The organism is Paenibacillus kribbensis (assembly GCF_002240415.1).
GTDB classification, from domain to species: domain Bacteria; phylum Bacillota; class Bacilli; order Paenibacillales; family Paenibacillaceae; genus Paenibacillus; species Paenibacillus kribbensis.
The window spans coordinates 1,500,515-1,615,857 of record NZ_CP020028.1 but is presented as its reverse complement, the minus strand read 5'-3'; the positions used below and the strand labels follow the sequence as shown (position 1 = coordinate 1,615,857).

93 protein-coding genes and 1 pseudogene (2 of these 94 running past the window's edge) are annotated in these 115,343 nt (G+C 47.6%); 19 read left to right on the top strand and 75 right to left on the bottom strand.

The annotated features are described in order from the left end of the window. The 11 genes from B4V02_RS07190 to B4V02_RS07140 all read right to left on the bottom strand — a co-directional run. Window positions 1-957: the 5' portion of an ABC transporter substrate-binding protein gene (locus B4V02_RS07190; protein ID WP_094154271.1), read on the bottom strand. It extends 453 nt beyond the left edge of the window; only the first 957 of its 1,410 coding nucleotides appear in the window; it begins with the start codon at window positions 955-957; the stop codon falls past the left edge of the window. Between the two features lie 135 nt (window positions 958-1,092). Then, window positions 1,093-2,700, bottom strand: a complete 1,608-nt coding sequence (locus B4V02_RS07185) for a response regulator transcription factor (RefSeq protein ID WP_094154270.1) — start codon at window positions 2,698-2,700, stop codon at window positions 1,093-1,095. Between the two features lie 9 nt (window positions 2,701-2,709). Continuing rightward, the gene (locus B4V02_RS07180) at window positions 2,710-4,464 is read right to left on the bottom strand and encodes a sensor histidine kinase (protein WP_094154269.1); all 1,755 of its coding nucleotides are present in this window, start codon (window positions 4,462-4,464) and stop codon (window positions 2,710-2,712) included. Between the two features lie 48 nt (window positions 4,465-4,512). Further along, complete coding sequence (locus tag B4V02_RS07175; RefSeq protein WP_094154268.1) at window positions 4,513-5,382, bottom strand: carbohydrate ABC transporter permease; 870 nt, start codon at window positions 5,380-5,382, stop codon at window positions 4,513-4,515. 22 nt (window positions 5,383-5,404) lie between these two features. Continuing rightward, window positions 5,405-6,295, bottom strand: coding sequence for a carbohydrate ABC transporter permease (locus B4V02_RS07170; protein WP_007431494.1), 891 nt, complete (start codon window positions 6,293-6,295; stop codon window positions 5,405-5,407). Window positions 6,296-6,504: 209 nt separating this feature from the next. Continuing rightward, window positions 6,505-7,386 (bottom strand): carbohydrate ABC transporter permease, encoded by an 882-nt coding sequence (locus tag B4V02_RS07165; protein WP_007431495.1) that lies wholly within the window; start codon window positions 7,384-7,386, stop codon window positions 6,505-6,507. Window positions 7,387-7,441: 55 nt separating this feature from the next. Continuing rightward, window positions 7,442-8,323: a carbohydrate ABC transporter permease gene (locus B4V02_RS07160; RefSeq protein WP_007431496.1), complete on the bottom strand. Its 882-nt coding sequence runs from the start codon at window positions 8,321-8,323 to the stop codon at window positions 7,442-7,444. A gap of 26 nt (window positions 8,324-8,349) precedes the next feature. Further along, window positions 8,350-9,693, bottom strand: a complete 1,344-nt coding sequence (locus B4V02_RS07155; RefSeq protein WP_094154267.1) for an extracellular solute-binding protein — start codon at window positions 9,691-9,693, stop codon at window positions 8,350-8,352. A gap of 149 nt (window positions 9,694-9,842) precedes the next feature. Next, entirely contained in the window at window positions 9,843-10,643 is an 801-nt protein-coding gene (locus tag B4V02_RS07150) for a response regulator transcription factor (protein ID WP_094154266.1), read from the bottom strand. 2 nt (window positions 10,644-10,645) lie between these two features. Beyond that, window positions 10,646-12,406, bottom strand: coding sequence for a cache domain-containing sensor histidine kinase (locus B4V02_RS07145; RefSeq protein ID WP_094154265.1), 1,761 nt, complete (start codon window positions 12,404-12,406; stop codon window positions 10,646-10,648). Between the two features lie 277 nt (window positions 12,407-12,683). Beyond that, a complete protein-coding gene (locus B4V02_RS07140) occupies window positions 12,684-13,676 on the bottom strand; it encodes a Gfo/Idh/MocA family protein (RefSeq protein ID WP_094154264.1) in 993 nt (330 codons plus the stop codon). A 196-nt stretch (window positions 13,677-13,872) separates the two neighbouring features. Between B4V02_RS07140 and B4V02_RS07135 the strand changes: the two genes are divergently transcribed. From B4V02_RS07135 to B4V02_RS07125, 3 genes are all read left to right on the top strand, one after another. Further along, window positions 13,873-14,697, top strand: coding sequence for a class I SAM-dependent methyltransferase (locus tag B4V02_RS07135; protein ID WP_094154263.1), 825 nt, complete (start codon window positions 13,873-13,875; stop codon window positions 14,695-14,697). Between the two features lie 158 nt (window positions 14,698-14,855). After that, window positions 14,856-16,049: a glycoside hydrolase family 5 protein gene (locus B4V02_RS07130; RefSeq protein ID WP_094154262.1), complete on the top strand. Its 1,194-nt coding sequence runs from the start codon at window positions 14,856-14,858 to the stop codon at window positions 16,047-16,049. Window positions 16,050-16,332: 283 nt separating this feature from the next. After that, window positions 16,333-16,662 (top strand): hypothetical protein, encoded by a 330-nt coding sequence (locus B4V02_RS07125; RefSeq protein ID WP_094154261.1) that lies wholly within the window; start codon window positions 16,333-16,335, stop codon window positions 16,660-16,662. 167 nt (window positions 16,663-16,829) lie between these two features. On the opposite strand, the pseudogene B4V02_RS07120 reads toward B4V02_RS07125, so the two are convergent. The 3 genes and pseudogenes from B4V02_RS07120 to B4V02_RS07110 form a co-directional block, all read right to left on the bottom strand. Next, window positions 16,830-17,210, bottom strand: a pseudogene (locus tag B4V02_RS07120) (endonuclease V); the annotation flags it as partial. A gap of 23 nt (window positions 17,211-17,233) precedes the next feature. Next, the gene (locus B4V02_RS07115) at window positions 17,234-17,815 is read right to left on the bottom strand and encodes an NAD(P)H-dependent oxidoreductase (RefSeq protein ID WP_094154260.1); all 582 of its coding nucleotides are present in this window, start codon (window positions 17,813-17,815) and stop codon (window positions 17,234-17,236) included. Between the two features lie 73 nt (window positions 17,816-17,888). Further along, the gene (locus B4V02_RS07110; protein ID WP_094154259.1) at window positions 17,889-18,473 is read right to left on the bottom strand and encodes a TetR/AcrR family transcriptional regulator; all 585 of its coding nucleotides are present in this window, start codon (window positions 18,471-18,473) and stop codon (window positions 17,889-17,891) included. A 54-nt stretch (window positions 18,474-18,527) separates the two neighbouring features. On the opposite strand from B4V02_RS07110, the gene B4V02_RS26085 reads away from it, so the two are divergent. Continuing rightward, window positions 18,528-18,680 (top strand): hypothetical protein, encoded by a 153-nt coding sequence (locus tag B4V02_RS26085; protein WP_007431506.1) that lies wholly within the window; start codon window positions 18,528-18,530, stop codon window positions 18,678-18,680. Between the two features lie 73 nt (window positions 18,681-18,753). Here B4V02_RS26085 and B4V02_RS26945 read toward each other — a convergent pair whose 3' ends face one another. Further along, the gene (locus tag B4V02_RS26945) at window positions 18,754-19,398 is read right to left on the bottom strand and encodes a DUF4183 domain-containing protein (RefSeq protein WP_094154258.1); all 645 of its coding nucleotides are present in this window, start codon (window positions 19,396-19,398) and stop codon (window positions 18,754-18,756) included. Between the two features lie 471 nt (window positions 19,399-19,869). Here B4V02_RS26945 and B4V02_RS07095 point away from each other — a divergent pair, with 471 nt between their 5' ends. Then, on the top strand, window positions 19,870-20,283 hold the full coding sequence (locus B4V02_RS07095; RefSeq protein WP_094154257.1) for a DUF4183 domain-containing protein: 414 nt from the start codon (window positions 19,870-19,872) through the stop codon (window positions 20,281-20,283). A gap of 156 nt (window positions 20,284-20,439) precedes the next feature. Here the strand turns inward: B4V02_RS07095 and B4V02_RS07090 are convergent, their stop codons facing one another. Then, a complete protein-coding gene (locus B4V02_RS07090) occupies window positions 20,440-21,177 on the bottom strand; it encodes a cyclase family protein (RefSeq protein WP_007431509.1) in 738 nt (245 codons plus the stop codon). A gap of 465 nt (window positions 21,178-21,642) precedes the next feature. Between B4V02_RS07090 and B4V02_RS07085 the strand changes: the two genes are divergently transcribed. Next, the gene (locus B4V02_RS07085) at window positions 21,643-22,926 is read left to right on the top strand and encodes a pectate lyase family protein (RefSeq protein ID WP_094154256.1); all 1,284 of its coding nucleotides are present in this window, start codon (window positions 21,643-21,645) and stop codon (window positions 22,924-22,926) included. A gap of 133 nt (window positions 22,927-23,059) precedes the next feature. Here B4V02_RS07085 and B4V02_RS07080 read toward each other — a convergent pair whose 3' ends face one another. The 5 genes from B4V02_RS07080 to B4V02_RS07060 all read right to left on the bottom strand — a co-directional run bounded on the left by B4V02_RS07080 (window position 23,060) and on the right by B4V02_RS07060 (window position 34,899). Beyond that, window positions 23,060-24,127, bottom strand: a complete 1,068-nt coding sequence (locus B4V02_RS07080) for an ABC transporter ATP-binding protein (RefSeq protein WP_007431511.1) — start codon at window positions 24,125-24,127, stop codon at window positions 23,060-23,062. A 213-nt stretch (window positions 24,128-24,340) separates the two neighbouring features. Then, on the bottom strand, window positions 24,341-25,720 hold the full coding sequence (locus tag B4V02_RS07075) for a sensor histidine kinase (protein ID WP_007431512.1): 1,380 nt from the start codon (window positions 25,718-25,720) through the stop codon (window positions 24,341-24,343). Between the two features lie 2 nt (window positions 25,721-25,722). Then, window positions 25,723-26,433 (bottom strand): response regulator transcription factor, encoded by a 711-nt coding sequence (locus tag B4V02_RS07070; protein ID WP_094154255.1) that lies wholly within the window; start codon window positions 26,431-26,433, stop codon window positions 25,723-25,725. Window positions 26,434-26,602: 169 nt separating this feature from the next. Then, window positions 26,603-27,124 carry a hypothetical protein gene (locus B4V02_RS07065; protein ID WP_094154254.1) on the bottom strand — a complete coding sequence of 174 codons (522 nt, stop codon included), beginning with the start codon at window positions 27,122-27,124 and terminating at the stop codon, window positions 26,603-26,605. A 158-nt stretch (window positions 27,125-27,282) separates the two neighbouring features. Next, complete coding sequence (locus B4V02_RS07060) at window positions 27,283-34,899, bottom strand: WIAG-tail domain (protein WP_094154253.1); 7,617 nt, start codon at window positions 34,897-34,899, stop codon at window positions 27,283-27,285. Between the two features lie 186 nt (window positions 34,900-35,085). On the opposite strand from B4V02_RS07060, the gene fabV reads away from it, so the two are divergent. Together fabV and B4V02_RS07050 are read left to right on the top strand one after the other, a co-directional pair. Beyond that, the gene (gene fabV / locus B4V02_RS07055) at window positions 35,086-36,273 is read left to right on the top strand and encodes an enoyl-ACP reductase FabV (RefSeq protein WP_094154252.1); all 1,188 of its coding nucleotides are present in this window, start codon (window positions 35,086-35,088) and stop codon (window positions 36,271-36,273) included. Between the two features lie 286 nt (window positions 36,274-36,559). Next, the gene (locus tag B4V02_RS07050) at window positions 36,560-36,712 is read left to right on the top strand and encodes a DUF1540 domain-containing protein (RefSeq protein ID WP_007431521.1); all 153 of its coding nucleotides are present in this window, start codon (window positions 36,560-36,562) and stop codon (window positions 36,710-36,712) included. Window positions 36,713-36,834: 122 nt separating this feature from the next. On the opposite strand, the gene B4V02_RS07045 is transcribed toward B4V02_RS07050, so the two are convergent. Both B4V02_RS07045 and B4V02_RS07040 read right to left on the bottom strand, forming a co-directional pair. After that, window positions 36,835-37,041, bottom strand: a complete 207-nt coding sequence (locus B4V02_RS07045; protein ID WP_094154251.1) for a hypothetical protein — start codon at window positions 37,039-37,041, stop codon at window positions 36,835-36,837. Between the two features lie 84 nt (window positions 37,042-37,125). Beyond that, window positions 37,126-37,497 (bottom strand): DUF4190 domain-containing protein, encoded by a 372-nt coding sequence (locus B4V02_RS07040; RefSeq protein WP_094154250.1) that lies wholly within the window; start codon window positions 37,495-37,497, stop codon window positions 37,126-37,128. 298 nt (window positions 37,498-37,795) lie between these two features. On the opposite strand from B4V02_RS07040, the gene B4V02_RS07035 reads away from it, so the two are divergent. Beyond that, window positions 37,796-39,172, top strand: a complete 1,377-nt coding sequence (locus B4V02_RS07035) for a DUF6055 domain-containing protein (RefSeq protein ID WP_094154249.1) — start codon at window positions 37,796-37,798, stop codon at window positions 39,170-39,172. 202 nt (window positions 39,173-39,374) lie between these two features. Here B4V02_RS07035 and B4V02_RS07030 read toward each other — a convergent pair whose 3' ends face one another. After that, the gene (locus B4V02_RS07030; RefSeq protein ID WP_094154248.1) at window positions 39,375-40,496 is read right to left on the bottom strand and encodes an NADH-dependent flavin oxidoreductase; all 1,122 of its coding nucleotides are present in this window, start codon (window positions 40,494-40,496) and stop codon (window positions 39,375-39,377) included. Window positions 40,497-40,735: 239 nt separating this feature from the next. On the opposite strand from B4V02_RS07030, the gene B4V02_RS07025 reads away from it, so the two are divergent. Further along, window positions 40,736-41,140 carry a MerR family transcriptional regulator gene (locus tag B4V02_RS07025; protein ID WP_043891205.1) on the top strand — a complete coding sequence of 135 codons (405 nt, stop codon included), beginning with the start codon at window positions 40,736-40,738 and terminating at the stop codon, window positions 41,138-41,140. A 366-nt stretch (window positions 41,141-41,506) separates the two neighbouring features. After that, window positions 41,507-42,094, top strand: a complete 588-nt coding sequence (locus B4V02_RS07020) for a hypothetical protein (RefSeq protein WP_094154247.1) — start codon at window positions 41,507-41,509, stop codon at window positions 42,092-42,094. Between the two features lie 8 nt (window positions 42,095-42,102). On the opposite strand, the gene lpdD is transcribed toward B4V02_RS07020, so the two are convergent. The 5 genes from lpdD to B4V02_RS06995 form a co-directional block, all read right to left on the bottom strand. Then, window positions 42,103-42,453: a prenylated flavin chaperone LpdD gene (lpdD, locus tag B4V02_RS07015; RefSeq protein WP_094154246.1), complete on the bottom strand. Its 351-nt coding sequence runs from the start codon at window positions 42,451-42,453 to the stop codon at window positions 42,103-42,105. A 183-nt stretch (window positions 42,454-42,636) separates the two neighbouring features. Beyond that, entirely contained in the window at window positions 42,637-48,138 is a 5,502-nt protein-coding gene (locus B4V02_RS07010) for a S8 family serine peptidase (RefSeq protein ID WP_094154245.1), read from the bottom strand. 536 nt (window positions 48,139-48,674) lie between these two features. Continuing rightward, the gene (locus B4V02_RS07005; RefSeq protein ID WP_094154244.1) at window positions 48,675-50,285 is read right to left on the bottom strand and encodes a S8 family serine peptidase; all 1,611 of its coding nucleotides are present in this window, start codon (window positions 50,283-50,285) and stop codon (window positions 48,675-48,677) included. A gap of 514 nt (window positions 50,286-50,799) precedes the next feature. Next, window positions 50,800-52,620, bottom strand: a complete 1,821-nt coding sequence (locus tag B4V02_RS07000; RefSeq protein ID WP_094154243.1) for a SulP family inorganic anion transporter — start codon at window positions 52,618-52,620, stop codon at window positions 50,800-50,802. A gap of 29 nt (window positions 52,621-52,649) precedes the next feature. Beyond that, window positions 52,650-52,979, bottom strand: coding sequence for an ArsR/SmtB family transcription factor (locus tag B4V02_RS06995; RefSeq protein WP_007431533.1), 330 nt, complete (start codon window positions 52,977-52,979; stop codon window positions 52,650-52,652). Between the two features lie 545 nt (window positions 52,980-53,524). Here B4V02_RS06995 and B4V02_RS06990 point away from each other — a divergent pair. The 3 genes from B4V02_RS06990 (at window position 53,525) to B4V02_RS06980 (ending at window position 56,821) form a co-directional block, all read left to right on the top strand. Then, window positions 53,525-54,982, top strand: a complete 1,458-nt coding sequence (locus tag B4V02_RS06990; protein WP_094154242.1) for an RtcB family protein — start codon at window positions 53,525-53,527, stop codon at window positions 54,980-54,982. Between the two features lies 1 nt (window position 54,983). Further along, a complete protein-coding gene (locus B4V02_RS06985; protein WP_094154241.1) occupies window positions 54,984-56,264 on the top strand; it encodes an AAA family ATPase in 1,281 nt (426 codons plus the stop codon). A 209-nt stretch (window positions 56,265-56,473) separates the two neighbouring features. Then, window positions 56,474-56,821, top strand: a complete 348-nt coding sequence (locus tag B4V02_RS06980; protein WP_244188471.1) for an MFS transporter — start codon at window positions 56,474-56,476, stop codon at window positions 56,819-56,821. A gap of 74 nt (window positions 56,822-56,895) precedes the next feature. Here the strand turns inward: B4V02_RS06980 and B4V02_RS06975 are convergent, their stop codons facing one another. From B4V02_RS06975 to B4V02_RS06965, 3 genes are all read right to left on the bottom strand, one after another. Continuing rightward, the gene (locus B4V02_RS06975) at window positions 56,896-57,648 is read right to left on the bottom strand and encodes an amino acid ABC transporter ATP-binding protein (RefSeq protein WP_094154240.1); all 753 of its coding nucleotides are present in this window, start codon (window positions 57,646-57,648) and stop codon (window positions 56,896-56,898) included. 14 nt (window positions 57,649-57,662) lie between these two features. After that, window positions 57,663-58,331: an amino acid ABC transporter permease gene (locus B4V02_RS06970; protein ID WP_007431540.1), complete on the bottom strand. Its 669-nt coding sequence runs from the start codon at window positions 58,329-58,331 to the stop codon at window positions 57,663-57,665. Window positions 58,332-58,423: 92 nt separating this feature from the next. After that, complete coding sequence (locus B4V02_RS06965; RefSeq protein WP_094154239.1) at window positions 58,424-59,275, bottom strand: amino acid ABC transporter substrate-binding protein; 852 nt, start codon at window positions 59,273-59,275, stop codon at window positions 58,424-58,426. Window positions 59,276-59,576: 301 nt separating this feature from the next. On the opposite strand from B4V02_RS06965, the gene B4V02_RS06960 reads away from it, so the two are divergent. Further along, on the top strand, window positions 59,577-60,881 hold the full coding sequence (locus B4V02_RS06960; RefSeq protein ID WP_094154238.1) for an MFS transporter: 1,305 nt from the start codon (window positions 59,577-59,579) through the stop codon (window positions 60,879-60,881). Window positions 60,882-61,010: 129 nt separating this feature from the next. Here the strand turns inward: B4V02_RS06960 and B4V02_RS06955 are convergent, their stop codons facing one another. Continuing rightward, window positions 61,011-61,268: a GlsB/YeaQ/YmgE family stress response membrane protein gene (locus B4V02_RS06955; RefSeq protein WP_007431543.1), complete on the bottom strand. Its 258-nt coding sequence runs from the start codon at window positions 61,266-61,268 to the stop codon at window positions 61,011-61,013. Window positions 61,269-61,562: 294 nt separating this feature from the next. Here B4V02_RS06955 and B4V02_RS06950 point away from each other — a divergent pair, with 294 nt between their 5' ends. Further along, a complete protein-coding gene (locus B4V02_RS06950) occupies window positions 61,563-61,847 on the top strand; it encodes a YkgJ family cysteine cluster protein (protein ID WP_179033133.1) in 285 nt (94 codons plus the stop codon). Between the two features lie 15 nt (window positions 61,848-61,862). Continuing rightward, the gene (locus B4V02_RS06945; RefSeq protein ID WP_094154237.1) at window positions 61,863-62,819 is read left to right on the top strand and encodes an acetylxylan esterase; all 957 of its coding nucleotides are present in this window, start codon (window positions 61,863-61,865) and stop codon (window positions 62,817-62,819) included. Between the two features lie 146 nt (window positions 62,820-62,965). Here B4V02_RS06945 and B4V02_RS06940 read toward each other — a convergent pair whose 3' ends face one another. Then, a complete protein-coding gene (locus B4V02_RS06940) occupies window positions 62,966-63,289 on the bottom strand; it encodes a DUF3817 domain-containing protein (RefSeq protein ID WP_094154236.1) in 324 nt (107 codons plus the stop codon). A 149-nt stretch (window positions 63,290-63,438) separates the two neighbouring features. Here B4V02_RS06940 and B4V02_RS06935 point away from each other — a divergent pair, with 149 nt between their 5' ends. Continuing rightward, the gene (locus B4V02_RS06935; protein ID WP_094154235.1) at window positions 63,439-64,443 is read left to right on the top strand and encodes an LLM class flavin-dependent oxidoreductase; all 1,005 of its coding nucleotides are present in this window, start codon (window positions 63,439-63,441) and stop codon (window positions 64,441-64,443) included. Window positions 64,444-64,793: 350 nt separating this feature from the next. On the opposite strand, the gene B4V02_RS06930 is transcribed toward B4V02_RS06935, so the two are convergent. From B4V02_RS06930 to B4V02_RS06780, 31 genes are all read right to left on the bottom strand, one after another. Beyond that, complete coding sequence (locus B4V02_RS06930) at window positions 64,794-66,320, bottom strand: cellulase family glycosylhydrolase (protein WP_007431548.1); 1,527 nt, start codon at window positions 66,318-66,320, stop codon at window positions 64,794-64,796. A gap of 357 nt (window positions 66,321-66,677) precedes the next feature. Then, window positions 66,678-66,929: a hypothetical protein gene (locus B4V02_RS06925; protein ID WP_007431549.1), complete on the bottom strand. Its 252-nt coding sequence runs from the start codon at window positions 66,927-66,929 to the stop codon at window positions 66,678-66,680. A 189-nt stretch (window positions 66,930-67,118) separates the two neighbouring features. Beyond that, a complete protein-coding gene (gene clpP, locus B4V02_RS06920; RefSeq protein ID WP_007431550.1) occupies window positions 67,119-67,700 on the bottom strand; it encodes an ATP-dependent Clp endopeptidase proteolytic subunit ClpP in 582 nt (193 codons plus the stop codon). Window positions 67,701-67,720: 20 nt separating this feature from the next. After that, window positions 67,721-68,494, bottom strand: a complete 774-nt coding sequence (locus tag B4V02_RS06915; protein ID WP_094154234.1) for an RNA polymerase sigma factor — start codon at window positions 68,492-68,494, stop codon at window positions 67,721-67,723. Window positions 68,495-68,704: 210 nt separating this feature from the next. Further along, window positions 68,705-69,370 (bottom strand): hypothetical protein, encoded by a 666-nt coding sequence (locus B4V02_RS06910; protein WP_094154233.1) that lies wholly within the window; start codon window positions 69,368-69,370, stop codon window positions 68,705-68,707. Window positions 69,371-69,428: 58 nt separating this feature from the next. Further along, window positions 69,429-70,361, bottom strand: a complete 933-nt coding sequence (locus B4V02_RS06905; RefSeq protein WP_094156958.1) for a DUF2167 domain-containing protein — start codon at window positions 70,359-70,361, stop codon at window positions 69,429-69,431. Window positions 70,362-71,202: 841 nt separating this feature from the next. Beyond that, window positions 71,203-71,397: an RNA 2'-phosphotransferase gene (locus tag B4V02_RS06900; RefSeq protein ID WP_244188470.1), complete on the bottom strand. Its 195-nt coding sequence runs from the start codon at window positions 71,395-71,397 to the stop codon at window positions 71,203-71,205. A gap of 106 nt (window positions 71,398-71,503) precedes the next feature. Next, a complete protein-coding gene (locus tag B4V02_RS06895; protein WP_094154231.1) occupies window positions 71,504-71,857 on the bottom strand; it encodes a hypothetical protein in 354 nt (117 codons plus the stop codon). Window positions 71,858-72,908: 1,051 nt separating this feature from the next. Beyond that, window positions 72,909-73,190, bottom strand: coding sequence for a hypothetical protein (locus B4V02_RS26485; protein WP_244188469.1), 282 nt, complete (start codon window positions 73,188-73,190; stop codon window positions 72,909-72,911). A gap of 411 nt (window positions 73,191-73,601) precedes the next feature. Beyond that, a complete protein-coding gene (locus tag B4V02_RS06885) occupies window positions 73,602-74,045 on the bottom strand; it encodes an SUKH-3 domain-containing protein (RefSeq protein ID WP_094154229.1) in 444 nt (147 codons plus the stop codon). 34 nt (window positions 74,046-74,079) lie between these two features. Further along, on the bottom strand, window positions 74,080-74,367 hold the full coding sequence (locus B4V02_RS06880; protein WP_157739718.1) for a hypothetical protein: 288 nt from the start codon (window positions 74,365-74,367) through the stop codon (window positions 74,080-74,082). Window positions 74,368-74,822: 455 nt separating this feature from the next. Further along, entirely contained in the window at window positions 74,823-75,269 is a 447-nt protein-coding gene (locus tag B4V02_RS06875; RefSeq protein ID WP_094154227.1) for an SUKH-3 domain-containing protein, read from the bottom strand. A 27-nt stretch (window positions 75,270-75,296) separates the two neighbouring features. Continuing rightward, window positions 75,297-78,086, bottom strand: coding sequence for a hypothetical protein (locus tag B4V02_RS06870; protein ID WP_244188468.1), 2,790 nt, complete (start codon window positions 78,084-78,086; stop codon window positions 75,297-75,299). Between the two features lie 21 nt (window positions 78,087-78,107). Further along, window positions 78,108-78,500 (bottom strand): DUF4280 domain-containing protein, encoded by a 393-nt coding sequence (locus tag B4V02_RS06865; protein ID WP_094154226.1) that lies wholly within the window; start codon window positions 78,498-78,500, stop codon window positions 78,108-78,110. A 15-nt stretch (window positions 78,501-78,515) separates the two neighbouring features. After that, complete coding sequence (locus B4V02_RS06860) at window positions 78,516-79,040, bottom strand: hypothetical protein (protein WP_094154225.1); 525 nt, start codon at window positions 79,038-79,040, stop codon at window positions 78,516-78,518. Beyond that, on the bottom strand, window positions 79,022-79,669 hold the full coding sequence (locus tag B4V02_RS06855) for a hypothetical protein (RefSeq protein WP_094154224.1): 648 nt from the start codon (window positions 79,667-79,669) through the stop codon (window positions 79,022-79,024). Before B4V02_RS06855 ends, B4V02_RS06860 begins: the two co-directional genes overlap by 19 nt. Beyond that, window positions 79,666-81,078, bottom strand: a complete 1,413-nt coding sequence (locus B4V02_RS06850; RefSeq protein WP_094154223.1) for a phage baseplate assembly protein V — start codon at window positions 81,076-81,078, stop codon at window positions 79,666-79,668. Before B4V02_RS06850 ends, B4V02_RS06855 begins: the two co-directional genes overlap by 4 nt. After that, on the bottom strand, window positions 81,075-81,674 hold the full coding sequence (locus B4V02_RS06845; RefSeq protein WP_094154222.1) for a hypothetical protein: 600 nt from the start codon (window positions 81,672-81,674) through the stop codon (window positions 81,075-81,077). Before B4V02_RS06845 ends, B4V02_RS06850 begins: the two co-directional genes overlap by 4 nt. 24 nt (window positions 81,675-81,698) lie before the next feature. Beyond that, on the bottom strand, window positions 81,699-82,475 hold the full coding sequence (locus tag B4V02_RS06840) for a DNA and RNA helicase (protein WP_094154221.1): 777 nt from the start codon (window positions 82,473-82,475) through the stop codon (window positions 81,699-81,701). Between the two features lie 45 nt (window positions 82,476-82,520). Continuing rightward, a complete protein-coding gene (locus tag B4V02_RS06835; protein WP_007431563.1) occupies window positions 82,521-83,105 on the bottom strand; it encodes an RDD family protein in 585 nt (194 codons plus the stop codon). Between the two features lie 54 nt (window positions 83,106-83,159). Beyond that, window positions 83,160-83,672 (bottom strand): RDD family protein, encoded by a 513-nt coding sequence (locus B4V02_RS06830; RefSeq protein ID WP_094154220.1) that lies wholly within the window; start codon window positions 83,670-83,672, stop codon window positions 83,160-83,162. Window positions 83,673-83,716: 44 nt separating this feature from the next. Then, the gene (locus B4V02_RS06825) at window positions 83,717-86,368 is read right to left on the bottom strand and encodes an Hsp70 family protein (RefSeq protein WP_094154219.1); all 2,652 of its coding nucleotides are present in this window, start codon (window positions 86,366-86,368) and stop codon (window positions 83,717-83,719) included. A gap of 32 nt (window positions 86,369-86,400) precedes the next feature. Next, window positions 86,401-87,090 carry an iron-dependent peroxidase gene (locus tag B4V02_RS06820; protein WP_094154218.1) on the bottom strand — a complete coding sequence of 230 codons (690 nt, stop codon included), beginning with the start codon at window positions 87,088-87,090 and terminating at the stop codon, window positions 86,401-86,403. Continuing rightward, window positions 87,087-88,406: a normocyte-binding protein gene (locus B4V02_RS06815; protein ID WP_094154217.1), complete on the bottom strand. Its 1,320-nt coding sequence runs from the start codon at window positions 88,404-88,406 to the stop codon at window positions 87,087-87,089. The genes B4V02_RS06820 and B4V02_RS06815 overlap by 4 nt, the downstream gene beginning before the upstream one ends. 52 nt (window positions 88,407-88,458) lie before the next feature. Beyond that, window positions 88,459-90,378, bottom strand: a complete 1,920-nt coding sequence (locus B4V02_RS06810) for a PP2C family protein-serine/threonine phosphatase (RefSeq protein ID WP_094154216.1) — start codon at window positions 90,376-90,378, stop codon at window positions 88,459-88,461. Between the two features lie 22 nt (window positions 90,379-90,400). After that, entirely contained in the window at window positions 90,401-91,231 is an 831-nt protein-coding gene (locus B4V02_RS06805; protein WP_007431569.1) for a PP2C family protein-serine/threonine phosphatase, read from the bottom strand. Between the two features lie 35 nt (window positions 91,232-91,266). Then, window positions 91,267-91,794 carry an FHA domain-containing protein gene (locus tag B4V02_RS06800; RefSeq protein WP_094154215.1) on the bottom strand — a complete coding sequence of 176 codons (528 nt, stop codon included), beginning with the start codon at window positions 91,792-91,794 and terminating at the stop codon, window positions 91,267-91,269. A 67-nt stretch (window positions 91,795-91,861) separates the two neighbouring features. After that, complete coding sequence (locus B4V02_RS06795; RefSeq protein WP_094154214.1) at window positions 91,862-92,410, bottom strand: FHA domain-containing protein; 549 nt, start codon at window positions 92,408-92,410, stop codon at window positions 91,862-91,864. 32 nt (window positions 92,411-92,442) lie between these two features. Continuing rightward, window positions 92,443-92,892, bottom strand: a complete 450-nt coding sequence (locus B4V02_RS06790) for a DnaJ domain-containing protein (protein WP_007431572.1) — start codon at window positions 92,890-92,892, stop codon at window positions 92,443-92,445. A gap of 132 nt (window positions 92,893-93,024) precedes the next feature. Further along, a complete protein-coding gene (locus B4V02_RS06785) occupies window positions 93,025-93,450 on the bottom strand; it encodes a hypothetical protein (RefSeq protein WP_007431573.1) in 426 nt (141 codons plus the stop codon). Between the two features lie 119 nt (window positions 93,451-93,569). Beyond that, window positions 93,570-95,738 carry a hypothetical protein gene (locus tag B4V02_RS06780; RefSeq protein WP_043891231.1) on the bottom strand — a complete coding sequence of 723 codons (2,169 nt, stop codon included), beginning with the start codon at window positions 95,736-95,738 and terminating at the stop codon, window positions 93,570-93,572. 638 nt (window positions 95,739-96,376) lie between these two features. Here B4V02_RS06780 and B4V02_RS06775 point away from each other — a divergent pair. Then, on the top strand, window positions 96,377-98,467 hold the full coding sequence (locus B4V02_RS06775) for a VWA domain-containing protein (protein ID WP_094156957.1): 2,091 nt from the start codon (window positions 96,377-96,379) through the stop codon (window positions 98,465-98,467). Between the two features lie 41 nt (window positions 98,468-98,508). On the opposite strand, the gene B4V02_RS06770 is transcribed toward B4V02_RS06775, so the two are convergent. The 10 genes from B4V02_RS06770 to B4V02_RS06725 all read right to left on the bottom strand — a co-directional run. Beyond that, entirely contained in the window at window positions 98,509-99,420 is a 912-nt protein-coding gene (locus tag B4V02_RS06770) for a serine/threonine protein kinase (RefSeq protein ID WP_094154213.1), read from the bottom strand. A gap of 178 nt (window positions 99,421-99,598) precedes the next feature. After that, window positions 99,599-100,864: an L-lactate MFS transporter gene (locus B4V02_RS06765; RefSeq protein WP_094154212.1), complete on the bottom strand. Its 1,266-nt coding sequence runs from the start codon at window positions 100,862-100,864 to the stop codon at window positions 99,599-99,601. Between the two features lie 191 nt (window positions 100,865-101,055). Continuing rightward, entirely contained in the window at window positions 101,056-101,820 is a 765-nt protein-coding gene (locus B4V02_RS06760; protein WP_094154211.1) for a LytR/AlgR family response regulator transcription factor, read from the bottom strand. Next, window positions 101,817-103,478: a LytS/YhcK type 5TM receptor domain-containing protein gene (locus tag B4V02_RS06755; protein ID WP_279628260.1), complete on the bottom strand. Its 1,662-nt coding sequence runs from the start codon at window positions 103,476-103,478 to the stop codon at window positions 101,817-101,819. The genes B4V02_RS06760 and B4V02_RS06755 overlap by 4 nt, the downstream gene beginning before the upstream one ends. A gap of 37 nt (window positions 103,479-103,515) precedes the next feature. After that, window positions 103,516-104,502: a S66 family peptidase gene (locus tag B4V02_RS06750; protein WP_094154210.1), complete on the bottom strand. Its 987-nt coding sequence runs from the start codon at window positions 104,500-104,502 to the stop codon at window positions 103,516-103,518. A gap of 240 nt (window positions 104,503-104,742) precedes the next feature. Continuing rightward, window positions 104,743-107,616, bottom strand: a complete 2,874-nt coding sequence (locus B4V02_RS06745) for a glycoside hydrolase family 9 protein (RefSeq protein ID WP_094154209.1) — start codon at window positions 107,614-107,616, stop codon at window positions 104,743-104,745. Window positions 107,617-108,053: 437 nt separating this feature from the next. Continuing rightward, a complete protein-coding gene (locus B4V02_RS06740) occupies window positions 108,054-108,695 on the bottom strand; it encodes a 50S ribosomal protein L25 (protein ID WP_094154208.1) in 642 nt (213 codons plus the stop codon). Window positions 108,696-108,894: 199 nt separating this feature from the next. Beyond that, window positions 108,895-111,381 carry a type I pullulanase gene (gene pulA, locus B4V02_RS06735; protein ID WP_094154207.1) on the bottom strand — a complete coding sequence of 829 codons (2,487 nt, stop codon included), beginning with the start codon at window positions 111,379-111,381 and terminating at the stop codon, window positions 108,895-108,897. 264 nt (window positions 111,382-111,645) lie between these two features. Next, window positions 111,646-113,301 (bottom strand): amino acid ABC transporter ATP-binding/permease protein, encoded by a 1,656-nt coding sequence (locus tag B4V02_RS06730; protein WP_094154206.1) that lies wholly within the window; start codon window positions 113,299-113,301, stop codon window positions 111,646-111,648. Then, window positions 113,294-115,343 carry the 3' portion of a DUF454 family protein gene (locus B4V02_RS06725; RefSeq protein ID WP_094154205.1) on the bottom strand. It continues 104 nt past the right edge of the window, so 2,050 of the gene's 2,154 nt are visible here — the last part of the coding sequence; its start codon lies off the right edge, out of view; it ends in the stop codon at window positions 113,294-113,296. Before B4V02_RS06725 ends, B4V02_RS06730 begins: the two co-directional genes overlap by 8 nt.

Below are 115,343 nucleotides of genomic sequence, written 5' to 3'. Positions count from 1 at the left end.
TGCGCCTTTAATGGTTCCGTCGGCCGTCGGCACGGGAACCGCTCCCCAGTTCTCGGTGGTCGGGAACTGATCCTTATACACTCCAGGTTCAGCCGAGTGGTTCACGTACATCCCGATTTTGCCTTGGGCAAATTGCGCGCGCAGCGGATCAATATCCAGATTCTCTACGCCCGGCAGCATGCTGCCGTCTTCCTTCATTTGCCGCAGCGCTAGGGCGATATCCTTGTACATGCTGAAATCAAACTGGCCTGTTTTATAATTATAGCCGTCGATGCCAAAGTTGTTGCTGGCGCCTGCAATTGTATTCGCCGCCCGCCAGAAGCCGGTTCCACTCTTGAACGGGCTGGCAAAGCCATAAATGCCTTCACTTTTACCAACCTCTGTAATTTTTTTGGCTGCGGCCACCATGTCGGCAATCGTTTTGGGAGGAGAGGCGATGCCTGCTTTCTTAAAAATGTCTTTATTATAGACCAGTCTCCAAATTTGCCCGGTGTTCGGCAGGGTGTAGATTTTGCCGTCGATGGAGTTCTTGTTCTCAATCTGGCTGTCTTTGAAGGTCTTCTTCATCTCGTCGCTCATGTAGGAGTTGATCGGTGCCAGATAGCCTTTTTTGTAATAGGTCTGAAAATCGTTGATTTGCAACACGTCTGGAGCCTGCTTGCTGGCAAACGCAATGTCCACCGCCTGTGGATAATTATCGCCCATAACGTTCATTTCAACTTCAATATTATCATGATTCGTTTGGTTAAACTTGTCAATTTTTGCTTTCATGAACTCGGCATCATGGCGGTCGGGTGTCCAGTAAATGATTTTGGTTTTCTCTCCCGCGGTTCCTTTGGAACTGGCCGGAGCGTCACTGCTTCCCGCCGCGCCCTTGCTGCCGCCGTCCGCTGAACAGCCAGCCAGGTTTAAGGCCAGGACTGCGCCCAGTGTTGCGATAACCCATTTTTTAACCATCGTTATGCCCCCTTATGCTTTTTACGGTCAACCTGTCGGATGCCGGTTAACGTTATCATAGTGGTTCCGTTTTTATGGGAGTGAGGGACATTTTAACTTTGTATGGGGGAAAAAATGATTGTCACGCCTCCCTGCTCATTTCAAATACATTTGTCTGAAGCTGGTCGGCGTCATGCCGCAATACTTTTTGAATAAGCCGCTGAAATACGGACGGTCCTCATACCCGAGCATTTGTGAAATTTCCTGCACCTGCACCCCTGCAATCAACAATTCCTTCGCCCTTTCCATTCTCATCTTGGTAATATACTGAATCAGGGTCATGCCCGTCTCCTTTTTGAAAGCGTTCGCAAAATAGCTTGGGCTTAAATGAACCGACCGCGCACAGATGTGAAGCGTCAGATTCTCCTGAAGATGCAGGCGGATGTATTCCCTTGCCCGGTTGATCGCTTGCGTCACATCTCTGAGCCGCTTATTCTCTACAAATTCGCAGCCCATACTGCTGAAATGATTGATGTAGCTTTTCCAGCCGCCGAAAGTCAATGAGCGATTCTCCTCCAGCGCCGACAGGTCGGCCTCCAGCTGAATGCGTTCTTCCTCGGTGATCTCATCACAAAACGCCCGGTACATGGCAAATACGAGTCCCATCAATAAGCGGATCATGGCTTGCGGCTCCGGAAATTTATGAGACAACGTCCATTGGTGGAAAATGTCGTCAATGATCAGATGGCAGCTATCTTTGTTACCACATCTGAGCGCATACAGCAATTGCTGTTCCTTTTCCACCGGGTAGTCGGGAGCCACACAATCCGCCTGCGCCAGTTCTGTATACTGGAACACGCAGTTGCCCTCGCTGTAAAAGCGGTAAGCCAGCGCTTTTACGGCATGCACAAATGCATTATGGATTTCCTGCGATCCCCGGGCTACGGTACCCAGGCCGATCGAGACGGTCTTTTTGCTGAATTTCTCCACATTCTCCCGGCAAAGCTCCAGCAACATTGAGGTTTCCAGCCCGTCCGGCGGATTAAAAATAGCCGCCAGCCGCTGCTTGCTTTCGTGCAGCACAACGCCCCGGGTGTGCATATTCAGCGTCTCGTCCAAAATATTTTTGATCGCAAACGGAATAATTTCGTTGTCGTCGAGCTGCAAGGTATAGCCGTATTCGGTATAGCAGTCCATTTCGATGGCCATGACCATCAGATTGCCGGCATCCAACTCAATTTGCAGCTCGCTCCAACGACTGTCGCTTGGGCGGCCGCCCGTCTCCTGGCGCAGCAGGCCCGTCAAATAATCCTGGCGAAGCTGCAGGTTGCTGGCATTCATTTTTTGCTCCAGCTGCTCCAGTTGCTTTAGCCTGACCTGTTCGGACTCGATCATCTTTTTTACTTTTAGCACCGCATCCAGAATTTCCGGCGGGGTGAACGGCTTCAGCAAATAGTCGGAGGCACCGAGCCTGATCGCTTCCTGTGCATAGCTGAAATCGGAATAGCCGCTGATAAAAATAAACTTGGCACGCAAACGATGGTCGGAAGCCCGCCTCATCAGCTCCAGTCCGCTGAGCTTCGGCATCCGGATATCGCTGATCACGATATCGGGATCTTTCTCCAACAGAAGAGTCCAACCATGCTCGCCGTCACCTGCGGTGCCCACGACCTTAATATGGTGTTCCGCCCAAGGAATGGTCTCGGATATCCCTTTTACAACGGCTTGAATATCATCCATAACGCACATCGTCAAATGATCCATACTGACCTCCTACATGATCGGGATTGTAATGGTAACCGTCGTCTCGATGTCCGGAATGCTCCTGAACGCAATGGAAGCCGACTCCCCGTAATGCAGGCTAAGCCTGCTCTGAAGGTTGGAGAGCGCGTAGCCCTTGCGTTCGGTACCGTGCTCGTTCACTGTCTTCTCCATCTGATCGGCATCCAGCCCGCAGCCGTTGTCAGTCACTTGCAGCAGTAGAAACCCGCCCTCACGGTACACGTTGATGACGATGCTGCCAAGATCGGCCTTGTCGCGGAATCCGTGCAAAATAGAGTTCTCCACCAGCGGCTGAAGCAGTATTTTTAACATGGAAATGGAGAAATGCGAGGGAGCCTCAATATGGATCGAATACGTGAACAGATTCTCATAGCATTTTTGCTGCAATTGCAAATACTGCTCGACGTGCTTGATTTCCTGCTGCAAGGTGGTGATATCGTTCCCATTGTTCAGCCCCAACCGGAACAGTAGCGACAAGGAGACAATCATTTCGCTGACGTCTTTTTTCTCTCCGCTCTCACTTTTCCAAAAAATTGCATTTAAAGTATTATACAAAAAATGGGGGTCTACCTGCGCCTGAAGCGCTTTGACCTCGGATTTGCGCTTGTCCTGCTCCGAAGTCCGCACCTCCTGAATCAGCAGCTGGATCTGGTCCAGCATTCGGTTGAATTTATAGCCGACAGCACTGACCTCATCCTCATATCTGCTGTTAAACCGCACCTCCAGGTCGTTATATTCCACCTCGGCCATCAGGCGCTGCAATTTATTAAGCGGTTTCAACAATGCGGAAGCCAGCAGATTGGACAGGATAAGCGCCAGCGCAATACAGAACAGCATGATCAAGATGATCAGCCAGCGAATCTGCTTCAGCGGTTGCAGCAAGTCGGCCTTGGATTGAATACTGACCAGCACCCAATCTTCGTTCATTGACAGCGTGCTGTAATTGACAAGCAAATTCTCTCCCTTGGCGTTCGTATAATTGAAGTCCCCGGCCCCTCCCCGGCTGAAATGCTCGATAAACCCCCGTTCCAAATTAAAAGCATGCTGCTGGGAATTAGGCCGGATCACCATGGTTCCATCTTTTTGCAGCAAAAACAGCTGAACCTGATTGTTCATCAGATCCTGCTCCAGAATGGCCCGCATCGCTTCCTCCCTCATGTTCACAAGCATATATACATTGGGGATATAATGATTGTCCAGAACTATCGGTTTCAGCAGCAGGGACAGAGCATTGCCCTTCCACTGAAACAGCTCGTTGCGATGAGCCCCCAGCCAGAGGGTATTCCAGGATTCCTGCTTCAGGTAGGCGCCATACTCCTCCGAAAAGCTCTTTGTCCGGTCGGGAAAATCCTTGGTGGAGAAGAAGTCTCCGATCGGCGTGTTCAGATAAGCCGTATCAATCAACGGCTCCACCAGCTTCAACTGGGCAAACGAAGTTTGCAGCAAGGATAAATTCTGATAATAGTCGGCGGTATTGTTGCTGCGGACATCCTTCATCACCTGGGTGAACGTTTCATTAAGCATAAAAGAATACGACGAAACGACAATATGCCTGAGATGCTCATCCATCACCTGTACCGATTTTTTCAAAATCCCCTGCTTGAGCTGCAAGGCACTACGCTCGATGTTTCGGGCGGCAAAGAGATAGGAGCAGATCCCCGTCACACTGATGCACAATATGGCCAGGAATATAAACAGTAGCTGGATTCTTTTTTTCAGGGATAGCTTGTAGAAATTGAGTCCCATGGATGACCACTCCTTGAAGCTCATTGTAACAACAGAACCCGATATACTCTACCCCTTGACAGCGCCGAGCGTAACTTGCATAAACGATTTATTGGCGAATACATACACCACGAGCAGCGGCAGAATGGAGAGGCAGGCACCGGCCATCATGAGCTGAATCTCGGCGGCGGCTCCGATGCCGTACCGCAGGTTGGCCAATCCTACCGGCAGCGTCTGGAGCTCCGGATTACTCATCGTAAAAACGAGCGGCAAGATGTACTCATTCCACGAGCCCTGGAATGCCGACAGCCCGGCAACAGCAAGCGCTGGCCGCAGCAGCGGCAGCACAATCCGCCAATACACCGAATAAAAGTTGCAGCCGTCAATCATCGCTGCCTCATCCAGATCCTTGGGAATGCTTTCGAAAAATCCGATCAGTATAAAATAGCAGGTGGCATGTGCGCTGACCAATATAATGACGACACCCCACAGCGTCTTGTTCAAACCGAGCATGACCATCAAATCAAATTGAGGGCGCAGCACCACGGCCCCGATTGAGATGAACAAAGTGGATGCCATGAGCAGGGTGTATAGCTTTTTCCCGATAAAATGCACCCGGTTCACTGCATAGGCGGACATCGACGCGACGATCAGGGTGCCGATCGTTGTGGTCACGCTTACAAAAATGCTGTTCAGGGTAAACCGGGAGAAATTGGCACCCTCCCATGCCTGGGCATAGTTAGAGAAATTCCAGACTTTAGGCCAGATGGTTGCCCCACTGGTCAGCTCCTGATTCGTCTTGAACGAGCCGAGCAGTACCAGCACAATCGGGAACAGTAACAGAGCGGCGACCGTGAGCAGAAACACCCAGAGCACCGTCTTGCCGGTCCAGCGAGCCAGCCTGGGGGAAAAAGTAAAGTTGGCATTCGTACGATTCATTCTGTTCTCCTCCTGCCTGCTTCTAGTAAACATCATTCAGCTTTTTGGAAATACGGAAGTAGATCAGCGTAACTCCCCCTACAATCAACGCGGTGGTGAAGCCGACCGCACTGCCGTATCCCAATTGCTGAATCCCCTGGGTTTCGCCCGATACCGGAAACAGCAGCTTGAACAGATAGAGGTACATGACCTCTGTTTTTCCGTAAGGCCCACCTGCGGTCAAAACCATGATGCTCTCATAACCTTTAAGGGAGATGGTAATGGCCAGCATGATAATCATCTGCATAACTGGTCCCAGCATCGGAATAGTCACATACTTAAGCTTTTGAAACTCATTGGCCCCGTCCAGCGAGGCCGCTTCGTAAAGATCGTTCGGAATACCTTGCAGACCGGCGAGAAACAGCAGCATATAGTTGCCGATAGCGCCCCAGATGGCGATGATAATAGTGGTCAGCATGGCATAATCGGCGCCTAGCCAATTAATCGGGGCGGAGACGAGATGGTACTTGAGCAGCAGTTGGTTCAAGATCCCGTTATAGGAGTTGAAAATAATAAAAAAGACGATCGCCATCACCGAAGCGCTAAAAATAGTAGGTAAATAATAAATCGCTCGCAACAAGGAGCGTCCCTTCAGCTTGCGATTCAAAATAATAGCCAAAACCAAGGACATGGGAAGGGTTACGAGCAGCTTGCCAAGAGCGTAAATGCCAGTATTTCCAACGGAGGACCAGAATTGATGGTCACGCAGAATGCGCGTAAAATTGCCGAGGCCAATAAAAACAGGCGTCCCGAATCCCTGATAATCATAAAACATGTAACGAAGCGCCCAAAGCAGAGGATAAATGCCGAATACAAGGGTCAGAAATAAACTCGGGAAAACAAACACATAGGCGTGTACTTTTTTCAGCTTCATAAAATGCCCCCCCTACAATCTTTAATACTGATTATAGAAGGGACAAAAATAGGACGGGATAGGGAAATCAACTTTTCAAAGGGGAGAATGTTACTCATCCAAACTTAACTCGCATAAAAACGCACCCCCTGGCATACATCGGACAAACCAAGAGGTTTGTCCCAATATCTACTAGGGGGTACTCTTCAAATCTGACAGGGGAATTTGTTTTACCCCTTAACCGACCCGGCTGCGATCCCTTCCACAATCCGGTCACTCATGATGAGGAACACTAGCAGAATGGGCAAAATGCTGATCATCAGCGTAGCCCCGATCGCTCCCCAGTCGGTCGTATATTGTCCAATAAAGTTCTGAACGCCTACGGTCAGCGTTTTGTTTTCGTCCGAGCTGATGAACGTATTGACGAAAATAAATTCATTCCAGTTATAGATCATGTTAATAATAGAGGTCGTTGCCATGACCGGGGTCGTCATAGGCAGCACAATCCGGAAGAACATCCGGTTGACAGAGCAGCCGTCCATAACGGACGCTTCTTCCACTTCCCGGGGCAAGGCATAATAGAATCCCAGCAGGATCATCATCGTTGTGGGCAGGTTAAAAGCAACATACGACAGGATGATGGACAGCGGCGTGTCTGTCAGATGCAGCTTGAGAAACATACTGAACAACGGAATCAAGGTGGAATGGACTGGAATCATCAGTCCGACCATAAAGAGTCCTAGGACCAGTTGGCTTCCTTTCCAGCGCATACGTGTAATCGCAAACGTTACAAAGCTGGCCAGCAGCACCGTTAGCACTACGGATATGACCGTAACCAACACACTATTGAAAAAATACCGCCCGATATTGCCGCTGGTCCACACATTCATATAGTTCTCCCAATGCGGCTGGGACGGGAGTGCAAACGGTGGAAGGTTAAACACCTCCTGATTATTTTTAAGTGAAAAAAGCATCAGCCACAGCAGCGGTAAAAGCTGCGTCACCGCCAGGATGATCAAAAGCGTATACAATGCGGCATAACCGACGCGAGTTAACATTTTGCCGCGGGTAGAGACACCAAGCGGATAGCTGGCGGCTGCCTGGGTTTTCATGTCCGTTCCTCCCTCTTCCTATCCTTGGTTATCCATGATCTATTCGCATGGCGTATTATGAATACTGGATTGTGTCACCGGAAGCGGTAGCCTTGCGAATCAGCCACGTAGCGACCAGACAAATGAGCAGCAGGGCAAAGGCTGTAGCACTGCCATATCCAAAATCAAAGCTGCGGAACGCCTGGTGGTACATGTAAGATGCCATCACTTCACTGGCTCCATTCGGCCCACCGTCCGTCATGACGTAGATGAGGTCAAAATATTTGAGCGAACCGACAATGGACAATATGATCGTGACGTTAATCACCTCGCGCAGCAGAGGCAATTTGATACGAGTCGCAATCTGCCAGGCACTGGCCCCATCAATCCGGGCAGCTTCCACCAGCGTTTCGGGAATGTTTTTCAGCCCGGCATAATAGATCAGAATATAAAAGCCTGCATATTGCCAAATAATCGGGATGAACAGAGCAGGCAGCACCAGAGATGGATTAGCCAACCATTCGGGCGGGTTGTGAACTCCGAGCGACGCCAGCAAGGAATTCAGCACTCCGTTCGTCGGATGATACATTTTGAGCCACAATTGCGCGATAGCTACAGAAGACAGCAGCATGGGAATCAGATAAATTTTCCGCAGCAGATTCGCTCCCTTGATATTCCCTGACAAAATCATCGCAATCACCAGATAACCGATCAGACTGACGCCTGAAAACAAGGCCAGCAGCAGGGAATGCCAAGCACTTTGCCAGAACGCTGTGTCTGTGAACAAATGTTGATAGTTGTCCAGCCCGACAAAAGTCATAGGGCCGATTCCATTCCACTGATTCAGGCCATAATAGCCGGTCAGCACAATAGGCACATAAATCACAGCAAGCAACAGCAGCAGGGAAGGCAACACATACAGGGCAATGACAAGCTTATTGGACATGACCTTTTCCACGGCCGGACCTCCTTAAGCGCTCAATTTCAATTTCCTTTCTCGATGGCAGCCTTATGCTGCTCGGCAAATTGTTGCGGTGTCACCGCTTTGCCAAACAACGCCTGAATCATATTCAAATGTACCTGCGCTGCATTCGGCTTCATCTGTACATCGGCGAACAATGTAATGCTGCTGGCTTGATTCAGACCATTCAGCAAATCGACATACAACTTGGGCAAATCTCCTTTGGAGGTGTCTACTTTCGTCGCTGGAATAACACCCGCCTGCGTGACCGATTGCTCACCCCATTGGACTACGAAATATTCAACGAACGCTTTGGCCTCTTCTTTTACCTTGGAATTTTCCGAGACAAACAAGCCTACTCCCGGACCTCCTACCCAACTGTTCTCGTTGCCCTTGCCGCCTGCAACCATCGGAAATTTAAAGAAGCCGATTTGATCTTTAAATGCTTGCGGGATGGCGGGGTTGGTCGTAAAATTCGGCAATTCCCAAGTCCCCATCAAATACATAGCGGCCTTGTCGTTCATAAACTCGGATTTTCCTTCATCATTGGACAAGCCGTTAAATCCCTTGTTAAAGGCATTCATATCTACAAGCGTCTGGATTTCGGAGGCCGCCTGAATTAAACCAGGGTCATCGAACGAGCCTGAGCCGTCAATCGCTTTTTTCAGCGTTTCGTTACCCGCTATACGTTCCGCCAGATACATATACCAGAGCGAGCCGGTCCAGCGGTCTTTATTGCCCAGTGCAATCGGCGCAACGCCATGATCCGCAAGTGTTTGCACAGCCTGCTTCAATTCGTCAAGTGTCGCTGGTACTTTCAGATTGTATTTTTGGAATATAGCCTTGTTGTAGTAGATGGGTGAAATGTTCAATTCGATCGGAAGCGCATACGTTTTTCCATTCAGCGCATAGGCTTCAGTCGTTCCCGGTACGAATTTATCCTTCAGCTTTGAACCATTCAACAGGTCATCCATCGGCGTAAATAATCCGCCTTTGACGTAAGGCTCCATGAAGCCCGCTGCCCAGGTGATGCCGATATCCGGCAATTCATTGGAGGCCGACAGCACTTTGAGCTTATTTTTGTATTGTTCATTTTCCAGCACTTCCTGCTGAATGACGACATTCGGATGATCCTTTTCGTATTGATCTATGATCTGGGTCACAAGCTTGCTTTGCTGTGCCGAGCTTCCCTCTGGCCACAGATGCATCATTTTGAGGGTAATCTTTCCCCCTTCTCCCTCAGAACCACCCTTGCCATCTTTACCAGCACCGCAACCGGATAGCACCAGCATCAATGACAGCAGCAGGGTCAACCCAGCAACCCATTTTCGGTGTGAACGCTTACGCAAACCATACTCGTTGGACATCGTTAGACCTCCATTAATGTAGTTTTATTTTTTTGTAACCGTTACCATTTGTAAGTTTAGCACTCCATTCCTGCTTTCAACAGGGTACGCTGATTGGGTATAATTCCACTTTTATTGGGTTGTGTATTGGGCAGTGGCTGCCTACGCTGTCAATCAATATTCCCCGGCTCTTTACGCATCTGCTGCCTGTAGCGGCTGGGACTTACCCCCTCGGACACTTTGAACACTTTAATAAAATATTTATCAGTCCTGTAGCCTGAACGCTCTCCGATTTGCGCAATCGTCAGTTGGGTATGCAGCAGCAGCTCCTTGGCCCGTTGCATCCGCAGCCGGTGCAGATATTCGGTGAAGGACAAGCCACTTTGCTCCTTGAACAAAACGCTAAAATAGCTCGCATTCAGGTGTGAATGCGCGGCAGTCTGCGCCATCGTGATGGATTCGTGAAGATGCTCCGCCATATAGATGCAGGCACGCCGTATCGGATCACTAAGAGTAGCCGCTTGGAGGTCAAGCTCTAACAGAACAGGATCAGCTATCTTTTCAAGCTGCTCATACCGCTGCCGTTCCTCTTCCAGCCGGAGCGCTTCATCTACTGCATTAAGCAGCTCCTGCTTATCAATCGGCTTGAGCAAGTAATTGACGGCTCCCAGACGAAGAGCCTGCTGGACATAATCAAACTCCGCATATCCCGAGATGACAATGATCGCCGGCCGGCGGGAATCCCGTTCCAGGGAGCGGATCAAATCCAGTCCGCTGAATTCCGGCAACCGGACATCCGTAATGAGCAGATGGACGGTCTCCGCACGCAGCGTATGTAATGCTTCCAAACCATTACCCGATGTCACAATCCGGTATTTCCCGGCTGCCCATTGCTCCAGTGTCTGATGTATTCCCTGACGTGTTCGCTGTTCATCGTCTACAATTACAATGGTTTTGGATGAAACACTCATTCCTACCGCCCTCCGTATTCATCAGGAATTTCAAAAGCGACCACCGTTCCTTCCTGCACAGCACTATGTATCAGCAAACCGTCCGTTGGATCATATACACTGTCATAATAGAGGGCGAGCCTGCGCTGCACATTAACCAGTCCCATACCTGTCCCCTTGCTCTGGCTGATCGATCCCCCCGTCAGTGCTGTATGCACAGCCGCAAGTTCCTCCGGTGTCATGCCAGGTCCGTCATCTATGACCGCGATCTTGGTCCATCCCGGTCTTGCCGAAGGAGTGGCACGGATTTCAACACGACCGTTGCCGATACGATTTTCGACGCCATGCAAAATGGCATTCTCTACAATAGGCTGGATTAGCAGTTTAGGAAGCGGAATTCTCGCCGCCTCTGGAGGCATATGAATTTGCCAGCTCAGACGTGCACCCAGGCGCATCTCCATCAGTTCCAGATAACGGCGGACTTGTGCCATTTCTTCCCCGAGTGTCACCCAAGCGTCATGGTGAGCCGGCTCAATAATATAACGAAACAGCCGTGACATCGACACCATCAGCCCGGCAAGCTCCTCCTCCCCCTTTTCCTGTAGCGACCAGTTGAAAGCATCCAGCGTATTAAAAAGAAAATGCGGATTGATCTGCGCTTGCAGGGCTTTAAGCTCGGTCTGGCTTTGCAGAACCTCCTTCTCACAAATGACACGGATCAATTCATTGATATCAACAATCATCATGTTGTACTCTGCGTTCAATTCCCGCAGCTCAACCGCTGCTGCCGGTTCTGGATTCAAGGCCAATGCTCCTTGGCGTGAACGGCGCATCGCTTGGATCAAGTGACCTATCGGTCTGGTAATCAACGTAGACAGCATAAAGGACATAAACAGGAATAACACGGCACCAAGAGACGCGGAGATGATAAGTGTAGTCCGTAAAACCGTAATTCCGTCGGTGACGACGCTAACCGGAATCAGGATCAGCAGCGACCAGCCGGTCCGCTCCGATTGCTGCACCGCCTTCACATATTCCCGTTCTCCAATATGAACCGTCTGTGCCTTGCTGTGCAGTACACCTGACAAATCCATCTGGTTCATAGGCTCGCCTGACAGCAGCTGGCCTTGACGATCTACGAGCAGCATCGTTTCACTCGCTTCTTCCTTGACCGCCGATACATCATTCAGCCCAAAATAACTTCGCTCCATGCGGGTAATCAGATATCCTCCGCGTGAAAACCAACGGTCCACCAGACTCACCTGCCGAATCGCCAGCAGCGACCGAGGGTCCTCGGGATCGATGCCGATCCAGACTAATCTTCCTTTCATCTCATTTGCTTCCCGGATGTCCGCCTGTCCGATCCGCTCCTCCAGACTGCCCTCCCTGATCGGAAACAACATCTTTCCTTCAGCGGTATACAGCTCCAAAGAGCCAACACTCGGCATATAAGCCTGGTAGCTATGCATCACCTGCAGTAGTGATTGACGCTGCCGAAAAGTCACCTTGCCCCCGCTGCGCTCCTCCAGCAAAATATGCTGAACAGACGGATGGTTTGCCACCTGCTCCGTCAGGCTGTCCATCTGGCCGATTAATGCATCCAGCCTGCCGCTTGCTTGTACCGCCGTCTGACCAATATGCCGCTCGGCACTGTTTTTCAACAGGTGAGAGACATTGAGGTAAATGAACGCCCCCGCCACACTCATCATAATGAGCATCACCAGTATAAATCCGATAAAAATCTGATTACGCAACGTGTTTAATGGTTGGAAACTTGAGCGCATATGCATTCTCCCCCTGAACAATCGCATAAAAGTCGTATTGATAGCGCTTTCTCTTCTTATTTTATCGTATCGTTCTCCTTTGTTGATGTATTTTAGTAAACATATATAAACATGAATATCACGATATGCAATAGAAACTCGGGGGATAATCCAAAAAAAGATGACTCCCGACAAATGCAGGAGTCATCTGCTGGCTAGCTAAGCCACAGCTTCTTTCAAAGAAGCCCAAACTAAAGTACAGCTCAGGCTCCAAAGCTTGTATATTGAATCTTGTATCCTATTGAAGCGCGGTCAAAATGCGGTCGCACAGCTCCATCGTTTTTACATTATCCCGTCCACTTGAATAAGGCGTATGTCCTTCTTTGCAACAGTCCATGAAATGAACGATTTCGCCAACAAAACCGCGCAAGTACAAATCACGATACCCGCCCGACATCGCCGATGCTGACGGTGTCAGAACCGTATCGGATTCCGCAAGGGATTTCCAAGGAAGTTCCGCGTGATTCTCCGACTTGTGAATGATCAATGTATTCACTTCATCAGCGGTTGCAAAACCATGATCAAAGGTTACTGTGATACCTTCGCTCTCGCGCGTCCATGCTGTCATCCCTGCGAAGTATACGCTGCCCACCACACCATTTTCAAATTTTAGCGAAATCGTATGCGAAATAAACTCGCCGTTATCATTCGCAAATCCAGTGACCTGCACCGCTTCCCCGAACAAATAACGTACCAAATCGACCATATGAACCGCCGCCAGCTTCATGAAATCTTCGCCGCTTTTGCAAAATAGAGTGCTGTCCACGAGAAATTTCGCCTGAAATGAGCGTGCGGCTCCAAGCGAGCCACCCTCAATCAGCTCTTTCAATTTTACGTATACAGGCGCATAGCGCTTCATGAAGCCGACCATCAGCACAACGCCAGCCGCCTCCGCCGCATCGGCAATTTGGGCCGCTTCCTCTGCATTCCAGCCTAGTGGCTTGTCTACAAAAACATGTTTTCCGGCCTGAATGCAGTCCAGTACGAGCGAAGGGTGATCTGCCGCTTGTGCAACCACGACAACTCCATCACAGTCCTCCTGCTCCAACATAGTCTTGTAATTGTCATAAGGGATGCCGCTGCTCCCAAACCGCTGAAGCGCTGCCTTCGATCTATTTATATCTCTGGTCGCAATCGCTTGAATTTCAGCACCTGCGCCAATGACCGCAGGATATATATTCGTTGAAGCGTGAAAGCCAGCTCCGATAAAGCACAGCCTCGCCTTGCCCATATTAGTCCCTCCCATGTGTGCTCAAATATTCCGATATCATCGTACCATATGGGCGCAGCATTAACATCATGGCAGAAAAATGGACAGAACGGCTTCTCAACTGGGAGTTGAATATTTTAAAAAATCAAATATGAAGTTATTGTTCCGATCAAGAAGCTCCAATAAAATGGGATTACATGAAGGAGCGTGAGCATTTATGAGAGAAAAATTAGCAAGAAACATAAGCATATACCGCAAAGAAAGAGGACTTACACAAGAAGAACTCGCACAAATACTCGGGCTTTCATTTCAGGCCGTATCCAAGTGGGAAAATGCGCAGACCATGCCTGATATTTCGTTGCTTCCCCAGTTATCAAGAACCCTGGAAGTAAGCATCGACAAACTGCTTGGATATGTATCACAGGATAAACCGATTACCATTTATGAGGAAGAATATAAAACACCAGAATATTACTGGGGTACTGAACCAAATAAAGTTTGTTATCAGATTTTACAATGGATGCCGCCCAATACACACTTGAAATTGTTGGATATTGGCTGTGGCGAGGGAAAAGATGCCGTGTTTTTTGCTAGAAATGGATATGATGTGACTGCATTTGATATTTCGGACGCAGGTGTGGAGAAAACCAACAGACTTGCTGAAAAAATCGGGGTTCATGTTGATGTGTTTAAGGCGGATATTTTAGATTATCGTTTGGATACACATTTTGATATTATCTTTTCAAGTGGTGTCCTACACTACATAAAACCGGACTTTCGCAAAGAAATATTGGATAACTATAAGCAGTATACAAATCCCAGCGGCTTGCATGTCCTGAATGTGTTTGTACATAAGCCGTTTATTGCGCCACCACCTGAAAAAGAGCCTAACGCGCATAACTGGTACTCTGGTGAGCTGCTTACACATTATCACGACTGGTTCATTCAAGATAGCTCGGAAGTTATTTTTGACTGTAACTCATCAGGTATTGCTCATAAGCATGCCATGACTAAAATAATTGCACAAAAAATCATCTTATAAGGCTAAAGATACTAAAGATAACCAAGGGACGGTCCATAAACCGTCCTTTTTTTTATGAATATTATGAATTTTATGAACTTGTTTAATGGAAGATTTCAACATAAAATGAAATTGTAATAGATTGTAAATATATTTTAATAAAGGAGGAAGCAAAAATCATGAAAAGAAAAAGCATGAAGAAGCCATTTCTCGTTATTGCCTCTCTCGTAATGGGCTTCACCTTGTATGGCTACACTCCTGCTTCGGCAGATGCAGCCAGTGTGAAAGGATATTATCACACTCAGGGAAACAAAATTGTGGACGAATCCGGGAAGGAGGCAGTATTTAATGGCTTGAACTGGTTTGGTCTGGAAACTCCGAATTACACTCTGCATGGACTGTGGAGCCGTTCAATGGACGACGTGCTGGACCAGGTGAAGAAAGAAGGCTACAATCTGATCCGTCTGCCATACAGTAATCAGTTGTTCGATTTCACTTCCCGTCCGGACAGTATTGATTATTACAAAAATCCTGATTTGGTTGGATTGACTCCGATTCAAATTATGGACAAGCTGATCGAAAAAGCCGGACAACGCGGTATTCAGGTAATCCTTGACCGCCACCGTGCCGACTCCGGCGGACAGTCCGAGTTGTGGTACACGTCCAAGTACCCTGAATCTCGTTGGATCAGCGATTGGAAAATGTTGGCTGACCGTTATAAAGACAATCCTACCGTCATCGGTGCGGATTTGCACAACGAGCCACACGGTCAGGCAAGCTGGGGCACAGGCAACATTTCCACAGACTGGCGTCTTGCGGCGCAGCGCGCAGGGAATGCGATTCTGTCCGTAAATCCAAATTGGTTGATTCTCGTAGAAGGTGTGGACCACAATGTCCAAGGCAACAATAGCCAATACTGGTGGGGCGGCAACCTGACTGGTGTAGCCAAGTACCCTGTCGTGCTGGACGTACCAAACCGTGTCGTATATTCTCCGCATGATTACGGCCCTGGTGTGTCTTGGCAGCCATGGTTCAACGAGTCAAGCTTCCCGTCCAACCTGCCGGCCGTCTGGGATCAAAACTGGGGCTACATCAGCAAGCAAAACATAGCTCCGGTACTGGTTGGTGAATTCGGCGGCCGTAATGTTGATTTGTCTTCTCCTGAGGGTAAATGGCAAAATGCGCTCGTAGACTATATTGGTGCCAACAACTTGTACTTTACGTACTGGGACCTGAATCCGAATAGCGGTGACACGGGTGGACTGTTGCTGGACGACTGGGTTACCTGGAATCGTCCGAAGCAGGATATGCTGAGCCGCATTATGAAGCCTGTAACGTTCGTAACGGGACAAGCGAAAGCTACCGCTGAATAGACCTGTCGTCTCATAGGCTGGCTATGCTTTTTTTGCTAGCTAAAAAAACCGCTTTTCCTCCTTCTTGCTCAGATCATGCTGGGTCTAGAAGATGTGGAGAAGTGGTTTTTTTGTAGTGGTCCAATTTTATACATTGAAAATACCCACATCAAATGGGTCATTCTGTAAACTAAATCTCTCTTTTAACCGATAAATACATATGTTGGATGTGGTAATAACATGCTCCAATCTTCGAAGAAGGGACTCACCATGAAGTAAACATAACCAGAAAGGAAGTTTTTATGTGATTATTTGGAAGGGTTTTGGTATTTTGAATATTGTTATTCCAGGGATTTTGTTTGTTATTGTCAGTGCTATATTATCCTCTCTAGGGCTTAAATCAATAGATTCCCGGCTGCCACTGGCTTTTGTGTTCATTGTATCGGGAGTTATTATCTGGCATCTGGGGAAAGCGCTCAACGCCAAATCGGGCAAAGTGCTAGTAGATATGGAAACAGGGGAACACTACCGAATGGGAACCGAGCACAGTCTGTTTTTTATCCCGATGCATTATTGGGGCCCTGTCGGACTAGTATTAGGATTTATTTTAACAGTTGCAACGATATTTACATAACATGGATTACAAAACATGGATTGCAAAACATGAGCTATTTCTTGATCAAGGTGTGTCTGCAAAGTAATATAAGTGTACGTTGCCTGATTCTCAGATGCATAATCTATAAAGGACCACAATGTGGGCGAGTCGCTCCTGTTGTGGCCCTTTTTTCCTAAACGTATGGGCTATTCATAGGTCTTTGATAAAACCTTTCTCACAAGCTGATCAGCTTGTCGAGTTGTCTCAGGCAAGCGATAATGTGGAGCAAGCTTTAATATCCAATTGCAGGCGGTTTCTAATGAAATACGATGACCTACGGATACAAAAAGAGGCTTAACGCTTTCCTGCGTTCTTAATACTCCACCGATAGTCTCCTCATCATCAACTAATAACGAACATGCACCTCTTTCTTGAGAGGGTTCTTTATAATCACCCCACAGCTTCGTTTTACCACATCCAATTGTAGGAGTATCAAAGATAACCCCTAAATGACTGGCTAATCCAAATCGTCTAGGATGAGCAATTCCTTGGCCATCGCAGACGATGAGCTGAGGTGAGGTCTTTAATTACTGGTTTCATTTTTGCCCTCCTACTTCATGCTTCGCCCCAGTTGCTCCACCTTGCCTAGCCAATCGTTGCGCTGTTGATCCGTCTTCTTATTCATGAGATCAATGGCGGTAGAACGTACGGTCTTGACACCGCATAGCTGGAGCGTGGAATGCTTCATCATGCGATGCCCAGGCTGTCCCTGAAAAAATCGGTAATACCAGTGCGGTCCATCCATCGTTGATATGAGATGGGCCGTTCTGCCTTTTAAGAGCTGTTCAGGCAGGGGTTTGCCTTTGTGATATTTAAACGCAAAGCCTGGCATAAAAACACGGTCAATGAAACCTTTCATTAACGCAGGCAAGCTGCCCCACCAAATCGGAAAAATGAAAACAAGATGCTCCGTCCATTTAATCCATTCCTGAGCTTGAATCAGGTCAGGCTCCAGCGGCAATTTATCACGATATCCACCTGATAAATTTGGATTAAATTCCAACGCGGACAGCTGCAACAAACGCACCTCAGCTCCCGCAGCCTCTGCTCCTTTTATATAGGATTGAGCCAGCGCTTCTCCATAACTGCCAACGACCGGATTTCCTTGAATAACTAATATTTTTTTAGACATACCAATCACTTCCTACCCACATATTATAATTTTAGTTAGAAAACACTAACCTTTTATTTAAAAGAAAAGGCCACTACTGACCTTTACTTAATAAAGCGGTTAAACGTTGTTTGACCTCTGCTGCCAATGGAATAAGTTCCTGCGGAAGCTCACCTTCCAGGCTGGACACGGATAAGCGTGTAATAGCTCCAATGATCAGCACACCGGATAGCCGGGCATCCTGCTTGGGCAATTCTCCCCGCCCAATCCCCTGCTCGATGAATTCCGTTAGCGCCTCCAGCGGCTGACGTACATTCTGACTCTGGCTTGCCTCAATGTACAGCTCATGATGCTGCGACAGCAAAAGCAGGCCATACTGATCTTCATCATGCATTCCCAGCACTTCATCTACCAATTGATGGAAACGACTGACGAAGCTCCCATTCTGCTTGCGATAAAAATCAATCAATGTAGTGTAGCTGTTGCAGTACTGCTCGAATACTTCCATTGCCATTGCATCTTTACTCTTAAAATGCTTGTATATTGCGGCATCCGTCACACCGGCAGCCTCTCCAATTTGTTTGACGGAAATTCCGTCAATCCCCTTGGTTGCAAATAAGCGCATCGCCGCCTGCAATATATCCTTCTTCTTGCTATCTACATGTGTTTTCTTGTTCATTAGCTTATAGTAAGTGATAACTAACTAAATTGCAAACCATATGTAGGGCTGATCATGCTGGAGGCTCACGCTGTCACCCAACAGACCCATACACTGACCATTGAGGATATTCGTCATCTTGTGCTTGCCTTCAAGGAGGCTGCTGGGCGGGCTGCGCAATCCATTCTGGCCCAGACTGGCAGCCGAACAGCTTGGCGTTCGCATTGAAGGGCCTGCGCCGTATAACCATTTTTGGTTTTAAAATAACCTTTATAATATGCGGTATTGTAACGCAACGGTGTCACGCACTGGATCGCACACTAAATTGAACGATTTCCACAATAATAGGTGTTCCGGAGGAAATTGTCTCCCCTTCGTTGAGGTGAATCGTCAGCGATGCAGGGGTCAGGCTGTACAATGCGCTTTCTTGAATCATGCCGTTAATATACAAATTGGCATAGCTGTTGCTTCCGACATGAAACCGCTGAAAAGCCTCTTGCACCCCATCTACAGAAAATTGATCCGCCATAATCGTGACCGAAGATTCAATAGTATCAGGAGCAAAATAAAAATACCGTTGCGCAGTGGGTATAATTTCAATATTTGAAATGTCAGGTGCCGGGCCGGGAGGGCCTGCTATACCTTGTGGTCCTGCTGGACCAGCGATGCCTTGTGCTCCGGCAGGACCTTGTAGGCCTATTGGACCTGCGATACCCTGGGCACCCGGCGGCCCCGGCACTCCTTGCGCTCCCTGTAACCCTGCTGGACCCGGTATTCCTTGCGCTCCCGGCGCTCCCGGTGGACCTGGTATGCCTTGAACTCCCGGTGCTCCCGGTGGACCTGGTATGCCCAATGCACCAGGCGGCCCCGCTTGACCTTGCTGTCCTGGCAAACCGGGAATGCCTTGTTTCCCCTCAGAACCAGCAGCCCTCTGCTTTCCAGTCACCTCTTTTAGCCCTCGATAATCCAGTATATCCCTCTTACGCCGATATCTTCCATGAATATTATAATACCGTCGTTGTATGTTTAACCTTCGACGCTTTTGGGCATGGAGTCCTCTTTTGCTTCTATTTTTGAGTGGATGACCTGTTTTACATTTTTTTCGACTGATAATCTTACAATGTACGGTTCGCTTTCCATGTCGCCTTAGTGCTGAATCGCGTCTCCCCATATCAGCCGTACACACCTCCTTTTCTCAGCCTCATGTATTATATGCACATTTTCCTTTGGGGTTTTAGGCATTTGAACAGATACACCATGTGGTCGCCTCCATCGATACTTTCCATAAAATAGGGGCTTCCCTATTACCCTATTATTAATAGCAAGGTTAATGTGCCGTTGCCGAATAGGTTGAAAAATCATTTATTGATTAAGAGCCAACGAATGGCTCTTACCACAACGAAAGGAGGTGAGAACGATGCCAATCGTAAAACCTGTTTTTACAGCGGTTGCTACAGCTCCAGTCGCAAGCGGTGGAGCTATTACCACGACCATAACCCCAGTTGTGACTCGTTTTTTTGCAACGATTACAGCCGGGATGATCGGAGCTACAACAACAACCGTTCCTGCTGCAAGCTTTGTAGATGACGCTGATGCTCCAGTAGTCGCTTTGCCGACATTAACGGCTACGGATTCTGCTAATTATTACGTTAACGGAGTTATTCAGCAGAACTCTTTATTCACCCTAACTGCAGCAAGTCTGGTCATTGCCTCCGTAGATATTACACCGGGTGTTCCAGTTGTCATAGAAATATCAAACTTTAGCGGCGCGACCTCCACCATCACAACTCAACCTACCATCTCTGCTCCTACCATTACTATTACCAGCTAAGACATTTCACATTTTAAGTTCAAAGAGACTGAGCATTTAATCACGTTGTACACTAACACTACCCCGTATAAGCTCGAAAAGACCGGTTCAGACATAAACAGCTGAACCGGTCTGCCTGCTCAAGATATCGTTTACCAACGACCTGGTATCTTATGATTAAGGCAAAATAGCAAAGGAGCGCACCGGAAATCCGGGAGAATCCTGAATGCTCGGAACGATATTATAAATGACCGCACCTGTCGCAGGCAGCTTGTCCAAATTCGTCAGCACCTCAACCTGATAACGATCCTGCTCCAATATGAAATATTCCCCTACCAGCCTGCCCTCTTTGCGAAAAGCTACAGAGGAGTCAGTATCCAGTGTCTCATGTCCAATGGCGGCCACATTTCGTTCTTCTACCAAAAAGCGCAGCGCCTCCAGCGACCAGCCCGGGCAGTGTGCGTCTCCGGCGTCGTCCTTGTTTGAGAACGCATCTGAATCAGGCCAACGCTTGCTCCAATCACTGCGAAAGGCGACAAAGGATTGATCGGCAATGCGTCCATGCTCCTTTTCAAAATCCAGAATATCCGCAACCGTAAGCTCATAGTCGGGATTGGCTGCAACAGCGGCCGAACGGTCAATAACAACCAGCGGCAAAACCAGTTCCTTCAACGAAAGCTCATGCAAGTAACGTTTACCCTTTACAAAATGAACGGGTGCATCTATATGAGTGCCATACTGACCCGGAAAACAGTATTGTTTTACAAAAAAACCATCGTCATGGGTAAATAAGGTATCCACCTGAACTTGATCGAATACCGGAAAATGAGGGATTTCAGGGTAAAAGGCGTGGGACAAATCTACCCACTCTTTTTGCTTCAACAACTTCAAAATATCCGCTAAATGCTCTGCCATGATGTCCATTCCTCCTCAGCTATATTACGAGCATTGTACCTGAGGATTTGGCAAAAATCTACAAACCGGCTTTCAATTCGTCAAAGTAGAATTACAGCCTCCTTCTTCTGATTTGAAATCGTTAACATTTCAAGCAGATCTATCGCACTTTTTCCAGCCTAATATGAAACCCATGAACAGTGTTGCTTCCGAGCAAAAAACACAAAAACAATTCCATATATTCATATATACAATTCCTATTTCATATGATTGTTAACGTTTTCATTATTTTGTATGCGCTTTTAATGGAAAAAGAAGGTTTCTATTTCATTCTATAAAAAATTAGACAAAAGTTTTAGTATGTAATTTTTATTATATTAACAAATACTGGAACGCGAAGTATGATAGAAAATGTAGAAAACATAAGGAGCACCCGGGACTTCCTTCGTTCGTCTACTCCATTCATCTCATATACGGAGGTATTTTATGAAAAAGAGATTTTCACTCGGAATCGCAGCAGCCTTGCTGTTCACAACCCTGGCTCCTCTTGGTACACCTGCTCATGCAGCCACTGATATTGGTAAAGAAACGCTCGGCAGCAAAAACGGTTGGGCAGCCTTTTCTACAGGCACAACAGGCGGGGCCGCAGCCTCCTCTTCTAATATTTTCACTGTAACGAATCGCAAACAACTGGTGGATGCTTTGGGTAAAAGCAGCAATACTACCCCTAAAATCATTTATGTCAAAGGTACGATCAATGTCAATGTCGATGACAATAACAAGCCGTTGGGATTGAACGATTACAAGGACCCTAATTATGATTTTGACGCATATATCAAAGCATATGACCCGTCCACATGGGGGAAAAAGGCTCCTTCCGGTACATTGGAAAAGGCACGTGAAGCTTCTCAAAAAAATCAGGCCAGTCGTGTTGTCATTCAAATTCCATCCAATACAACAATTGTCGGCCTGGGCAGCAATGCCGTTATTAACGGCGTGAACTTCCAACTGAAAAAAGGGACAGACAATGTCATTATCCGCAATATTGAATTCCAGGATGCCTACGATTATTTCCCACAATGGGACCCAACCGACGGCAGTACAGGCAACTGGAATTCGGAATATGACAGCATTACCATTAACGGTGCCACTCATGTATGGGTAGACCACAATACCTTCAACGATGGGTCTCACCCGGACAGCCAAAACGGTACCTACTATGGGCGGGAATACCAGCATCATGATGGACTTCTCGATGTGGTCAATCAAGCCGATCTGGTCACTGCTTCTTACAATCATTTTTCCAATCATGATAAAACCTCAATTATTGGCAACAGCGACAGTAAAACAGCAGATGAAGGGGCTTTACGTGTAACCCTGCATCACAATTATTATGAAAACACAGTACAACGCACACCACGTGTACGGTATGGACAAGTCCATCTGTACAACAATTACTATACAGGTGATGTAAAACGCTCCGAATATCCTTTACTGTATATATGGGGCGCAGGCAAATCCTCCAAAATCTTCGCCGAAAACAATGTCATTGACGTTGCCGGTTTATCTGCAGCTAAAATCGTGACTGTCTTTGGTGGAACTGCCCTGTCAGATACGGGCACAATCCTGAATGGACAAGCTGTTAACGCAGGCTCCAGCGCAGGTCTTAGCTCCTCTGTAGGCTGGAAACCATCGCTGAACGATAAGATTTCCCCATCTGCCAGCGTAAAAGCAGAAGTCACTTCGCAGGCCGGTTCCGGCAAACTGTAAAAAAAGGCTTCGCTAACACCAAAAAGGGCTGTCCTCCCCGTAGATTATTCCATGGAGAGAGCAACCCTTTTTTTATTTCAGAATTTTGCAAATCCTTATTTGCGAGTCGTTTAGTAGCAAATTACATCGTTCGTTAAACGCTGTATTGTTCTACCAAAACCGGCTTTTCAAATGCATTATCCAGCTTGCGAAGCTTGGCCTTTACCGCCTCTGGTGGCTCAACCGCAGGCGCATCTGGATGCAGCAGCCATGATTTCACAAAGTGTGTATCGGATAATTGAAAGAGTGGAGGCTCTTTCTCAAAGTCAATCTTCATGGCATAAGCACTGCGGGCTGCAAAAGCATCGCCTACAGGTGGGTGTAACAGATCCGGTGGTGTTCCCGGAATAGCTGCCAGCTTCTGACCATGGCTGTCCAAACTTGGCATGGAAGCGAGAAGCCCCCAAGTATATGGATGTTTTGGATTATAGAAAATTTCATGAACCGTACCTGTTTCCACGATTTGTCCGGCATACATAACAGCCACGCGATCCGCCATTTTCGCTACAACGCCGAGGTCATGGGTAATAAAGATGATGGAAGTGTCGATCTTCTTCTGAAGGTCCTTCATCAATTCCAAAATTTGAGCTTGAATCGTTACGTCCAGCGCAGTCGTCGGTTCATCGGCAATCAGAAGCTTGGGGTTAGCAGCCAGTGCCATCGCAATCACGACACGTTGACGCATACCGCCACTGAACTCATGCGGATACTGGTTAAAGCGCTGCTCTGGATGCGGAATACCTACCAGGGTAAGCAACTCAATGCCCCGCTTATAAGCAGCGTCCTTGGATATCTTTTCATGCTTGAAAAGCACTTCCGTGATCTGCTTGCCGACCTTCATTGTCGGATTAAGGGAAGTCATTGGGTCCTGAGAAATCAGACCGATTTCCTTACCACGAATTTTTTGCATCTGCTTTTCGGTTTTATTAATCAGCTCTTCCCCGTCAAATAAAATTTGACCCTTTTGATAAATACCGGGAGGGGTCGGAATAAGCTTCATTACAGCCTGTGAGGTTACGCTTTTGCCTGAGCCGGATTCACCGACAATGGCCAGCGTCTCTCCTTTATTGACATGAAAGTTTACGCCACGAATGGCCTGCACTAGTCCCTGACGGGTCTTGAAAGATATCGTTAAGTCCTTCACTTCCAAAAGGCGGTTCATCTCATCACTCTTTCATTTTTATTCATCACTATTATTGACCACTATCTAAAAAAACGACGTTCATGAGTCAAGGTATATACGAACAATTTTACTCAGTTTAGTGCCTGCCAGTCAAGCAATATCTAAAATAAGCCCAAAAACCTCCCATCTTTTGTCACATCAACGGAAGGTTAAGCCCGAAAAACGATCAGTTTCAACCATTTTTGCACTCATTTATAACATATGTTGTATATAACTGAACCGCGCTCCGCCCAATGGTGAACGTGTACAGCTCAGTTCACCGCCCAGCCGGGAAGCAATTTGACGGCAAATAGCCAATCCCAGACCCGTGACACCGTTCGAACCCGTATAAAATCTCCCGAACACCTCGGCTGCCTCTTGTTCAGTCAGTCCTTCTCCATCATCATCCACATGCATAACCCATACAACCTCCGGTGTTGTCCCCGCCTCCAAATGAATGACAACCTCCGTAGAGGTGTGTCGAACCGCATTTTGCAACAAATTCAATATCATGCGGAACAATTGCTCGGCTGGAACGGCCACATGCAGGCCCTCCCCCTCCACACGAAGCGAGATCGAGCGTTCAGCAGCCACCGGCATCAACAAATGAACAGCGTCCTCTGCCATGCTTCCAAGATCTATCAAAGAAACAGGCCACTCTTCATTCAACGCCTCCAGCCTTGATAGCTGCAGCAGCTTTTCCACCATATCAATTAATCGCTGGGACTGCACTTTAATGATACCAAGCCCCTCGTCCTGGGATACCACTTGATCCTGAATGGCATATACGTAGCCTTGAATGGACATTAACGGTGTCCTTAGCTCGTGAGAAACATTTTGCAAAAATTCAATCTGACCGTTGTGATGCTGCTGAATACGGGCCGACATGGAATGAAAGGTGCCGATCAGTTCTCCAATTTCACTTTTGTCTGCCTGCGGAAAATCACTATCCTGTGGTTGATTCGGCTCATAGTTGCCTACAGCCTCCTTCAATCGCTTGAGCGGGCGTACCAGTCGTGAAACAACCATCAGCCCAATAACGAGAATCACCAGAAAGCTCGCCACGATAGACAATATTGTAGTTCTCATTAACGGGACATAGAGCGCTCTCAATGAAGACAACGGCGAGTATACAAAAATTCGAAAAGGTTGTCCGGGTAATTCTTCATTTGTAAACAGTATCTTTTTACCTTGAAACACGGCAACCCCTTCATGTACGGAAGCCAGATCATGGGCAGACGGATGAACAGATGCAAAAAATCCCTGACGGATCAAGAGCAAGCTCTCTATCTTCTTCCCCTCCACTCCAGACACGCTGGAGTCGATGATACGATTATCCGTGCTTAAAATAAAATAATCGGCAGACAAAAGCATACCTTTGATGACATAGTTAAGCTCAGCGTTATCCAGCCGGTCAAAGCCTCCGTCGCTCATAATATGGACGGCTTTGCGTGCCTGTTCATGAAGCTTGGATTTAGCCTGATTTACGAGTAGATCGTCGATAAGCCTGATGAACAAAACTACCGTAATACAGACAGTAATGAGCATTGCGATAGATAGGGACAGCAGTATTTTAGCTCTCATCGTACGCATGGCTACTGCCCCTGAACCGTTGCTTTATATCCGAATCCCCAAACGGTATTAATGACGAGCGTAGAGTGGTATTCCGCCAGCTTTTTGCGAATTCGTTTGACCAGATCGTCCACGACCCTCACATCACCTATAAAATCATAGCTCCACACCTGCTGAATCAGATGCTCTCTGCCAAAAGGTCTTTCCAAATGATTTGAGAGAAACAGCAGCAGATCAAACTCACGGGAGGTCAAATTTAACTCTTGTCCATCCACAGTGACCTTACGAAAATCTGCAAAAATACACAGATTGCCCGCTCGACATACTTCTGCGCTTCCTGGCGCCCCCTTATCATCCGGTGCAGACGTTCCAGCCTTACTCAGTCGCAGCATCGCTTTGACCCTCCCAACCAGCTCCCGCGGATTAAAGGGCTTGGTCAAAAAATCGCTGCATCCCAGCTCCAGCCCGTGGATACGATCACTTTCCTCACCGCGCGCGGAAATCATAATAATTGGCATTTCCGTAAACTCACGAAGCTGAGTCAGCAGGGAAAGTCCATCAATTCCGGGCATCATGATATCAAGAACGAGGCAGTCTGGATGGTCCGTACGGATATGCTCTATCAGGTTTTTGCCACTGGAGAAGGAAGTGACCTCGTAGGATTCTTTTTTCAAATACTCAGATATTAATTGCAAAATGAACACGTCGTCATCCACCACTACTATTTTTGTCATGACCATAACCCCTTGCTGTTGTTCTGGATGGTTCCATCCTCTCTGTTAGCTTAACAGAAGCCCAGCAAAATAGACAAAAGACGGGTATACCGTTCCCGGTCCCGTCTTTTCTTATCATGAATCGCTGCTGTATATACCAGGCGAACTGAAAACTGACTGCACTTCAACCTTATTTTTTGGTTGTGGTTACTGCTTTAGCTGCTGCTTTCGGAGCTGTTTTCACTGCTGTTTTTGGAGCTGTTTTTGCAGGTGCTGCTTTTTTAACCGGAGCTTTGTGAACTACTTTGTGAGCTGCTTTTTTAGCTACAGCATGATGTGCACGAGTTTTGTGAGCTGTCGCTTTATGTTTAACGGCATGGTGTTTAACTGTACGATGCTTCGCTTTCACTGCTTTTACTTTATGGCTCACCACTTTTTTGGCAACTGCTTTTTTGGCAGGAGCTTTTTTCGCTTTTGTTGTTGCTTTATGTGCCACTGCAGCTTTTTTAACAGGTGCTTTCACTACAGGTGTTTTTGTCACAGGTGCTTTTGCAGGGGTTTTGGTAGCTGGTGTTGTAACCGCAGGAGCTTTAGTAGCTGGTGCAGTTGTGGCTGGAGTCGTTGTTGCTGTAGCGGCAAATGCGCTGCTTGCTCCTCCCAGTACGCTTACTACGGTCAATACGGCTGCTGCATTTTTAGTCCATTTTTTCATGATTGAATCACCTCTCCTTTAAAGTATCTTTAGCTTATCAGGAGAATTCGGGATAATTGTGGAAGAAATATGTGAAAAGTATATGAAAAAAGCGCGTAGCTCTGTATCTGGAAAACACACGAGCCGCACGCTATAAATGTCATGTAATAACGCCTTGATTAACCGATGGCAATCCATGAGACAATGCCGTAGTTGTGCGAGGTTTCGTTCCATTTGGTTACGACGATCACCGCACCACCGGGTGTCTGTGATTTTAGTGTCGCATGAAAAAGAGGATGGTTGGTCATGGCTACAAGCGTATAGTCCGGGTTCACAAAAGGCTCCCCGAATACAATCGTAACCTCCGTCTCTCCTTCACTGCCCTTCAGAAGAAACGGTGCTCTGCCGAACTGCTGCAATGCAGGCTGATTCGCACAGGTGCGAACAGGAGTGATGCTCAGATGCTCCGGCTTCACTGCGCTCAGCTCCAGCTCACGCGAGCCTACGGAGCCTTCCACCAGATGATGCCCTTCAATGCTCTGTTCTGCCAGGTGATGGCTTTGTATCGCAGCTGCCTGCAGATGCTCCGATCCTACAGCTTCCGGGCCCAGCACCTCACTGTCGACGGCCTGAGCTTTCAGATGGCTGCGAGATACACTATCAGCCTGGAGTCTGTCGCCACTGATGCCTTCCTCCGGCAAAAGCCCCGAGAGGTGAATATCTGTGGATAGCTGAGCCAGTGTCACCGCCCCCGGCTTCAGGTGATACGTATCAATGACTCCCTCGCCAATGTGTCGGCCTTCAATGGACTCCTCAGCCACATGCCAGGACTGTACTGCTCCATTCGCGATCTTGCCAGACGTAACCGCTCCTTCCTGTAAGGCATCCTCCGACACCGCCTGCCCGCCTATATGCTGTTGCTGGATGGCCCCTGCTTGCAGATGCTCCGGCTGGACGGATTCCAAAGCGATATGTTTTGACTGCACTGCGCCTTCTGCCAGCGCAGATCCTTGGACCGCCCCATCGGCCAGATGCTGAGGGTGTACGGCATGCTCCGTCAGATGTACGGAGCTTACGCTAGCTTCCGCCAGATTCGAAGCACGCACTGCCCGAGGCGCAAGCTTCTCACTGTTCACGCTTCCTGCCTGGAGGGCGTGAACCGATATACTCCCCGGCGCAATATGCTGGGTCGTCACTGCCGAAGCCTGCAAATGGGAAGAGGCGACGGATTCCGGGGCCAAATGGTTCGACTGGATAGCCTCTTCTGCCACATGATTCCCTTGCACAGCTTCGTCGATAATGTGCCACGGCTGGATGGAATAAGGTGATATTTTGGCCGCTGTCACACTCTCATCCGCCAGCTTTTCCGAGGTGATGCTTTCCGATTGAAGCGCACGACTCGATATACTGTCCGGGGCCATGTGTTGGTCTTGAATGGACTCCTTAGCCACATGCCAGGACTGCACCGCTCCATTCGCGATCTTGCTGGACGTAACCGCTCCTTCCTGCAAGGCATCCTCCGACACCGCCTGGCTGCCTACATGCTGTTGCTGGATGGCCCCTGCTTGCAGATGCTCCGACTGGACGGAATCCAAAGCGATATGTTTTGACTGCACTGCGCCTTCTGCCAGCGCAGATCCTTGGACCGCCCCATCGGCCAGATGCTGAGGGTGTACGACATGCTCCGTCAGATGTACGGAGCTTACACTGGCTTCCGCCAAATTCGAAGCATGCACTGCCCGAAGCGCAAGCTTCTCACTGTTCACGCTTCCTGCCTGGAGGGCGTGAACCGATATACTCCCCGGCGCAATATGCTGGGTCGTCACTGCCGAAGCCTGTAAATGGGAAGAGGCGACGGATTCCGGGGCCAAATGGTTCGACTGGATAGCCTCTTCTGCCACATGATTCCCTTGCACAGCTTCGTCGATAATGTGCCACGGCTGGATGGAATAAGGTGATATTTTAGCTGCTGTCACGCTCTCATCCGCCAGTTTGTCAGACGTAACAGACTCATCTTGCAAGGCGTGGGTCGATATCGTATCTGATGCGATATGCACACCCCGGATGGTTCCATTTTCCAGATGGTGCGGCTGGATCGACTCCGATGCAATATGCACAGACTTCACTGCTCCTTCTGCCAGCGCTTTGTCCTGTACTGCTCCTGCTGCTAAATGCCGAGTGTGTACGGCCTGCTCAGACAAATGGGAAGGACCCACGCTATCTTCCGCCAGATTCGTCGCTTGCACTGAGCGTGCCGCCAGCTTTTCCGAGGTGATACTTTCTGCTTGAAGCGCACGACCCGATATACTGTCAGGGGCCATGTGTTGGTCTTGAATGGACTCCTTAGCCACATGCCAGGACTGCACCGCTCCATTCGCGATCTTGCTGGACGTAACCGCTCCTTCCTGCAAGGCATCCTCCGACACCGCCTGCCCTCCTACATGCTGTTGCTGGATGGCCCCTGCTTGCAGATGCTCCGACTGGACGGAATCCAAAGCGATATGTTTTGACTGCACTGCGCCTTCTGCCAGCGCAGATCCTTGGACCGCCCCATCGGCCAGATGCTGAGGGTGTACGACATGCTCTGTCAGATGTACGGAGCTTACACTGGCTTCCGCCAGATTCGAAGCATGCACCGCCCGAAGCGCAAGCTTCTCACTGTTCACGCTTCCTGCCTGGAGGGCGTGAACCGATATACTCCCCGGCGCAATATGCCGGGTCGTCACTGCCGAAGCCTGCAAATGGGAAGAGGCGACGGATTCCGGGGCCAAATGGTTCGACTGGATAGCCTCTTCTGCCACATGATTTCCTTGCACAGCTTCGTCGACAATGTGCCACGGCTGGATGGAATAAGGTGATATTTTGGCAGCTGTCACGCTCTCATCCGCCAGTTTGTCAGACGTAACGGACTCATCTTGCAAAGCGTGGGTCGATATCGTATCTGATGCAATATGCACGCCCTGGATGGTTCCGTTTTGCAGATGGTGCGGCTGGATCGACTCCGATGCAATATGCACAGACTTCACTGCACCTTCTGCCAGCGCTTTGTCCTGTACCGCTCCTGCTGCCAAATGCCGAGTGTGTACGGCCTGCTCAGACAAATGTGAAGGGCCCACGCTTCCTTCCGCCAGATTCGTCGCTTGCACTGAGCGTGCCGCCAGCTTTTCCGAGGTGATACTTTCTGCTTGGAGCGCCCGACCGGATATACTGTCAGGAGCCAGATGTTGGTCTTGAATGGACTCCTTAGCCACATGCCAGGACTGCACCGCTCCATTCGCGATCTTGCTGGACGTAACCGCTCCTTCCTGCAAGGCATCCTCCGACACCGCCTGCCCTCCTACATGCTGTTGCTGGATGGCCCCTGCTTGCAGATGCTCCGACTGGACGGAATCCAAAGCGATATGTTTTGACTGTACCGCTCCTTCTGCCAGCGCAGATCCTTGGACCGCCCCATCGGCCAGATGCTGAGGGTGTACGACATGCTCCGTCAGATGTACGGAGCTTACACTGGCTTCCGCCAGATTCGAAGCATGCACCGCCCGAAGCGCAAGCTTCTCACTGTTCACGCTTCCTGACTGGAGGGCGTGAACCGATATACTCCCCGGCGCAATATGCTGGGTCGTCACTGCCGAAGCCTGCAAATGGGAAGAGGTGACGGATTCCGGGGCCAAATGGTTCGACTGGATAGCCTCTTCTGCCACATGATTCCCTTGCACAGCTTCGTCGACAATGTGCCACGGCTGGATGGAATAAGGTGATATTTTGGCAGCTGTCACGCTCTCATCCGCCAGTTTGTCAGACGTAACGGACTCATCTTGCAAAGCGTGGGTCGATATCGTATCTGATGCAATATGCACGCCCCGGATGGTTCCATTTTGCAGATGGTGCGGCTGGATTGACTCCGATGCAATATGCACAGACTTCACTGCCCCTTCTGCCAGCGCTTTGTCCTGTACCGCTCCTGCTGCCAAATGCCGAGTGTGTACGGCCTGCTCAGACAAATGTGAAGGGCCCACGCTTCCTTCCGCCAGATTCGTCGCTTGCACAGAGCGTGCCGCCAGCTTTTCCGAGGTGATACTTTCTGCTTGGAGCGCCCGACCAGATACACTGTCCTGGGCCAAATGTCTCGTCAGCACTGAGGAAGCCTGTATATGAACCGAGGTCACTGCTCCGGCAGCCAAATGTGTCGAATCCACAGCTGCCACAGCCAGGTGACTGGTTTGTACGGCTTCATCTGTAATATGCCCGGACTGCACCGAATGGATAGATAGCTTGGTAGAGGTTACACTTTCCTCCGCCAGTTTGTCTGACGTAACAGACTCATCTTGCAAGGCGTGGGTCGATATCGTATCTGATGCGATATGCACACCCTGGATGCTTCCGATGCGCAGATGGTGCGGCCGGATGGACTCCGATGCAATATGCACAGACTTCACTGCCCCCTCTGCCAGTGCTTTATCCTGTACCGCTCCTGTTGCCAGATGCCGGGTGTGTACGGCCTGCTCAGACAAATGTGAAGGGCCCACGCTTCCTTCCGCGAGATTCGTCGCTTGCACCGAGTGTGCTGCCAGTTTTTCCGAAGTGATACTTTCTGCTTGAAGCGCACGACCGGATATACTGTCCGGGGCCAGATGTCTCGTTAGCACTGAGGAAGCCTGTAAATGAACCGAGGTCACTGCTCCGGCAGCCAAATGTGTCGACTCCACAGCCGCCACAGCCAAGTGATTGCTTTGCACGGCTTCATCTGTAATATGCCCGGACTGCACGGAATGGGCAGATAGCTTGGTAGAGGTTACACTTTCCTCCGCCAGTTTGTCTGACGTCACCGCTTCATCCTGTAGGGCCGGGGTCGCCACAGCCTGCAATGCGATATGCTCTCCCTCAATGACCCCGTTTTGCAAGTGTTCCGATTGGATGGATTCCGGTGCAATATGCACAGACTTCACTGCACCTTCTGCCAGTGCGGTTTCCTGTACCGCTCCAGCAGCCAAATGCCGGGTGTGTACGGCCTGCGCGGACAGATGTGAAGGGCCCACGCTGTCTTCCGCCAGATTCGTCGCTTGCACTGAGCGCGCTGCCAGCTTTTCCGAGGTGATGCTTTCCGCTTGGAGCGCACGACCGGACACACTGTCCTGGGCCAGATGTCTCGTCAGCACTGAGGAAGCCTGTAAATGAACTGAGGTCACTGCTCCGGCAGCCAAATGTGCCGAATCCACAGCTGCCACAGCCAGATGGTTGCTTTGTACAGCTTCGTCCGTAATATGCCCGGACTGCACCGAATGGGCAGACAGCTTCGTGGAAGTTACACTGCCTTCCGCCAATTTGGCAGAGGTGATCACTTCATCCTGTAAGGCCGGGGTCGCTATAGCCTGTAATGCGATATGCTCTCCCTCAATGACACCGCTTTGCAAGTGCTCTGATTGGATGGATTCCGGTGAAATATGCACCGATTTTACAGCCCCATCTGCCAGTATGGTTTCCTGTACCGCTCCTGGTGCCAGATGCCGGGTGTGGACAGCGTGTGCAGCCAGATGTCCAGGGCCCACGCTATTTTCCGCCAAATTGGAAGCTTGCACAGCACGAGCCGCTAACTTCTCAGAGGTGACGCTTTCCGATTGAAGTGCATGACCGGACACGCTATCCGGGGCGAGATGCTTGGTCTGGACAGATGCAGATTTCAGATGGTCGGAGGTGACGGATTCCGGAGCGAGATGATTCGCTTCCACCGCTTCTATAGCCAGATGGTTACTCTGCACCGCTTTATCCGTGATGTGCCACGGCTGCACGGAGCGAGCTGACAGCTTGGAGGAAGTTACACTACCTTCTGCTAATTTAGGAGCCGTAATCGCCAGGTCATTAATTTTGTCCGTAGCCACACTTTCCGGCGATAGCTTTAGCGAAGTGACGGAATGATCCTGCAAATGATGCGAGTACACCGCCCCATTCGCCAGATGCCCGGTTTGAACCGCACCTTCGCCCAATATATCTGCGGTAACGGACTGTCCCTGCATCGCCGAGGTTCCTACACTGCCCTCTCTAAGATGTTCACTCAGCACAGAACTGTGGGCCAGATGTTTCGACTCGACCGCTTGAGCCTGCAATGCCTTTCCACCCACACTGTTGTTGGCAAGGTGGTCCTCACGAATCACGCCGGTTGCAATGTGTACGTGTGTAATGGTTTGTGGCGCAATTTTATCTCCCGTTACCGCTCCTGCGCCTATTTTAGCCTCAGTCACCGCTTCTTCAGCGATTTTGTCAGACTTAATAGAGTTCGGGGCAATATGGTTTTCCTTGACAGCCTGATTCGCCACATGATGATCCAGAATTGCGCCCATCGCTATCTTCTGGCTCGTCACAGCGCCGGATTGCAAATGTTTTTCCGTCACTGCTTCGGCTACGATATGATGCTTACGAATAATTTCAGACTGGAGGTGTAATGAAGAGACCGCCTCCGGAGCAAGCTGGCGACCTTTAATTGCCGACGCAGCAATATGTCTGGTAAGTACTGCCTCATCGGCAATTTTATGTGGCAGAATGCTCTGATCTGATATTTTGGATGAGGTCACAGACTGATCGACAATTTGCAGTGAGCCTACTGACTGATCCGCCAGCTTATTGGACTGAATACTCCGGTCCGCGAGATGCCGGGCTGTCACTTCACCTGTACCAATCTGCTCTTCTCCGATTGCGCCGGGACTCACATGCTTTCTTTCAATCGTCTCTACCTGAATATGCTCACCGCTGACCGCCTCATGCTCCAGATGACGTCCACTGACAGCACCTTCCTCTAGCTGTTCCTTGCCCACAATTCCGCTAGAAAGCTGCTGACGGCTGATTGAACCAGGGGCCAGATGCCGGGCATGAACGGCATGATCGGTCAGGTGTGCGCTCTCAATGCTGCCAGCCTGAATTTTAGAACCATCCACAGCCCCGTCCCGCAGTTTGGAAGTGGTTACAGACTGCTCTCCTAGCTTGGAGCTGTCGATGGCTTCATTAGCCAAATTATTCGATTGAATCGTACCGCTGCGAATTTTTTCAGAGGTAACCGCATGATCTTGAAGCATGTCTGGAGACACAATCCAATGCTTGAAATGACGGCTCTCAATGGAGCCATTTGCAATATGATCACCGCTGATAATCTTGTCGGCCAGCTTTTCCGGGGTGATGCTGCCATCACGAAGTTTCTCACCGCCAATGGAGCGATCCTGCAATTTGCTACCTGACACCGATGCATCCGATATATGCTCCACCGTAATGGAATCAGGGGCAATTTTCGCAGAAGTCACTGCACCGTCGGCTATTTTAATCGTTTGCACGGCATAATCCGCCAGATATTCAGTTTGGATGCTTTCTTGCTTCAGCTTGCTGGAATCGATGGAAGCAGGAGCAATTTTCTCACCAGTCACAGCCAAATCGCTCAAATCATCTGTATAAATGAAAGCGTTGTTTACATGGGGCGCCTTCTTGTTATTCAGAATTTCCTCGACATCAATGGGATCAGGCTGAGGCTCTGGCTCGTTGGCTTCCTCCATCGAGACCTGAGTCTCTTCTGTATCTTCACTTTCAACCTCTGTCTCGTGTACAATATGAACTTCAGGTTCGACAACAGTCTGCTTCTCCAGCACCTCTTCCGTTGGGGGAGGCGGAGAAGCAACTTGATGAAGTCTTGCTTCTGTCTCCCTCTCCGCAGGTTGTGGCTTCAAGCGCTGTATCATACTTAATTCATTCAAATCCGGGTCAATTACACTATAGAGCGGCTTTTTGATTCTGGTGGTTTTGCGACTCTTGTTCTTCAAGCAGCTCTCTCCCTTCATATTTATCGTTACTGCATCATATGCAGGCCCATGGGCACTTGCCACCCTGCTCAGGGGTACTCTTTTCACCGAGAACATACTCACTGAAATCCACGTTTGAAAAAAAATTGTTAAAAGTTAAAATAGTAAGGGTGAAGATTGCTGCAAGAAGAAAGGAATTACAATAACATGATAATTAAACCAAGAACACGTGGCTTTATCTGTACCACTGCTCATCCGGTGGGCTGCGCCCAACATGTTCAGGAGCAAATTGGCTATGTGCAGGCCCGTCCTGCTATTCAGGGGCCTCGTAACGTGCTTGTCATCGGGGCATCTGCCGGATATGGGCTGGCTTCTCGTATTACGGCCGCATTCGGAGCACGGGCCAATACAATCGGCGTATATCGCCCTAGTAATGCTACGGCCACACGTACAGCGTCGGCAGGCTGGTACAACTCCGCTGCATTTGAAAAGGCTGCTCAGGAAGCAGGGCTTACATCCTTAAGCGTGACAGGAGATGCCTTTTCAGATGAGATCAAAGCCAAAACGGTGGAGGTTATTCGCGAAGAGCTGGGACAAGTCGATTTGGTGATCTACAGTGTCGCTTCCGGTCGCCGTACGAATCCTCGTACAGGTGAAACGTTTACTTCCGTACTCAAACCTATTGGTAAACCTTATACAAATAAAACCGTCAACTTCCACACCGGTGAAGTCAGCAGCGTTACACTGGAACCTGCGACGACAGAAGAAGTGCAGGCAACGGTAGAGGTCATGGGCGGTGAGGACTGGAAGTTGTGGATTGACGCCTTGCGTGAAGGCGGTGTATTGGCTGATACTGCAACCACCTTCTCTTTTTCGTATATTGGTTCAGAGATTACGCAAGCCATTTACAGAGAAGGCAGTATCGGAAGTGCAAAGGATCACCTGGAGGCGACAGCACGTCAGCTGAATGATCAACTAAAAGTCACAGGCGGCCGCGCCTTTGTCGCAGTCACCAAAGGACTGGTTACCCAATCCAGCTCTGCCATCCCTGTCGTTCCTCTGTATATTTCTGCTTTGTACAAGGTGATGAAGGAAAAAGGGCTGCATGAAGGGTGTATAGAACAAAGCTACCGCCTGTTTGCCGAGCGTCTGTATGCTCCTGAAACTCCTGTGGATGAAGAGGGACGTATTCGTATTGATGATTGGGAGCTGCGTGAAGACGTGCAAGTAGAGGTTGCGAACATATGGGACGCGCTGACGACAAGCAATATCTACGAGCTGTCTGATCTCGAGGATTACCGTCACGAGTTTTTCCAACTGTTTGGCTTTGAGTTTGAGGGTGTGGACTATGAGGCTGATATTGATCCCATCGTAAATATTCCTAACGTTCGCTAGCTCTTTTGAGTACCGTGATTATATTGTTGGAAAACAAAAAAGCTGTTCTTCGGTAGAGGGGCATTCCGCTCTGCACGAAGAACAGCTTTTGCTTTAATTCAGCTTATATAAAAGGACCAAGATGGGGCAAATATTGCAATTTTAAAATTCATTTGATATTGTACAGATAAGCATAGCAAAAACCCTCTTCTTAACAAGAGGGTGAGCACAGTTGGACAAGTCCTACCTTGACTGACCGTGATACGATTTGCTTAGCCTATCACATCCATATAAGGAGGTGAACAACATGGCAAAAGACGTTCTGTGTGAAGTAAACTCATGTACGTATTGGGCCCAAGACAATAAATGTAGCGCAAACTCCATTTATATCGTAAGCAACAAGCCTGCAGACACTCACACGTCCGAAGAAACAGACTGCAAAACCTTTGAGGCAAAATAAAGTTTTTTAACCCAAAATGTAGTTGCACAATGAAGGAGCCCCTGCCAGGGTTCCTTCTTTCTTATGATATTCTAACAAGAATGATAATTATTATCAAGTTCTTTTTACAGTAAAAAATTGAATCATACGAAAACAAAAAAAGAAGCGTCGCTCTGAACGATTCGCTTCTTGTGCTTGACTTTTTGTAATTGTTCCTGCTTGGTCGGCCTCATTCGCACATGCTGTGATATATCGGCATAAAGACCATTCGTTTTGCGGCTCTGTGCAGCGCAATACATTCCTGCGCGTTTCGCCTTGCTTAGTGCTTTTTGTGTTCGAGTACGTGCCATAAGGCTTTCACTCTCCTTCATTAGACTCCATTTATCATAGCATCAGACATTTGAATCGTGAAGGTTACATGTACAAGAATGCCATTAAATGTCTGAAAAAATGTCCGGATCACCACTTGAGGCCGCTATCACAAAAACAACGACTAAGAAAATGATGATCAGTGCATAAATCAGTGTCCCGATAATACTACATACCAGTCCGGCAATAGCCATACCTCTGCCTTGTTCACCATGACGATTAATTTCCTTCAGGGAAAGACTGGACAAAATAATGCCAACAATTCCGATAATCAACCCAAGATAGGGAATGACAACAGATAAAATCCCGAGCACCATCGAGGCAACAGCCTTACTGTTAGTAGGTGGAACCACTGGTGGCTGATTAAATGGGGCGTTATAATCCTTTCTCTCCTGAAAAGGATCAGAAGATTGAGGTTCCTTGTAAAAATCACTCATCTGTTTAATTCAACTCCAATATGTAAAATAGCAATATATACATTTTAGGGTACCACAATCTTACAAATCAGGACAGTACTTATTTTAAAAAATAATAAACCAAGCTAAATTTGATTTTATCAAGGTACTAAGCAATATTCTCTAGCTAAATCAATTTGATTTTTCAGGCCATTCTTCTATTTGTAAATTTTTGTAATATAATATAAATTACTATAATATCTTCATTTTAGTATCAAGAAATCTACGTTATTATATGGAAGAAATCAATATACTACAATAATGTAAAGGAGTGTTAATAATGAAAAAGCTAGTATGCTGCTTGTTAATGGTCTTCTTATTATTAAATGTAACAAGCTATGGGGCAGTAGCTGATTTATTAGGCACTGCCAAAACGGCAAAGGCTGAAGATGTTGAAAGCGTTATCACTACAGAAAGTACAAAAGAAATCACAAAGAATGCAGACGAATACAAGGCAAGAGATGCTTTTTATTCTTTATCTGATTCTTCTGTAAATCGTGCTACCTCCGAGCATTTTCAAATTATTTGGGGAAACAATGATACAACTGGAACAGTAAATAGAAATTTTGTTAATGGCAACTTGGCCAACATCGAAAGTATCCGTTCATTTTATATGGATAAATTTGGATTGGGGGATATCGGAACTTCTCCAAATCCACAAATATCCGGAAAATATAAAACGAACATTTACATTGCGAGCACTGGACTGAAAAAGATTGACGAAGATTGGGCTTATATGTCAATAGACAGAGATGCATTTGGTTACATTGTCATGATGCCGGCAGCGATGCGTGTAGACCCACCAAGCTGGGTAGTTCCTCATGAATTAGGCCATGTATTTACCTACCATAATGGAGGAGAAGTCCCTTATGAGTGGTATGAAGCGGTAGCTAACTTCTTGCGTAATGAATATTTGGGTAGCGATTACTACAGCTATGGTGGAACGGTATATGGTCCAGACTCCGACTTTTTTGCCCCCTTTATACTAAATTCAGAATCACATTTTCCACATGTAAAGAATTGGTACGATGCATGGCCTATTCTCCTGTATATTCATGAAAATCCAGATCATATCAACGGACTTGGCCATCAAGCAATGTTGAATTTATTGTCTTACAGTGGAAAAGATACGACCTACTTTGAATCTATGGAAAAGGTAACTGGAGTTTCTATTAAAGAATTACTGGGTGGAATGGCAAGAAGATTGGTAACGATGGACTTCAAGAGTCAACCATATTATTTGAAGCATTTAGATGAGCTTTTGAGAACTAACGGCAATTATGAAAAGATATATACAACACTGAAAAGTGACAAAGGCGGCTGGCTGACCGTACCTCAAAACAAGGCTCCACAACAGACAGGCTACAACATTGTTCCTTTAGATATTGATTTGAGCAAAGCTTCCGTCACAGTTGATTTCCAAGGAACAAGCACAGCAAAAGGCGCTGATTGGAGAGCTAGCATTGTTTCCGTAACACATTCAGGAGATACCCGATATTCTACAATGTGGAATAAAGGAAAAAATTCCTTGAAGTTGCAAGGAGACGAAAAGACTGTTTATTTGGTTGTTTCCGCAACTCCAGATACAATTAAACATTTTAATATTGAAGAGGACGGCGAAACTTATCCTTATAAAGTAAAAGTAACAACAAAGTGATTGTGGATAATAGAAGAGCTTGCGAAAAAAAGTGAGTAAATTCCTGAACAATGGCGCTGGTATCAAAATACCAGTGCCATTGTTGTTGGTATGCCCTGAAACTAATCTTTTTGGATTGAATACTAGACTGCCACCGCTCGATTAAGCTAACGGGTAGCTTAGTTCATGCAAATAGAAAAGCAGCCCCAATGGGGCCTCCTTTCTACTCACTGATATTAAACCATCCTGGAGCTGCTTGAATAACATTCCAAAGTTTTTCTGGAATATGAAGCTGGTCAAGTTTTGAAACGCTTAGGACGGAATCGACCTCGGTTTCACGTCCATTTGCCACCTTTTCAACCCAATCAGGGTTTATAATTAACGCATGCCCAATGGCGAAAAGAGGTAATCCTACTTCCATAGCTTTAAGAGCATCATCTGGTGTAATTATGGAACCAGCCGCCAACACAGGTACCTTACCGTTTGCTCTTTCAAGAATCAATTCAAGCCTTGTTTTCTCATCTTGACTATCGATTGGCTTCGAAGACACATGATCTAATGAAGCATGTATATAATCTAAATTTTGTTCAACAAGGAAATCAATTAATTCATATGTGTGTTTCATACGCAATCCGTCCACTTTAGAGGATTCTTCAGGGGACAAACGATACCCTAACAGGAATGGTTTTGTAGCATGCTTTTCAATTACCTTTTTGATTTCTTCAATAATTGCCAATGGAAAACGCAGTCGATTCTCAAGGGTTCCCCCCCATTGGTCTGTCCGTTTATTGGTTGCTGGAGACCAAAAGTTTTGAATTAAAAATCCATGAGCTCCATGAATTTCGACGCCATCAAACCCAGCTTCAATCGCTCTTCTCGTTGTGTCACCAAATGCACGTATCGTCGACAGGATTTCCTCATTTGATAGCTCTCTTGTTTCTGCACTTGGGCCAAAAGGAGTAGCCTCAGGCTGATAGACACTCGCACTGACTGCATCCAATTCAGGCAAGGCTTTATCGCCTGCATGAAAAATCTGCAGTACAGCAGGGGATCCTCCACTTTTTGCTGCATCAGCTAATTTTCGTAAACTTGGAACGAATTCATCGTTGTATCCAGCAAATTCATTCGTAAATCCTTGCCCATTAGGTAAAACATGAGTACAACCAGTAATGACGAGTCCTACTCCATTTACTCGCTGTTTGTAATATTTCACCTCTTCATCGGAAATGGTAAGATCGTCATTGCTTGACCATGTGGTCATAGGTGACATAACGACTCTATTCTTGATTGTTATTCCGCTTCTGAATGTGAAGGATTCAAATAACTTACTGTATTTTTGATTCATTTCAATAACCTCTCATTCCATTATTTTGTGGTATTAAAATTTGTCTAGATGCTAATGTATATATCACTTTCTAATCCATCGCCTCCCTGTTGCTAGTTCTGCCTCAGTGTATTCTGTTGACGTAAGGGGAAGTCAAGCTTAAATATTGGCATAATTAAACCAAGATTTTTGGATATTCATAATCCTTTATGATATTCTTTTAGTTACAGTAACTGTAGCTAAAAGGTGGGGCGGGGTAAATGTTGTACTCAATGAAATATGTAGTGGAAAACTTAAATATAACGGCAAAGACACTTCGATTTTATGAAGAGCAAGGGATCCTGCAAAATGTATCTCGCGATGAAAATGGTCGAAGAGTCTATTCCAAACAACATATAGACTGGATTTCTTTTATTCGTTGTCTCAGAGAGACAGGAATGTCTCTTGCTAAGATAAAACAATATATGGATCTTTTTGGAGTTGGAAATGCTACTTTCTTGGAAAGACAAGAAATGTTGGTGAAACATAAATTGGAAGTGCAGAAGAAAATTGAAGAAGACTTAAGGTACTTGGAGGAAATAAACTATAAGATAGCCATGTATGAACTTCAAAAAGAAGAGGTTAGGAAAAATCCCAATCATATCTTTAAATGCCATGGTCTATAGATTTAGGACGAACTACTTCTTCCACAACGCTAGCTGTATAAGAGGTTGAGTTCATATTATATTGCTCAAATATTTCACGAAAAGGAACCATCACTACTCCTGAATAGGCTATAAGTGCATTAAAATCCAGTTTTTCATTATTAACATATATGTTAGCCGTCTGTGCTTCTCCGGCTAGATGTACATCTTGAAGTTAGGTCGCTCCGTTAGATGATGGATCATCTCCAGTGAGTCAGTTATAATGCCTCGTTCAAAACCAAACGGCATGATAGATAAGCACTTTTCGTGGTGATTGGGCATACAGTATTTTATCCATACCAGATAAAATGCGCTCCATGAGAGCATTCAGCCAAGGAGGACGGAGCTATGGTATCTCGTGCAACATCCCGCAGAAGAGGCTCACCCCGCAAACGTTTAAAAGCTGACACGCTCAGAAAAATATCCGTCGCCATGCTGCCATTCTACAAGGCAATCGCGACCCGCCGTGGTTTTGCCGTTCAATGGTCACAGGCTGTGGCTCAGGGCAATCTGGATCGGATGAAATCCCTTCTCTGCTCGGTAGCGCCGTTTGCCGCCAAACAAGGATTAGGCACGAACGGCATCGGCTACTTTATTACCTTTTTAGCTCAACCCCCAATGCTCTATTATACGAACGGAACGACGATTCCGCCGGGGACGGTGCAATTTACGTTTGAACCGAGGGTTCATCGCGCCATCGCCAAAGCCGTTTTTCCACTATATCGGGAATTGGCACACAATCGCTGCTTTACTTCTGCTTTAGCGAAAGCGATCAACAGGCAGGACCAGCGTGCAGTTACGGTGATGATCCGCAGTTTGATCTCATTCTCTGCGCTGAAATCCATACAGATTGAGGATGATGGGTTTGCCTTGCTTTTTAAGTACCCCTTCAGTATGTATCCCTATCGTAATCTACTCCTTCGGGAGTTCACTTAAAGTGGTTGCTACAAGCGTTCGTGCTTAAGCTCTCCAATAAGCTCCTTCCCCAATTGTATAGCCATATCTGTAAGCACTCGGATTTCCTCCTTGGTTGCATCATCCAAATGAGCCCCACAGCAAATCGCAAAGTTGCCTGCAAACTCTTTTCGCAAGCGCACGGCAATTTCTTCGGTAATATAAAATTCCTTGTGGGTTTGCAATTGCACGGTTTGCATCGGCTCCAGTCTCGCTCCTGCTGTAATCGTTCCCAGATGGGGCAGGTCACCGCCTGATATGAGTACGACGATATCTTCCCCCATAAAGTAGGCATCCAGCACAAGCCGGATACGTCCGCTTTCTTTTTGCAAATGAATCATATGATCCTCTCCCGCTTAAAATAATATTGTTGTGTGAATAGATTCACTTTATTTGTTTCTAATTATTGTATCCCTTCCTGAGCAATTCGACAAATAAAAATGGCCCACAGCAGCCTCCATTCATGGTAGCTTGCTGTGGGCCTCTTTTGCTATTTTAAAAGAATCATTCCATCCTACGGTCTGTTAACGGATCGTAATCACATGCACCGCCTTACCAGTTGCGCCGTCATTATCTGTCACCGTAAGCTCCACCGTATAGGTTCCGGCTGTGGTGAATTTATGCTTCACCTTGGAACCGATGGCTGTATCGCCATCACCAAAATTCCAGCTGTAGCTGACGATTTTACCATCTGCATCACGTGAAGCTTTGGCGTTAAATTGTACATTCTTCTTCTTCTTGGCAAAATCATTCGCCTGAATAATAGCTACCGGCTTTTCATTGGATGCAGGTGGATTCGGATCAGGGTCCTGTCCACCGCCTTTCGTCACATACAATCTTCCCGGCGCTTCCGTCTTCACTTCATTGCCTGCCGTATCCCTTACCCGGATTGCGATGACTCCGCCCTCCAGATTCAGGGAAGACGAAGTGAAATAAATGCCTTCATAGTGCCCTGACGAAGTTTCGTTTAACGGAATTTCGTTCTGTCCCAAGGTGGACAGGTTAAAGGGCAGCTCCACATGGAAGGACGCCTCCAAGCCAGACGCACTATCGAAGGATACTCGTACCGGCTCCCCTGGAGCGATGCGTACATCCTCTGCAGGGCTAATGTTTTCCAGCTTCGGCAGAGCCGTATCGACATACACCGAACGGGTAACGGTCGTTTCATTTTGGGCAAGATCCTTGGCCGTCACCGTAATCTGGTTTTCTCCTTCGTTAATGAGCAACCGCTTGTTAAAGCTGCCGTCACTTCCAAATTCGGCTGGCTCGCCGTTAATGGTCAATTCGGAAAGGAACTCATCATACACTGTGCCGATTACACTGACAACACCCGCATTGGTACGGGCTCCTTCATCGGGTGAAGTCAAAATCAGTCCCGGTTTCGTCTGATCGAGCGTCACAACTACCGGCTCGGAACGGTCTGTTACTTTGCCGTATACCGCTGCTTGAACGCTGAGCGGATTGGCACCTGGCTGAAGATCGACCGACAGGCTGAATTGACGGTCCTTCACCTTGGTTGTGCCAGCCAGTTCCTTGCCGTTAAAGAGCTGAATATCGGCTCCTTCTGCCGGGGAAGTACCTGTCACGGTAATCTTTTCATCCTGCGTATAGGTAGCCTTTGTAGGTGTTGTAATCGTTGGAGCATTCACCGGATATCTGACGATAGCCCGGATCATGTAATTGCCTTCATCTACAGGTGATTGACTCCATGTACCGCTTACACCCTGCCAGCTGCGAAGCGCATTCGGTCCACTCTCATCTGTAGCAAGACCCGGCGACTGTGTGCCTGCTGCAGGTTGTGTATAGACGATATAGAAGTCACCTTGAACGGTTACCGGCTCTGGGAGCTGTACCGTCGTCCACTGTGTCTCATCCCGCACGGCTGTCCCGTCGAATGGGCCAGCCAGCAGACGCCCTGGTGCTCCTCCAGCACCGGAGGCATCATATACGGCGTATTGGAATGCCGTTCCTCCCGGATTCGGGAAGGCAGCGTTCCAGAACAGAAGTGATGCTCCTGTCACTTGAGCCACTTCCGACTCAGGTGTCATTCTGACTGCCCAAGAGTTGCCTGCCGCATTAAAGGCTCTGGCATTTTCCCCCGTGCCGTCATCATAAGCGATGCCTCCCTGGAAGCCTATGAAAGGCTTCAGCGTGACGTTTGCTTCCACGCTGCCGTTCGGAGGAGCCGTTACGGATACGCTGTCGCTATAATAATTGTTGGCTGAAATGGATAATGTGTATGTTCCTTCCAGCACGTCCAGCGTAAATTCTCCAGCTTCATTCGTCTCTATCGGAGCAATACGTGCATCCTCCAGCACCAGCACTTTCGCTTTTTGGATAGGTTCACCGGATTGCTTGTCGGTAATGACTCCGTGAATCGTACCATGAGGTACGGCTTGGAGGCTAAAGTTCGCTCTAATGACTTTATTATTCTCAATTGTAACCTGCTTCGTTTGAGGCTCGTAGCCGTAGGCTTCAGCCTTCAGCGTATAGTCTCCCGCCACGTGAGTGAAGCTGTATTTGCCCGTGGTCGGATCCGTTTTCACCGAACGTCCGGTTTCCAGTACGGTAACCGTAGCACTCGCTGGAAGACTGTCGAGACCGACACGTCCACGATCCACCGTCGTTTCCGCTGGCTTCACCTTTTCCTGGAATTCGCTTTTTTCGGTGCTTGTAATTTTGTACAGCGGGAATTGTTCTTCTGCTTTTTGCAGTTTGATATTCGACTCAGGTACGATATCCTTCGTCACCGTCGAAGCTGGAACGCCCAGCACTCGGAAATCATCAATGTACCAGCCATTTTTATTCACACTGTTATCCGACTTCAAGCGGAAGCGAATTTGGATCTCATTGCCGGTGTAGCTATCCAGATTGTAGTAAACCGGGGCCCATTTTTTCCCATTCGTGTTATGAGAGAATTTGCCCAGCTCGCTCCAAGTGTCGCCATTGTTTTTGGACACTTCCACATATCCGTAATCATAGCCGGCCTCAATTTCAAACCAGTGATTAAAGGTCAGTGTTGCGTTGCGTATACCATTCAAATTAATTTTTGGAGAAACCAGCGAGAAGTCAGCTCCGTTCTCATAGTTGCTATCGAGATCCGTGGCCCACACGTTCGGTTTGGATGCCGCGCTCTCAGGCCCGACTTTAGGAATGCCGCGCTCCCATTCATCCTTGGTACCGGAATGAGTCCAGCCATTATCCGAGCTGCCGTCAAAATGGTCGCTATACAGCGTATCCGGTACGTCCACTCTCAGAGACACCTCATTCGACTTGGCTCCCTCGTTGCCGCTGTAATCCTCGGCCGCGACTGCATAATGATAGGTCGCACTGCCGACGGTGATCGTATCGGTGAAGGTCAGTCCCGTAGTTGTACCGATGGAAGTATAATTTTTGCCTGATTCGTTGGAACGATACACCTTGTACTGCTTCACATCTTCATCGGAAGAAGCATTCCAAGCCAGCGCAACGTTGCCGACAGTATCGGCTTCAGCAGTTAAATTACCTGGCGCGGCAGGTGCAACGGTATCCGGTTCCTGAATCGACAGGTCGTCGATGTACCAGCCGTCCTTTACAATCGTATTGTCGCTCGTAAAGTTAAACAGGAGGTATACCTTTTGACCCGCGAATGCCCGCAAATCAAGATACTGCGTTTTCCAGCCATTGCTGGAACCGGTAAACGATAATACCTGCTCAAAGGCATTTTGACTATTTTGAGTTGCTACATATACTTTACCGAAATCAGAATTGTTTTCAAGATCGTACCAATGCTTGAAGCTAACCAGAGCCCCTTTCGGACTTTCGGTCAAATCAATCGGAGGAGCCATGAAATAACTGTTGGAGTTGGTCTGGTATTGACCTTCGAGATTGGTCGCGATGACCTTTGTACCCGAGTGTGCGCTTTTAGGGCCGCTTGTCGGGGTTCCCCATTTCCAGACACTGCCCTGTCCGCCGATGTTGATACCAGCGATGTCTTTTTCAAAATCCTGCGTATAGCCCGGCTTAACACCCTTGGAGATGTTAACCTTATATACTTCCGTTTCAAAACCGTTATTACCGTAATCATTGACACGAATGTAGTATTCCAGACCAGCGCTGTTCACCAAAAAAGTCGGGATGGACGCTTGATATGTACCGTCTTTGCTGTCGCCGGAGGTCCGTTCCAACGGAATATAAACATAGTTCGACGTACCCGTTGTTTTGGCAAATGCCTCAACGGCTGTCACACCGACATTATCCGTTACATGAGCAGTCAGAGGTATATCAATCCCCTCGAATGCCGCAGCAGGTGGTGTATGCTCCAGAACAGGCGCTTCCAGATCGTCTCCACCTGTTACAACTTTACCGGATACGGAGCCCAAGCCCTGAATGACCGAACCAACCGCATCCAGCGCATTAATGACACCATGTCCGTATCCATTGTTTGGCGAGGTAGGATAGGTGCTGTCTGTACGCGGTGTAGCTGTGTTCATCAAAATTTCCTCAAGCTGGTCTACGGTAAGAGAATGATTCGCCTGCAGCAGCAGTGCTGCGAGACCCGCAACATGAGGACCCGCCATGGAGGTGCCGTTATATCCGCCTTTATAGGCACCACCAGCCACGGATGACCGGATATTTACACCCGGTGCGGAGACTTCAGGCTTTATCTCTCCGTACGGTGAAGGTCCCAGCAATGAGAAGCTTGCCAGTTTATCATTGATATCGGTGGCTCCGGTAGCAAAGGATTCAGGATAGTTGGCCGGATTTGCGACCGATGCAGGGCCACCCGGATTGGAAAGAGAGGTGTTACCTGCAGAGAATTCAGGGAATATTTGGGCATCACGCCATGCCTGAACCACAGGTCGGAACCATTCATCCAGACCGGGCCCGCCTCCCCACGAGTTGTTCACTACATCCGGTGCAAGCTCGGGATGCAGATTGCCTTGGGCGTCTTTTGGCGCAAGCAGCCATTGACCGCCATCGAGTATAATCGCATCCGTCGTCTCCGGATTAAAAATCCGAACCGCAATCCACTTCGCACCAGGTGCAACGCCAATCCGGTTCGTTCCGTTTTCCTCGGAGCCGACCATCGTACCCATCGTATGCGTACCGTGGGAATCAGCCTCCTGATCGACTGGAAGCGTCGCATGGCTGTGCGGATCGTACCAGCTCAGCTCGGGATTCACAATATTGCCTGCCGCGTCCAGGCCACGCCATTTGCGATGCAGCGCCGGATGTGTATAATCTACACCTGTATCCAGGTTGGCGACCACGATTCCGGTTCCGTCAATTCCTTTATCCCAAACCTGTGGTGCGTTAATATGGGATATATTCCATTCCACCGTAGAAGGGTCTACAGCATTTTTGCCTGCATTGCCGGGCTTGGCCGATGTTTTTCCATCGTCTTTCTCCGGCTCCACAGCTTTCTCTGCCGTTTCAGACTTTGCTGTTCCGGCTGTCGCTTTTTCAGCGGTTTTGGCGTCGGTTCCCTCTGCCTGCTTGTCAACCGTCACTTTTTGCAAATAACGTGTTTCATTCGGCAAAATTTTATCGACTTCAGGCAGCTTCGAAATATGATCCAGCACCTCCTTGGTGCTCGTAACAGCCATCGCATTCACAATAAAGTAGCTTTTATATTCCTTCACTCCACCGTCCTTTGACTGCTGATCCAAATAATTTTCAAGCCCGTATTGGGTTCTGGAAGCCGTCTCGCGCAAAGAGCTGATCACATGGCTGCGTACAGCCATTTTGGCAGCGGAGGGTGTTATTTTCTCAAGTGAAGCCTTTTGGAGAGCATTTTTGGAAACTTTGTTGGTATCCACCTGCTCTTTTAATTTAACCAGATAGGTAACATAGTTGTTCTCCTCAAACTGTTTGGTTAGCTTCGGAGATACTTTCGCGGTCGTAACCTTGTGCGAAGCTGATTTCAGTTCCAGCTTGGAGCCATCCGGTGTGTTATTTGCCAAAGCAGGTTGTACAAAAGAAAAGGCCATAAGCAAAGATAGTCCAATAGATAACGGTTTCTTGAATCGTTTAGGCTTAATCAATGACTTTTCCACTCCTTTTACTAGGTTTAATGTTTCTGTAATAACCTGTACGAGCGTAAGACCTCATGCCTGGCACACCAAACACACGGGCTGCGCGACACGATATGGTTAGCGACCACCTCCTTCATAGAATATAGAGGCACAAAAGTATATTGGGTTGTTCATAGATGGGTGTATTTTCATAGGTGAGTTGACAAGCCAAATAGCAAAGTATGAAATTCAGTAGATGCCAAGGAGAGAAAGCAGGAGTACTTCGAAGAAAAAGGTTGATATATCATTACATGTTATATCATCGCAATTTATATTAAAAATTGTTAAATAAATATATAGTATGGATAGTATAAAGTTATCAAAACAGATATACAAGTAGTTTTATTGCATTTTTCTTGAAATTCTATGAATTTATTTTCTATTATGTACAAAAACCCCTTTATAGCGGCTGCGTAAACGGTGCATTACCAATTAGGAGGTGTATGCAATCTCTGCGCGAGCCGCTCAAAGGGATTTCGAAGTCTTTTGAATCCTGTCTGATCGTGTTATTTAAGTACTGAATTCACCGCAGCGAGCGCGTCGATCAGACCGTAGCCGTAGCCATTGTTCGGTGAAGTCCGATACTGGCTGTCTGTCAGCGGTGTCGCTGTTTTCGAAATAACGTCCTCTAATTGATCCACGGTCAAGGATGGCTTGGCTTGAAGCAGCAATGCCACCAATCCGACCGTGTGCGGACCTGCCATGGAGGTACCGTCCCATCCACCCTCATAGGCTCCGCCAGGTACAGAGGAACGGATGTTTACGCCAGGAGCCGTAATTTCCGGCTTCACTTCACCATAAGGAGAAGGACCGCGCAAGGAGAAGCTGGCCAGCTTGTTGTTAATGTCGGTCGCTCCGGTGGCATAGGCTTCCGGCAGGTTCGCCGGATTGGCTACAGACCCGGCTCCACCCGGATTGGTCCATGTGGTGTTGCCAGCAGAGAACTCAGGGAAAATCTGAGCCGCTCTCCATGCTTTCGTGACTGGGCGATACCATTCATCCAGGCCAGGTCCGCCGCCCCAGGAGTTGTTCACCACATCCGGTGCAAGCTCAGGGTGCTTTTTACCATTTTTATCTACAGGGGCAAGAATCCACTGTCCACCGTCCAGCAAGATGGAGTCTGTGGTATCCGGGTTGAATACCCGAACGGCAATCCATTTGGCACCAGGGGCAACACCGACTTCATTCGTACCGTTGCTGTCCGAGCCAACGATCGTCCCCATCGTATGTGTACCATGTCCATCTGAATCTGTAGGCAGTGATGCTCCGTTAACCGCATCATACCAGCTCAGCTCCGGATTAACGGTTTGGCCGGAAGCATTCAAACCGCGCCATTTTCTTTTCAACGCCGGGTGAGTATACTCTACGCCTGTATCCAGATTGGCAACGACAACCCCTTTGCCGTCAATGCCCTTAGCCCACACTTGGGGTGCTTTGACTTTGGAAATATTCCATTCGACCCGGCTAGGCGTTACAGCATCCTTGTATACAGATTCTTCCACTGACTTCTGTGCATTTTCTTCTGTTACAGCCGTGTCTGCAACAGCTTGTTCGGCTGTCGCTTCCTCTACTGCTGGCTGGGCATCCTTGTTTATTTCAACCTTTTGCAGCTCTCGCTTTTCATCCGGTAAAATTTTATCCACCTCAGGCAGTGTAGCCAGATTATCCAGCACCTCTTTCGTACTCGTTACCGCCAGCGCGTTGACGATAAAGTAGCTCTTGTACTTTTTAACGTTTCCGTTGTTGACTTCCTTTTTTAAGTATTCTTCCACAGGCTGTTGCGTTTTTTCTGCTGTATCCATGAGCGAGTTCACAACTGTTGTCCGTACAGACAGCTTAGCGGCAGCGGGGGAAATCTGCTCTGCAGAAGCCTTTTGAAAAGCATGCTTGGCCACCGACTCCGTGTCTACCTGATCTTTCAATTTAACCAGATAGGTGACATACTCGCTGTTACTGAACTGCTGGTTCAGTCTGGCTGAAACCTTGGCAGAAATCGTCGAGGCTCCTGCCGAGGAGGTTGTGCTTGAATCCCCGTACACCGGAGAAATGAGAGAAAAAGCAAGCAGAGCGGTAAAACTGACCGACAGCGTCTTTTTGATATTTTTTGACTTAATCAATACTTTCCATCTCCTTTTACTTGGTTTTTAAATTCTCAAGAACAACCTTACCGACAGCTGCGTCAAAAGCTCACAAAATAGCCTCTGGTACTCACCTCCTTAAAAGTATAGACTCGGAGTGAAATCCATAGGTCATTATTCTGAGATGAACAACCCTTGGTGCAGACCACAGGGAACGACATCAGGTATGGTATATGTGAATAAGTCTCGAAGAAAGTAAGAGAAAAAATGAAGAGAAAGGTAGGATAAAAGAAACTAGAAGTTATCGAGGAGGTTAACATTCGTATATTAAAATACAATTTAAAACAAAACAATGTGCAACATGGTATCTTTTGAATCTAGTATAGTGTCACAAAATCAGATATTCAAGCATTTTTTTGAATTTTATTCCTTTTTTCTTGAAGCAGAAAAAATCTCTTCCATTTCTTCGAAGCAAATGCGAGTCTTGATTGCGCACTTTCCATCGGAAAATAGAAGAGATTATTCGGCATTCAGCAACAAATCTGGAAGCGTACTATCTGCCGCTATTTACTGATACGGGAACCGGAACGGCAGTATCTGGAAAGGAAGACTTGGACTGCGCGGCTGGCTTATGCAATCCTGCTCCTCCCTGCCGCTCTTGCGATTTGCCGCACAGAGTGGCACATTCCCGAAAAGCCATTTGCCTGCATCCAAAGCATTGGTTCTGATTCACCAGTGCAATGGCTGCTGTAATCGCTTCTCCGGTGTGTTCGAAAAAATGCTCTTGTCCAATCATGTCGTAGCATCCGGTTTTCTGTAGCAATGCCTGCGGTTGAGGCTGAAGCCCCGACACAAGCACCGTTCCTCCAACCTGCCGATATTTCTGAATTAATGCGGTAAAATTAGCTTCCCCCGTCATATCCATAAAAGGGACCTTGCCCATCCGCAGCAACAAAATCCCTTGCTGGCGGTCAGCCCTGCCTTCCATTCCTGAGCTTTCCAATACGGAAGCTGCACCGAAAAACAGCGGACCTTCCACATTATAAATGGCTACCTGTGGGCAATCATGCTGCTCTGTGACCATATGCGCGCCGACTTTTTCATGTTTTACAGAAGGATCAGGAAGTACTTTATTTACCGAAAGTGTACTGCTCATACGTTTGACGAACAGCACAACCGCCAAAACCAGACCCACCTCAACCGCTGTGGTCAGCGTTGTAAAAACGGTCAGCAGAAAGGTAACAACCAGCACGATAGAATCTGCTGTCCGCGTCTTGAGAATATGTGCAAAGTGCTTGCGCTCACTCATATTCCAGGCTACCACCATCAGCACCGGAGCCATGCTGGCGAGCGGAATATTGGATGCATATGGAGCAAAAAGTACGAGAATGAGGAACACAACGAACCCATGCACAATGCCTGACATAGGAGAAACAGCACCGTTGCGGATATTTGTGGCGGTGCGGGCAATTGCACCAGTCGCAGGAATGCCGCCGAATAACGGTGTGAGCAAATTAGCAATACCTTGTCCAACCAGTTCGCGATTGCTGTTATGCCTTGTACCCATCATCCCGTCAGCTACCACTGCGGAAAGCAGAGATTCGATGGCCCCCAGCATCGCAATTACGAGTGCTGGCGGCAGCAGCTTCACGATCAAATCCCAAGTTATCGCAGGAATATGTAGTTCAGGCAAAGAAGCAGGAATATCTCCATAAGCAGAGCCGATTGTAGCCACCTGCCCTGGAAAAAGCCAGACGGCTGCCAATGTTGACAGGAGCAAGCCGACCAGCGAACCCGGCACCTTGGGCCACTTTTTAGGCACCCAAATCAGGGCGGCGAGGCAGATACAAGCCGTCAGAATGCTATACACATTCAGTGAAGGCAATCGACGGATCAGCTCTGCCATGGAAGGCAAAAAAGTCTCATGCCGCTCTACCCCGCGCAAGCCGAGAAAGTTGGCAATCTGACCGCTGAAGATCGTCACGGCGATCCCCGCCGTAAACCCAATCGTTACCGGCTTGGGAATAAACTTGATCAGTGCGCCCAGCCTCAGCACACCCATTAAGATAAGCATAACCCCCGCCATAAGACCGGCTATAAGTAAATTCTCATAACCGTATTGCATGACAATAGCGAGCAAAATGGGAATAAATGCACCTGTAGGTCCTCCAATCTGAAATTTGGACCCTCCCAGCAGCGAAACCAAAATGCCCGCCACGATCGTTGTGTATAGCCCATATTCCGGCTTTACTCCTGATGCAATGGCAAACGCCATACCGAGCGGAATCGCCACAATCGCTACAATACTTCCGGAAATCAGATCCTTTCGCAAAGCCCCTGCGTTATAGCCTTCGAACCTTCCTGTCCACTTCATCCCTGTAACCCTTCTTTTCTGTAGTAGCATTACTTCTCGTTGCGTATACCTTCCAGCAACGAGATCGCCTCGACCAAATGATTGTCAAAAATCCGCCGTGCCACCGCAAGCAGCTCCGTCAAAAGCGGGTCACGCAATGAGTACACGACCGTTGTGCCTTCCTTGAAGCTGTTTACCAAATTTTTGGCCCGTAAAACGGCCAATTGCTGCGATACGGCAGAACCTTCGGAACCGAGAGCAGTCTGCAACTCGTTCACATTCCGCTCTCCTTCACTCAGCACCTCCAAAATACGGATGCGCAGAGGGTGAGCCAATGCTTTGAAAAAGTCGGCCTTAAACTTCTGGAGATCTCCTTCCATGCTTGCTCCATCCCCTCATAAAGTTGTCCTGTAAACGACCTACAATATCTGAATATTTGAATATTCAGTACAATAACAGCTTTGGGCCAATTGAACTATGATGTTACTCACACTTCACTATGAATATAGTCATATCTTTCTATGTTTCTACCTTATCAGGGTTGACAGCTTCCACAGGTTTCCATTAACATAACAATTAACTTTAAGAAAAGGGGGCCGACAGACATGACTGTGCTTGACATGATAATGACAGATAGACAGCAGGATACAACCACATATTTGAATTTTCGTCTCATCGGCCCCGTTCGGGCGACATGATGGGTGAAATCGCGCTGTCTGACGGCGTGATTCACCGGGCTTTATTATTTTTTGTGCGATTGGAAGAACAGGTTATTTTACGTATTTATGATGTACGGATCATAAAATGTAATAACACTTTCGGTGCAAGAAGCCGTAGACGACAAGTCTGCGGCTTTTTTGTTTTTTCAAAATTATTTTGTGCAAAACTTTATCCATTTACATGAAGAAGGGAACTACCCAATTATATGAGTACATCACATACAACTAACTCGTCCTTTCATGAAGGACCATACAGCCATCTAATGAAGCTTCCGGCAGGTGATTTGACCGTATATGCTTCTCCGCAGCTTTTCTCCTCGTTCGATTACAAAGTGTTCGAGATGGCTAATAACAATCTGCAAATCCCCGGAATCCGCTATATGGGATACACACCGGACGTACATGTAGGCGTCGGAACCTGCATCGGTACGACTGCTGTATGGGGAATGGAGGACGGCTATGTATCTCCCTCCATCGTCGGCAGCGATATTGGCTGCGGCATGCGTGTACACCTGACCAATCTGCACAAGGATGCCCTAAAAGAAACCAAGCTGCGCCGTAAGCTGGTCAAGGCTATCGACAAATACTTGCCGATGGAAGCCCATCAGCGCGGGCATTATTCGGATATTCGGCTGGAGCATATTGTACGCAAAGGGCTGCATGGCTTGCCCAATAAATATATTCCAGACAGCTATACGCCTAAAAAATCAACCTCGCTCACTCATGTGGAGCACAGCAAGTTCTCATTTGACGAAGAGGTACTGAATCTCGTCGAAGATCGCACATGGCATCGGGCTCACCGTCAGCTTGGCACACTGGGCGGCGGCAATCATTTCGTCGAGATTCAGGCGATTGAAATTGCGGAAGAAAACCGCAAAACAGCCGAAGCCTGGGGCATGTTTGACGGTCAGGTGGCCGTGATGATCCATTCCGGGTCACGTGCTTGGGGCGGAGCGGTCAGCCAGACCAGTTCGTCTGCCATTGCCAAGGCGATGGGTCGTCTCGGACTCGGCACCTCCGACCCGAGACTGGTATTCGCGCCGCTGGATCATCCCGAAGCTGTACATTATGTTGATATGATGTATTCTGCGCTGAACTATGCCGTGGTGAATCGGCATCTGATCGCCTATTCCGTACGTGAAGCCTTCCGCGATGTTTTTGGTACAAAGTGCGAGTTGCGTACCTTGTACGATCTGATGCACAATTATGCTTGGAAGGAATCTCATCCGGAGCACGGCAGCGTGTTCGTACATCGTAAAGGTGCTACACGCGCGCTCCCGGCAGGTCATCCCGACAATCCGCGACCCTATCAGGCAACCGGGCACCCGGCCCTGATTCCAGGCTCTATGGGTACAGCCTCTTATATTATGGTCGGTTTGCCAGGGGGTCAGGATAACTTCTACTCCATTTGCCATGGAGCGGGCCGTATTCGTTCACGCTCTGCGACCAAGCGGCTCGTCAGTGTGGATGATTTTGCCGGAGCACTCGGTGTAGGGACAGACGACGAGATTGTGGTTAATCAGGCATCGCTGGAGAGCATTCTCGACGAATCTCCCCAAGCCTACAAAAACGTAGATGATATTATTGAAAGTGTCACCGGGGCAGGACTCGCAGCCGTTGTAGCCAAATGCAAGCCGCTGGCCGCCCTGAAAGGAGCCAAATAAGTTGAGTATAGACATCCCTGCTATTTACCAATTTGATGAGCATACAGATGGGCGGATTACTGGATATGCTGCATATGCCCGTCTGATCGACGGCATCAGTGAAGCACTGCATGATCGCTATGGCGTAAAATACGAGCTGTATGCCAGTGATGACCCCAATATTGAGTATTGGGACTTGCTGGAGGAGGATATTCGTTCAGGCAGTCCGGAACTGGAGCATGTGGCGCGGGTCTTTGATCGTTTGGAGGAGCGCACCATTCAATATGACGATGACGGACCAACTCCAGAATACGGAGTGCATCTGTCGATGCGTAATAATGTGTTCGCCTATCCCAAGTGGGGCATCGCGCTGGCGCGGGTTCCCTTCTTCCGTGAGAATGGCGTATATAATGAAGATTACGTATTTGCCATAGGCGATCAGGAGCTGCAAAGCTTCCTCGCGGGAGTACGAGGCCGTGAACGCAAGCAAAATATGAAGCGGGTCACCGTTTTTACCGATACAAGCCGTGGACTTTCCCGGCAGGCAGAGCCGATTACCCGGGCAATTACGCGGGAAGACGTTATATTGAAGGCCGAAATCAAGCGGGATATTTTCCGTTCACTTGATCAGTTTTTTGAAGCAGATCGTACCTTCTATCAGACTTATAACATTCCTTACAAACGCGGTATACTGCTGTACGGCCATCCAGGCAACGGCAAAACGACGCTTGTAAAATCAATTGCAAGCAGTGTACCGGGGCCAGCCGCCTACTGGCAGATTACCGAGTACACAACCAGTGAGTCGGTCAAAGAGGTGTTCGAGGCGGCTACCCGTCTGGCTCCAATGGTGCTGGTCATAGAGGATATTGATTCCATGCCGCAAGAGGTCCGCTCCTTTTTCCTGAATACCCTTGACGGGGCTACCTCCAAGGAAGGCATCTTCCTGATCGGAACGACCAATTATCCTGAAAAAATTGATCCCGGTCTGATGAATCGGGCAGGTCGTTTCGACCGGGCCTACGAAATCAGCTTGCCTGACGAAGCACTGCGATTAGCGTATCTCAAGCTGCGCAACTTCCTTGTTTTTGCTGGAGAAGCAGGTACTCAGAAGGCAGCGGCGTTGACCGATGGCTTTTCGCTGGCTCAGCTTGGAGAGCTGTATGTCAGCGCTGCGCTGGAATGGCACGAGCATGGAAAAGCAGATATCGAGCTGATTATTAAAGACATGCGGGGCGAGCTGGATAAGAGCCGCAAGCAGGATTGGTTAAAAAATACGGCCGAAGGGCGAGTTGGATTTTTCTGATATTTTCCAATCATTGACTGTAAATAGAACCATATGTTACGCTCATAAGCAGTAAAGTATCGAAAGGGTGACCTTAAGCCAACCTTCGGACTTGCTAACTTTGAATCTGTTCTTGGTTTATATGTAACAAACCGCTTTCAGTTCTCACCGCAACAGATTTCAATCATTCTGACCGCAGGCGCTGTGATCGGAGTCGGTATGCAAGAATAATGAATAGATTTGGCGAACAACGGGTCATCAAAGGATCTCTTCTTTTCACCGCATTTGCCTATTTTGTATTTCTTTTTGTTAAGGATTTTTGGACTATCTTCCTTGTAACCTCCAGTATTTTCTTTGCCACCGCAATGCTTCGCCCAGCCCTGAATACACAATTATCCAAGATGGCAGGGAGTAAACAAGGCTATGTAGCTGGTATGAATAATGCCTATATGAGTATCGGTAATATTGTGGGGCCTGCTCTGGCGGGATTCTTATTCGATGTAAATATGTTCATTCCATTTATAGCCGGTTGTTGTATTCTTTTTATTACCTTTTTGCTTGCATTAAAGTTGAAGTAAAAACAGATCTCTAATGAATAAAAGGCAGCTACCCGTACGGAACTTTATGTTCAGTACTGGTAGCTGCCTTTTTATTATTCTGCTTCCCCGCTCAGACGATTCAAAAACTGAATAGCCCGTGGACTGGTAGGGTGCTCCAAAACGTCATGTGGCGTCCCCTGCTCAACGATCACACCCTGATCCATTAAAATAACATGGTCCGCAACCTCGGCTGCGAATTTCATTTCATGCGTGACAATGACCATCGTCATCCCTTCAGCAGCCAGCTGCTTCATGACCTTGAGCACCTCGCCTACCAATTCGGGATCAAGAGCAGAGGTAGGCTCATCGAACAACAGCACCTCCGGTTCGACCGCCATTGCCCGGGCAATACCAACCCGTTGCTGTTGTCCTCCCGACAACTGATGCGGATAGGATTCCGCTTTATCTGCGAGTCCCACCTTTTGAAGCAGCTCCAATGCACGTTTGCGCGCCTCGTCCTTGTTCTTTTTCTGAACCGTGACTTGACCCTCCATCACATTCTGCACGGCTGTCATATGCGGGAACAGGTTGTAGGATTGAAACACCATACCTGTCCGCTTGCGCAGCGCCAAAATGCTTTCTTGCCGGAGCTTCGTTCCTGTGGCAAAATTCAGTGCAATATCTCCGAGCTGGATCTCCCCCTGATCAGGAACCTCCAGTAAATTCAAACAGCGCAGAAGCGTTGTTTTTCCAGAGCCGGACGGGCCGATGATCACGAGCACCTTCCCTTTATCCAACGTCACGTTAACACCCTTTAGCACTTCCAGCGAGCCGAACGATTTGTGTATATTCCGAATTTGGATCACCGGTACAATCTCCTTTATCTAACGGAAAAACGGCTCAGTCGCTTTTCCAAATAATTTTGCAGCACTGTCAAAATGGTGCTAAACAGCAGATAAATAACCCCCGCCTCGGTATATACCAATAACGGTTCATACGTGGTGGCTACAATCTGGTTAGCCGTTCTGAACATTTCGACATAGGTGATGGTCGCAGCCAATGAAGTATCCTTCACCAAGCTGATAAATGAATTAGCGAGCGGAGGTACAGATACACGGGATGCTTGCGGAAGCACAATACGCCGCAGCACTTGCCAGCGTGTCATCCCCAGAGAGTATCCTGCCTCCCATTGGCCTTCCTGAATGGAAATAATAGCGGCACGTATAATTTCAGAGCTATAGGCCCCCACGCTGAGCGTAAAGCCGATCACTGAAGCAATAAACGGGTCCAGTGTAATACCAACGGAAGGCAAACCGTAGAAAATAATGTACAATTGCACCAGCAAAGGAGTTCCCCGAATCACCCATACATAGAAGCCGAAGATCAGCTTGAGTATTCTCCATTTGGACAGCCGGGCCAACGCTGTAATCAGCGCCAACACGAGTCCCAAAGCAAAGGAGATCAGTGTGAGCGGAATTGTAAAAGAAACCCCTGCTTTTAGCAGAGGCCATAATGAATCCATAATGATTTGTATCTGGCGTTCATCCATTATACAGACATCCTTTAAAAAGATAGGTTTGTGAAAATCCGGTTCGACTCATCGAATCTTCGATCATTCATTGTTATTTGGAACATTCGTTATTATTTAGATACGTCGGCTCCAAAATATTTCTCGGAAATTTTCAGGTACGTACCGTCAGCCTTCATGTCAGCCAGCGCTTTGTTTACTGCCTTGATCAAATCTTCGCTGCCTTTATTGAAGACAGCTGCGCTATGTGAAGCGTCTGCAGACTCATCCACCTTTTTGATAGGAGCGTCAGGCTTTTGCTTTTTCAAATCAAGATAGGATAATCCGTCATTGACGGTCGCATCCACCCGTTTGGATGTCAGAAGGTCAATGGCTTGGTTGAATCCTTCGGTTGCTACAATTTCCGCACCGTTGCTTTTCGCGATTTGAGTCAGGTTGCTGGTCAGGGATTGCGCGGCCTTTTTACCTTTTAGATCAGCAAATTTTTTGATGTCCGTATTATCTTCACTCACGATCAGAACTGCCTTGGAGACAATGTACGGATCGGAGAATTCGTATTTTTGCTTGCGCTCATCCGTAATGGACACTTCATTGAACACCGTATCGAACCGCTTGGAGTTCAATCCAGCGAAGATCCCGTCCCATTGTGTCTCGATAAACTCCGGTTGTACACCCAGACGTTTACTCACTTCAGTCGCAATATCAACGTCGAAGCCTGTCAGTTTGCCAGCAGCATCATGGTAGGTAAACGGAGCATAGGTTCCTTCTGTGCCGATTCTCAGCTTGCCGCTCGCTTTTACAGATTCAAGCGTAGCCGTAGCGGTTGTATCTGCTTTTCCATTGTTAGATCCGGTATCTCCGGTCGCAGCATTATTCGTATTAGCGCCTTTATCATTGTTACCGCAGGCCGAAATCAGCAAAGCCATCACGATAAGTACAATCGGCAAAAAGTTAAATTTTCTCATGTTAACCACACTCTTTTCCTTGTTCTTGATAACCTAGCACGGGGCTGGCTATTGAATAGTACATCATTCATTTTGACACGTCAATGCTTTTATCCAATAATCCCTATGCAAAAGGTAAGCTATATCTCATTTGCAGCCTAAAGTTATTCTAGGTTGACTCATTCATAGGCAGGCTATTCATTTTCACAGCTATCGCAGCAACTTTCTCTGTACCTCTACGCTTGTGGTTTCGTATAATAGGCTTCAATATGGAGTTTAGTAATATTTACCTCAACTCTGATTGAAAGGAATACATACGAATATGGATACCCCTAATTCACCCTTATCCTCTACTTCATCCGAAGGAAGCCACTCAGCCTGGGCTACCTTCACTTCACCTGTAAAGCAATCCAAAGCATTCACCCTGCTGTGGCTTGGACATTGGATTGCTATGCTGGGAAGCTCGGTCACGACCGTTATTTTGCCACTGGTCATCTATTCTCTGACAGGCTCCACTACAATCATGGGATTGGCAATGACTGTCTATATGCTGCCTAACGTACTTATTCTGCCCTTCGCCGGGATGATCGTCGACAGAATTGATCGAATCCGTCTCCTTCTGTTTACAAATATCGCCCGATTCGGGCTAATGTCTGTTGCAGCAGTACTGATGTTTACCGGCGGAATGAAAATGCCGTTTCTGTTCATTGGCCTTGCGTTATACGGATTGATGGACGGCATCTTTAACCCGGCTTATTCTGCCTTGCGGGCACAGGTGTTCACACCGGACATTCGCAATGCGGCTAACGCGCTCAGTCAGATCAGTATACAAGCCGTCCGTCTGCTTGGCCCACCATTGGGAGGCTTCATTGTATCCTTTTCCTCGCCAGGCGTCGGCTTTGGACTGGATTCTGTCACCTATCTGATCTCTTTTGCCTGCTTTTGGATGCTGAGCGCTCATTTGACCTCAATCATCGGTAAGCGGCAGGCAGCAGATCCAGAGCAACAGGATCAAGGTGGACAGCATTTTGTCAAGGATTTTATAGCAGGCTTTACCATTCTCAAAAGCCATCCCTGGCTGTGGATTACGATTCTGGCCTTTTCCTTCATTAATATTTGTTATTCAGGCATTATTGCTGTACTCGTTCCGTGGCTGTTCAAGGTTCATCATAGCTATAGTCCCGTTGTGTACGGTGTCGCCATGGCAAGCAGCGGCGTAGGCGCCATGGTGGGGGCCTTTGTGTATGGGTCACGCAAGCATTGGAAGCATCGCGGTCTGCTCGCTTACCTGGGCGCTTTGGTCAGCGGCCTTGCTTTGCTCCTGTTGTCTGTCGTCACCTGGATGCCCGGATTGATTATGAGTATGATGCTCGAAGGCTTTGGCATTATGATATTTGCGATAATCTGGGAGACCAGCCTTCAGGAATTGGTGCCCGCCGAATCCTTTGGCCGTGTAGCCAGTCTGGATCTGATGTTTTCCTTTGCCCTACTGCCTATAGGCTATCTGGCAGTAGGTGCCGTGGCGGACAAACTTGGTGGCATCTTCACGATTGGCCTATTTGCAGCGATCGGCATGTGTATCGTACTAGGCGTTCTATTTGTTCCCCACATCAGACGCTTTCAATAGGAAACGGACACTCTTTTTGCAAAATGAAAGAAGCTGCTCCCACAGGCTCATTTGCGAACCTTGAAGAAACAGCTTCTTTCATTTTATCTTTGTGCCTCATGGAGGACGGTCTATTCATGACTTGTAAAATTAGCCTCTGCTCCGCCCCACAGAACGGAAGATCAGGCTTACAATAACAACCAGCACGATCGCACCAATTAATGCAGGAACGATGTAGAACGATCCGATTACAGGACCCCAGTTCCCCAGAACCAAGCTTCCCAACCATCCACCGATAAAACCGGCGATGATATTGCCAATGACACCACCCGGAACATCTCGACCTGCGATAATTCCTGCCAACCAACCAATAATACCACCAACAATCAATGCCCATAACCAACTCATTTTACGTCACCTCGTTTAAGTTTTTATCGTTGTGTTCTATTATTAACCATTTGAACTCTTTTTGATCACAAAGAGGACAATTGGCTAATATTACCTTTAGGTAGCACGCTGATTTAGGGGCTTGATAACATCTTACGTACCTCCTCGACGATTTATTCCTCTTGTGTGAAAAGCGTGTCTAAAATACAGTTATCCTTGTAATCCTGCTTTTTTTGTGCCATCCTCACATTATGGCTTCATTGAAGTCACTTCATGCAACAGTAACAAAAATAACAGATGATAAGGAGTGACCCAATGGAGTGCCGAGTCGGATGCGCCGCGTGCTGTATTGCTATTACGATTTCATCCCCGATTCCCGGCATGCCGAATGGAAAACCAGCTGGCGTACCTTGCCCTCAGCTCACTTCGGATTATCGTTGTCAATTGTTTGGCAAGCCTGAGCGTCCAGCGGTATGTAGTGGATTTCATGCTGATGAGGATACGTGTGGAAGCACCAACGAAAAGGCATTTGAGCTGCTGAGAGAGCTGGAGGAGTCCACTTTACCGGATACAGCTTACGGAAAAACTCATTCTTTATGAAGGAGAACTTTTATAATGAATGTCATTGAAAAAAGAATTTCCGAATTAAAGCAGTATCGACCTGATCTTACTTCCCCGAAGGATCTGGATTTATTCTGGGACAAAACGTTGGAAGAAGTTCGCGCTAAACCTGTATGCGCCTTCAAAACACCAGTCGACACGCCATATCCCCATATTTTTGCCTATCGGGTTACCTTTGAGGGGATGGATGATACGCCACTGCATGCCTGGTATGTACGGCCCCGATTTGCCAGAGATCAAAAGCTGCCGTGTATCGTTCTGTTTCATGGCTATACAGGCGGAAAGGGTTATCCTGAAGATTATTCCTCCTGGTTAATGCTTGGCTTTGCTGTATTGGCGGTAGATGTACGTGGCCAGGGGGGAGAAACGGGAGACCGTCTGGATGACCCTCACGGTACAGTGAAAGGCTGGATAACAAAGGGGATATTGGACAAAGATACCTGCTATTACAAAACCATTACGACCGATGCCCTTCGAGCCGTGGATTGGGTGGCAGAGCAGTTCGATGTGGATTCAACCAAAATTGCAATCAGTGGCGCCAGTCAGGGCGGCGGAATTTCATTAATGATGGCGGCGCTCAGTGATAAAGCTGCTATTACGGTGGCTGACATTCCTAATATGTGCCATATGGATTTTGGCATGATGAATTCCACCAGTTCGCTGACGGAAGCTGCTGAATTCGCCAACCGATTCCCTGAGCATTTGGAGCAGGTACTACATACATTGAGTTATTTTGACGTCATGAATCTTGCTCATCGTATTCGCATTCCGGTGATGATGTCGGTAGGATTTAAAGATACTGTATGTATGCCAGAGACCATTTTCGCCGCTTATAACCGCATTGAATCATCAAAAACGATTGAGATTTATCCATTTACCGGACATTGGGTTGAAGGTTTCCAAAGACGCAAGTCAGCTGAATTTTTAGTTAAAGCATTAGCACTAAATTAATTTTCTGATATAAAAAAGAGCACTACGCCTCAAACGGGACCGGTCCAGCCAGTCCCAATGCGTAATGCTCTTTTTAGTTCTACGAAGGCAGCCCCACACTTTGCAGGCAAGGTCCAGACACTACTCACCGGATACACCTTCAAATGTTACGATGCAGCTTGCTGTTTGGCTGCTGAATCCCCTGTCCATTTTCGCACCCACACAAAATCCATAATCATCAGACCAAACGGAATAAAAGATGCAAACATAATAAATAGAGGCCGCCGGATGGGCCAATGCAACGCTGTTTTGCCATAGATCAAAGCGACGAGAAGGAGCAGAAAGCTCACCCGATATATATTACCAATCACCATAACCGCCTGGTTCAAGCCGGCAGCTTGCAGCGGCTGGTGGGTGAAAAGTATCGCCAAATACGCTATAGCTTGAAGCCAGAGCATGAGTCGGACACGCCCCAAAGGTGTTCTTAACACAAATTCGTTCCCCTCTCCAAAAGCAAGGATGTTCTCTCATCCTGCACAATCTTCATTATAACGAAAAGGGTCTCAAACTCCAACCTTCCCATTCTAAGTTTTGACCTAATGAGTTGTGTCTGATACAGTTGTGTAAGAGGTGATTGCATATGCTTAAACTGGGTATACTGGACCAGTCTCATATTCCTGAAGGCGGTACTGCTTATGATGCATTATCCAATACAACAGATTTAGCGCGTGAAGCTGATCAATTGGGATACAGCCGTTATTGGGTATCCGAGCATCATGCGTCCAAAACACTAGCGCACTCCAGTCCCGAGGTCCTGATTGCGCATTTGGCTGCTCATACATCACGTATTCGTGTTGGTTCAGGCGGTATTATGCTGCCTCACTACAGCGCGTATAAAGTCGCCGAAAATTTCCGGCTGCTGGAGGCGCTCCATCCAGGGCGCATCGACCTGGGAATAGGACGTGCTCCTGGTGGTTTGCCGCTGGCTACTCGTGCGCTGCAGGAGGGCAAGTATCAATCTGTCGAACAATATCCGCAGCAGATTCTCGATTTAATCGACTATTTCCATGATTCCGTGCCTGACAATCATCGTTTTGCCGGGCTTCATGCCTCCCCGATGATCCCGACCGTTCCCGAGATGTGGCTGCTTGGCTCCAGCGGGGAGAGTGCCAGATTGGCCGCGATGATGGGTGCTTCCTATGCCTTTGCCCAATTTTTCGGCACTCTGGGCGGCGTGGAAGCTACCGCACGTTACCACGAGCAATTTCAGTCTTCCATCCTGGGGGATAAGCCCCGCTCCATGGCGGCAGTTACTGTAGCCTGTGCGGAAACTGAAGAGGAAGCCGAGCAGTTGGCGTCCAGTGCCAGCTTATACTTCCTTTTACTCATGCAAGGCAAAGAAATGAGCTCTCTCCCGTCAGTGAAAACGGCAATGTCCTACCCATACACGGAGCTTGACCGCGAGCGGCTGCGTCAGTCCGCAGCATGGCGTGTTGTAGGGACACCTGAGCAATGTAAGGAACAGCTGCTAAGACTGGCTGAGCAGTATCGTACCGATGAGCTGCTGGTCGTCTCCTCCATTCATGACTTTGATAAACGTGTTCAGTCCTATCGTCTGCTGGCCAAAGCTTTTAATTTAGCATAAACATAATTGAACGGACACAGAGCTTCCGAAACATTAACAAGCCCCCGCCTGCCTGTAATGGCAACAGCGGGGACTTGTCGTTAAGGAACGGTCCAATGGGACCAAATCCTCTGTACTATGGGAGCAGTTGATAAAGTACCCAAGGAGTACTTGAAATACCGCGAAAGTCGAATGGGGTATGGTACTTTAGTAGTATATGCACTGAAACTAAAGTGTCATGGACTCCCTCCTAAAGTTCCATTACCCATATACCAAAGGCGCATATGCTATACTCCAAATCTTGAAAAGATCGCACCCAAAAGTCCCATATTCTTTACTCGTTCCGAGCTAACTAAACCTACAGTCAGATTTTAGGGCTCTATGCCCCATACCAGCTTATCCTGCTGATATACAGTGGCATGGTCCCAGTCTGCAAATACAGTTTGGTTAGCTCCATACGAATAATCGTTGGTCTCATCAAAATTGCTCCAATTCGCAGCATGAATTCGAGATTTGATATCTCCACTTTCCTCCCCAGGCTGAATACTTCCTGCTCCATCGGTGAAAGAAATTTCCACATATTTATCAGCCTTGGCCTTCGAGTTTGGCAAGGTTACAATGGTCCCCTTTACCTTTTCATTGCCTAGCCTGGCCCAATCTACAAAAAATTGCTGGGCTTGTTTGCTTTCATCAGTGTAATAGTAGCGAATTTTCAGATCACTCAGCTTCACAGCGGTTGTACCTGTATTTTTGATATTAAATTCAGACCGAATGGCATTATCCTTAGCGTTCTGATCGCTAGTACGATATTGCAGCACAATCCCCTGGTTATCACTGCCCGGTGTGTTTCCACCGTTATTGGAGGCTTCCAAAATCGCCTGTTTTACGAATTTCCCGGAAGCTGACAATTGTGAGTCAGGCCATCCGCCCTTACGGTCAGCGTCAGGCAGTAGCGCAGCAGAGGTCTCCTCTTTGTCGGCTAGCGACCAGTTTGCCCAACTGATTCCACGGCTGGCCATAAAATCGGTCCATACCTTGGCTTCGTTCAGGAACGGACCACCGTCACCCGAAGCGTCGCTTGTCCCCCATTCGGTAACAAATACGCCCACGCCTTTATTCAGCGCATAATCGATCCGATCCCGTAAATATTGTCCATGTGTTCCTGCATAGAAATGTACGGTATACATGGTATTCTTGTCTGGCAATGGATTGTCTGCTGCATCATGTACATCCTGACTCCATGTGCCTGTTCCTGCAATAATAACATTGTCCGGGTCCTTGGCACGAATGACCTGGGATACCTCCGATGCATAAGGCCGGATTTGGCTGTTCCACTTCACATTATTACCATTCGGCTCATTGGCAACCTCATAGATTACGTTGGGCAAATGGCCATACTGAGTGGCAAATTCATCAAAGAAAGCCTTAGCCTCTTCTTTATGAATGTTCGGATCGCCATCCGAAAGAATATGCCAGTCAATAATGACGTACAAGCCCAGTTTCTCTGCTGCCTCAATCGCTTCCTTCACTTTATTTTTTAATGAAGGATCTGAAATATAACCGTCTTCTTCAGTGTACAACGCAACCCGGAACAAGGAAATGCCCCAATCGTCCCGCAACCATTTCATCGAATCTTCGTTTATCAGGTCCCCAAACCATTGCACCCCATGAGAGCTAATCCCTTTGAGCTGCACAGGCTTTCCACTTTTATCTACCAATTTTCCGTTCTTCACTGAAAGTTGTCCATAACGCTCCACAGGAGTCGTTCCAGCAGCCTCAGCCGTTTGCGTGTTCCAGTTGAATCCGTTTGTTAACGTTAACATCAATACCGCAGTTAGCATCACCGCAACTTTTTTTGCGATCCTTGGCAGGATCCATTGCCTTTGCCTTTTCATCATTTACACATTCCTTCCTCTTTTAATAAAGTGTTATCAGTACGTTGTTCTCTGCCTTTCCACTCCTCCCTTCATATAACAAGAGGATCAGGTCCAAATTCGATGTCATCTACCTGTATATGGATGATACTACTATTATAGTTAGTTCCATGTTACATTTCGACTTTATGGTAGAAAATGAACTAAAAGTCACAATTTTAGGAAAAAAGACCCATTCAATAACCGCGAAATTTGACGAATTTTAGCTAACGTACAAGAAGACGCTTCCAACTTATTTAACCTAAAAAAAGACTGCCTCCCGAGGACTTTGGCTCGGTACAGCAGTCTTGTACATCATCATGTATGTGATTGATCTCCTTATTACCTCTGGGCGGCTGCCTGAGGTCCTTGGGTCGTCTGATCTTTCTTCATATCGCCGCCATCCGTCGCTTGATCAGTCAGTACAGTCTCAGATGAGTTGCCCATTACCTTATCCATGAGTTGCAGCCAAGGTTCTTCACTGCCTCCACAGCTCTCAATATCACCGAGCAGGGACTCTAGCGTGGTTCCTTCTTCCGGCAAATCAATAACTAAACTGTCTTCGTCAACTTGGATGGTGCAGCAGGTTTTCATTGTAAATCCCTCGCTTAATTCTTATTTGAGCATGCCGTATGCAAGCTCAGATGGGATCATTCCCATGAATTCCGGGATAAGCCCCTTGAATCCGTCTGAAATTATAATCCTATTGCACAGCAATTGCAATGAACAAAGTTTGAACTTTTGCAGAATTAGCGAGGGATCATATGAAATTTTTAAAAACAGTCAGATACGTGTAACAATCCGATCAACCAAGCCGTATGCTACCGCTTCTTCAGCCGTAAGGAAGTGATCTCTTTCCGTGTCTTTTTCCACCCGCTCCAGCGGTTGCCCGGTGTGATCTGCCAAAATGCGGTTGAGCTGTTGTCGGCTTTTGATCAGACGCTCGGCATAAATCAACACATCCGAAGCTTGCCCCTTCGCCCCACCCAGCGGTTGGTGGATCATTATCTCACTATTGGGCAATGCCATTCGCTTGCCTTTTGTGCCTCCGGTCAGCAAAATCGTACCAAAGCTCGCTGCCATCCCTGTGCATATGGTAGATATATCATTTTTCACAAATTGCATCGTATCGTAAATGGCAAACCCTGCCGAAATGGACCCGCCCGGACTATTTATATACATCTGAATGTCCTTTTCGGAATCCTCGGCAGTGAGGTGCAACAGCTGAGCTACAATGACATTGGCCATATGGTCCTCAATCTCACCTGATACCATAATAATGCGATCCTTTAATAACCGGGAGTAAATATCATAGCTTCGCTCTCCTCGGCTCGTTTGCTCAATTACATAAGGAATGGTGCTCATTGGCATAAACTCCCTTCTTGTTAAGCGACCATCATAGCCTTGATGTCATGAGACGTATGGGAATTTATGAGAGTGCCAGAAGGATAAAAGCGCTGGTACAGCACAGAACCGGCAATCGCTATCGGTTCAGTAGCATCGTTCAAGCTAAGCGTAATCCAGCGCTGCACGTCTCCAATGCGAAAGGCGGCCAAATAAGCTTTAAGCCATTCTCTTTCTCCTTCAAGCACAGGTATGGATACAGATTCCAGCTTATATCCCTCCCTGTGCCGCTGAGCGAGCAAAGCGCGTGCGCGACTTAAAGCCGCTTTTACCGCACCTTCCGTCGTATCCAGCAGCTCTGCTGTCTCCGGTCCCGTAAAGCCCCATACATCCCTGAGCACCAGGATGGTTCGCTGCCATGGTGACACATGTGTGCTTAAATATTGAAGCGCCAGCTCCAGATCTGGTGTGTACTCTTCATTACAGTACCGGGAAGGCTCCTCATGCCGCCGGGAGAACTCTTTTTCGTCAGGGGCAGATAGACGCTTTTGGGCGTTTTGCCTGCGAATATGATCAATCCATCTATTCCGCGCGGAACGGATCAAATAAGCCTCTTCATTTTCCACCTCATGCAGGTTCTTCTCAGATTGCAGCATATGCAAGATGGTCGTCTGTACCAGATCCTCGGCATCCCATACCGATCCTGTCAACGAAAGACAGTAGCGATAGAGCACAGGCAGCACGTTTTGCAATAATACATTTCCCTTAGGCGGGGACGATTGATTTGTCATCCGTTCGGATATCACAAAGGCCATGTTTGGGGCCCCCCTTTGCTTCGTCCATTTGTGTTCAGGTGTTTCGTTAAGGTAGACGGAATCGCATCCCCAAAGGATACGGCTGTTACAATATATTTATTGTAGCAAGTAAAACAACCTAAAAACAGATGATTCACGGGGGCTATTGCCACCATGATCACCTGTTCAGGTAAATTTATTCTGATAAACTGTGTATAGCCTGTGTACTTCTCAGGCAACCTGTGATTGAGATTTGCGCTCAATAACCAGTCTGGTGCTTGGTTTGACGGCTCTTCTTACGACCATCATTAAGGAGATTAATGCAATTACCCCCATAAAGATAGCCACCGGAATAGTTCCGGTATGTGAAATTAGCTCTACAACCGGGTACAGGATGACGGGCACCCTGAGCGAATACTCTTCAGCCGTCTCCATATAATACGCCAGCCAGGAGAGAAAGCCCCCGATAAGTAACGTGTACAGGAAAAAAACAAACGATGGTTTCATAGATGCCCAAGCGGTATTTGTATATTGCTCATAAGAGTAATCCTGCTTCATGTAGCTATACATGTGCTGGACAAATTTATCCTTTTCGTCACTGGCAAATTCCATTTTCACCTTTTCAGATTTGGAACTCCCTCCTTTGGTATAGGTGAGAAGCAACGTATCATCAAATTTAGTCAAATTCGTTTGTACACTCTCTATTGCATCTAAGGGAATACAGTTCTCATGCTGCTCCATTTCCTCTGCGGTCATTGTCCCTTCCGAAAGCTGTGCAGCAATTGCTTCTGCCTGAGCTTGAACCAGATTGGTTAGAATGGCATAGGAATGAAGAATAGCAAAGCGTTTATCATCCAATTTATAAATTTGTGTCTCCATTACGCTGTTAACTGACATACATATTCCCCTCTCTATCTGTTTATTTATTCATTTATTTGATCATGTCAGCTTGGGGTTACGGTAATGTCTCTGAATGCTCGCGGTCGTTCGTTTCATCCTGCACCGCTCCTGATTTTTTTCTGCGAAATAATTTGGCAAAAAACTTGCCTATCACACCAAAAACACCCGCACAAGCAGCACCAATAAGTACGATAACCTTAACTCCCGCGCCCTTAAAAAAAGCAAATAGCAAGGCCAACAATCCTGCTTTTTTGGCTACAGCCAAGCCCGCTCCTCCCAAAATCAGTCCGGTCAGGCCATATTCGGAAATTTTGTCCGTTGAAGCATTAAAATCCTCGTATCGCTCGCCTGATTTGACTGTCAGCTTAGGCAATATTTTCTCACTCAAAAATTTCTTGTCCGCATCCAAATGCGCAGGATCGGACACTAATATTGCAGAAATATAACCCTGACGGGTAAGCAAACGAACATTATAGTTGATCAGTTTCTCCTTGTTTCCATCCTCTGCCAGCATGGACCAGGTTAGATTATGAGTACCTTCATTATAGAAGGGCTCCACATCCCAGCCCGTTACATAAAGGCGATCACTTTCCGCTTTTTCCTTGTTGCTTTCTTCCGTACCTTTTTTATAGCTTTCCAAAATGGCATCCGCATCGATGTCTTCTTTTTCATCATCCTTGATGTGCCCAAGCTCATAGTATTCAAAAACAACTTCCCAATTTTGATTTTCATCCTTAGGAAATATACTTCCAATTTCATTGCCAGATGGCTTGTCGTGATTCATTCGACTTGCTTTCGCTGTGTTAGCCGCATCTAGGAAAAGAAGCGAAGTGTCCAAATCAACCTCAGCCACATTTCCCAAGTCTACCTTTCTGCCGCCTTCTATCCATGTTAATTGTTCATTGGATGAAGCCCACGCGCTACCTCCACTGAATAATACCAGACTAAGCGCTACCAGCACTGCCAAAATCGTTTGGCTCCATTTCATTTTGTCGTTACCTTTGTCGTTATCTCTGTTATCTAGTCTCTTGTTCAAAACGCATTACCCCTTTTATAAATTCCAAAATCCCCCTGTACCCAAATCATATTATCTACTGCTTCATATTTTGTCAATTTACAGTAGTAAAGGGAATTCCTAAGACCTAATACTCATTTTTATACATATGCATGCAAATTCTCTAATCTAATCGAACTGTTTTTACAATATATGGTTGAGCGATAAGAAAGGCTTATGAAGGACAAGTACAATTGCGCAATGGTTGCTACTTGTCCCTTGAAGTTTCCCGCTTATGAATTCCTAAAAAGGGCATATTCCTTGATATGACAACCTTGTTGACTTTGGTATTAATCTCGAATACATACATCTATCATAAAAAATGTCGAATTTCAGTAGATTAGGGAATACATAATCCACCAAACAAGCGACTATAGTCCCAGTGACTTTTTTCCTGTTTTTAGACATATGTCATCTTTTTTATTTAAAAGAATGTATAGGCTTACATAGGGTCGATTTATATTAAAATAAGATAAATATCGAAAAATCTTCCATACAAATTTCCTGCTTGTTTTGAGGGTTAAGGAGCTATTCACCAGTATCTGATGTCCCTATGTCTTCACCCCCTTTGTTTTTCTGCACGCAAAAATTCAAGCTTCTTTTGTGCGCACAAACAAACTGAAAAATTTCCACAGCAGTATTACATGGGTTATATGGGTTATATGGGTTATATGGGTTATTGGTTGAATGATGGGTTCATTCGTCACCCGCCCCCTCAAAAAAAGAAAACCTTGAAGGCACGAAGCTAATCAAGGCTCAAACAACTAAGTTGATATTAATCTACAGAAATGAAATTAGATGAAATATAATTCGCCAACCATACTGCATTATTTCCTTGGTAAAACTTTACCCCTTCATTCGAAGCCTTCTCAGTCTTTATCTTTAGCAATACAGGGTTTGAGTCTTTACGTTTTCCAACTAAATTCGCAGTATCAATATCAACTGACAAATGAACATACTGTCTCCCCATCGGTTGAAGCCCCACAGTTAAAATTTGCTCAACTAAATGCCTCGCTGTCCTATGATAAGAATCAAAGGGGGAGAGAAGTTAATCCTCTCTTGAGATTTAGAATTTGTTATTCAAACTCAATCATTTCATCTATTGCATCTTTAAACCAATGCCAGAATGTAGAGTATGACTTACGTTGTTCATGACCAGAGGATGCAAAGTCATGGATAATCTGCACTTCTTCACTCTTTCCTATTTCAAAACAAGCAATGTCATCGTTATCATCCCTACGGGCAAAGGGGATTAACAATCTATTTGTATATCTCATTTGTAATCCCTTTAATCTTTGAAGAACCTGATCTTCATTCATTATATACCATAAATTAAAGTCCACTAAATTAAGTCTAACTACCTTTTGAAAGTCATTAGGATATTTAAAATCCATTGGTAATTGAGAAGTATCTAGTAATTTAATTCCCATGCTTAGTTACCATCCCATCCAGTAATATTTGACCCGTTAGGATACTTATTTTATAAGTTGCACCTTGTTTACCAATCTTTAAATTAATGGCTTCTCCCCATGTTGTAGGAGCACCTTTTCATTCCTCCTCGTCACCAGTTGACCAATCTTCCAGTACACGTCCTGTGGGTTTGCGTCGGGCAGCAATATCCAGTTTGTTCAGCAGGATTCTGACTACACAACTCCGCCTCCCAGCTATCGCTCTTTTGCGTGGTCGGATAGCTCTTGCGCTCGGCATACGATCAGGCAGAGTTGACCTCTTTCACCTGTCTGTTGCTTCTGCTCCAGCAAATAAACAGCCAGCGAACGACCATAGCCGCCACGTCTTCTAATCCATAGATCGGCGTAATGCCACGTTTTCTGAACTGTTTTACAAATGAAATCAATTCAGGGAATGCCGATGGCTTATTTTCAAACGTAACCTTACCTAATTTCTCATACTAGCAATTGACCACAACTGCCGTATGGGTCTTCTTGTGAAGGTCAATACCTATGTAGATATCCTTAGCTTTGTAGTGCATGTCATCCTTCCTTTTACCCATCAAGTCCGATGCGTGTTGAAACCCTGTCTGCAACCTCAGTTCAAGCGTTAGCTGCTTATGCTGCCCGTAACGGGACGCCAGCCTGTCTATGCTTTCCTTCTCGTCTGATGGATATATATCAAATTCCCTGATTTTTTTAAGCCCAGCGGCAAAAAAGTTTCAGATGGCTTGATATGCCGTTTGTTATTGTTGCGCAATATACGATATTTTCCAAAATCTGCACAACCCTAATTTTTGTTGTCGTGTTCAGCAGGGAAGCTATCGTATACTGTATTTATTACTGCCATTTGTTACTGCAATTTGTAACGGTTGCTCTTGAACTTGTGGTTTCTGCTGCCCAAGCAATACCCCACATAGTTCTTCGAATAGCGGTTCCCATTGTTCCCTTGCTAACTCGTTGAAATTCATCTGATACGAGGGGCAAGGGTTTCTTATAGAAACGCGCCCGCAGATAATACTGCTGCGTTACACTATCCCACTCCTCTCCCGCATAGCGTAAGCAGTTTTCGATCTGCTCCATTATCGACAGCGTATTCCCGTGCGTAGCTGTTCTGAATTCCGCCCTTACGGTCGGTCAGATGCAGGACATCTCCATGTATGTTATTTACATACCATCGGGAGAGTAGGATCAAGGCGATGTATGCGGGTTCCGTCTGAACGTATTCCTTCCAGCAGGTTACATAAGCTATCATATTCCCACTGTGTGGTATGGCCCCTGGTGTCTGTATGACCGGATTTATTTTGATACTCATCGTACATGTAGGACTCGCGGGTTCCATCGCTATAGATCATATCGGTCACCAGACCATCAGCATTGTATTCGTATCTCTCGACGCCCCCTGTAAGCATGATGTAACATTACATGAGTTAAGTGTGCTATGAGTTGAATATTGGGTTCATTAAATCACAATGCCTCTGCCTACGGTCAGCATGTGTCACCGTCTTTGCCTGTACTCTATAAAGTCCCATTCTCTGCTTGTATTTGAACACTATCTCACTCTTTCTCTGTTGGATAATTTGCTGTCCCATTGTCTCCTCCTTTTTGGTTTGTCTGAAAGAAAAAAAGACTTATTCTTACTCATATTTCGAGTGGAATAAGTCATATAAGTTTATATATAATATTATTTCCATTTCATTGAATCATTGAGGGCTGCTAAATAACTTCATTCCTCACTAATTACCTTTAACTCTTTACTCTCACATAAATTATTTATAGCTTCATATATATTATTGCCAAATTTCCAAATATAATACTCGTCCATGATGCCGTATACTTTCCCTGTCTTAGACATAAACATAGTTGCATTATCGTCATATGCCAATCCGATTACAACTAGCTTTTCTCCAATTATTGTTTCATACCTGCTATAGTGCTTCCGTTCGATCCCTTCCCTTAAAAATTCAGGGCCTATCTGAAAATCATCTGATTCGTCACTAGGCACTGAATACTCTAGTCCTCCGAAATGCTCAAATGCCTCTTTAGCAAGATCAAATACTTCAAAACCTTTTTTTTCTAAAAAGCTTATTGTTGAGCTGATCTCTACTTTTCTTTCAGGATACCAACCAGCATCCTTTAAAATATCAATAGTTCTTTGTGAAAAAGTCATATGTTAACCTCACTCAGTTTATTTATCATTTAAATTACCATTTATCAACCATAAAGTCCTTGAATGTTTCTTTACAATTTTTACACATTTTCTTAAACTTACCAGTCTCGAATGAAATTGTATTGAGCAGAATATCTTCTATGTCAGCTCCATTTTTTAGTGCTTGATTAACTGCCTGTATTTCTGCGCAGTTTTCAACTCTCCACTTTTCGAAACTCTCTTTTCCCTTTTGTTCTCTTGCAGCTTGTTTAGCTTCTTCTATATTTTTATTTCCTACTAGCCCATCAACCTTTTTCGCCGCGCTCTCTTCCAGTTCCTTCATGACCTCGTTGTAATTCTTCTGAACATCCGTCTGTGGAAGTGGTCCGCTGTCCATCCTTATTAACGTACGGAACTGATGGAACTGGGGCTCCGTTAGCTGTTGCCAACTTCCCCCTGGCTGAGGCCGTCTGCCATCTTACTCAGTTGCTCATTAAATTTCTGACCCAGTTTGCTACCGGCCCACTCTTGTATGTATATTGTTCAGTTTTATTTGAAAAAACTGCAACAAAGCGAACATAACAAAAAACAGGCCAATCATGGTAGTATCTGACCATATGACCTGTATAACGTAACGCTATTGCATTAAATAGGGTATACTTTTTTCAGCTTTTTTGTGCGTACATCTCAATTCGAAAAAAATTGGATTACGTTATAAACACAAGGTTAAGTGGCTCATCGAGCACCGGATTGCCTTCTCTCGTGTTGCCAAAGTCTTTCATAAATGACTGAACTTTATCATTCTATTTCTTCCGGTTTTCTAAATAAGCAAAGAGTGTCTAGTGCCTCCAAAATGTTATCTCCGAACTTAAATAATGAATACCCGTTTTTTCCAAAAACCTTCCCTGATTTCGAGATAAACATTATTAAGTTTCCACGGTATGCCTCTCCAACTACAACAAGCGGTTCTTTCACTCGCGCTTCAAATTCCTCAAAGTCTTCTTTTTCATAGTAATCCCCAACAGCTTCTTCAGGACTAAAATGAAAGGTTTCCAAACTTCCATCCGGATGCTTAAATTTATATTCAACTCCACCAAATAGACTTAATGCTTCAATAACTGGATTGAATACTTGATACCCCATTGCCTCTAAAAATTTTACTGTCTCGGTTAAATCAACCTTATTATTTGGATTCCATCCTGCTTGTAGCAGTATTTCTCTCGTTTCATCTGATAAGTTCCGCATAAGCAGCCTCCTATTTATTCAAAAATACTATTCATGAAAATCATTAATGAAATCGAAAAATGTCTTCTGACAGTTTCTACATGGTGGTTTGTATTTCCCTTTACCGTTAACCGTACTTATTAGTATATCTTCTATTTTTGAACCTGACCATAAAAGCTGATTGACCGCCTGGATTTCAGCACAATTTTCAACATGCCATAGTTCGAAACTTTCATCGTCCTTGTACGGATTATTGGGGGCGTTTTTGGCTTTCTTCCTTGTTTCTTGTGCTATCTTAGTTAAGTCAGGATGCAGTTCCGTTACACTTGGATTGAATTGTCCTTCCCTAGCACCATTATAGCCAAATGTTATTTTAGTTTTTTTACCACCTACCGTCGTTATGTCTACTGCAGCACTTATTACGTCCGGTTTATATTTTCCGCCACCAAATCCATTTTCATCTAAAGGTTTTTTTATTCCACCATCCTTAAGGAACTGAACATGCTTGTCTAACTGCTCTCTAGCAAAATCTCTAGAATCCTCAATTAGCTTTTGTCTGCTAGCATCACCAGTCCCATCAACCTTCTTCGCTGCTTCCTCTTCCATTTCCTTCATGACTTTGTTGTAATTCTTCTGCACATCCGTCTGTGGAAGTGGTCCGCTGTCCATCTTATTAACGTGCGGAACTGATGGAACTGGGGCTCCGTTAGCTGTTGCCAACTTCCCGTGGCTGAGGCCGTCTGCCATCTTACTCAGTTGCTCATTAAATTTCTGCCCCAGTTTGCTGCCGGCCTGCTCCAGCTTGTTTACAGCTTTGCCAAAGCCTACTCCAACTGCATCTACGCCCTTGCTAATCCATTGCGGTGTAACTTTGCTACCTACTTTTTCTGCAAATCCTCCGATGGCCTTACCTACTTTGGAATCCAGTACGCCTACAGTGACAAAACCCAATCCCGCGTCCTTTGCTACCGAGCCCCAATTGATCTTTTCACCACTGAGCACCTGACTCGCCAGATTTTCCGCCGCATTTGTCACTCCGCCGATCGCTGCTTTCCTCAGCAACGTTCCTCCTACACCGAGTGGACCAAAAATCGCTCCAGATACGGCCCCGATCCCCGCTTCTTTCAAGCCGGTCAGGGCATAGTCACTAAAGTCGCTCACTTCCCCTCGGGCGATATCTGATGCCGCCAAACTCGCTACGCCCAAACCGCCCGCCAGCATCGCTCCTCCAGCTACCGCCGCAATTACCACCGTACCCGCTCCAAGCGTCGCTACCGTGACGGCCGCTACCACAGCTACGGCCGCCACGACCGCCAAACCGCCCAATATATTCATCCCCAGCTTTCCCCAGTTAAACGGCTCAGGGGGTGGCGGCGGTGGAGGGGGTTGTCCCTCCTTCGGTTCATCATCGAACGGCGGATATGCAGTTCGGTCACTTCCGTCAGCCCACACGTTTCCTCCCAGTACGTGGTATTCGTTTTCTACCGAGAGTCCCGTGGTTCCTCCCGTCTGGTATGCCATGACCTGGCTCGTTCCATCAATAATGATTTTCTTCGGGGTATTCAGAATGATTTCCTGCTCTGCTTCTAGCGTTAGCTTTTTGGGACTAGTAATTTCAATCCCAGTAGCATCATCCAGACTCATCTGCAATGTCCCCCCCGGATCACCCATGATATGGATGCGACCCGGTGCCATTTTCAGCTCACTTCCATGCTCCGTACCAAAATATCGGTCATTGGGATTACTCGTTTTGGCACAACCGTCTCCATTCGTACGAACCGCACTCAAAATCATCGCTCTGGAGCCGGACGCATCCGGAAAATACAGGATCGCCTGTGTTCCCACCTTCGGCATGCTATACATCGCACTTCCTGTTGGGGGAGCGAACGGGTACCAATGCGGCTCGGATACCCCATCGTCCTTATCAATCGCCAGCCGTAGCTTTACTTCCTCTCCCCGTACCGCGAGAACCTCTCCTTCCAGTGAAATCCCGATCATTTTGGGATTGGGGATGAAATCGCTGCGTATCCCCTCCGCGCGGGCCAGCACATAACTGAATACCAAATTCCCCTTTTCCATTCGGCTCCGCAATTCAGTTACAATCATCGTTTTCTGACGAAATTGCACCTCGTCTCCTAGAGCATACCGTTCTCCGCTTTCGATCTCGTATTTGAAAAAGTCGGTATCATGCAGCCCGGCTGACGTTGCGCCTGCCCGTTGATAGCCCTTTAGATCTTTACTTGCCGTATATGACGTATCCTCCCGAATCGTTCGCTGGGTGCCAGCAGGCATGCCGAAATACAGCTTTGGCGCTGCGGACTCCCATATGTCGCTGACCACTACTGCGTGTAAACGACTCGCCATCCGTTTCATAAGCTCCCAATCGGTTTCATCATATTGCAAAATGGCTTCGCCTACCGATTGCTCTCCGGTCTGATATAAGACATCGCTTCGCTCGTAACTTTGAATAAGCTTATTTACTAACTGCTTATATGTTTGTTTTTCCTCAGGAAAAGATCGCTTTCTTTTGACGATATCCAGTTCAAACGAAGCGCTGATACCCTCCAGTTTAAGTGCATATACTCCATTGCGGTTCTCAACCTCCACCGTATGGACGACACCCTTAAACAAGCTGATTCCCTCTTGTCCATTCTGCGCGTACACATGTAGCTGATCCTTTGAGGTCGCATCCAGCGCAGCCGTAACATGACTAGACTCCTTGCATATGCCTATGAGTGTAATTCGCCCATGCTCACCCGGCTTCCACTCGATCCTAACATCCTTTAAGACCTGAATAGGGTAGGGGGAATCTATTCGAATCTGATCATATCCTATCATGTTTTCAAACCTCCCTTCCAGCTACTCCTCCTGCTGGCCATTCGTATGAAATTCGATAAATCCATGATATAAACAAGTCTGAAATGAAGAGGTCGTCAAGGCTGGCTGGCCTTCCACTTTGGTCTGTTCTTTTGTGTTTATCCACTTATCCGTCAGCATCGGCAGGCATGGCTTTCCTGAGATCGTGGAACCATCTTCTGCGATCAAATATATAGTTTCGGTACTCGGCTGTTCCGGGCTGTTGCAAATTCCAAAATGAGGGACATTCTCGGGAGAATAGTCTCCTTCATTCATCATAGGTTTACCATTAACAAAAGCCCCGTGGCTGTTCGGCAAATTGATCTTTCGAGGATGAGTCCCGTAAGTGCAACGCATACAGGCCCCCCGTACGACATAATACTCATTGTCTGACATGCTACCTTTCCCTCCTCATTTCACCCGGACTCGTTCCAAAGCGATCCCGGTATAATCACGCCTCAATATACTTTCCGCCACATCCAAACGAACGATGATCAGCGGGGTAGTACTCTCCTGAATTCTGAATATTTTGTGGCCCCGAATAGCATCTGCTTGTAATACCAGCTTTCTAAGCACACTCTGATCCAAATTCCATTCGCTTTCCGGATGCACAGCTATAAGCCGCTCTATAAAAGGAATATAATAATTCTTCTGTATCTTCTGTTCGATCTGTGTAAGTATGGTTAATTTCAAAGGCAGCTCCGGCATATAGGCCTGAACAAGACGTTTTAAAGCATCTGAAATGAGCGGAATGGGACCTTCTATATAATCACTAAAAATACTTTCTGCATTTGCCTTCACATGGAACATCAATGGCTTGACAATATCCTCCGGCCGTAAATCATACAGCTTCCACGGATCAATCGTTTGCATCACCTTTTGCAGCACAGGAACATTGGTATACCGCACATCCTGCCTTAAGAGGAAATAATCCATGAAGATTCCCCCTCTCGTTTCTCGGCTTCCCCCCTACGCGTAAAACAGCACAAAAGTTGGCTATCATCTCGATACTCTCCGGCAAATATGGTGCATGTATCAGCTTTCGGCATCCTTTCTAACGAAGGGGTAGCGATAAAGGCTGGCATCTGGCTTTTCAGGAACTCAACGGTGAGCAAATGGTATTTGACCGCTTCAATTTGTTGAATTTGTTCAATATCCATCGTAGTGACCTTACGAGCATAATCTGATTTAAGCTTTTCCAGCTTAGCCATTCGATTGAACAGGGGCTCGAAAACAAAGTCTGCCGACCATTCCACAGCACATTCAGCCTCATCCAGAAACCAATTCTCATCATAGGCATCTATACGATAAACAGCTTTGTTTCTCATAACACGGGTTCTGAGCAAGGAGATATAAATATATCGGATATCCCCCTTGCGCCCTTGTTCGTGTTGAAAGGTAGCGAGCTTGCATAGCGATTCTAAAGCTGCTATAAGCTCCTCTTCAATGGCTTGTTGCCGTGTCAGAAAGTTGTTTTCAATAAGAGCCAGATCATGTAGCCATTCTGTAAATACGTGCTTCTCCAACAAGTCCTGCAAAGCAGCATCCCGATTCATAAGCTTCATTCAATGTTCACCTTACCCCCGGTTAGTCTCACATCGTCTATGATGTCGAGTTTGGCTCCGGATTGAATAAAACTTAAGCCTTCTTTTCCCTCCATAATAATTTTTGCTCCCCCTGTAATTTGGATATCTTCCTGAGCAGACAGGGTTATTTTTTTGTTACTGTTAATTTCGATCCCACCTTCATCCGTGAGACGCATGAGCATTTGCCCACTGTTAATAATTTCTACTGCACCAGGCTTGAAAACAACTTGTTTGCCGTATTTGGTACTGATACTTTTGACCGCAGGATCACTTCTTTTAACGGGATCAGAGGAGGCAAGATCGACAGAACTGGCGGCAAAAGCATGCTGCTCCCGTTCATCAGGGAAGTACAGACGAATTTGATCCCCTACTTCTGGCATGACATACCAACCACTTCCATCAGGTGAAGAATAGACAGTAGAGTAGGGAAACCACATGGCTCCAGATGAGGTTGAACCTTGATCAATTTCCAGCTTGATTTTCACTTTTTCTTTGGAAATATCCGTAACCTTGCCAAACAAAGAGGCTCCTGACAGATCATAGGCATAGACGGTTGGGCATTTTAACCCATGTGCATCCCGTAAAATGTAACGATTCACGATCAGATTTCCTTCGGTGGTCGTCTCCGCCCTAGCTATATAAAGAGTTCTTTTAAGAAAAACAACGGAACTTCCAAGCTCCAAAACTTTGTTGCTGGTTACTTCATAGCTCAAGCTGTTAGACTCTCCATATTCCGGCAGTCCGTTACGGGACATGAGCTTGTGCTCCTTCAAGTCTTTTTTTATGGAATAGTTATGTTCGTTCAGCGGTTGAGGGGCACTAGAATAGGGAACACCAATCACATATTTCAATCCATGTTGCATCGTAATTGGAATTAAAGCAGCATGCAGCCTAGAAGCAATTCTTTTGACAAAGGCCCAATCCGTTTCATTGTATTGCACTAATAATTCACCGATAGCTGCGCCATGAGAAGCCTCATCAATCACTTCTGCATCAGCATATGTGCTTGTAACATGCGAAAATAGATTGTTATAGGATTCTCCTGTTTTTTGGAATGAACGGCGTTTGGGGCGAATATCCATCATTAAAGTTTCACTGCTGGCCTCAATCGTAAGCTCGCGTACTCCGTTTACAGCTTTTACAGCAATATTCGTGACGATTCCCTGAAAAAACCGAATCTTCTTCCCTTCGCTTTTTAAAAGGATTTCGATGCGCTCATCTTCATCCGCTTTTTCAACGTACTGATCCAGCTTGTCCTCCGAAACAATACCACGAATGCAGAAGCTCACATGCTCGTTTAACTGTTTAATGAGATGAATACTTAATACACGCTGAAACTGATAAGGGGCCACCTGAACATCAGCCGTGGTATAAATGGGGTTACTCATTCATATCCCTCCTTTTCTGCCTCGTCAATCGTTTGAATGGTACGAATCATTTGCAGGGCGACATCCCGCCATTCAGCATACTTCTTGTACGGACAGCAAAATGTTCCCATGACCGTCTTTCCTTCCAACTCAAAGTAGAACATATTGTGGTAAATGGGTTGGTCCAGAGCAGGACTTTTAAAGTCAAAATAGCCAATCTGCTTACCATGGATCTCTTCTACTTTTTCTTCATAAAATACATGGGCGGGATTCATATTTTTCATCATTGCCTTCATACCAGAAGTGAGCTGTTCCACCCATTCATCTTGTAGCGCTTGGTCAACCCGATTCAGGGTCACATCCACACTGCCCAAATCATTCGTCAAAATTATTTCTGGACGTTGCTCATGAGGATATTTAATCTTTTGCAAATGCTTGGGCATAGGAGTAAAGATAGAGGGGACATGCATTTTTAGCCGATCCTTAAAGAAAAATCCCTCTTCAAATACATAGGATTGACCGTCAATGATTATGGGGCCTGCTAAAATATTGTTAGGTCTCTTCAGCTTCTCCATCTCATGGAGCCGATCCAAAATCTTTTCATCCTCATATTTCATAATGCTCACTCCTCCACATATTGACTAATCCACAATCATCCGCCCGGCTCCGCCGCCTTGCCAGCGGCCTGCTGTGCGCTTACCCCGCCCGACTCCCTCCAGGATCAGCACCAGCTGTCTATGCAGCTGGGCATGTGAATATTCCCTGTACTCCGTACCGCTTCTGTTGGCGATGTAATGCTGAATGGACTCCCTATCCACAGCTTCCAGGTTCAGGCACATGAGCGAAAACATGCAATCCATCGGATCGGTTGTACCACTTTTTAGCAGTTCGGATGCGAAGTACCGCATCGTCTCCGGGCGCAATGTACTCTGCTTCAAGCCCGAAAAGGGAGCATGGATATCACTCCATGTATTGAATTCGGTTGCCATGTCGGCAAAATCCTGATAGTCAGAGCGAAGCACGGCTCCATCCTTGAGCTTGAATCTGCCCAACTCTATCTCATCCAGACCGATCTCTGCCTCATCCTCCAGCACGATATCTGCATGATGAGCGATGAAATCCGGGCGATCTGTTTGTTCCAAAAAGAGCATCTTCAACACCGACAGCCGCCCGGTGGCTGTATACGGTACTTCCTCCTCCTGCTCTAGCAGGTACAGTCTACCCTTATGCTTCACAATGCCTCTGCCTACGGTCAGCGTGTGTTCCCCGATGGTCACGTTCATCCCGGTAATGATGCCATCTGAATAATCCTGATACCGGATATCGAGAAAGCTGCGGGGGTAGTCCCGCAGGTTCTCCAGCATCTCGGTTTTGAGAATACGGCCTTTCTCAAACTTCGGCACGATATGGGTTAACATGTGTTTTCCTCCTCTCTTCGCTCTGCGCCATCATTACTGTTTTGTCTACTCTTCTTTATTTAGAGGTATAGACAACCGATTCACGCCAGGCGCAGGAGCCGGGACAAGCACCTCTGCCAGCGGTGGATTTTGCTTAATATACTCCGAGTAGTCCAGCCAATTTTTGTTCACCACATAGGTACGAGCGATTTTGTCATGCAGTGTCTGCTTTTTTGCTGTGAAAGCTGCCATGATATAACCGACAAATATAGTGAAAAATGTAATGATTCTACTCCAGTAGCGGGCACTCGCGCGTCCGAAAGTTATTTTTTCATTGTATTCATCTACGACAATAATCCCCAAAGCGAGCTTACCTAAGGTTCCTCTAAATTTAGACGATTCCATGATAGCGTAGTACAGCCAGCCTATCGAAAACAAAACAAATACTCGTGAAATAGTTCCCAATCCATAAAATAACTGTGCCACATGGAAAGTATATACCGAAGGATACAGCGTGCTTCCCCATACAGGGATGAGAGAAGTTAATATCCCTAGCAAAGTGGTAAGCAATACAATGATCATCGTACCTACATACAAAACAACATAATCTAGCAAATAGGCGAAAAACCTTTTCCAAAAACCTGCGTACATTCCAGATGTTCCCCCTGATTGAAAACTACGTTTTATAGAATTTATGATCTACTTTTACATCCCGGCCCCCCGCCCAGACTGCTTCTGAAGGATATAATTCAGCTCGCGTTTGTCCACAACATAGGTATGGGCGATCAGATCGTGAAGAGCCTGTTTTTTGGCCGTGAAAGCCGTCATGATAAAGCCGATCATCAAAATGATGGAGGAAATTAACTTACTCCAGTAACGGGCGCTGGCGCGGCCAAAGCTGAGCTTTTGGTTAAACTCGTCTACCACGATGATTCCAAGGGCCAGCTTACCCACCGTAGCTCTGCATTTGGACGATTCCATGATGGCGTAATACAGCCATGAAGCCCCCAAATTCAGCAGGGTCTGTCCTAGCAATCGCATCGTAAAAATAGCAGACGGTCCGTCTGTCAATATTGAGGTTTCTGCCGGGGACGGCATCCAGTTCCCAAAAAGCTGAATTACACCCCAGATCAAACCCATAATCATAAATACGAACCCTAAAATAAGACTGTCGATAATATGGGCCAAAACCCGTTTCCAAAAACCTGCGTATAGCATACTTTACCCTCCAGATATTGTATTTTTATATTCCTCAGCCTGTCCTACTTCGTACCGTCAAAGAAATCCAGCTCGGAAAGATCATTTTCGAAGGCAAAAAAACGTTTGGGCCCCAGATACAGCAATTCATCCCGGCGGGTAATCGGTACTACATAAAAGCCCCAACGGCTATCGCCAGCAAAAACAAAATATTTCGTCTCCTCATTGCGAATGGAGTCGGTATCATCCTGCGGGATATCCCGCCCATACAGCACGGCGATTTCCTCATACGGCATAGGCTCAAAGGCTTCCGGCCGGCTGCGGTACACATGGCGCTGACGCAGCTTGCCGCCGCCTGCCGTCAGGAAAAACTCGATCTCAGCCGCGTGAGACGGCCGGGAAATGGAGCCGCGCACCCGATCGCTTTCCAGGCTGGCAATCAGCTCTTTTTCACGCCCCGTATGCGTCCAGGCGCTAACGGTGTACGGAATAGCCGGAATATGATTGGTAATGACAGGCTCAATCGTGCCCATTTTTTTGGCATTCAGGTAACGGATCGCTCCGCGCAGGCAGGCCATTTTCAGCTCAGGCACCCGGCTCAGGTCTTCCGCTTTCTGCCGGAATTCAATACTGCGTCCTGGCACAAACTCCTTCAGTGCTTCGCGAAATACGTCAATCCGGCAGGACTGCCCGGTCAGCTTAATAATGGAATAGTCCTGCAAGCGTCCCTCTTGATAAAAATCATCCAGAAACTTGCGCACAATATTGTAGATATCCGCCTTAAGAAGCTGCTGTATCTCCCGAATGTTAAACACCACATCAGGCAAGCCATATTCATCGCGAAAACGTCCGTTTTCGATGACTGAAACCAGCCAGCGGTCCAACACCGCAATGTTCAGGTCACTTTCGGCTGATAATACCTGCTCGGACTCGAAGCGGCTGCGCAATATGCCTGTACGCAGAAAAAATTCCTTTTTCATATTTTCTGCCGCACTCCACAGCAGATGAAAATTACTCAGCACCCGCTGATATTCATCCCGTGTCGCATGCTCATATCGTTTGAACGCTGTAGGCAAAATAGCCTCTGCCTCGTGATAGCGCTCCTCCAGCCCCGCATAAACAGCATCTACGCCAAACTCATCCACATGACGGTACAAATCCCCTGAAGGAATGCCGATCAGGGCATCAATATCGGTGTCAGGCAATCGGGTTTCGGCTGCATAATAACCTGCAAACACGATTTTCATAAATTGCATAATCCGATACGTCAGGTTGTTTCCGCCAAAATTGGTATCCCCATTTTCATACGTCGTGTGAATATCCAGCTTGTAAGCGATACGTCCATCCTCAATCCGGAATCGGCAGGATGACAAATCTGTCGTACCTCCACCACAATCAATGACAAGTGCCTGATACTCCTCACCGTCCGCAAAAGTTCCTCGCTCCATCTGGTCTGCCAGCGTGTTGTACAGCACAGCCAGCCCTTCGTCCAGCGCATCCTCCGCTTCAATCCGATAATCTGGCAAAATGTCGGTAAACATCTCAATAAACTGTGGCTGCAGCTTGACGGGAGCAGAAAAGTGCAGATTGCGAAACCGGCACTTGAATTGCTGCTCGGCGGTGCCTATCACATAACGGATAAACGCTGCCAAAATATCGCTGCGGGAAGCAGTCGCTGTATTCCCCTCCGAATCCATTAATTCCTCGATTCGCTTGTAATCGTTGACCCAACGCTTGATGCCCCGAAATACCGTCGCACGGCTGCCCGCCACGTCTGTTCCACGCAATGCTTCCTCCCCGAAGACATAAACGATATGCTCCGGATTAGTGCAGTCCGCCACGCGAATAGCGGTCGGCAGCACTTCGATCCAGTCGCCTTCCGCACCTGCCGGGCCGGGAAATGACACATAATTGATCGCGTTCAGCTGTACCGTGCTGCTCATGCCTGTATCTGGGGCTGTGACATAGGAGCTATCCAAATAAGCGCCTGCCGTTGTGTTCGAGGTGCCAAAATCGATGGCCAGTACGGCATCTGTAGTTTCAGTGCCCCGAATGATTAGCTCTGCTACCGGAACTCGGTGACCCTGCAGCTTCAGCGGCAGCATCGGCTTATCCCCATAGTAGAGGTTATAAAAATATTCTGATTCCTGTCTTCGCAGAAACAGCAGGCTATAGTTATGGTTGGCCGTTTCTCGCAGTTCAGCATCACGATGCCGCGATAGATAATATACGCCTATCCGTTCCTCATCCTTCACCACATTCAAAACACCGCACAGTTCTCCCATCGCGTTCACCAGCAGCACATTAGATGAGCTTAACCAAGGCAGATCGGACTCGATTCGGTAGTTGTCCATACGACCTGTCCGTACACCCTGATACAGCGTAATTTTGGCGGGAACCCGGATGCCGCCGCTCTCCTGCCGTCGGTCATTCCAATTTCGCTGGAGTGCTGATTCCATACGTTCAAAGCCGCCGGGGTTGGGTCTTGTGATAAGTAAATGCTCCTCCGCGCTCCGAAACCGCAAAATAACGCGAATGAGTTCTTCACGCGCCAGACGGTTGGCAAAGCCCTCGACCAGACGCTCCTTATCGCATATCCCGCGCAACTGGAAGGTCGTCATTTGCTCCAATTCCGCCCGCGTATATTTCGCCGTGAAGCGAACGCTTTTTCGATCGGTGAGCGGGTTAAGCAATCTGTATGTATAGGGTCCGTTCATCGTTCACTTGTCCTTTCTGAGCCACTTGGCCTTTAATAGAGGGCGATAGCGTCTATTTTCATCGTAGGATCTGCCTCCAAAATGCCGAAATGACTTGTCCAATACAGCTCAGTCGTAAAACGTGCCGGAAGAAACAAATCCAGAATCAAATCCACCTTCAGCCGTGACAGCTGCGTTTCCTCCTGACCGATATAAACGAGCAGTTCATCTTTTTCCTCACAATTGGCATAAATGATCGAGCGATGAAAAACGCGCCGCATCGTTTCTTTTAACAGATGCACAGCTTCCCCTGTCTCATACAGGCGCAGCAGTCCTTCGGCAATCGCATCCTGCTCCTCGCGGTTTAATTGTTCAAAACTCCCCTTCACCTTCGGGCCAAAAATGCCGTCAGCAATATCACGCTGAACAAACCGGATGTGATACTCGCGCCGATTCATCCCCTGATACAAATCAATTTCCGCCAGAAAATGCATCATGATATCAAACAGCGATTCCCTTAGCTCCAGACAATCTTCTGCATCCGGTGGAAACAGGTCCCGAAAAATAGAATAAAAGCGGTAGTATGGATTGATTTCCACCACCTGCTCCAGCTCCAAAGTATTCAAATCTACCAGACTAAGCTCCATATAGGGAGAATAGCTGACAGCGGGTACGAAACGGAATTTATCCACGTCCAGCTCCTGTTCCCGCGCGCGCATGAGCAAATCCCAGACATAATTCACACCCATTCTCCTTCACATTTGTACTCTGGAAAATACATCTGCACTTCCGACACCAGAAAGCTCATTAAGTCGGATAACATGTAAGCAGGTGAGGCTGGCGCAGCTTCTTCAGAGCCGCGTCTGAACCCCAGCCGCATGATCTGCTTGCCTTCCACCGTCCGCACATTATCGCTGACAAACGGGTTTAGCGGATACGTCTGGGTTTTGGATACAAGGTTGCTTACATCATTTCTACCGGTGCCTCCCCAGATATCCACACGTTCCAGCTCCAGCCCCTGGGCTGCTTCAAACGAGTTAACGATACGCGTGATTTCCGCTTTGGCCCGGACAATCACGGCCTGCTTGCCTGCATAGCGTCCCAAAAAGCTGTCCTGCCGCCGATTGGACAACACTGGATATGTCTGCCGGCTAAGTCTCGTCGTGACTGGCTTCGTAACCTTTAACACATTCCATTCCCCGGATTTATCCCGTGACGTGACAATGGTCAGTTCTTCTTCCGTACGCTTGATATACCGGATATCCCCTTCAGCGCCGTCGATCAAATAGCCGTGCTCAGGTCCTGTTTTACGCAAAGGCAGCACATGCTCAAAGTTCACGCGATCCATAGCGGGTATCGGAAAACCGCTGTTCTTTAGAGAGAGCCGTTCAATGTTCCAAAGCGGAAAAACATCGCCTTTCTTAAAAGCGTCGAACTCCTCCAACGAGATCGTAATTTCATGAATTTCTTCGTGCGCTACGGGCTCCCCGTCTCCCCCAATCAACACGCAGTCGACAAATTTATGTGCGTACGGATGATTAATCGTTTTCCATGGCATACCATTTTGCAAAAATATATGATACAGCTTTTCAATCTCCAAAATATAGGAACGGTTGTGCTCCAGACGAAAGCGAATGGGATAATTTCCGGTTTCCGTGACCAGCATTCCTGCAAAAATTCGCTTGCTGTGTACCAGCGCTGCGATTCGTTCGGTCTCCATCTCCAGAAAAAGCGTAAACAGCGGCATCGCTCCGCCTTCGCGAACCACCTCCGCTACACGGCTGATGTCCACCTTCTTATCCTCCGTATCAGACGGTAACACCGGATATAAAAACTCATGAATCGGATCGTAGTCCTCACGCGATGTCAGTGACACGTACACATCAAACTTTTCTTCTGTATTCTCTATTTCCTCAAATACCCGCCGTTCCAGCTGGCGGGTCATCTCTTCCTGATATTCGACGAGGTTCATAAATACCCCCGCCATCATATTTTTCAGTAAACGTCTCTGCTCCAGATCGTCCATCTTGCTCAAACGGTCCTGCACCAGTTCTTTCACGGCGTTTCACTCCTTTTTCGGCTCCAGCATGCATTCATTGAACATGAAAAACTTAACTTCCGTTCACGGCAGCCTGATCCTGGCTTACTGAATCGGACGCCCCTGCTGCTTTAGAAGCGGAATCAGCAGCTCCCTGCTCCTTGCTCGTGGCCGCTTTTGCCGAAGAGGCGTTTCCATCGCCCGTACTGCTGCTTTTCGCAGGCGAAGTTGAAGGCGGGGAGGCTTCCTTCTTCACGGCCGATGTACTTGCAGAGCCAGTACTCGCAGAGCCAGTCCCCGTAGAGCCCGTCGCCGCAGCCTTTGTCTGCGAATCAGCAGCAGGGGCTGCGGTTGCGGAGGTCAAACCTGCGCCCGCCACGTCCTCTGCGTTCGCATCGTTCAACGCTCCGTCAGGCAAGCCCAGTCCGGCTGGAAGCTGACCATTTTTCTGCTGCTCCGCGCTCTGCTTCTCCTCTGCCTTCGCGATGCTCCGCTCCATGGCCAGAACGCTTTCAAGCTTATCGATTTCCTGATAAATCTCCTGTGCGCCGCTATAAGCGTCAATGGCTCCTTCATAATCGAGATCTTTCATCAACCGATCCCCTTTGGCCTGAAGCTTGCCAGCTTGAATCTCCTTCAGCTGCTGCTGGATGGATGCCAATTTATCATTGGTTTCGGTAATTTTCTTCTCCAGCTCTTTTTGCGCGGACGTATACCCGGATTCCATCGCAGCCTTGTTTGCTTTTTGATACAGCTTAAGCGCATTCGTGTAATCGCCGCCCTGAAATTTCAAATCTCCGTCCTTCATCCAGCTCGCCGTCTCGGCATAGCTGTCCAGCTGATCGATTTTATGCTCAATATCCTTCACATTAAACGGTGGATACAATCCCGCGCTTTTCCGTGCTTTTTCGTAGCTGGCTTCGGCTTTGGCAAAGTCCGCCTTTTCCACATAGCCATCTCCGTCAACCACCAGTTGAGAAACTTTCTGCTCAGCCGTATACAACCTCTTATGAATCTTATCGTTGATTTTAACTGCCGCATTTTTCGCCTCGCTGTAGGATTTGAGCGCCTTTGCATAATCCCCTGCTCTCGCGTAATCATCTGCCGTCTGGGCCGATTCGATCATCGTTTCCAGCGCTGCTGCCTTATTCGCAGCCATGCGCGCCAGCGTAATCCATGCTCCACCGCCTACAACGATAAAAACAAGTAAAGCAATCAAAATCCGTTTGATCAGCTTGCGACGGTTTTTAGGTTTTTCCTGAAATACTTTGTTTACATAAATGGCTGCGGCTGTATAATTGTTCACCGCCCGGCGCTGCTTGCTCAGCAGCACCTCTTCCAGCGTATCCGTCAGCATGACCGGGTCCTTCGCTTCCTCCAGCGCACCGAGCATTTCCGCCAGTTCAACATCTTCCCACATCCCGGATGTGGTCAGCAGCATGACATCTCCATCTGCAAGCTGCGTCTTTTTGGCATAATGGGCATGAACCCCATTCGGATTTCCCAGGTACTCCAGCAGATTTCCCCGTTCCTCGTGAGTGCTGGTCGCTTCGTCCGGAATGCGCCCGTCATCTGCCAATGACTGTGCCAAGCTGTGATCCTTACTGCGAAAATTAAGCCGTCCATTGCGAAAATGATATAGCCGCACATTACCACACGAAACGTACACCATTTTGTTGTAGTTGGTCACTACCATCAACAGACTGGCCTTGAGCCGAACACGGCGGCTTTCGAATTGCAGCCATTCCTGCGCTTCACGCAGATCTCTCATCAGGCGCCGCTTGGACATGGAAGGCTTCTCCATGAAATTTTCCAGCACCGTTTTGACAACCATTTCCGCGCTGTGCAGCTCCTGATCCGAATCCAGACCGTCTGCGAGGACATAACAGGCCATGTCGTCCGTCTCCATGAATGCAAAATAGTCCCGGTTGTCTATGTAAGAGCCCGCTTCCGACACAAAGGCGGTACTAAAATCGCTGTTGTCCTTGCGCATCGCTACCCCCGTCTTTCTTGTTTCATCCTATCGCCAAAATAAGTACTGTCGCATTATCCTGACTCTTAAAGCCTTTGTCATTAATGGCGTCGATCATGGTATCCGCCATTTCCTGCGGTGTGCCGCCTTTGCGCATGATCTCTTCGAGTTCAATTTCCGTCAACGCCTCCTGGATGCCATCGCTGCACAATAGAACATAATCACCCGAATACAGACGAATCGGTGTAGTGCCAAGCTCCATGCTCTCAAAGCCTTCATAGCCCAAATAGTTGACCAGCTGATTGCGTACAGGACTCGTTTTGGCTTCCTCCGAGGTCATTTGTCCGGCCAGCACTCGTTCCTCCAGCAGTGTTTCCGCTGTATGCTTAGAATTGACCGTCTGGAAATGCCCATTGCGATAGATCGTAATCACACTGTCGCCCACCGCTCCGTAATACAGTTGATAGCCGCAAATAATGACTGCCGCCAGCGTCGTTCCTCCGCCCTGCCCATTCAAATTTTGCAAAATGCTGCGGTTGCTTTGGCTTGCTGCTCCGGCAAAATATTCGTTCAAATTCGATGCATCCTCCAGCTTGGCAAACGCCTTCGTAAAGGTCGTCACAGCCAATGTACTGGACATGCGTCCATTGGCCAGTCCGCTGATACCATCTGCGACAACAGCCAACGTACCGACAGGTGTCGTCATACTTGCAAAATAATCATCCTGCTCGCTTCGACTCCCAATCGTTTGACCATTCCCGATCTCAATTCCACTCACGGTACGGCTGCCGGAACTTCGTGTCAGTCGTATGCGGATGATGAGAAGAACAGCGAATAGCACCGCAGCTCCACATACAACAAAATAAGGCTGCATTCCGTTACCTCCCTGCACCATTGCCCACTTCCGTCCTATTTTTCGTTATCCCACTCAAAATGGGCACCGCACAGCGGAATAAAGATAAATTTGCTGTGTCCCAATTCAATTACATCATAAGCAGCCAGCTCCACTGGTGAATATACCGCTTCATTATTATGGTATGCCAAGCCTGACGAATCGCCTGGCAGCAAAAAGAAGTTGCGTTTCTTCGGGTCATACACAATCACCGCATGATTTCTGCGGGAAATCGTGTTGTCTCCGATAATGCGGACATGCATATCCTCTGCGCGTCCGATAAAGTTTTTCTCTGCCATAATGCGATAATCCTGACCCACCTGTGCTCCCTCGATGCACACCAGCCATCCGGTTACCGGGTGAATTCCCACCGTCTCACCCAAATATGGCATGGTTTTGTCATCGTCTCCTGCAGCATTGGTTTTCGCTGCTGGCTCCACGCTCTTGGGCGAGGCTATATTTACTACCGTATTGCAATAAGGACACGTATTTCCGTGCTTTCGTGTACTGAACATGTGTCCGTTCGGGCATCTTGTCAAACTCATCGTCGGTTCCTTCCCCCATTGTCTGATTGTCTTTTTCTGCGATCTAGGGATTTTGCAACATCCCTATCTATTTGACGAGCAGCCTCGTGTTGGCAATGTATAATAAATCACCCGAATAGATCCGGTGAGGCTCGCCGCTTTCCAGCTTTTTCGTCACACTTTCCTGGGCAGGCCGCAACCCCGTCCCGTTTCCGGAATCCACATCCTCCACAAACCAGTCACTGTTCACCCGGTTGAGCACCGCATGCTCCACGCTGATCAGCGATGCATAATCTGTATCTGCCAAATCAATATCCGCCTCAGAGCGGGACGTTGTTTTGCCGATCAAGAGCGATGTTTCACCTTCGATATACCATTCTTTAATGGACTCGCCTTCTTCATCAATCAGTACCAGCTTGGCAATCCGCTTACGCTCTGCCTTTGGCTTTGCCACGGGTACAACGGACACCAGATTGCGCAGTATGTATACAAGCACGCCGATTCCAATACCTATCGCGACCACGGTTTTCAAGCCGCTGTAGCCTGTACGGTTAAACACATAAAAGGCGATCGCCAGCATCAGCCCGAACATGGCAACATCTATGATGAAAACCCATCTGTTCTGCGCCGTTTTCACTGCTTGCTTCCCCCGTTTCCATCCTGAAATCATCACTTTTTACGAATACCAAAAAACTGGTTAAACATCGCCGAGGTATCCGTCGGATCACCGGATTTTTTCGTATTTTTCCCAGGTGAGCCCTCCTTCGTTTTCGGATGAAAACCGAAAAATTGCTCAAAATTACTTCCTATGTCAGCCGGATTAAATCCTTTGGCCGCCTTGCGCGTACCTCCGGAAGCTGCAGCTCCTCTTCCTCTCTCTTGCTGCTGTCCGCCAGCTCCCTCAGTTTTTCGGATGAGCTCGGCATCGTATGCCTGCCGCAATGCTTCGTCACGCAAGGTATTATAAGCCTCGTGGATCAGCTTGAACTTGCGCGTTGCTTCCTCGCTTCCCTGGTTGGTATCAGGATGATACTTTTTCGCCAGTTTGCGGTAAGCCTGCTTAATCTCTGCCTCCGAAGCATCCCGGCTGACACCGAGCAGCTCATAGTAGTTGGTCATGGTATGATGTTCCCCTCTCCGAAAAAAATAAATATTAAGAGACCCGCAGGCCTCTTAATATTTATCCACCCTGCACCTGAGCACAGGGTGAGTGTGTGTGTTCAAACTGTGCCTAACATTAAGCCGTCAAGCTTAAACCGGATATCCGCCGTCGATTGTAGCCAGCTCGGTTTTGTCTTTCTTTTGTTTGATGTAGAGTGTAAACGCACCTACACCTTCTGTGTCACCGAAGTGCTCGTTGTAGTCTACAACGAACGCATTCGGGAAGTAGATTTTACGCACAACTTGATCAGCTGCGATAACTTCCAGTGTTACTTTACGGTAGCTGTCTGCTTTTTCAGCAGGAACCAGAGACCACAAAGCCAGTTTCAGCGTGTCATCCGCGCTGTCACCGTCTACTGCTGTGATGATTTTACCGCTGATGCGCAGCGTAGAGCCTACGTCAGTGGAGCGTGCATTGGAGTCGTCCGGTGTATCGGTGTCATAAATAACCGTTTGGATGTTATCCAAGCCCAGCTCGATTGTTTCTTGTCCTTCTACTTTCAATCTGAATCCCATGTGTGTTGCCTCCTTGAAATTGGGTAATATGATGGCGGGAGAAGCAGAGCTTCTCCGCAATTTATGTGTAAAGGCGGTTCTGGATAGAAACGCCTCTAACATCTTTCGTAGCGCTCGGATCATGATTTAACCGAGCTTGTTCCTTTAGTGATCATGACTTCCAGGTTCTTCACATTGCCGTTGAAGACCAGATCGATATGGCACATATTGCTTTTCTCATCAATAATAAAGCTCATATCATCTCCGTCCTGAATGATCGAGTTAACAGATCCTCTGCTGCCCAGCCACTTGCTCTTCTGACTGCTCGGATTGTTGCTGAAGAAGCGGACGATATTTTCGTGCTTGAAGTCTCCTGTCTGGTAGCGCAAAATACGTTCAATGTACGTGCTGACCAGCGTCTTGTAGATGGAGTCAAAGCCGTCCTCGGACATCGCCATGCTTCTCGCCTTGTAAACGGTAATCCGGCGGATATCCTTATCCTGGAGCTGAGCATTCTCTGACGAGAATACAAAACCGAAGTTTTTACGGTTAATGGCATCCTTGATCGTGTTGGTGAACCCGGTGATTTCCTTGGCCATCGTTGTCACTGTGCGCAAACTGTTGTCTCCCGCTTCGATGTCGAAGCGTACGCCAGGGTAGTTTTTGTTGACCGTTTTGAAGGTTTCACGCAGATACTCGGGACATTGATAAGCAGAGACCAGACCGGCGGCAACGTAGGCTGCCCCTACATAGACACCCTCGATCCACAGCTTGAGAATATCCTCTTTTTCCTTGGAGAGCTGGACACCGCTTTCGGTTTGCAGCATTTTGCTGTCGATAATGACACCCGATTTGTCCTTTGGAATAATCGTGAAGTTCGGCACACAAGGAATCGCAAATTCGCTGTATTCTCTGCGAACGAGAGTGGAGCACTTGTCGATATATTTGTCAATTCCGGCTGTCGCCATGCTGTTGAAGGTCGTTTCTTCACCAGATTCAAAATTAAAGAACATTTGAATTTTGTAATCCTTCACAACCTGCAGCAGCATCGAAAGGGATTCCATGGAATTTCCACCCTGCTTGACCACCTTCTCGTTGCCCTTAAAGCGTTCACGTGTAACCTTCACCTTACCGGCTGCTTCCAGCTCGATCGATGGGACGATACCGAACCAGATGGTGTCGCTAAATTCATTTTTAGCATTCACCGTGTTCAGGTACGTTTCCAGACGCGGGATGTTGCTGCTTTTCACCAGCATGTCCAGCTTGTTGTTCGCCACCAGCATCGTCGGCAGCATTCCCTTGCTCTTGGTTGCATATTGATCAAAAAACATTTTCACACCAAGGATTTTTTCCACAAGCGGCTTGACCGCCTTCACGAAATCGTCCTTCGCATTTTTATAGAACTCCAGATACGTGTTGTAGTTTTGCACTTCAACTGCTGTGTCAACCTTGGTCTGAACAGCTGGCAGCGGCACAAATGTACGAACCACCAAATCCTTCACATAATCGGAAGGTGTATCTGTAATGGAGTTGTAATCTTCTTCGAACACCTGTGACAGATCGCCGGTGCTGTTTTCATCCAGCAGCATCAGCTCGGTGCTTTCGCTCTTCGGCGCTTCGATAATTTTCAGTTCGCCGCTCTCTCCAATAGAGAGCATACCCACCTGGATCAGCTCACCAGAGTTCTCCTCTTGAGCACCACCGAGCAGAAGACGAGTTTTAATATCCTCAATGGCCAGTGGCAGCATAGCCATCACATTGTTGTAGTTCTGACTTGCTTCCTCGAACATTCCATTCAGCTTGTCGCCCATGTCGAGTTTCTTTGGATCGCCATCATCCAGCTTGTCGTATTCACCGTACATATAGTGAATTTCTTTGCGGACTTGACGAATATCATCCATTACCTTTTTCGGAGAAATCATATCCAGCAGATTTTCAAACTTGAAATCCACATTGGTGATTCCTTGACTGCGTTTGGTATCAATGAGTGTAAACAACATTTTCAGAAAATCATTACTTTGATTGATACGAATTTCAGAAATGCTATCCTCATCGATCCCCTCAGGCTTTTTAATGGTGTAGACGACTTTTTGATTGGCCGCGTTAAAAAACGAATATACGGTCGGTGAAAACTTATCTAAAAATTCGTCAAAGCTGCGCACCAGAAGGTGCTGGTTAATTTCCTTGATCTTCTCGTCACTTAAGCTGTCAATCCCTTTTACATCACCTACAATGGTGATCAGGTCCAGCTTTTCCGGATTAATTTCTTCAAAAAGCATGGTCCGGTTCGTTTGATAAATGATTTCCATCGCTGTCGGCAAACGAATACTGTATGGGTATAGGTCTATTGCTCCATAGCCGGACACGGAATGTCCAATCAGAGCAGTAAATTACCCATTTCTAGTTCATTTGCCTCCTCCCCCCTACATAACATTCAAATTAGCCAAAGGATTCGGCTCATACCATCTTCACGGTACAGGCATGTAACCTCGAAAATCAGTCCGAAGCGTGATTTAACTTTTAGCGGCAAAAAATCAAAATGAGATTTAAACACAAAATGAAAAGTCAGATAACAGAGAAATTTTAAATTATTGATTTCGCATTCCTAACTTCAATCCCATTTTTTGCCGCTGATACGAAAGCTATCATACAAAGCACTCTTTGGTTTTGTCAATTTCTGTAGGCTCAGATTAAAACAGGGCATTTCGACTCATTTTATGCGTAAATACGTAATTTTTATGATATGTTAGACCTGTTTCTACAGGGAAATATTCACAAATGGAACTGAATTGCCGATAGAAATCCATTGGATATTTCTGATAAGCGTAAAAGTATCAAATTCATGGCCAAATGTGAGTGTTAACGGCTATTTTGATCCTTTATCCCTTATATCCCAAGGATTAGGAGGGTCGCTACACCCGCATTGGCCTTGTCGACGGAGGAGCTTATGTTCAGGATAAGGAAACTAGGGATTATCATTTTCATGACTTTTGTACTATTTTTTCAAATGGGCTTAAATGGGGGCATTTTCACTGTAAATCAGGCTAATGCAGCATCTTCGGGGACTGCTCCGATTGAGGGTTATGATGCTGTTTTTGTGCTGGATACCAGTTATTCCATGAGGGACACCGATCCCGAGGGCATTGCAGCCGAAGTCATCAGTATGTTTATGGACTTGAGTGATGCAGACCGTACACGCGTTGGCTTTGTCGCCTACAACCATCACGTAGTCGCGTCCAAATCCCTGACCTCAATTGCCGTAGCAGCGCAAAAATCCCAAATTCAGCAGGAAATCAGAACGCTAAACCGTTCCGGTTATACGGATCTGGGGCTTGGATTGCGCAAGGGCTCGGAGCTGCTCGCCGCAGGAGCATCCAAGGGACGTCAGCCCTTTATGATCCTGCTATCAGATGGGGAGACTGATTTTGGTGCCTCCTCCGGCTCCCGAACGAAAGAAGATTCCAACAATGATGTGGCTTCTGTCATCAAATCCGCACAGACCAAAGGATATCCGGTGTATACGATTGGTCTGAATCATGACGGTACAGTAAATCGGCAGGAGCTCGAGCGGATTGCTTCTCAAACGGGGGGAGCTTCTTTTATTACGAGCAGTGCCGAGGATCTGCCGGAAATTTTGAATCGTATTTTCGCCAGTCAAATTCGATCCAAGCTCGTACCTGTTGCCGCCATTACGACCACTGGCGAGATGCAGGAATTAACAGTCAACCTGCCAGACTCCAGTATGGAGGAAGCGAATTTGGTGCTTTTGTCCGAGCATCCTCTTCAGGAAACACAGCTGTATTCCAATTCAGAGAATGTTCGCAGGTATAAGTCGAGCCGATATGCGATATTAAAAATTGAGCATCCACAGGCAGGCAAAGTGAAGCTGAAGCTGCGTGGGATACGCGGAGATTTGGTCAAAATCAATTTGCTCGGCAGCTATCGACTGGAAGCCGAAGCTAGTATGGGAGGAAAACAAGGAACAGCAGCGAATGGCAACAAGTCAGTACAGTTACTTAAAGGTCAGGCCACACCTTTTCAGGCTCAGCTCCTGTTGCCGGATGGTCAAAAGCTTGCAGATGAAGCAGTATATACGTCACTTCAAGCCCATATTATCGTTACACCTGTAAAGGGCGGCTCAAGCAAAAAGGTACCTATGACCTATAAGGACGGAGCCTTTCATGCCGAATATACGTTCCCTCAAACAGGGGATTATACTTGGCAGCTCGCTCTGGACAGCCCGCAATGGTACCGCAATGGAACCGTGCATAAGGTCCACGCGGCCAATGCGGCACTGCAGGTGTTAAAGGACCTGACGATTCGTCTGGTGAAAGAAGATGGAGATTCCCGTCGAAGCTTATCGGATTTCTTTGCTGATCCGAATCATGACAAGCTAACCTACAAGCTGGAGACGGGCGCCACTGGGGATGCGGCCCATGCCGAGATCAACGGTAATGATCTGCTGCTATCCGAGCTTCACACAGGAGACTCTGAGCTGAAGATTACCGCTACCGATCCGGAAGGAGCATCCAGCAGCGCTACGCTGACCGTTTCCGTGCAGTCCCGGTATACCGCAATTAAATGGACGGTAGCCATCGGTATCGTGGCGGCAGCGCTTCTGTACTGGTTTTTGCGGCCCAAGCCGCAATTTGCCGGAAGAATCGAAGGATATTTTCTCGCAACGGCCAGTGGACAGGAGATTCCAGTAAAATCCTGGCCGCTCACCTCCTTTCCGGGCCGAAAGATTAGCCTGAAGGAATTGTTCCGTACGCTGGACGTTCACGAACCGCTGCCAGAGGCGGAGCGAATCCTGTTTTCCGCAGGTAAAAAAGGAAGTCTGGTCGTCAAACATGATACACGCTGCGCCCTGCAGCACGGAAAGGTCAGACTGACCCGCAATAAAAAAGCGGTAATGGAGTACGGTGACAAACTGTACATCACGTTCGAGGACGGCGTAACTGAAATTGAGCTGCGCTACAAAGCGATCAAGCCGAATACCTCAGTGTACACTGATCATATTCAAGCTCCGACAGGATAACGGGGTCGGAAAACAAAAAAAGGAAGCACCGCCTCTTACGATTAACGAACCGTAAGAGTGCGGCGCTTCCCTTTTTTTATCCAGTATTCCGCACGTAGTGCGGCTTTAAACCATCTGAGTGAGCGACAACGCTTGTTAGCCTGCACCTCCAGACCACGCCGAATCACATACGGCAGCAAGGAAATCCCTGCATTTTCAATCCGAATCCGGTCGGTCCGGTCTGCAAACAATCTGCCAGGCACATCCGGTGGAGGCGATCCTTTCTGACAATAATACAGCGTGGCGGCCAAGCTATAGATATCCGATACAGGTCCCTGCTGCGAGCGGTTAGAATAAAACTCCAGCGGAGAGTAGCCTGCCGTGGTGAAGATCGGATGCTCCTTGCCCTCAAAATGTACAGCAGAACCGAAATCAAGCAGCTTGATGCTGCCATTCTCTCCAATCATAATGTTGCCAGGCTTAATATCCCGGTGAATAATGCCCTTATCGTGAATATACTCCATGGCATCAATTAAAGACAGCAACGCCTGATACTTAAAAGCAGGATCGGACGTGAGCGCAGACTCTTCTTGCATTACCCTGTCCAGCGTCTTGCCTGCACAGTATTCCATCACCAGATAAGCAGTTCCATTTTCCTCAAAGTGATCTATATAACTGACAATTCCAGGATGACTTAACTCCTTGAGCATTTGCCCTTCACACAAAAAATAATGCATAAACTCCACATATTTGGATTGCATAGACGCGCCGCAGGTCACCGTTTTTCGATCCGATCCCCGAAGGGCCAGTGCACTCGGAAAAAACTCCTTCACAATGACCTTTTCTCGATGATCCAACAGCCTTGCCGTATACACGATGGCCAGCTCACTGCGGGACAAGGCGCTTCGAATTTGATATGTATTTCGCAGCTTCGTATTGCGGGCAAGCAGGTTCCCGCTTGTATCCACGATCATGACTCGTCCTCCTGTCAGGTTCTTAGCTTATGTCTTTTGTATATATCGGCTTATTCCATATCTTTTTATTATACCTTAAAATAGATTGCTAGAAAAACAAATAACCTGCCAACATTTCCCACATGGAAATGATGACAGGTCTTTTGGCATTCATCTGGTCCTTTTTTCTCAAACCCTGTTAGCCCAGCTTTGTTCCGGGCTTCATGCCGCGCAAGGTATGAGGATTTTTCTTACGTTGACTGCGCAAATTGCCTTGATCCGGTTTGCTTTGATCCGGTGTACGAATCGTCAGCGCGATCAGGAACGATACGACACACAGCACCGCAATGGTCGTAAAGGTCGGGATGAAGCCGCCGAGCAAGGCTGCGATAAAAGATCCCGCCAGTGCACCGAGACCAAAGCCCTGATACACGATACCATAGTTTTTACTTTGATTTTTCAGGCCGAAGAAATCAGCCACAATGGCTGGAAAAACGGTAATGTTGCCGCCAAAGCAGAATGCAATTCCTGCTACACAGGTAAAGAACAAACCATAGTTCAGCGGTACCAGACTAAGCACTGTAACCGCGACCGCTGTTGTCAGCAACGCACCCGCTACCACTTTCAGACGACCGACCTTATCCGATAGCGCACCTAATATGATTCGTCCCGCCGTGTTGAAAATAGCGACCATTGCGACCGCATTAGCGGCTGTGGCTACATCCAGCCCGGCCATCCGTACGCCGATATCCTTGACAACTCCAATCAGATACAGCCCACTCATACAAGCGGTAAAGAACATCACGAACAGCAGATAGGCCTGCTTGGTGCGCAGCATCTCTTTAACGGTGTAATCCCGCTGCGGCGTACCCGCATTTTGTACCGAAGGCTTGTTCACGACTACAGCCTCCCGCACCAGGAAAGAACCGCCCACAATCATGATGAACACGATCATACCCCAATACAGAAATGCCTGTGATACGCCAACGGACTGAATCAGCGAACCATTAATATATTTGAAAATAAGACTGCCTGTTCCGTATGCCCCAACCGAAATACCGGAAATAAGTCCTTTTTTCTCGGGAAACCATTTGATCAGATTCGACAGTGATGTAATATATGCCGTACCGTCCGCAAAACCTACGACAACACCCGCTAAAATGTACAGCAGGGACAGGGAGCTTACCTGTGAGCTGAGCATTAACCCTACACCTAACACGACACCTGCACCTAAAATCAGACGACGCAATCCCCATTTATCCTGCAGCTTGCCTGCAAATAATGTAGCAATTGCCAGCGCAAAGCTGGTAATCGAAAATGTAATGGCGACCGAGCTGAGGTTCCAGCCAAAGCGGTCCACCAGCGGTTGATTAAACAAACTCCAAGTGTAAATCGTTCCTAATCCCATCTGGACAATAATCGTTCCAAGCACGATCAGCAGGCGGTTTCCACTGTTTGTTTTCATATAAATCTCCTCTTTTCATTCCGGCTCTTATAGCGTCAAATTGTCATCATGATAACCGGGAATCCAGTACGCACCTGCGCCTTGGAGGAGCAAGTCTGTAAGGATTCTCTCTACATGGATCATTATAACGTCGTAAGTTAGCCAGAATTCATTTGAGGAATGAAATGCACATATAGCGGAATGAAGTGCCTTTATAGTCGCATAATTTGCCGAAATTCCTTGGCTTTGCTTCGGCTTACCGGAATCTCCGCGTCCAGGCCGCGCAAACGCAGGAGATACGTGTGATTGAACCAGGGCACAATTTCACGAATTTGCGACAGATTCACCGTGTAGGAACGGTGACAACGGAAAAAGTCCTGCTGCGGCAAGCGGGCATGAAATTCCGAGATGCTCATCGGCATCGTATATTCCTCATGCCTTGTAAATACGCGGGTAACCTTTTCCTGTGCGCACGCATAGTAAATATCGCTCGCATCGGTCACAATAATTTTGTCGTTTTTCAGCAGATTGATGCGACCCGAAGCGCTGACTATGCTTGCTTCAGCAGCTCGAGGCTGTGCAGGTGAGGCCGTCTCCTGTGACTGGGCATTCCGCTGCTCATAGGCATTTTCCAGCTTGCGCAGCATGGCGGCGATTCGTTTTTCATCATACGGCTTGAGAATGTAGTCGAATGCCTCCAGTTCAAAGGCCTGTGCCGCATGTTCTTTATAGGCGGTCGTAAAAATAATATAAGGCTTTTTAGCAAATTTGCTAATATTCTGAGCCAGCAGCATCCCGTCCAGCGAAGGAATATTAATATCCAGAAAGATGGCGTCCGTCTCCTGCTCCTGCAAAAACCGGAACACATCCAGTCCGTCCTCGAAGCTATTCGTCACCTCAATGCTGCTATGCGTCTGAATAAGATACTCCAGCTCTTCGCGCGCTGGAATTTCGTCTTCTACAATTATGGCCTTCATGACTTCTCCTTTGGTATGTCAAAATAAACTTCGGTGCCTGGCTTATGCTTGAGAATAATAACTCCTTCACCATACATAAGCTTGAGTCGTCTGTGCACATTGTACAAGCCTATTTGTTTGACCGGAACCTGATCATGATACAGATTATCCACAACATCATCTCGTATACCCACCCCGGTATCTGCAACGGAAATCCGCACCTTTTCTCCCCGATCCCGTACGGAAATCGTCACTGTACCCGGCCCCTTTTTCTTTAGTATCCCATGATTAATCGCATTTTCAACCAAGGGCTGGATAATCAGGCTTGGAATGAGCACAGACACCTCATCCATCACATACTCCACCTGAAGCCGGTTGCCGAAGCGTGCCTTTTCAATTTCCACGTAATCAGATACCTGCTGAAGCTCCTTGTGAATTTCTATCAGATCATCATTAAGCTCCAGATTATAACGCAGATAGCCCGACAAATTAATGATCAGCTCGCGCGCCTTATCCGGCTTGGTGCGTGTAGTCGAAGCAATCGCGTTCAGCGCATTGAACAGGAAATGAGGATTGATTTTGGTCTGCAATGCCTTCAATTCGGCTTTGTTCGCTGCTTCTTTAATTTGCTCCACACGCGACACTTCCATTAACGTGGAAATGATTTGAGACAAACCAATTGCCATCGTCTGCAACGGGTACGTGATTTTATATGCTTTACGGTAATAAATTTTTAGGGTTCCGGTTACCTCCCCCCGCTCCTCTAACGGGATAATGAGCAGAGACTGAATTTGGGGCGTTTTATCATCTGCAATATGATTGCGAATCGTGATTTTTCCGCTGCGGATCGTCGATTTGGTCACATCGCTAATGATCTCGTCACCAATGTGATAGCGTTCCTCGCCAAAACCGACATAGGCCAGCACATTTCGAGTATCCGTAATCGCAACCGCATCTGCCTTGATATCCTCTTTTATGATCGAACAAATGGTATGCAGCGATTCCGCATTAATCGAACGAAAATAGGGCAACGTTTTGTTGGCAATATCCAGTGCCAGCTTGGCCTGTCTGGCCGCGATATTTTCCTTTTCCCCCTCGACACTCTGGATCAACAGGACGATGAGACCAATACTGACTTCCCCGATAATCATCGGCAATCCGATCTTGGAAACGATGTCCAGACCAAGAGCGTACGGGTGTGCCATCACCAGAATCAGCAGCATCGTTAATGCCTCGCAAATCATTCCTGCGGCGATGCCGACCAGCCATCTCTTGGAACGGCTAACCCGACGACCAATGTATCCAGATCCCACACCTGCCAGAATACTGGTGATCAGACATGGAATCGAGGTTACTCCCCCGATATCAATCAGATAGCGGTGGATACCCGATATAATACCTGTAATGATTCCAACCCATGGTCCGAACAAAATACCGCCCGACATAATCGCAATGATACGAACATTCACAAGCGAGCCTTCAACTTCAATCCCGGTGTACGTACCGAACAGTGCAAACATACAAAAAATCAACGTTAGCAAAGTCAGTTCTCCCGGAGAATGACTGTTCTTTTGCAGGGTTTCCTTAAACCGCGGAATACGGGTGATAAAAAATAAACAAATCAGCAGCAGCGCTGCGCGCTCAAATAGCTGCATCAGCATTTCCAAAAAGGCGTTCACATGTGTTCCCCCTCAAATAAAAACGGACATGCCTACACTACTCACTTATTTCAATATTCACTATGCCATTCCTGGCACAGATGCTTGCCTTTCCGCCAATCGGATATGTAAATTGCGGTGTGGTGTGTCCAAAATCGGCATCTGCAATCACTGGCATAGAGGCCAGTTCCTTTTTTGAGCTAATGATTTGCCGCAGCAATTCTTTTGTCATGTGTGACGCCTGCTGAAAACGTCCAATAATAATCCCCCTGACCTGATCAAATCCAGGCTGGTGCAGCAACGATTGCAAATCCCGATCAAATGTAGCAGGGGAGCTTTCGTAATCATCTTCAACAAATAAAATGCTTCCCTCCAGACTCGGCATATATGGAGTTCCCTGCAGCAAATTCAGGGTGCACAGGTTTCCGCCCACAATCGTTCCCTCTGCTTCTCCATCATGAATCGCATACGGACCTGCATTGCGGTGAAAGATTCTTTTATCCTGATCCAGATACCAGGCATCGTCACTCCACTCGGGCGAAGATTGGATTTGAATGCTGCCCTCTTCCAGCATCAGCTTTTGAAAATACGCCGTCGTATATTCATTTCCTTGCAACATGGCAAACGTCAAAAAAAGCGGACCCGCATATGTGATAAGGCCGGTTTTCGCGTAAATAGCATGGCTTAACGCTGTGATATCCGAATAACCACATAATCGTTTGGGATGAGCGCCAATCAGTTCATAATCAAGGTGGGCAAGTAGTTGATTGGCATTATAGCCCCCAATTGAGGTCAGGATGCCCTTTACCTTCGGATCGACAAAAGCTTCGTGCAAATCTGCTACTCTGGACGCTATCGAAGAAGATGTAAAATCATCATTTTCCAGCACATGTTGTGAAAAGCTCACCGTAAAACCAAGCTGCTCCAGCTTTTGCCGGGCAATCAGACGATTTTTCTCGGAAACGATCGACAAGCTTGTGGACGGTGAAAGAATGCGTATCTCATCCCCGGCTTTTAGTTTAGGTGCCTGTTTTCTTAAGTTCATGCTCGCTCCCCCTATTCAACATTTAAACTGCCACAAATTATACCATCAGCCTCCAAGTAAATATAGCAAAACCGGGAAATACCGCTTGATCACGATACTCCCCGGCTTATTTAGCCCTAGGATACTGTTGTTCGGTTATTTGCTCTCAATTGCAATCTGCTTCTTCAGCTCAGTGAATCCAGCCACCATGCTGGAGGTTATGCTTCGTTGATCCTCTACCCCGGCCAGAACAGTCTTACGTTACGGTTCAATACCCCAAACGAGCGTACCGTTCTGATACAAGGTGACGTGGTCCCAGTTCGTAAACGAGGTCTTCGTCGGATCGAACGAATAGTCGTCCGCTTCGTTGTAGTTCGTCCAGTCGTTCTTGTTGATCCGCGCCTGAATTTCGCCAGTGCTGCCGCCTGCTGCGATGCTGCCCGCGCCGAACGTTATTTCCAGATAAGCGTCTGCGCCCGCTTTCGCCGTCGGCATCTTCACCAGCTTACCGTTCAGGTTGCTGCAGCCAACCTGTGCCCAGTCGCAGTTAAACGTCTGCGGCTTGTCCCCGTCGATCGTGTACCAGTAGCGGATCGTCAGGTCTGACAAAGATACTGCACTTGGGCCGTTGTTGACGATATTGAATTGCGGCTTGAATTGGTTGTCGCCTGCATTCGTATCCCCGGCTTTGTACTGCAGCGCGAGCGCTCCCGGTTTGCCGTCTTCCGAAGCCTGCGGCGTCACGCTTGCCTGATCTGAATCCTCACTCTCGCCAGCACTGTTCGCCGCGCTTACCACGTAATAATACGTGTTATCGTTCGTCAGTCCCGTGTCGATGTAGGTTGCCGAGGTAACGGTGGCTATCGTCGTATACGGGCCGCCGCTGGTCGTCGCACGTTTCACACTATAACTCGTCGCCCAGTTCGACGTGTTCCAGCTTACCGTCGCCTGCGCGTTCCCCGCCGTTGCCTTCAAATCCTTCGGCACCGCTGGCACGATCGGAGAGCTGCTTCCACTGCCCGGTTCATTCCCGTATACTTTTACGCCGTTCAAGTAGACCGGAACATAAGGAGAGATCGCGGCCGTTTTCGTAATACCCGTATGGCTCCAGTCGTTCGTCGGATCCCAGTGACTCTTGTAATTATGATCCTGCTTGGCGATCAAGCCAAATTGAAGATCACGGTCCCCATATATTTGGGAGTCAGCCCAATCGAATTGGTAATAATAAGTGCCTGTAGCTGCATCGACCGCAAAAGGACCGGTCACCTTAACGGGAACACCGCTGATCGTCTTTTGTTCATCGTAATAGATTTCGAGCGATACGTCGTTAATGCTTTGTCCAGCAGCCAGCAATTCGCTGATCGAGAAATAATATCTCGCAGCCATCCCCGTTTCGAAATGCGGAGGATGAACAGATTCATTATGAACGGTGAGTGTAACCTGCGACCGTTCGGTATTTTCCTGCTCCAGCTTGGCTTCCGCATAATATTCGTCCGTTTGCTCCTCTTTCGGCGGGAAGTCCGCCAACGGCTGCTGTCCCTGACCATAATGCTGATAAAGCCCGGCCAACGCTCCGACAAGGCCTGCGTTATAATCAATCGCTACCTCATTGTATACATAGTCGGTCGTCACATCATTATGGACATCGTCCGTATCCGGGCCGCCGACGAGAGCTCCCCAGAGAACGTGCCGATGCTCTGTCGGAGTGGTCATATTGTTCGTTTTGGAGCCATGGGCCGCACGATGATGTGGATGTTTGGCGGATTGCTGCGGAGTTGGAAATCCAACGATATAGGAATACCCCATCGGGTTGTCCCCCATGATATAGTCCATTTGGCTTTTCGCCCATTCCGCAAACTCGGTCCGACCCGTATATTTGCTGTACACGAGCGCGCAAAGCTGGGCAGCCGCATTATATCGGGCGGACCCCCACGTGCTAATAGCCCCGAATCCACCGGGACTCTGTTTCAGATAGGTCTTATCGTTCGGGTCCTTGTGCTGGATTTTACCGCCGGACCAGTATTCCAGATTCCAACGGGCAAAATAATCAAAGTCCGGATTGTCTGGGAACAAGGTGGCCAATTTCATGAAAACGCCGCCCCATACGGTATCCCAGCTGTGTACCCAGATGTTTTGCCAGCTATCGGAAGTACTTCTGATGATTTTTTTCATATATCCGGTGTACATGCCGTCCGGTCCCGTAGCGTTGATATCGTGGATATAGTTCATATCGCCCGTCGCAGCGTAAAGCCAGACCGCCGCCCAAGACAAATCGTCTTCGTCGAAGCTCGAATTGTAAAACCCGTCCGAGTTGCCGAGCCCTCTATAGGTTTGGGCAAAACGGTAAAGTGCCTTGGCGTTGTCCAGACACGTCGCTGCATACTGGGCATCGTCGTTCTTCATATTTAACGACATGATTGCAAGTGCTGCGGCTGCCTCTGCCGCTTGATCGCTGGCCGGCGTTTCCGCTGTGGCAAAAGTAGCCGTACGGGGATACTTCGCCGAGTCTTGTAATTCCGGCGGCCCCCAGTACGTGTGATCCACCGTGCCGTTGCCCACCATGTAGTTAAACGCGATTACATTACCGCTGCTGTCGCGAAAAGTAGACCTTAACAAATAGTCCGAAAACCATTTCAACTCTTCCAGCATATGCTCTTCTTGCCCACTCTGGCGAAACGCATCGCGAAACTCGTAAAATCCCCATCCCAAAGTCGACGCAGTATAGGATTGGGGCAATCCAAACTTGACATGGTCGCCGGCATCGTGAAAACCTCCGCTGACATCCACGGACCCATTGCCATCAGGGTCCAGAACCGCTTTATTACTGTTAATAAAATTGGCCGACATATTCGTCATGTTTGCGCTCGTCCCGTTGATTCCCAGAGGAATATGCGAATCTGTAAGCTCGGAGTCTCCCCGCCATTCCAAATGTCCACCCGTTATGCCCTGGCCGGACTTCTCCGCATCATAAAAATACAGTGATTTTTGCAGGGCCTCCGCATAGTTATACTTGACGTCATCCGCCGCTTTTGCAGGCACGGCCAAAAAAGACAGCGAACTTAATGTCATGGCCGTTGCAAGCACCGCGACTCCGCATGTCTGGACAACGCCCAAGAAGCGTTTGCTGGTCTTCATTGTATCATCACTCCTTTGCTCTAATTGTTTCATTCTCTGGTAACCACCTTGGAAGAACATGCCGTTCCGGTACAAATTTCCGAGGCCCTAATCTGTTCCCAAACCAAGGCCTATTACATATCTCCTCCCCTTTGCGCACGAAAATTGTTTCCCTCCCCCTTCTCCCAAGATAATTAATTTTAAATAAAATTTCCCAAAAAATTTATTTTGCTTGTTCATTATAACTAAAACAATTTGAAAATGATGTAAGATTTTGTCGAATAAAAGGTGTGATTTTTTAAGTTATTTATGCAAAAAGGGCGAAAACCGCAATTCTCGCAGGTGTGAGGGAAGAGCCGGGGGTTATTTGAAGGACAAAAAAAAGAAACCCCCGAAGGAGCTTCTTTATTATTTATAAATAGGTAATACGATTATAGAGTCTGCAACGAGCTATATGACTAGGCTTCCTTGTTTGCGGAAGCCTCTCCGGCGCCTCCAGTTGCCGCCGCATCACCTTCCACAGCAGCATTTTCTACTTCAGCCGCACGCGAGACAATGATAGAAGCAAGCAGTTCCTCTCCAGGAACGTGGAGTGTTACTCCTTTTGGAAGCTTCAAATCGCTTGCGCTGATCTTGTCACCAACCTCCAGTGCGGATACATCGACCTCAATGGTAGATGGCAAATCAGCGGGAAGCCCCTCGACTTCGACTTCCGTTTCCTGCACTTGCAAAATACCACCCTTTTTTGTACCTGCAGGGGTTCCTTGATAATCAATAGAAACACGCACGCGAAGCGGCTTGTTTTTGGATATTTTCAAAAAATCGGCATGCAGCCAATGGTTGTCACGCTGTTGATAATCTTTGATAATAACCGGGATCGTCTCTTTGCCCTCTATTGTGAGGTTAAATACCTCTGAACGTCCAGTCCTGACTACTTTATTAAATTCCTTGGCATCGACATGTACAGGGGTTCCTTCAAGCTCAGTGCCGTAAACCACAGCTGGAATCCGTCCTTTTAACCTCAAGTCACGAATGGCAGAACCTTTCTTCTCTGTTCTCGGCTGGGCGGTTAGTTGAATACTTCCTCCATTAGAACTCATGATATACAACCTCCTTCAGGTTATCTTACCCATGATTTTCTCCAAGAATCTTGCCTGCTAAACAAATCCATAAATCTATTTTACCCCTTTTTTCTGAAACTGACACACGTTTGCAAAAAAAATAGCATTTCTCGAAATCATCGAAAAATGCGAATTAAAATGCTATTTTAGGATATCCGAAGCAATCAGCCATAAAAATCTAACCCGCCCGGTTATCGTTTACCAGCAGCAAATATTCTTCTTGACCACTATGAATCAATACCTGCATCACAGACCGGGTCGGGTCTACTTCAATATATCGATCTGCCTCAATATCCTTGGCATCCCATTGATTGAGCCGAACAATGTAGCCGATTCGCTGTACATCAAGGGCCACCTGAATACGCGCTACCGCACGTCCATCCTTCAGATCGCGTAATTCTACATGTCCGTCCCGGCATCCAGTTCCCCATACCCATACATTCCAGCCGGAATACTGCCGATCTGCACGCTCATAGATCAATTCAATCGTGCGAAAAGAAGCCGTTTCGCCTGTTGCGATTTCCTGATCCTTTTCCTCATCAGAACCTTCCGCTCCATTCTCCACTTTCCCGGTATCCTGATCCTGTTCAGTCAAAAAGGAGACTTGAGCAGGTTCCTCCTGATCATACAGCACCATCATCGACCAGCGCGAAACAGTCACACGATGGCCTGCTACTTCATATCGTATCTCGTTTCCGGCCCCATGTGCATCCACGACAACATGCCAGCGGTCCGATTCAGCAGGCAGCAATACCGTTTGCTCCGTATCCGAACCGTTATAAATGACCACAATATGATTCCATACGTCGCCGTTAGCATGATGCCTCAGCGCAAAAGCTACCACATTTCCGCTGCTTTGCAGCACCTCCATATGCTGCTCTACCAGCTCACGATGATCCATCCGGAACGCCGGGTGACTGCGTCGCAAAGCGATTAACCCCTGATAGTAGTCGAACACCGGGCGAAACCTTGCTTTGTTAGCCCACCGTATGGCATTTACCGCATCCACGCTGTGATAGCTGTTATGATCCCCGTATTTGGAGCGCAGCAGTTCATCACCTGCATGGATAAAAGGAATGCCCTGGGAGGTCAGCACCATGCCGTTTGCCAGTAAGGATTTTCGTACGGTTTCATCCTCCAGCAAAGCTTTTTCATCCAGCTCCCGATATGGATCTGCTTCAGCCACAGCTTGTTCGGCTGTTCTCCCATCGCGCGGCTTCCCCTGCTCCCATTGCGGAAAACCACAGTGCTCCCGCAAACCTCTTACCGTTAAAATTTTATCCCACAGATTGAGATTATCATGCGCAGTTACATAATTAATGCTCTCCGAAGGGTGGGCTGTAAAATCATGAATAGCGCCAAAGGCGCCTTTAAGCACCTGTTCCTCCTGATTCCATGCCCCCGTAGCAAAGCCGCTCCCGGTACCGTCGCTGTCACCCTTTATAGCAGAGCGGTAGTTGTCGTTAAAAACAGCAAAGCCCTTGTCTCGCTGCGTCCCTTTTAACGTTAGCAAAGGCTGCGGGGACTCTCCCCCCGTCCAAGGCTCACCATAGATCAGTAGATCGGGACGCACCTCAGCGCGCAGCTCTTGTGTAAGCTGCTCCACGGTCGGTGTATCCATCAGCCCCATCAAATCAAACCGGAAGCCGTCTATATGATATTCCCTAGCCCAATAGCGCAGTGAATCCTTGATATACTTGCGCACCATCGGGCGTTCGGTTGCCACCTCATTACCTACACCCGATCCGTTGGTAAGCTGTCCCTGCTCATCTGTTCGGTAATAATAACCGGGTACGACAGGCTCAAACGGTCCCTTTTCCACCGAATACGTATGGTTGTACACGACGTCCAGAATGACACCGATGCCAGCAGTGTGCAGAGACTGCACCAGTTGCTTCAGCTCTCGTATACGTGCTTCCGGGTCGGCCGAATTCGAAGAATACGATCCCTCCGGTACATTATAGTGCTGCGGATCATAGCCCCAGTTATATCCGGTTTTGAATTCCGCCAAATCATTCACCGTATGGAAATCAGCCACTGGGAGCAAATGAACATGTGTAATGCCCAGCTCCTGCAAATGATCCAGCCCGATGGTGTTGCCCGCCGTATCCTTTAAACCCGAATACGTAAAGGCCGCAAACTTCCCCTGTACAGCAGACGTGTCTTTTTCACCCGTATTAAAATGTGTATCCATTGAAAAATCGCGCACATGAAGCTCATAGATCACGGCATCCGTAGCCCGCTCCAGTGTAGGCCCCGTGTCCTCTTCCCATCCGTCCGGGTTGGTTGGCGCCAAATCAAGGATCACCGTACGCTGACCGTTGGCTGACACCGCTGTCGCATAAGGATCGACGGCATAATGAACGGTGCTGTCCGCCCACTCCAGCCTGTACATGTAATAATATCTATTCCAGTTGCCTTCCAGTGCTACAGACCATACACCTCGATCATCACGGCTCATCGGAAATTCCCGGCCGCCGCCATGCTCGTGAACGATCCCTTCCTGATCGTACATCCCCGCGTCGTCATATAGCGCTACATGAACCTGCTGCGCAGTCGGTGCCCATACTTTAAACAGACTGCGCGCAGATGTATAAGTCAGACCCAAATCATAGCCTTCATATGTTGGATATGTTGTGTGCTCAAGCTGTTTGAAATCAGACATTCCTGTTCACCACCCATTTCTGTACATCGGCTTCCAGCCTCTGTTCATCCATCATTTATGATGTTAATGACTTGTCAATATACCTCAGGCTTTTGAAAAATTCTCACCTCATAGGCTATCAAAATATGACAAGCTTGAAAAGTCGGATGATTTTCAATACGGATGCTGCTTCCATTTCACACGCACACTCCATTTTATGACAAAACCATGAACAGGCTACAACATCGGCCCTCAAGGCATGACAATCATTCACTTGATCTCATCTCAGGACAATCTGCGATTGTCCATTTGGAAAATATCATCGGCAATCCGCATGGTGGAGCTTCGGTGCGAAACAAGGACAATGGTTTTGTCCTCCTGCTGTTCCATTAACGATTTTAAAATAATGGCTTCATTCAGGCTGTCCAAATTGCTGGTAGGCTCGTCCAGCAATAAGAGAGGCGCATCATGGACAAAGGCTCTGGCCAGTCCCAACCGTTGACGCTCGCCACCGGACAGCCTGTCCCCCAATTCTCCGACGCGGCTGTCATACCCTTGTGGCAAGGTCATGATAAAATCATGCACCGATGCCTTGCGAGCTGCTTGCACAACCTGCTCGTGCGTTGCATCAGGCTTTCCGATTTTGATATTGGCTGCAATCGTATCATCAAACAGGAACGTATTCTGATCGACATAGCTTTGCAACCCTCTCAAATGCCGGGTCCCTATTTCCTTCAAATCTTGTCCTGACAGCAAAATTTTGCCCTGCTGCGGGTCCCTGAATCGCATCAGCAGCTTAAGCAGCGTTGACTTGCCAGAGCCGCTTTTCCCCTGAATGCCCGTAATCCGCTTATGCGGAATCGTGAGACTTACGTCATTCAGCACGGTTTCACCACCGTAGGCGAAAGTAACCCTGTTCACCTGTGCTCCAGTAAAAGCAACGCTTTTTCCGTGAACATTTTCCTCTACCTCAGGTGTCTCCTCCAGCAGGCTCAGCACTCGTTCCCCGCTCGCCAGCGTTTGAAGCAGATTGTTGGACAGATTGCTGAGCGCGACCACCGGGCCAAATGAACTGAACAAAGCAATGACAGAAACCAGCATACCCGTAAAGCTAACCTGTCCTTTGGACATGCCGTATAATCCCGCCAGCAGCATCAGGAAGGAAAATCCCACTACAGCTGCATCTGTTATCGCTCTTGTAATACCTTCATGCTGCTTCAAGCCCTTCTGCTTGGCATCCAGTTGATCTGTACGACGGTTAATCTCCGCCAGCCGTTGTTCCCCGCGCCCGAATTGCACAATCTCCTTCATACCACGTAAGCTGTCCAGAAAATAACTGCTCAGCTTGCCAAAGCTGCTCCGATATTCCATCCCCTGACGTCTGCCCATACGCGACGTTAACAGTGGAATGAACAGCCCCACCGTTATGTAAGCAAGCGCAGCCAGCCAACCTAATCCAGGCTCATAGGAGCCCATAAAAAATACCATGAGCAGCGAAGTCATGATGCCGATCATAACCGGCGCTATCGTATGCGCATAAAATACTTCCAGCAGTTCAATGTCACTTGTAATCAGCGAAATCAGATTTCCCTTGTCCTTGCCTTCGAGCTTGGCTGGGGCCAATCTGCGCAAGACTAGAAGCACCTTGTCACGCAGCACAGCCAGCAGCTTGAATGCCAGATAATGACCACTCATTTGCTCGCCATAACGAAATACACCGCGCAATACAGCACAAGCCACGATGGCTGTCAGCAAAAACGTCATGCTATAGCCTGTGGTGATGCCCGTTGCTGTCAGCAGAGCAAGGGCTCCGTAGACAATAATGCCGATAGCACAAATAAAACCAAGCACCCCGGTAATGATCGTTATAAGCAGCACAGGTAAAAGGGGCCCGGCCAATAACAATAATTGGGCCATGATCCGTAATCCGTGTCTACGCATATACAGCACCCCCTTTGACAAATTGTTCTACCCGGTGTTGACTGAGGTACATCTCCGCATAATGTCCCTGCTGACTCAAAAGCTCCTGATGCGTGCCGGATTCTGCCAAAAGACCTTTTTGCAGCACATAGATGCGGTCAGATTGGACCACGTTTTCCAGTCTGTGGGAGATCAGAATCACTGTTTTTTGGCCCGCCAGCGCATGAATAACCTCCATAATACCTTCCTCACTCTCACTGTCGATGTTAGAGGTAGCCTCGTCAAAAATGTACACACTGCTATCATGCAGCAGCGCTCTGGCCAGTGCTAGGCGCTGGCGTTGTCCTCCCGACAGATTCGCTCCTTGCTCCTCCAGCTCCAGTTCCAGCCCTCCTTGTGAGAGAATGAAGTCATACAGCTTTACCTCACGCAAGGCTTCCAGCATTTGTTCCTCGTCTACGCGCTCATTGCCCATTCTTAAATTAGCTTCAACCGTACCTTTGAATATATAGCTGTTAAAGCCGATCCAGGTCATATGACACATGCGGCTTTCTTCCGAAATGTCGGTAAGCTCGGTTCCTCCCACGGTCAGGCTTCCTCGATAGCCCTCATGATGGCCAACGATCAATCCGGCTACCGTACTTTTACCAGAGCCCGATTCTCCAACAATCGAAACAAAGCTGCCCTGAGGGATATCCATGGATATATTTCGCAAGGTATCTCTTTCGTCGTAGGCAAAACTCACTTGCTCCAGTCGAATATCCGTATTTTCTATGCTTTCTTTTCCTTGGACAAGGTCCTCCGTGCTCAGCATTTGAAATATTTTGTCACTTGCTGCCATTCCGTTCATGGCGATGTGAAAATAAGAACCCAGCAAACGCAGCGGAATGAAAAACTCTGCCGACAGCAACACAATAATCAGCGCTCCCGCCAAGCCAATATAGCCCGAACCATATTCGCTCACTGCAACCAGCACGCCCGCAGCGGCACCGCCATATGCGATAAGATCCATGACGGCTACGGAATTTAGCTGCATGGTCAGCACTTTCATCGTCATTTTGCGAAAATTCTCAGCGGCTGTATTCATTTCCTGATGTTTCTCCTGGTCTGTACCGTACATTTTAAGCGTCGTCAGACCCTGTACATTTTCCAAAAAGCTGTGACCCAAATTGACATAGCTGCCCCAGTATTTTCGAAACAGCTTTTTAGCCATCCGCATAATGACAATGATCGACACCGGAATCAGGGGTACGCAGATCAACAGAATAACAGCAGCCTTGAAGCTGATAAAAGATAGGGTAATGAACAATGTGACGGGGGCAAGCAGACTGTAAAACAACTGAGGCATGTATCTGCCAAAATAAGTCTCAAGCTGCTCTACTCCTTCTACAGCAACCTGAATAACCCCCGAGGTGGATGTATGATCCGTATACGAGGGTCCCAGCTTCAGCAGCTTGCCATAAATTTGCGAGCGCAGCGTTTTTTTAGCATTCACCGAAGCCCGATAGGACAACATGCTGGCTACATAATTACTGAGGCATCGAACTGCAATCGCAGCAAAAACAATAACCGTCGCCGATAAAATCAGCTGACGAGTTACTTGTCCGATCCATGCCTGCTGCAGAACAAAAGACATGGACAACACAGCAGCTATACTGCCTAAAAGACCGATCCACTGCACCAGCACACCCAATACGATATATTTTCGAGAATGTTCTACCAGACCGAGCAGACGGCTGTCGACCATTTTAGATTTTTTTTTTGGCGCAGAAGCAGATTCGGATGGAGCCTGATTGTCCACCGAAGAACCCCTCACGGTCCCGATTCGGAATATAAAGTAATAGTATTTAAACAGAATAACCATAACGATCAGCGTTTTGGCCCACACGGTGGGGGTGAAAATAAAGCCCATAATCAGCATGGTTGACGCTAAGCCCAATGATATGATTTTCGTAGACAACTTCAATGATCTTGTTTGGACAAAGCTTTCCAGATGCTTATGGTATAAAGAGGTGTTCGAAAACCATTGGTGAAGCCTTTCAGACCCCCGCATAAAGAAAAAA

Bases quoted from the DNA above. Each gene is read 5' to 3' on its own strand.
- B4V02_RS07040 (WP_094154250.1), bottom strand. From the start codon at position 37,497: ATGAGTGATTTTTACAAGGAACCTCAATCTTCTGATCCTTTTCAGGAG.
- B4V02_RS07070 (WP_094154255.1), bottom strand. From the start codon at position 26,433: ATGACAAAAATAGTAGTGGTGGATGACGACGTGTTCATTTTGCAATTA.
- B4V02_RS06950 (WP_179033133.1), top strand. From the start codon at position 61,563: ATGGAGTGCCGAGTCGGATGCGCCGCGTGCTGTATTGCTATTACGATT.
- lpdD (WP_094154246.1), bottom strand. From the start codon at position 42,453: ATGATTCATTTGCAAAAAGAAAGCGGACGTATCCGGCTTGTGCTGGAT.
- B4V02_RS07110 (WP_094154259.1), bottom strand. From the start codon at position 18,473: ATGAACAAGAAAACACATGTAGATAGCAAGAAGAAGGATATATTGCAG.
- B4V02_RS06805 (WP_007431569.1), bottom strand. From the start codon at position 91,231: ATGCAGCCTTATTTTGTTGTATGTGGAGCTGCGGTGCTATTCGCTGTT.
- B4V02_RS07135 (WP_094154263.1), top strand. From the start codon at position 13,873: ATGAGAGAAAAATTAGCAAGAAACATAAGCATATACCGCAAAGAAAGA.
- B4V02_RS07165 (WP_007431495.1), bottom strand. From the start codon at position 7,386: ATGAAAACCCAGGCAGCCGCCAGCTATCCGCTTGGTGTCTCTACCCGC.
- B4V02_RS06790 (WP_007431572.1), bottom strand. From the start codon at position 92,892: ATGACCAACTACTATGAGCTGCTCGGTGTCAGCCGGGATGCTTCGGAG.
- B4V02_RS07045 (WP_094154251.1), bottom strand. From the start codon at position 37,041: ATGGCACGTACTCGAACACAAAAAGCACTAAGCAAGGCGAAACGCGCA.
- B4V02_RS06935 (WP_094154235.1), top strand. From the start codon at position 63,439: ATGCTTAAACTGGGTATACTGGACCAGTCTCATATTCCTGAAGGCGGT.
- B4V02_RS06780 (WP_043891231.1), bottom strand. From the start codon at position 95,738: ATGGAAATCATTTATCAAACGAACCGGACCATGCTTTTTGAAGAAATT.
- B4V02_RS06800 (WP_094154215.1), bottom strand. From the start codon at position 91,794: ATGAGTTTGACAAGATGCCCGAACGGACACATGTTCAGTACACGAAAG.
- B4V02_RS06730 (WP_094154206.1), bottom strand. From the start codon at position 113,301: ATGCGTAGACACGGATTACGGATCATGGCCCAATTATTGTTATTGGCC.
- B4V02_RS06875 (WP_094154227.1), bottom strand. From the start codon at position 75,269: ATGCGGAACTTATCAGATGAAACGAGAGAAATACTGCTACAAGCAGGA.
- B4V02_RS07090 (WP_007431509.1), bottom strand. From the start codon at position 21,177: ATGGCAGAGCATTTAGCGGATATTTTGAAGTTGTTGAAGCAAAAAGAG.
- B4V02_RS07140 (WP_094154264.1), bottom strand. From the start codon at position 13,676: ATGGGCAAGGCGAGGCTGTGCTTTATCGGAGCTGGCTTTCACGCTTCA.
- B4V02_RS06915 (WP_094154234.1), bottom strand. From the start codon at position 68,494: ATGGCCTTTGTGATATCCGAACGGATGACAAATCAATCGTCCCCGCCT.
- B4V02_RS07030 (WP_094154248.1), bottom strand. From the start codon at position 40,496: ATGAATCAAAAATACAGTAAGTTATTTGAATCCTTCACATTCAGAAGC.
- B4V02_RS06835 (WP_007431563.1), bottom strand. From the start codon at position 83,105: ATGTACGCAGGTTTTTGGAAAAGGTTTTTCGCCTATTTGCTAGATTAT.
- B4V02_RS06840 (WP_094154221.1), bottom strand. From the start codon at position 82,475: ATGTTAACCCATATCGTGCCGAAGTTTGAGAAAGGCCGTATTCTCAAA.
- B4V02_RS06745 (WP_094154209.1), bottom strand. From the start codon at position 107,616: ATGAAGACCAGCAAACGCTTCTTGGGCGTTGTCCAGACATGCGGAGTC.
- B4V02_RS06960 (WP_094154238.1), top strand. From the start codon at position 59,577: ATGGATACCCCTAATTCACCCTTATCCTCTACTTCATCCGAAGGAAGC.
- B4V02_RS06760 (WP_094154211.1), bottom strand. From the start codon at position 101,820: ATGAAGGCCATAATTGTAGAAGACGAAATTCCAGCGCGCGAAGAGCTG.
- B4V02_RS07025 (WP_043891205.1), top strand. From the start codon at position 40,736: ATGTTGTACTCAATGAAATATGTAGTGGAAAACTTAAATATAACGGCA.
- B4V02_RS07020 (WP_094154247.1), top strand. From the start codon at position 41,507: ATGGTATCTCGTGCAACATCCCGCAGAAGAGGCTCACCCCGCAAACGT.
- pulA (WP_094154207.1), bottom strand. From the start codon at position 111,381: ATGTCTGATTTCAAACAGCTTGAGCACACAACATATCCAACATATGAA.
- B4V02_RS06880 (WP_157739718.1), bottom strand. From the start codon at position 74,367: ATGAAGGAACTGGAAGAGAGCGCGGCGAAAAAGGTTGATGGGCTAGTA.
- B4V02_RS06770 (WP_094154213.1), bottom strand. From the start codon at position 99,420: ATGATCGTGGATACAAGCGGGAACCTGCTTGCCCGCAATACGAAGCTG.
- B4V02_RS06995 (WP_007431533.1), bottom strand. From the start codon at position 52,979: ATGGAAGGAGATCTCCAGAAGTTTAAGGCCGACTTTTTCAAAGCATTG.
- B4V02_RS06775 (WP_094156957.1), top strand. From the start codon at position 96,377: ATGTTCAGGATAAGGAAACTAGGGATTATCATTTTCATGACTTTTGTA.
- B4V02_RS06930 (WP_007431548.1), bottom strand. From the start codon at position 66,320: ATGATGAAAAGGCAAAGGCAATGGATCCTGCCAAGGATCGCAAAAAAA.
- B4V02_RS07095 (WP_094154257.1), top strand. From the start codon at position 19,870: ATGCCAATCGTAAAACCTGTTTTTACAGCGGTTGCTACAGCTCCAGTC.
- B4V02_RS07085 (WP_094154256.1), top strand. From the start codon at position 21,643: ATGAAAAAGAGATTTTCACTCGGAATCGCAGCAGCCTTGCTGTTCACA.
- B4V02_RS07180 (WP_094154269.1), bottom strand. From the start codon at position 4,464: ATGGGACTCAATTTCTACAAGCTATCCCTGAAAAAAAGAATCCAGCTA.
- B4V02_RS06885 (WP_094154229.1), bottom strand. From the start codon at position 74,045: ATGACTTTTTCACAAAGAACTATTGATATTTTAAAGGATGCTGGTTGG.
- fabV (WP_094154252.1), top strand. From the start codon at position 35,086: ATGATAATTAAACCAAGAACACGTGGCTTTATCTGTACCACTGCTCAT.
- B4V02_RS07035 (WP_094154249.1), top strand. From the start codon at position 37,796: ATGAAAAAGCTAGTATGCTGCTTGTTAATGGTCTTCTTATTATTAAAT.
- B4V02_RS07175 (WP_094154268.1), bottom strand. From the start codon at position 5,382: ATGAATCGTACGAATGCCAACTTTACTTTTTCCCCCAGGCTGGCTCGC.
- B4V02_RS07130 (WP_094154262.1), top strand. From the start codon at position 14,856: ATGAAAAGAAAAAGCATGAAGAAGCCATTTCTCGTTATTGCCTCTCTC.
- B4V02_RS07145 (WP_094154265.1), bottom strand. From the start codon at position 12,406: ATGCGCTCAAGTTTCCAACCATTAAACACGTTGCGTAATCAGATTTTT.
- B4V02_RS07080 (WP_007431511.1), bottom strand. From the start codon at position 24,127: ATGAACCGCCTTTTGGAAGTGAAGGACTTAACGATATCTTTCAAGACC.
- B4V02_RS06845 (WP_094154222.1), bottom strand. From the start codon at position 81,674: ATGAAATATGAGGATGAAAAGATTTTGGATCGGCTCCATGAGATGGAG.
- B4V02_RS06970 (WP_007431540.1), bottom strand. From the start codon at position 58,331: ATGGATGAACGCCAGATACAAATCATTATGGATTCATTATGGCCTCTG.
- B4V02_RS06850 (WP_094154223.1), bottom strand. From the start codon at position 81,078: ATGAGTAACCCCATTTATACCACGGCTGATGTTCAGGTGGCCCCTTAT.
- B4V02_RS06955 (WP_007431543.1), bottom strand. From the start codon at position 61,268: ATGAGTTGGTTATGGGCATTGATTGTTGGTGGTATTATTGGTTGGTTG.
- B4V02_RS06895 (WP_094154231.1), bottom strand. From the start codon at position 71,857: ATGGGAATTAAATTACTAGATACTTCTCAATTACCAATGGATTTTAAA.
- B4V02_RS07050 (WP_007431521.1), top strand. From the start codon at position 36,560: ATGGCAAAAGACGTTCTGTGTGAAGTAAACTCATGTACGTATTGGGCC.
- B4V02_RS07155 (WP_094154267.1), bottom strand. From the start codon at position 9,693: ATGTCCAACGAGTATGGTTTGCGTAAGCGTTCACACCGAAAATGGGTT.
- B4V02_RS06750 (WP_094154210.1), bottom strand. From the start codon at position 104,502: ATGAACTTAAGAAAACAGGCACCTAAACTAAAAGCCGGGGATGAGATA.
- B4V02_RS07000 (WP_094154243.1), bottom strand. From the start codon at position 52,620: ATGAAGTGGACAGGAAGGTTCGAAGGCTATAACGCAGGGGCTTTGCGA.
- B4V02_RS06870 (WP_244188468.1), bottom strand. From the start codon at position 78,086: ATGATAGGATATGATCAGATTCGAATAGATTCCCCCTACCCTATTCAG.
- B4V02_RS06945 (WP_094154237.1), top strand. From the start codon at position 61,863: ATGAATGTCATTGAAAAAAGAATTTCCGAATTAAAGCAGTATCGACCT.
- B4V02_RS06905 (WP_094156958.1), bottom strand. From the start codon at position 70,361: ATGAAATGGAGCCAAACGATTTTGGCAGTGCTGGTAGCGCTTAGTCTG.
- clpP (WP_007431550.1), bottom strand. From the start codon at position 67,700: ATGAGCACCATTCCTTATGTAATTGAGCAAACGAGCCGAGGAGAGCGA.
- B4V02_RS07150 (WP_094154266.1), bottom strand. From the start codon at position 10,643: ATGAGTGTTTCATCCAAAACCATTGTAATTGTAGACGATGAACAGCGA.
- B4V02_RS07075 (WP_007431512.1), bottom strand. From the start codon at position 25,720: ATGCGTACGATGAGAGCTAAAATACTGCTGTCCCTATCTATCGCAATG.
- B4V02_RS06925 (WP_007431549.1), bottom strand. From the start codon at position 66,929: ATGAAAACCTGCTGCACCATCCAAGTTGACGAAGACAGTTTAGTTATT.
- B4V02_RS26485 (WP_244188469.1), bottom strand. From the start codon at position 73,190: ATGAGTATCAAAATAAATCCGGTCATACAGACACCAGGGGCCATACCA.
- B4V02_RS06860 (WP_094154225.1), bottom strand. From the start codon at position 79,040: ATGGATTATTTCCTCTTAAGGCAGGATGTGCGGTATACCAATGTTCCT.
- B4V02_RS26085 (WP_007431506.1), top strand. From the start codon at position 18,528: ATGCTGGAGGCTCACGCTGTCACCCAACAGACCCATACACTGACCATT.
- B4V02_RS06810 (WP_094154216.1), bottom strand. From the start codon at position 90,378: ATGCGCAAGGACAACAGCGATTTTAGTACCGCCTTTGTGTCGGAAGCG.
- B4V02_RS07115 (WP_094154260.1), bottom strand. From the start codon at position 17,815: ATGTCTAAAAAAATATTAGTTATTCAAGGAAATCCGGTCGTTGGCAGT.
- B4V02_RS06855 (WP_094154224.1), bottom strand. From the start codon at position 79,669: ATGAAGCTTATGAATCGGGATGCTGCTTTGCAGGACTTGTTGGAGAAG.
- B4V02_RS06830 (WP_094154220.1), bottom strand. From the start codon at position 83,672: ATGCTATACGCAGGTTTTTGGAAACGGGTTTTGGCCCATATTATCGAC.
- B4V02_RS06765 (WP_094154212.1), bottom strand. From the start codon at position 100,864: ATGAAAACAAACAGTGGAAACCGCCTGCTGATCGTGCTTGGAACGATT.
- B4V02_RS07065 (WP_094154254.1), bottom strand. From the start codon at position 27,124: ATGAAAAAATGGACTAAAAATGCAGCAGCCGTATTGACCGTAGTAAGC.
- B4V02_RS06980 (WP_244188471.1), top strand. From the start codon at position 56,474: ATGAATAGATTTGGCGAACAACGGGTCATCAAAGGATCTCTTCTTTTC.
- B4V02_RS07185 (WP_094154270.1), bottom strand. From the start codon at position 2,700: ATGGATCATTTGACGATGTGCGTTATGGATGATATTCAAGCCGTTGTA.
- B4V02_RS06785 (WP_007431573.1), bottom strand. From the start codon at position 93,450: ATGGGATTCAGATTGAAAGTAGAAGGACAAGAAACAATCGAGCTGGGC.
- B4V02_RS06990 (WP_094154242.1), top strand. From the start codon at position 53,525: ATGAGTACATCACATACAACTAACTCGTCCTTTCATGAAGGACCATAC.
- B4V02_RS07170 (WP_007431494.1), bottom strand. From the start codon at position 6,295: ATGAAGCTGAAAAAAGTACACGCCTATGTGTTTGTTTTCCCGAGTTTA.
- B4V02_RS06900 (WP_244188470.1), bottom strand. From the start codon at position 71,397: ATGGGGAGACAGTATGTTCATTTGTCAGTTGATATTGATACTGCGAAT.
- B4V02_RS06865 (WP_094154226.1), bottom strand. From the start codon at position 78,500: ATGTCAGACAATGAGTATTATGTCGTACGGGGGGCCTGTATGCGTTGC.
- B4V02_RS06965 (WP_094154239.1), bottom strand. From the start codon at position 59,275: ATGAGAAAATTTAACTTTTTGCCGATTGTACTTATCGTGATGGCTTTG.
- B4V02_RS06825 (WP_094154219.1), bottom strand. From the start codon at position 86,368: ATGAACGGACCCTATACATACAGATTGCTTAACCCGCTCACCGATCGA.
- B4V02_RS06910 (WP_094154233.1), bottom strand. From the start codon at position 69,370: ATGTCAGTTAACAGCGTAATGGAGACACAAATTTATAAATTGGATGAT.
- B4V02_RS06740 (WP_094154208.1), bottom strand. From the start codon at position 108,695: ATGAGTTCTAATGGAGGAAGTATTCAACTAACCGCCCAGCCGAGAACA.